The sequence below is a fragment of the Streptomyces sp. JK94 genome (assembly GCF_053613315.1).
Genome location: NZ_JBSICH010000011.1, coordinates 56,543 through 169,265, shown reverse-complemented (window position 1 = coordinate 169,265; position 112,723 = coordinate 56,543). Strand labels below are relative to the sequence as shown.

The following is a 112,723-nucleotide window of genomic DNA, read 5'->3' as shown; positions in this document are numbered from 1 at the left end:
GATCATCCTCAACACCCTCGGCCACGTCGCCGACCACGACCAGGCCCGCGACCTGGTACGCCGCCTGATGGCAGGCCTCCCGTCGGGCAGTTACCTGGTCATCAGCGACAGCACCGCGACGAGCGAGGGCATGATCGCCGCCTCCAACGCCTACAACGCCAGCGGCGCGACGCCGTACCACGTCCGCAGCGTCGAGGAGATCGCCGGCTTCTTCGAGGGCCTGGAGCTGGTCGACCCCGGCGTCACCCAGGTCACGGCGTGGCGCCCGGAGACGCAGGACGCGACCGGCCCGGCCCCCCTGTCCGTCGACGCCTACTGCGGGGTGGGGCGCAAGCCCTGAGCCGGCTCAGCCCCCGGGCGCAGGTGTGCGCCCGGGGGCTGTGAGCGCGGACGCGCCACCGCCCGAGCCGCTCCGGCGGCCGGCGCGGGGGCGCCGGAAATGCGGGTGCGCCCGGTGGGCGCACCCGCCTACCGTGGCGGACATGCACGTCGTCTTCACCAAGGGCCCCGGGACGAGTTACGACATCGCCGTCCACCGCGAGACCGGCGCCGCGCTCGCCCCGCGCAACGGCCCCGGCGGGCACCCGTACCTCCCGCACGACCTGGTGCACCTCCTCGTCGAGGCCGAGGCGGGCATCGGGCTCGGCGTCTACGGGCGGCTGGCCGCCGGCGACAACGGCCTGTTCTGGCCCGCCGACCCCGCGGAGCGCGCCAAGGCCAACCGGCGCCGCAGGACGAAGCGCCCGCAGCCGGCCCCCGGGGCGAAGGCCGACATGGCCCGCTCGGAGGAACTGGCGGGCATCGCCGTACCCGTCTGGGAGGTACGGAACGGCCACACACGGGAACTGCCGGCGTACGTGACGGCGGGCGAGATCCCGCCGGTGATCGACCGCATCGTGGCCCGGCTGGAGGAGTACGCGCACCGCTGGCACGCGCTGCCGGTGGGAGGGTCGCTGACCGTGACGTGGTGACGCCCGAGGGTGCGAGTCCGTGCCCCTCGAAGGCCACCGCCCCTCACATCAGCCGCCGATCAGGCGCGCATCGCCCTCACGAAGGCACGCCTCGAGGCGCTCACCGAGTCCTCGACCGTCCGTCGAGGACTCGGTGAGCAGGTGCTCCCGCGGGTCAGCTTGCCTTGGCCGAGTACGTCCACACATCGGCCGGGAGCTCGTGCTTCAAGCGCCAGGTGATCCCCATCGGCTTACTGCCGGTGTGGCTTTCGTAGGTCGCCGGGCCGAGCAGCATCCAGGGCTCGGACTTTCCCGTGTCGGTGTTCTTGTAGCGCCGCAGGAACAGCAGGACGTGACTTCCGCGCGACGCGTGGTTCCGGTAGCGCAAACCGGTGCGGGAGTCGGCCGCCGTCGAGTTCTGGGACTCCCAGTGGTAGAGGGACGGGCTCAGCGCGTAGTCCTTGTACCGGACCGTGGGGGAGAAGTCCCTCTCGTTCTTCTCCTGCGTGATGAGGAGGACGTCCGTCTGGAGGGCGTCGACCCACTGCACGCCTTGCGCGAAGGACCGGGGCATCTGGCCACCGAAGCGAGCGACGCCGAGGGCGGCGAGTATCTCCGACCTGTTGTAGGCGCTGTGGACCTTGAGCGGTGTCCGGCCCAGAGATCCGGTGAGCGGGATGGGGTAGTGATCGGCCTGCTCGATGACGTACGACAACACCTGCCGCAGTTCGTCGCGGACTACCCGCTGGCTGCGCAGGAACTCCAACCCTGCCCGGTAGCCGGTGAACCCGCCGGCGTCGTCCCAGAGGTTGAAGAACAGCATGCGGGCGTACGCCTGGTCGCCGGCCCCCAACTCGTCGTAAGGCGGCGCGTCGTCCGCGAGTAGCCGGAGATACGCCTGCGCGCGTTCCGGATCATCCACGTGAAGGAATGCGTGGGCACGCTTCAGGAGTGCCGCTTCGCCGTGAGGCGCTGGCTCCCGGATCAGATCGGCCCGGCGGAGGACGGCCGTCCAGGAGTTGTCGCCCTTGTACAACTCCTTGGCTTCTCGGCGGCTCTCCCGCAGGTAGTCGGCGAGACGGGGCGTGCCGTACTCCTTGACCTCCTTCACCAGCGTCGTCACGGTGGCGCCCAGTCGGGTCCGGATGTTGTCCAGGACGAGGTCCTTCGACTTGCCCTCCAGGATGATCTGGCAGCCGGACGGCAGCTGGGGGAAGTCCCGCTCGATGTGCTCGACGAGTCGGTTCCGGGAGAGGTTGGTGAGGGCGCGGAACTGCTCCTCGAAACGGAATTCGGCCCGATGCTGACCGATGAAGTCGAGGACGGTGAGCACCGGTTTCGTCTCGGTGCGCCGCAATCCGCGTCCGAGCTGCTGGAGGAAGACGGTGGCGCTGTTGGTGGGGCGCAGGAGGAGGAGGGTGTCGACGTCCGGGATGTCGAGACCTTCGTTGAACAGGTCCACCGAGAAGAGCACCTGGAGCTTGCCGTCCCGCAGGTCGGACAGCGCTTGGGTGCGCACGTCGACAGGCGAGTCGCTGTCGAGTGCCATGGCCCGGATATTGGCCTTGCGGAAGAAGTCCGCCATGTAGTGGGCGTGCGCCTTGGTGACACAGAAGCCGAGCGCGCGCATGGTGCCGGGGTCGGAGACCTTGTCCCGAATCTGCTTGACGACGATCCGGGCCCGTGCGTCGTCGCCCGTGAAGAGGTTTCCCAGCTCCCCGTCCGCGTACGAGCCCCTTTGCCAGCCGAGGTGGGTGAGATCGGTGCCGTCCGGGACGCCGAAATAGTGGAAGGGGCACAGGAGGTCGTTCTCCAGGGCTTCCCAGAGCCTCATCTCGGCGGCGATGCGGCCCTCGAAGAAGGCGTCCTGCACATTGAGCCCGTCCATCCGCTCCGGGGTGGCGGTCAGGCCCAGGAGCTCCGTCGGAGCGAAGTGGTCGATCACCCTCCGGTACGTGGACGCCGTGGCGTGGTGGAACTCGTCGATGACGATGACGTCGAAATGGTCCGGAGCCAATCGCTCCAGCCGCTGGACGTTGAGTGACTGGACGCTGGCGAAGACGTGGTTCCACTCGCGCGGGTCAGCGCCGCCATGCAGCAACTCACCGAACGAGGCATCGTCGAGGACCTCCCTGTAAGTGCGCAGGGATTGCTTGAGGATCTCCTTCCGGTGGGCCACGAACAGCAGCTTCGGTCGACTCCCGGTCGTCTTCCCGCACATGCCGCGGTAGTCGAGGGCGGCCATCACGGTCTTCCCGGTACCCGTGGCCGCGACCAGCAGGTTGCGGTGCCGTCCGCGGAGGTCGCGCTCGACGCTCAGCCGCTCCAGCATGTCCCGCTGGTGCGGGAAGGGACGTACCTGAAGGCCGGAGAGATTGATCCTCAGATCGGTGGTCGCCGTGGTGCCACCCGCCTGGGCCAGCGCACCGTCGAGGCGCTCACGGTGGAGATCGGGGTCGTACGTCTCGAAGGCCGTGTCGTTCCAGTACGAGTCGAAGGTCGCCTCGAACTTGTCCAGCACCGCGGGTGTGGCGACCGACGACAGGCGTACGTTCCACTCCAGTCCGTCGAGCAGTGCCGCACGGGACAGGTTCGAGCTCCCGACGTAGGCCGTGTCGAAGCCTGTCCTGCGACGGAAGAGCCAGGCCTTGGCGTGCAGTCTCGTCGAGCGGATCTCGTAGTTGACCTTGACGGTTGCGCCGAAGTCCCGCACGAGCCGGTCGAGCGCGTGGCGGTCGGTAGCGCCCATGTAGGTCGTGGTGATGACCCGGATCGGCACACCACGTTCCTTCGCGGCCCGCAGGGAGTCCTCCAGTACGCGGATGCCGTACCACTTCACGAACGCGCAGAGCAGGTCGATGCGGTCCGCGGTGGCCAACTCGGCTCTCAGCTCCGAGCCCAGACTGAGGTCCTCCGCCGAGTTGGTCAGCAGGGACGTCTCGGACAGCGGGGTCAGCGGACGGATCGCGTAGGCCCCCGGCGCCTCCTGCTCCGCGAGGGCCAGCAACTGACGGGGCCCCGCGACGATGGTGCTGACCGGCTCGGGGTCGTTCTGCTCGCCGGCCTCGGCGGTCAGGGTCTCGAGGATGCGGTTCGCGAAGGGGACCCGTTGGTCGGCCGGTAGGCGGTTGAGGCGACGGGCCACGAGGTCGCCGATGTGCCGGGCAAGCACGTGAGGTGAGGATTCCGCACTGACCTCCGCGTCGACCGCCTTCCACCCGGCGGCCTCGAGCTGCTTCAGCTCACCGTGCACCCGGTCCGTGACCAACTGCTCGTAGACCCCCGCGACCGGCTGCGCCGATCCCCTCGCGTCTTCCACCGTGCCCCCTCCATCACCCTGTAGACGTGGCTCAGTTCTAACAGGAACCGCTGACAACCGAGACGACCCCGGTGCGGTCGGCTTCGGGAACGGTTACGTGTGGTGCCGCGTGCGTGAGATGGCCGTACCCGTCTCAAACGAGCGGAGCGTGAACACTCACGCGGAAAGTGTTCACGCTCTGGGGTGGCGGTGTCCCGGTGGGGCCGGGCGGTCGGCGTGCTCCGGCAGGGTCAGGCCTTCGATTCGTTCGCCAGGAACGCCGTCAGGCCGTCCAGCAGCATCCCGCTGCCCTGCTCCGCCATGTCCCGCTCCTCCGCCGTGGCGCAGCTCTGGCTGAGGGTGATGACGGTGTTGCGGGGGCCCTCCTCGGCGAGGTGCAGGGTCATCAGGGTCGGGTCGGGGCGGCCGGGGGCGTCCATGCCGATCACCAGGTGGCTGGGCTCGTCCACCTCGACATAGGTGCCGGTCAGGGGGAACTCGGCGCCGTCCGGGGTGCGCATCGTGGCCTTCCAGGCGCCGCCCGGGCGTACGTCCAGGGCGACGGAGCCGGGGGCGGCGTGGGCCCACTGGGCGTACTGGCCGGGGGTGGTCCAGGCCTGCCAGACGCGTGCCGCGGGGGCGTCCAGGGTGCGGGTGAGGGTGTAGGAGTGGCCGGTGGCGGGGGCGGAGGTCTGCTCGGTGCTCATGGCGGTCGGTCTCCTCGGGGCGATGCGCTCGGCGCTTCGGGTTCTGCGCCTCGCTGTCGCACCTGTAGACGTCCGCCCGCGCCGGAACTCATCGGTCGGCCGCGGTGGCCCCTCCGAGGCCGTGGCACTCCCCGTACGCCCGCTCCGAACCGCACCAGCACGCCGCCCCCGGCTGCGGCGGCCACGCCACCGCCCGGCCCCGGGCCGCCAGGGTCGTCGCGTACTGGGGGAGGAGGGTCGCGTCGGTCGGGGAGGCGCCCTCCGACGCCGCGAAGGCCTCGTACGACGGGACGGTGCCCCGCACCACGCCCAGGTTGGGGGTGCCGGACGACGCCAGTTCGCGCAGTGCGGACTCTATGGTCGCCAGGTGGTCGCCGTAGGACGGGTACTCGGTGGACAGGGACGGGTAGGCCTCCAGCAGTTCCGTCAGCTCGTCCGCCGGCCAGTGGAGCATCGCCACCGGGAAGGGGCGGGACAGGGCCTCGCGGTAGGCGCCCAGTTCGGCGCGCAGGCGGGAGATCTCCGCCTCCAGGTCCGCGGGGTCGTCCGAGCCCAGCGACCACACGCGCTTCGGGTCGTGCAGCTCGTCCAGGGAGACCGGCATGGAGTGCAGGGTGTCGGCGAGGGCGTCCCACTCGTCGTGGGACAGGCCCAGCATGCGGCGGACACGGTGGCGGCCGTAGAGGAGGGGGTGCGTCGGGTACGGGGGCTGCGCGACGTCCGCCAGGAGCAGGCGGGCGCCTTCCGTGAACGTCTCGTGCGCCGCCTCCAGCTCGTCGTGGGCCTCCAGGGCCTCGGCCACGATCACCCAGGGGGCGGGGTCGCGCGGCGCCGCCGTGCGGACGCCGTCGATGATCGCCCTGGCCTCCGCCTCGTGGCCGTACTCCCACAGGTTCGACGCCTTGAGGGCGCGGACGAGGGACGGGTTCTCCAGACCGGACGAGCCCGAGGACCCGGCCGCGGAGGCCAGCAGGCGGTCGTAGAGCTTGGTGGCGGCGGGGCGGTCGCCGGACAGTTCCAGGTGGGCCGCGGCGCGCAGGAGCAGGGCCTCGGTGTCCTCGGGGTAGAGGCCGGCGGTCCGCTCCAGGCGTGCCGCCTCGGCGGCGTGGTCGACGTTCTCGGCAGACGTGTCGGGGCGCATGGGTGACACCGTACTGCCGGGAGGTGACGAAGTGCTGGGGTGTCCGCAGGCCAGGGCCCCGGGCCGGGCGGGCCGCCGCCAGGCCTCGTACCCCGCCCCGGGGCGCTGCTGTATAACTGGGGCGAACGCGCGTACGGGAGAGGACGGGAGAGGGGGAGCGGCCGATGATCCGAGGACGGGCCGTTCTGCGCCCCCTGCTCGTGCTGCTGCTCGTGCTCCTCCCCGTCGCCCTCGTCGACGTCGGCAGCCTCTCCGCCACCGTCGCGCTCGCCGCGACCGCCGCGGTGAGCTCCGCGCTCGCCGTCTGCGCCGTCATCGCCGCCCGCTGCGCGCCCCCGGTGCCCCGCACCCGGGTCCGTACGGCCATCAGGGACCGGGACCTGCGTACGGCCTTCCTGCCCCAACGCGACCCCGACGCCCGGGGCCGCCGCCGGCCCCGAGCACCCGGACACGCCCTCCCGGCGACCACCGCGTAGGGCACCCCCTCCCCCGAGGCACCCCCACGCGGGTCGTGTCGTCATGCCGCCTTCCCCACCCGGCACGACGAGACCCCCGGAGGGCTCACCCACCCATGTCCGTTTTCGCCAGTCTGGTCGACCACCTCGCCGACCTGCTCCAGCCGCTGTTCGGCGCCTCCGCCGCAGCCGCCGCCATCGTCCTGTTCACCGCGCTCGTACGGCTCCTCGTCCATCCCCTGTCCCGGGCCGCCGCGCGCGGCCAGAAGGCCCGCACCGAGCTGCAGCCGCGGATCGCCGAACTGCGCCGCCGGCACGCCGGGAACCCCGAGAAACTGCAACGGGCCGTCCTCGCGCTGCACGAGGAGGAGAAGGTGTCCCCGCTGTCCGGCTGCCTGCCGAGCCTGTGCCAGGTGCCCGCCTTCTTCCTCCTCTACCACCTGTTCTCCAGCCCCTCGATCGGCGGAGAGGCCAACGCGCTGCTCTCGCACCGGCTCCTCGCCGCCCCGCTGGGCGGACGGTGGGCCGACGCGCTCGGCGCCGGCGGACCGTTCGGCGGGGCCGGACTCGTGTACGCCGTGCTGTTCGCGGTCGTCACCGCGGTCGCCGCCTTCGGCTACCGGCTGACCCGGCGGACCATGGCCGACCGCCCGATGCCGACCGTCGGCGACGGGGAACCGGTGCCGGGGCTCGGCGCGGTCACCAAGGTCATGCCGTTCATGTCCTTCTTCACGCTCGTCACCGTCGCCGTGGTGCCGCTGGCCGCCGCGCTGTACGTCGTCACCAGTGCGGCGTGGAGCGCCGTCGAGCGGGCCGTCCTGTACCGGTGAGGGCACGGCCGTACGGCGCGGCTACGGTCCAGTACGTGAACGGGGTATTGCGGAGTGGATCCCGACCTTGGACGATCGACCAGTCCTCCGATGGTTGTCGCGTCACTGCCGCATCCAGGTCGCACCTCATCGGGCGGGCTGCCCGAGACCGAGGAGTTGGGGATCATGAAGCTGTTGCGAGTCGGTACGGCGGGGTCGGAGCGACCCGCGCTGCTCGACGCCGACGGGACCCTGCGAGACCTGTCGGGCGTGGTGACGGACATCGACGGAGCCCTGCTCGGTGACGACACCGCGCTCGGCCGGGTACGGGCCGCCGCCGAAGCCGGTGGACTGCCCGTCCTGGACGGCACCGGGCTGCGCGTCGGACCGCCCGTGGGGCACATCGGCAAGATCGTGTGCATCGGGCTCAACTACCACGACCACGCCCGGGAGACCGGGGCCGAACCGCCCGCCGAACCCGTCGTCTTCCTCAAGGCGCCGGACACCGTGGTCGGCCCGGACGACACCGTGCTCGTACCGCGCGGCTCCGCCAAGACCGACTGGGAGGTGGAGCTGGCGGTCGTGATCGGGCGTACGGCCCGCTACCTGGAGTCGGCGGAGGCGGGCCTCGCGTGCGTCGCCGGGTACGCGGTGGCGCACGACGTGTCCGAGCGGGAGTTCCAGATCGAGCGCGGCGGGACCTGGGACAAGGGCAAGAACTGCGAGACGTTCAACCCGCTGGGGCCGTGGCTGGTGACCGCCGACGAGGTGCTCGACCCGCAGCGGCTGTCGCTGCGGCTGTGGGTGAACGGGGAACTGAAGCAGGACGGGACCACCGCGCAGCAGATCTTCCCGGTGGGGGAGGTCGTGCGGTACGTCAGCCGGTTCATGGTGCTCCGGCCCGGTGACGTCATCAACACGGGCACCCCGGCGGGGGTGGCGATGGGACGGCCCGAGCCGAAGCCCTACCTGCGGGCGGGGGACGTCGTCGAGCTGGAGATCGAGGGCCTCGGCCGGCAGCGGCAGGAACTGAAGGACGCGTAGGCGCTCCGCCGGGGCGCGGGGACTGCGGTGTGCCGGTGGGCCGCGGGCGGGCCGTGGCCGGTCGCGCAGTTCCCCGCGCCCCTTCAAGGGCGCGTGCCCCTCACGTCAGCAGTGAGGCGAGGCGGCGCCAGCCGTCGCGGGGCAGTGGCGTCATGTCGTCCTCCACCACCTGGAGGGCCACGTGGTCGGCGCCCGCGTCGAGGAAGGCGTCGATGCGGGCGCGGACCGTGCCCTCCTCGCCCCAGGCGAAGACGGCGTCGATCAGCCGGTCGCTGCCGCCGTCGGCGACGTCGGCCTCGGTGAAGCCGAGGCCGAGGAGGTTCCTCGTGTAGTTCGGGAGTTCCAGGTACCGGGCGAGGTAGGCGCGGGCCGTCGCGCGGGCGGCGGCCGGATCGGAGGCGAGCACCACCTTGAACTCCGGGGCCAGCAGCGGTTCCGCACCGAGCCGTTCCCGGGCCCGCGCGGTGTGCTCGGGGGTGACCAGGTACGGGATCGCGCCCGCCGCCCGGTCCCGGGACAGCTCCAGCATCTTCGGGCCGAGCGCCGCCAGCACCCGGTGACCCGACCGCATGCCCGCCCGGTCCAGGTCGTCGAGGTAGCCGACCATCGTCGAGTACGGGCGGTTGTAGCCCTCCACCCGGGGCCCGTGGCCGACACCGAGGCCGAGCACGAAACGGCCGGGGTGGGAGACCTCCAGCTCCGCGAAGCCCGCCGCAGCCGCCGGAGCCCCGTGCTCCCAGATGTTCTGGATGCTGGTGCCGACGACGATCCGCGAGGTCGCCTCGACCAGCGGGACGGCGTGCCGGGCGGCGCTGTTGCCGCCGAGCCACAGGGCGCCGAACCCGAGCTGCTCCAACTCGGCGGCGGCCTCGGCGCGTTCGCCGCCGCCCGCCGGATCCTCGGAGCGCAGCTGCGTGCTCCAGACGCCGTACCGTCCGACCGATTCCTTCAGGGAAGCCGTAGCGTCGTTCATCGGTTGCGAACCCTCCGGTGGGTGCCGTGATCGTCGTGCGTACCCGTGCGCCAACCACGGGCACCCGCCGGTGATTCCGCGCGTAGGCCGTCCGGAGGGCCTGGGGCTTGCCGGGGCCTGCCGGGGCCTGCCGGTCCCGGCCGACGGGCCGGGCTACTCGCCCAGGAACCGTTCCAGCGCCTCCACCACGAGGCGGTGGTCCTCGACCTGCGGCAGCCCGGAGACCGTCACCGCGCCGACCACACCGACGCCGGCCACGGTGATCGGGAAGGAGCCGCCGTGCGCCGCGTACGTGTCCGGGTCGAGCCGCGAGGACGCCTCGAACGTCGTGCCCTTGGCCCGGAAACGGGAGCCGACCAGGTACGACGCGGAGCCGTACCGCTCCACCACCCGGCGTTTGCGGGCGATCCAGGCGTCGTGGTCGGGGGCCGAGCCGGGCAGGGCCGCGTGGAAGAGCTGCTGGCCGGCGCGGTGGATGTCGATGGCGACCGGCGCCTCGCGCTCCCGGGCCAGCCCGACCAGGAGGGAGCCGAGCGCCCACGCGTCGTCGTTCGTGAACCGGCGGAAGACCAGGCGGCGTTCCTGCTCCTGAAGCTCCTCGACGGTCGGGACGGATGCCTCGGGGGTCACAGGGTCACCACCGCGGCGTCGCGGGCGGAGCGGCGGGCCGCCTCCAGCACGTCCAGGGCGGCAGCCGCCTCCCGGGCTCCGACCGGGTTCGGGCCGCCCTCCAGCAGGGCCTTCGCCACCGCCGCGTAGTAGGCGGGGTAGTCGCCCGGAACGGTCTTCGCCACGCTTCCGCCGCCGGTCACCGGGGACTCCCCGGCGCCCACGCGACCCCACAGCGACTCGTCCTCCTCGCCCCAGCCGGGGCCGGGACGCTTGCCCTCGCGCAGCGCCGCCTCCTGCGGATCCAGGCCGTGCTTCACGTAACCGGCCTTCGAGCCCAGGACGCGGAAGCGGGGGCCGAGCTGGGCGGCGGTGGAGGAGACGTGGAGGTGGGAGCGGACGCCGTTCGCGTGCGTGAGGGCGATGAACGTGTCGTCGTCCGCCTCCGCGCCCGCGCGCCGGACGACCGACTCCGCGTACACCTGTGCGACCGGGCCGAAGAGGACGAGAGCCTGGTCGACGACGTGGCTGCCGAGGTCGTACAGGAGACCTCCGATCTCTGCCGGGTCGCCGGACTCGCGCCAGCCGCCCTTCGGCTTCGGCCGCCACCGCTCGAAGCGGGACTCGAAGCGCCATACGTCGCCCAGCGCGTCCTCGGCCAGGAGCTGCCGCAGGGTGAGGAAGTCATTGTCCCAGCGGCGGTTCTGGAAGACGGAGAGCAGCAGGCCGCGCTCCTCGGCCAGCGCCGCCAGCTCCCGCGCCTCGGCCGCCGTGCCCGCGACCGGCTTGTCCACCACGACCGGCAGACCGGCCCGGAGGGCCGTCCTCGCGAGCGGTACGTGCGTCTTGTTCGGGGACGCGACGACGATCAGATCCAGCTCGCCCGCCCGGCCGAACAGCTCGTCGGGCGTGGCGACGGTCCGCACGTCCGGGAACTCGGCGCGGGCCTGCTCCTGCCGGTCGGGCCGGGAGGTGACCACCGTGTCCAGGGCCAGGCCCTCGGTGGCGGCGATCAGGGGGGCGTGGAAGACGGAGCCCGCGAGCCCGTAGCCGACGAGGCCGACGCGCAGCGGGGGAGTGCCGGGAGGGGTACCAGTCATACTCCTACTTTCGCAACGGTGTTGCCAAAGTGCAAGCGGCGGAGACAATGGGCAGGTGAACAGGACGAACGGCGGAGGTGCGAGGCCGGGCGCGGGTGTCGCCGGTGGCGCCGGTGGCGCCGGCGGGGGTATGCGGGGGGCGGTGGGCGGCGCCAATCTGCTCGCCCTGCGCAGCCACAACGCGGCCCTGGTGCTCGACCTGCTGCGCACCGCCGGCACCGAGGGCATCAGCCGGCTCGAACTGGCCGAGCGGACCGGGCTCACCCCGCAGGCGGTCAGCAAGATCACCGGGCGGCTCCGGGAGGACGGTCTGGCCGCCGAGGCCGGGCGCCGCGCGTCCACGGGCGGCAAACCGCGGACGGTACTGCGCCTGGTGCCGGAGGCGGGCCACGCGCTCGGCGTCCACCTCGACCGGGACGAGCTGCGGGCGGTGCTGGTCGATCTCGACGGCACCGTGATGGGGGAGCGGCGCACTCCGCTGGACCTGGGCGCGGGGGCGGAGGCCGTGCTGGAGGGCGTGGCGGGGGCGGCCCGCGAGCTGGCCGCGGACACCCTGCGGCCGCCCGCGGGGACCCTCGCCGGCGCCCCCACCCTCCTCGGTCTCGGCGTCGCCCTCCCGGGGCCGCTCGACCACGTCCGGGGCGTGCTGCACCGGGTCACCGGCTTCCCGGAGTGGGACGGCTTCCCGCTGCGGGACGCGCTGGCGCGGCGGCTCGGCGTGCCGGTCGTCGTCGACAAGGACACCAACGCGGCGGCCCTCGGCCTCGCGGTCGGCGCGGAGGGAACCGGTGCGGGGGCCGGGGAAGGCGGCTCCTTCGCCTATCTGCACCTCGGTACGGGGCTCGGCGCCGGGCTCGTGCTCGGCGGCGGGGTGCACCGGGGCGCCCGGACCGGGGCCGGGGAGTTCGGCCACCAGGTCGTCCAGCTGGACGGGCCGCCCTGCACCTGCGGCGGGCGCGGCTGCGTGGAGGCACTGTGCCTCGCCGCCGTCGCGCGCGGCGACCTCCCGGAGGCGGCGAGGGTGCTGGGCGCGGGCGCCGCGAACCTCGCCGGGCTGCTGGACATCGACCTGGTCCTGCTCGGCGGCCGTACCGTCGCCGCCGCGCCGGAGGCGTTCGTCCACGGGGTCGGCGCCGTGCTGGACGCCCGTGCCCGACGGGAGGGCGGACACGGGGGCGCCGTACCGGTGCGGCTGGCACCCGGGGGGACACGCGGGGTCGCGGAGGGGGCGGCGCAGCTCCTGCTCGCGCCGCTGTTCGGGCGGGGGGATGCGTGAGGGGGCGAGGGGGCCGGGTCCGGGGATGTGTGAGGAGGTGAGGGGGCCGGGTCCGGGGGATGTGTGAGGGGGCCGGGTCCGGGTCATGGCCCCGGGCGTGGTCCGAGGGCGGGGCCAGCCCCTCGGACCACTGCTCACGGCGTACCGGCGGCGGCGCTCACGAACCGACGGCGCACGCGTCCCCGTTCAGGGTGAACCGGGGCGGCGGTGAGGCGTCGCCGGTGTGCTCGGCGAGATAGCCGAGGGTGATGCTCGCGCCCGGCGCGATCGTGGCGTTGTACGGGGCGTTGGCCGCCGCGATCGTGTTGCTCCCCTGGGTCAGCTCCGTGTTCCAGTCGGACACGACGGTCTGTCCGAGGGCCAGCGGGAACGCGAGCGTCCAGCCGTTCACCGGGACGTCGCCGGTGTTGGTGACGGTGAGGTCGACCGTGGTGCCGGTGCCCCAGCGCGTCACCGTGCGGTCCACCCGGCACGTGGGCTCCTCGCGCGTGAACGACACCCGGTGCAGGCCGCCGGGCAGGTCGTTGACCACGTAGAACTCCCCGTCGACGGTCGTGCCGATCGACGTCACCTGGGTGGGCATCTCCCCGATCTCGGCCTGCTCGTAGCCGCCCCGGCCGTCGGGGCGCAGTGCCCAGACGGTGGACGAGCAGTAGTCGGTGGCGATGTACGTGCCGCCGACCAGGCCGTCGTACTCCCGGCCCCGGTAGACGTGGCCGCCGATGACCGAGCAGCCGCCGGTGTAGGGGGAGTAGGTGAAGACCGGCTCGGTGTACTCCTCGCCGGGCGCGCAGTCGCCGCCCTGGAACTTCTCCAGGCCCTCGAAGCAGGACCAGCCGAGGTTCAGCCCGCCCCGTCCGGCGGGGATGTGGTCGACCTCCTCCCAGCGGCCCTGGCCGACATCGCCGATCCACAGCGAGCCGTCCTCGCCGTCGAAGGAGAACCGCCAGGGGTTGCGCAGCCCGTACAGCCAGATCTCCTCCCGGGCGCCGGGGGTGCCGGTGAAGGGGTTGTCGTCGGGGACGCAGTAGGCGAGCGGCGCGCAGGCACGGCTGACGTCGATGCGCATGATCTTGCCCAGCAGGGTGTCCAGCCGCTGTCCGGACCGGAACGGGTCCCCGGAGCCGCCGCCGTCGCCGATGCTCCAGTACAGGTTGCCGTCGGGGCCGAAGGCGAGCTGGCCGCCGTTGTGGTTGCTGTACTTGGCGTGCTCCTGGGACAGCAGGACCTCCAGGCGGGACTCGTCGAGCCGGTAGCGGGCGAGCGTGACCGCGCCGTCGGGCAGCGCCGTGTACGCCAGGTACAGGTCCCGGCTCTCGGCGAAGTCGGGCGGGAGGGCGAGGCCGAGCAGGCCGCGCTCGTTGCCCGACTCGTCCACGGCCGAGGTGATGTCGATCAGCGGGGCCGGGGCCAGGCCGGTGTCCGGGTGGTAGACGCGGACCCTGCCGGACTTCTCGGTGATGAACAGCCGCTCCGTGCCGTCGTCGGGGGCGGCGAGGGCGGTGGGCCGTCTCAGTCCGGAGGCGACCTGGGTGGTGGTCGCGCTGAGCGACGGCAGCGGGACGGGCGCCGCGTTCCGCGCCGCCGCGGCGGGCGAGGGGGTGAGGGTGGTCAGCAGGAGGGCTGATACGAGCAGGGCGAGGGTGCTCAGGAGGAGGGTCGGGCGGTGCCTCATGCGGCGGGCATGTATATGACAATCCATGGGCTCTAGTCCTTCTCTCCCCGCCGTACGGGGAGGGGTGGGGCGGGGTGGGGTGGGTGGGGTGGGGGAGGGCCGGAGGACGTCGGTGGGGTGGGAGCGCTCCCGCCCCTCAGGCTGCGGCCCACGAGGCGGAGCGGCAACGCGTGATTGCGCCACTTTCGGGCCGCTCGGCGTCCTCGGTGCGAGGAGGGCCGTGGGCCGCGGGTGATGCCGGGCCGGGGGGCGTGGGGAGTGCCGACCCGTGGGCGTGGGGCGTGGGGCGATGCCGGGCCGAGGGGCGTGGTGACGCCAGTCCGAGGGGCGTGGGGAGGTGCCGGGCCGGGCGCCGTGGGGTGATGCCGACCCGGGGGCGTGGGGTGATGGCGGCCCCGGGGGCGTGGGGCCATACCAGCCCTCGGGCCGCCGTCCGCCGGCACCGAGGGGGTGTCCGTCCGCCGGCCGAGGGGTGTCCGTCCGCCGTCCGGGCGTCATGGCCCGAATGGCGGTGCCCGAAACCGCGGTCCACCGGCACGCTCATGTGTTCATGCGACTGTTCACGCCCTCGTCCCCCTGCCTGGTGGCGGCAGCCGCCCTCTTCGCCGCCTCCGCGTCGGCCGTCCCGGCGTACGCGGACCCCCGGGCGCCGTTGCCCGCCTGTACGGCCCCGGACGACCACACCTTCCCCCTCACCACCCGCATCCACGGCGGCCCCACCGGCTTCGAGGCCGGCGGCGGCTTCGGCACCTGGTACCTGGACCTCACCAACACCACCTCCCGGACCTGCGAGGGCATCCACCCGGTCGTCGTCCTCGTCGACGAGGAGCGGTCCCTGAAGCCGGCGCAGCCCCGCATGGAGTTCTACGACGGCACCCGGCCGCGTCCCGTCGTGTTCGAGTCGACCGACCGGGACGAACTGATCGGCGTGTTCGGTGAAGGCGGGGCCGAGGGGGAGGGCACGGACGGGGACGGGGGCGGAGGGGCAGGCGCGGGTGAGGACGACGCCGGCTTCCCCGGCTTCACCGTCGGTCCCGGCAGGACCGTGACCGTCAAGGTGCGGCTCGCCCTCACCTCGGACGCCGTGTCCAACGACGTGACCGCCAACGCCGCCGTGGTCCAGCGCAGGGGCGGCGACGGGGAGTGGATCGGCCAGTCGAACGACTACCGCTTCCGCATCCGGTCGGACGAACCCGCCGACGGGCCGGCCACCGGGCGGAGCGCCGACCCCGCCGCCCCCTCCGGTGCCGCCACCCCGGACGACCGGGACACCGGCGCCCCGGACGACACGAGTACAGACGCCCCGGACGATACGACAACCGGCGCCCACCCGGACCGGGACTCCGGCACTGGCACTGGCACCGGCACCCCGGACGACCAGGGCACCGGCACCCCGGACGGAGCGAGCACCGGCACCCCGTTCCCGGACGAGCTGGCCGGCACCGGGCCGGGCCGGACGGGCGCCGCCCTGGCGGCCGCCACCCTGCTCGTCGTCGCCGGCGGCGCGGCCGTACTGCTCACCCGCGGGCGCCGCTGAACCGAAGCACCACGCCGCGTTGACGCCCGTCGGCCACTCATCGTGGCGGTCGTGGCGGTCGAGCTGCCGTGCTGCTGGAGGGAAAGCCGTGCCGGGAGGGGCGCGGCACCGTGGTGGCGGACCCGGCACCGGAGGAGCCGCTGTCCGCCGGTCCACCGGCGGGATCCGTCCGCCGGTCCACCGACGGGATCCGTCCGCCGGTCCACCGGCGGGATCCGTCCGGCGTGTCCTGGCTAGGCTGTGGGGCGTCGGTACGCCGCGGTTCCGGCGCCCCCGCCCTTGCCCCACCGCACGCCAGGGAGTTCGTTGCACATGGCAGACCGCAAGCCCATCGAGTCGTGGCTCACCGACATGGACGGCGTCCTCATCCACGAGGGCGTGCCGATCCCCGGCGCCGACGCCTTCATCAAGAGGCTCCGCGAGTCCGGCAGGCCCTTCCTGGTGCTCACCAACAACTCGATCTACACCCCGCGCGACCTGCACGCCCGGCTGCGCCGCATGGGCCTGGAGGTGCCGGTCGAGGCCATCTGGACCTCGGCGCTGGCCACCGCCAAGTTCCTGGACGACCAGCGGCCCGGCGGCTCGGCCTACGTCATCGGCGAGGCCGGCCTGACCACCGCCCTGCACGACATCGGCTACATCCTCACCGACCACGACCCCGACTACGTGGTCCTCGGGGAGACCCGTACCTACTCCTTCGAGGCCATGACGAAGGCGGTACGGCTGATCAACGCGGGCGCCCGCTTCATCTGCACCAACCCCGACGAGACCGGCCCCTCCACCGAGGGCCCGCTCCCGGCGACCGGCGCGGTGGCCGCCCTCATCACCAAGGCGACCGGCAGGCAGCCGTACTTCGCCGGCAAGCCCAACCCGCTGATGATGCGCACCGGGCTGAACGCGATCGGCGCCCACTCCGAGACCAGTGCCATGATCGGCGACCGCATGGACACCGACGTGCTGGCCGGCATAGAGGCCGGGATGCAGACCTTCCTCGTCCTCACCGGCCTGACCCGGCCCGAGCAGGTCGACGGCTTCCCGTACCGCCCGTCCCAGGTGGTCGACTCGATCGCCGACCTCGTGGAACGGGTCTGAACCCCGGTAAACCCGCGCCTTCCCGGCGTAGCCCGTTCGGAGCAGCCGGCCCCCGCGCAGGATGCGGGGGCCGGTCCCGCGGGGGAGCCTCCAGACAACTGGAGGTACACGATGGGCTCACTGAAAGTCACTCTCTGTGCGGGTGCCGCGTTGACCGCGGCGCTCGCACCGATCGCGCCGGCCGCCCACGCGGCGGACGGGGGAGGCGTCTCGGTGTCACCGTCCGCCCCCGCGCCGGGCAGCGACGTACGGCTGCGCGTGTCCGACTGCACCGAGAAGACGGCCGTCGCCGTCTCGGCGGCGTTCGTCTCGGACGTGAAGCTCTCCCTGTCCGGCTCGGAGGGCGTCCTCGTCGGGTCCAGCACGGTCCGCTCCACCATGGAGGCCGGCGCGTACGCCGTGCGCGTCACGTGCGGTGGCACCGCACGCGAGGGCACCGTCACCATCGGTGGGAAGCGGCGCCCGGCCGCCCCCGCCTCCCCCGTCGCCCCCGTCGACGCGGGCGGCGGCGGCACCGCGCGGCTGGCCGCGGACGCCCGCGACGAGGCCCGGCCCGAGCCCCCCGGCACGGCGCACACCGTGACCGGCCTGGTCCTCGCCGGCATCGCCGCCGTCGCCGTAGCGCTGCGCAGTGTCCGCAGCCGGAGCCGCGGGGCGGACTGACCATGGCCGAACAGGACCGGCACACCACCGGCTCGGGCCGCCTGGTGACCGGCACCGCCTGGGTGGTGCTGCTCCTCGGCCTGTGGCTGTGGGGCCGCGAGGCCACCGACGTGCGCGAGGTCGTGTCCCGGCCGGCCACCGGCGACATGGCGGCGGCCGGCCGGCCGCCCGACATACCGCTGCCGCCCGCCCACGCCCCCCTCGGCGACGCCCTGCCGCAGCGCCTCGACATCCCCGGACTCGGTGTCGAGGCCCCGGTCGTCGCCCGCGGCCTCGACGCCGAGGGAGCCATCGAGCCACCGCCCTTCGACCAGCCCGGCTCCGTCGGCTGGTACGCGGACGGCGCGACGCCGGGCGCGGCCGGGACCGCGCTGCTGGTCGGCCACGTCGACACCGAGACCCGTCCCGCCGTCTTCTACGAGATCAGCACGCTGGAGCCCGGCGAGACGCTCCGGGTGGTCCGCGACGACGGCGAGGCCGCCGAGTTCACCGTCGACGACGTCCAGGTCCTCGCCCGCGACGGCTTCGACGCCCAGCAGGCCTACGGACCGCGCGCCACCGGCCGCGCCGAACTCCGCCTGATCACCTGCGGCGGCACCTTCGACCGCGCCACCAACGGCTACACGGCCAACGTGGTCGTCTCGGCCTACCTCACGGGCACCGGCCCCTAGACCACCGGCCCCCTCGGGACCACCGCCTCCTCAGGGTCACCGGCCGGACCGCCGACCCCTCAGGATCACCGACCCCTCAGGATCACCGACCCCTCAGGCCCGCCAACCCCTCAGGACCACCGGCCCGGAGGGCCTCCGGGCCGGTACCCGGGAACCGCGTGGGTGCCGGAGGCGTATGTCAGGATTGGGCCTTGGAACATGCACCCAGGGGGGGCGGATGCACGGCAGCAGGGGGGCCACGACGTGGTCCACGAGGCGAACGTCCGCGGCGGTGCTGGGGGCGGCGCTGCTGCTCGCGGGCTGCTCCTCGTCCGGGGACGGCGAGAACGAGGACGGGAAGGCGGGCGCGGGCATCACGCAGCGGCCCGAGGAGGCCGGCCCGTTCTGGGTCAACCCGGACGGCAACGCCGCCCGGCAGCTGGTGGCCCTGGAGAAGTCCGGCAAGGAGGACCAGGCCGAGCAGATCCGCAAGATCGCCCAGCAGCCGACCGGCGAGTGGATCAGCCCGGAGAACCCGCAGGAGCAGGCCCGCGGCTTCACCGAGGCCGCCGACGAGGCCGGCCGCACCGCGCTGCTCGTCCTCTACAACATCCCGCACCGCGACTGCGGCCAGTACTCCGGCGGCGGCGCCGCCGACGGCGACGCCTACCGCGCCTTCATCGACGGCGTGGCCGAGGGCATCGGCGACCGCTCCGCGACCGTCGTCCTGGAACCGGACGCCGTGCTCCACCTGGTCGACGGCTGCACCCCGGAGGAGTTCCACGAGGAGCGCTACGACCTCCTCAAGGGCGCCGTCGCCAAGCTCGGCGCGCTGAAGAACACCAAGGTCTACCTCGACGCGGGCAACGCCGGCTGGGGCCACCCCGACCAGATCTTCGAGCCGCTGAAGTGGGCGGGCATCGACGGCGCCGACGGCTTCTCGGTCAACGTGTCGAACTTCTACACCACCGAGGACTCCATCGCCTACGGCAAGCAGCTCGCCGCCAAGGTGGGCGGCAAGCACTTCGTCATCGACACCAGCCGCAACGGCAACGGCCCCTCCACCGAGGGCGCCCCGGACACACGCTGGTGCAACCCGCCGGGCCGCGCCCTCGGCGAGACCCCGACGACGAAGACGGCCGACCCCCTCGTCGACGCCTACCTGTGGGTCAAGCGCCCCGGCGAGTCGGACGGCGAGTGCAAGGGCGGACCCAAGGCCGGCGAGTGGTGGCCGGAGTACGCCCTGGAACTGGCCCGGGGATAGGAGAGCCGGGGGTGCGGGAGCGCTACGGCACCCGCACCCACTGGGCCTTGGAGGGCGTCCCCTCCCCGTCCGTCACGAACATCATGTACCACCCGGACTGGACGAGGTTCTTGTTCTCCGGCACGGTCACCGTGAGCTTCTCCCCCTCCGCCGTGAAGTCCAGCGCGATCGACCGCTGATCCACGTCGGTGACGTGCGTCGAGGCGCTCGGCCGGATCAGCCGTACCTTCTCGACCGTCGAGGCGTCCCGTGAGGTGAACGTGCCCGACTCACCGCGCTCGATGGTCTGCGGGCCGCCCGCCAGGTCCGGCCGCGAGTCCCGGTACAGATACGGCGGCGTGTAGATCTCGATGCGCTGCTCGAACGTGCCCGGCTTGGTGTTCGCCTTGTCGGCGTAGAGCGAGTCCGACCCGAAGAACATCAGGCGTCCGTCGGGCAGCAGGATCGAGCCCGAGTGGTAGTTGCGGCCCACCAGCGGGTCGGCGACCTGCTCGAACTCGTTGGTCTCCGGGCGGTAGAGGCGGGCCTGGAGGATGTTGGAGTCGCCGCGCCCCCGGTAGTCCTGCGAGCCTCCCGAGACCAGCACGCTGTCGTCGGGCAGGATCGAGGCCTGCGGGTAGCGCGTGCCCTTCTCCATCGACGGCCCGTCCACGAACTTCGGGTCGTCCGCCTTCAGGTCGACGATCCGGGTCTTCTCGCTGGACAGCCTGGACTCGCCGACGCCGCCGCCGCCGATCACCATGTACTTCTCGTCCTGCGCCGGCGGCAGCAGCACCGAGTTGGCGGTCTCCAGCATGTCGGCGTCGCTCAGTCCGGGGACCTTGGTGAACTGGTTGGTCTCCACGTCCCAGACTCCCGGGTCGCGGCCCACGTCGTCCGGGCCGTACCCGGCGTTCGCACCCGAGTAGAAGACCTTGCCGTTCTGCATCAGGAACAGCGCCGGGTACGTCGGGAACTGGCGGACCTTGTCGGTGTAGGTCCACTTCCTGGTCTCGGGGTCGTAGATCTCGTTCTTGCCCGGGACCAGCTGGCCGATGTCGTCGAGGCCGGAGACGCTGAGGATCCTGCCGTCGCTCAGGGTGGTGAGCGTCGGGTACCAGCGCGCCTCGTGCATCGGGTCGACCTTGATGTACTTCTCGGCGACCGGGTCGAACTCGAAGGCGTCCCGGATGCCCTGGAAGTCCTTCTTGTCCAGGGCGAGCTTCTGCGCGATGCCGTAGGTGTTGCGGGCGTCCGTGCCCGACAGGCCGTGGACGCGGTAGTTGTCCTCCGTGCCCGTCTCGTACTTCGCGCCGCTCTTCTGCGCCTCGACGTAGATGCGGCCGAGCCCCGGGTCGTTGCGCACGAACGCGCCGGTCTCCTCGTCGAAGACCTTCTCGGCGCGGGGCACCAGCACCGGGTCCTTGGAGACGAACGTCCTGCCGTTCTCCTTGCCGGTGAACCGGGTGCCCGCCGGCAGCGTGATCGGCTTGTCCGGGTTCTCGTTGTGGACGATCATCAGGCCGCCGGCCTTGGTGACGTCGCCCTTGAGCTTCTCGTACCGCTTGGTGCCGCCCGCGATCAGCAGGTTGCCGTTGGCGAGCTGGGTGTGGCCGGTGCAGAACAGGTCGGTCGGCGTCGGCACCTTCTTGACGGTCCCCTTGACCGGGTCCCAGATCCGGGTGTCGAACCGCTTCGCGTCGAAGTTGTCCTGGTCGTTGCCCGACCCCGCGACGAGCAGCACCTTGCCGGTGCGCAGCAGCGCCGCGTGGATGGTGTTCTGCCGGTACTCCTCGGGGAACTCGACGATCTCCCACTTGCCGTTGGCGGCCTTGTACTCCGGCTGATCGATCTTGTACTGGTGGTATTTCTCGGTCCCGAAGCGGTAGAGCCACGGCCCGTTCATCCCGGCCAGCGCGACTACCACCACCGTACCTATCGCGAAGCGACGGGCACGGCGGCGGCCGGCACGGTCTTTCATTCCTTACGTCCCCCAAGTCCACCAAGGGCGATCTGCATGGTCTGGTCATTGCCCCCGTCGGCGGGGGCGGCCCAGCTGGGCTGCTGCGCGTGCTGCGCGTGCGGGGTGTGCTGCGCGTGCGGGGTGTGCGGCGCGTACGCCTGCGCGGGCGCCGGGTCGGTGGGGGCCGCCTGCTGCGGGGGGACCGGTGCGGGCTCCGCCGCCACGGCCGGCGGCCGCTTCTTCGCCTTCCGCAGCTCGTGGCGCCAGGCGAACATCGGCGAGGCGGTGATGAGCAGGGCGAACGTCGCCCAGACGACCATCGCGGGGTGCGAGTTGCCGAGGACGAAGCCGGCGGTGATCGAGGCGCCGAAGACGACGATGAAGTACCAGTGGTACCGGAAGGTCCCGAACAGCGTGTCCGGGCTGGCCGAGTCGCCCTTCGGCGTCACCACGAACTTGCTCTTGCGACGCAGCATCGAGTCGATGAGCGCCTTCGCGTACAGCGGCGCCGACAGCGCGGACATCACCATGCCGGCCACACCGCCGGAGCCCTCGGGCTCGTGCGGGGAGACGTTGTGGCGCCGGTTCCAGACGTAGAGACCGATCTGCAGGGCCGAGGCGTTGCCGTACAGCATCAGCCAGACCGTCGGGTCGATGTTGACGCCCGAGGCGCCGGCGCCCAGGAACAGGGCGCAGCTCAGCGCGGCCAGAATCCAGTTCAGGGCCGACATCGGATAGAAGATGATCATCATCGTGTAGTTGAAGAGCTTGCTCGGCGGCAGCGAGTACCAGCCCTTCCAGTACTGCTTGAGGATCGTCTCGTACGTTCCTCGGGACCAGCGCATCTGCTGGGTGAAGAAGTCCGTCCAGGCGTTCGGGCCCTCGCCGACCGCGAGTACGTCCGGGGTGTAGACCGAGCGCCACTTGCGGCCGGTGGCCGGGTTCCGGTGGCGGTGGATCTCGAAGCCGGTCGCCATGTCCTCGGTGATCGAGTCGTACAGGCCGCCGATCTGCTGGAGCGCCCTGATGCGCACCGCGTTCGAGGTGCCCACGAACATGGGGGAGCCGTACCGGTTGCCCGCGCGCTGGATCAGCGCGTGGAAGAGGAACTGCTGCGACTCGGCGGCCTTGGTGATCGGGTTGTCGTAGTTGCCGTAGACCTGCGGGCCGATGACGAAGCCGACGTCCGGGTCGCGGAAGAAGCCGAGCATCCGCTCCAGGTAGTTGGGCAGCGGCACGTGGTCGGTGTCGACCGAGGCGAAGAAGTCGTAGGCGTCGCCGTGCGCCTCGAGCCAGGCGTTGTAGTTGCCGTGCTTGGTCTTGGCGCGGTGCGGGCCCTTGGGCATGTTCCACTTCGCGACGCCCTTGCGGGAGAAGTGGTGCACGCCGAGGCGCTCGCAGACCGCCTTGACCGCGGGGTCGTCGCCCTCGTCGAGGAGCCAGACGTGCATCAGACCGCGGTGGCGGATCCGCACGGCCGCCTCCAGGGTCTTCGTCACCATCTCCAGCGGCTCCTTGCCGGGCACGAAGGAGGTGAGGAAGGCGACCCGGGTGCCGGTCTCGGGCACCACCGGGACCGGGTCGCGGGCGACCAGGGTGGCGTGCGCGTTCGACAGCACGTTCAGGCAGCGGAACAGCTCGATCAGGCCGATCGACACCAGCATCACGAGGTCGAGCGCGGGCAGCCAGTCGAAGGCCGGGTGGTCGCGGTCGGTCCAGTGCGTGGGCTGCAGCAGCCACACCAGCAGCACCACCGACAGCAGCGGGGCCGCGGCCAGCATCAGCGCGACCCGGATGCGGTGCGGCTCCTGCGAGATCAGCGAGCGGTACTGGACCGTGTACGGCTTGTGCGGGTCGGGCTGGGTGAGGGGGCCCGCGAGCCGGCTGTAGTGCTCGTAGTCGTACTTCGGCAGGGCCTTCTTGATCCGGCGGAACGAGCCGGTGTTCCAGGTCCGGTGCGAGGCCACCCTGAGCTGGGTGGTCCGGGACGGGTCGTGGTCCTGCCCGGCGCCCGTCGGCGTCGACGTCATGAGTCATCCCCCCACACGCGGGTCACGCGTGTTCCGTCGCTTCCTTCGTCCGGTCGGGTCCCCCTCGACCGTCCCGGACGTATCAGTGGTGGGTCGCTGTCACCACGGCATCCACACCCTATAGAGACATGGGATGGCGACCACCGGTTGCATGATGCCCCCCTCGGCATCCGGCCCCCCGGCCGGACCAGGGTTCTACGGCGTTCGTCATGATCGCAAGGCGACCGGAAACCGGGTACGCGGAAGGCCCCTCGTGTGCTACGAGGGGCCTTCCACCGTTGGTGCGCCGCCAGGGACTCGAACCCCGGACCCGCTGATTAAGAGTCAGCTGCTCTAACCAACTGAGCTAGCGGCGCCTGCTGACCTGCACAACTCTACCCGATGCCGGCCGGTGCTCCGGACCGCCGGAAAGCCGCCCCCCGCGCAGCCGCCCGCGGCCGGGTACATCATTCGGACCGTCAACATGCGCGCGAAGACGACAGTTGAGAAACTGACCGACATGTACCGAAGTGCACCGTCGCGGACATCGTCACCGGGAGTGTGAGAGGAATCGCATGGGAGCTCCCGCCTTCGAGGAAGTCGATCCCGCGAGCGACTGCGACTGCCCCGGCTGCCGTCACTGGCGCCGGGTCCTGCCGCATTCCCCCGCCGGCCGCGCCCCGGCCCACCCGGCCGCCCACCGCGCGCTGATCGTGGCCACCGCCACTGCCACCGCCGCCGCCACCGGTGCCCTGGGCGCGAGCCAGGCGGCAGCGGCCCCGACCACCGTCCACGCCTCCCACCTGCCGGACGTCTCCGCAGGTGAGGAGCCCGACACCCCGCAGGGCCCCCGGGCCCCGCTGCACGGCCCGGCCGGCCGGCCGGCGGCACCCCCGGTCGCGGCGGAACCGGCCCCGATCACCCGTACGGAGATCATCGACCGGGCCAGGGCCTGGGTCACCGCGAAGGTGCCCTACAGCATGACCGCCTACTGGTCCGACGGTTACCGGCAGGACTGCTCGGGTTATGTGTCGATGGCCTGGAAACTGCCCACGAACGAATGGACCGGGAGCCTCGGCGCGTTGGCCGACCGCATCACCAAGGAAGAACTCCAGCCCGGCGACATCCTGCTCTTCCACAACGCGGCCGACCCGTACAACGGCTCCCACGTGGTGATCTTCGGCGGCTGGACGGACGCCACGCGCACCGCCTACACGGCGTACGAGCAGACCCCGCCGCACACCCGCACGCTCGCCACGCCCTACGCCTACTGGAGCGACTCCGCCCAGTACCTGCCCTACCGCTACAAGGGGGTCACCACGAGCACCACGAGCGGGTCGCCGGCCGCCACGGCCTACCCGGGCCCGGCCTCCTTCGGCCCCGGGGCGGACAACGCGTACGTCACCGAGCTGGGCCGGATGCTCGTCGCCCGCGGTGCCGCCCGCTTCTACGCCTCCGGACCCGGCCCGCGCTGGACGGAGGCGGACCGCAGGGCGACCGAGGCGTTCCAGCTGGCCCAGGGCTGGCGCGGCGCGGACGCCGACGGGCTGCCCGGACCGGCCACCTGGCGGCTGCTGGTGACCGGCGGGGGGAAGGACGTCGCGGCCGGTGCCTCCGGCCCCGCCCCGGTCCCGGCCTCGCACGGGGTGGCGGGGTACCCGGGCCGGGCGATGTTCCGGCCGGGCGCGGACAACGCGTACGTCACGCGGCTCGGCCGGCAGCTCGTACGCAAGGGATTCGGCACGCACTACACGACCGGACCGGGACCGCGCTGGGGCGAGGCGGACCGGCGGGGAGTCGAGGCCTTCCAGCGCGCCCAGGGGTGGCGCGGTGGCGCGGCGGACGGCTACCCGGGCCCGGAGACCTGGCGGCGGCTCTTCTCCTGACCGTCCGCCCCGCGGTGATCACCCGTTCATGACGCATCTGGCGCGGAGGCTGGAGCACGCATGAGTACGACCTCTTCCACGAACCCGGACATCAGGCCGCCGGCCCCTGTGGGGCCCACGACACCCGAAGGGACACCGGGGGACGCCGGTCGCCGGCCCGCCCGCGTCATCCACAACGAGGCCACCACCGAGATCCCCGTCCACCTGCTCTTCCGGGACGATGCCGATCCGGCGCCGGTGCCGCTGCGGCCCGCGGTCGTCGCCCGCCGGCAGGGCACGGGGGAGCAGCCGAGGGCGCGGCGCCCCGTCGCCGCGCGCCCGCGTCCGGTGCCGAGCGTCGACCCGGAGCTGACGGAGCGTCCGGCCCGGGTGCTGCCCGGTGCCGCGGGCGCGGCGGCCGGGGCCTGCGGGGCGGCGGGCTGCGCGGTCACCACCTGGTGGGCGGGGATCGTGCCGCCGCTCGCGGCCGAGGCGCTGGGGCTGCCGGCGTACGCGGGGGCCGGACTGGGGCCCGCGCAGTGGGCGGCGTACGCGGCCGCCGGGGCGCTGGGGCTGTTCGGGTTCGGCGGGCTGGCCCGGGGCCGGACCGGACGGGCCTGGGTGCTGGGCCTGTTCGGCCGCTACCGGGGGACCGTGCGGCGCACCGGCCTGATGTGGGTCAACCCGCTGCTGCTGCGCCGCCGGGTCGACGTCCGGCTGCGGCACTGGCGCAGCGAGCCGACGCCCGCGGCCGACGGCAACGGGGTCGCGCTCCGGGTGGTGACGCTGGTGGTGTGGCGGGTGCGGGACACCGCGCGGGCCACGCTGGGCGTCGAGGACCACGAGACGTATCTGCGCGAGTGCGTCGAGGCGGCGCTGGCCCGGGTCCCGGTGGAGCCGCTCGGCACGGTCCGCGGCTCGGCCGACGTGGCGGGCGAGACGCTGACCCGGCTGGTGGCGGCGGACGCGGCGCCGGTCGGCCTGGAGGTGTTCTCGGTCCGGCCGGTCCGGGTGGAGTACGCCCCGGAGGTCGCCGCCGCGATGCACCGGCGGCGGCTCGCCGCCCTGGACGCGGCGCAGCGGGCGAGTGTGCTCACCTCGGTGGTGGACTCGGTGGAGGACACGGTGACCCGGCTGACCATGCGCGGGCTCGTCGAACTCGACGACTACGAGCGCAAGGTGCTGGTGAAGGACCTGACGGTGGCGTTCTGCGCGGGGCGGGGGGACACGGCGCCCTGACGGGGCCCGGGCCGGCCGTCGCGCCGGCGCCGCACCGGCTCGGCGACGTCCGTGAGTGCCTCGCGGGCGCGAAGCCGCCGAGCGGGTTCCGCTATTGGTATGGACATGTTCAACTACCGGCCATAATCTGAGACTTGGTCTAGACCTGCACGGCTCACTGAACCTCCCCCACGTCACAGGAGCAGCAGTATGCGCACAAGGACCAAGTTGTACGCCGCGGCGGTGGGCATGGCGACCACCGGAGCCCTCGTGCTCTCGTCCGGCGGCGCCAGTGGCCACGGCTACACGGACCTGCCGGTCAGCCGGCAGAAGGTGTGCCAGAACGGCACCGTCAGCGGCTGCGGCTCCATTCAGTGGGAGCCGCAGAGCGTCGAGGGCCCCAAGGGCTTCCCGGCGGGCGGGCCGGCGGACGGGAAGATCTGTTCCGCGGGCAACGGGCCGTTCGCCCCGCTCGACAGTCCCAAGCAGCCCAACGGCCAGGCGTGGCCGGCCACCAAGGTGAACGGCGGGCAGAGCTACAGCTTCCGCTGGCAGTTCACCGCCCGGCACTCCACGACCGACTTCAGGTACTACGTCACCAAGCCGGGCTGGAACCAGAACCACGGCCTGTCCCGGTCCGACCTCAACCTCACGCCGTTCTTCACGGTGCCCTACGGCGGCCAGCAGCCGCCGGCCACGCTCTCCCACACCGGCACGCTGCCGTCCGGGCTGAGCGGGCGCCACGTGATCGTCGCGGTGTGGACGGTCGCCGACACGGCCAACGCGTTCTACGCGTGCTCGGACGTGACCTTCTGACCGGTCCGGTACGGCAACAGCGGAAGGCCCCCTCGCCGGGGCGAGGGGGCCTTCCTTCGGTGCGCCGCCAGGGACTCGAACCCCGGACCCGCTGATTAAGAGTCAGCTGCTCTAACCAACTGAGCTAGCGGCGCATGACTCCCGCCGTCCGCTTCTCGCGGCCGGCGACGACGAAAATACTACCTGGTCCCCAGGGGTGCTCCCGACCAACCCTCCGCCGGCCGTTCATCCGGCGGTCACCGGCCGCCCGCCGCCCGCCGCCCGGCCGCCCGTCCGCGGGTCCGGACCGGGGACCGTCCGCGTGGCCTGATCGTCGCGGGCCGCCCCACCCCCACCCCCACTCCCGCCCCCGCCGTCGGATCGCCGCCCCCGCCGTCGGATCGCCGCCCCCGCCGTCGGATCGCCGGCCGCGCGGGCGGCTAGATCGCCAGCGAGAGCAGGACCTCCGCGGCGTTCCGGTTCAGCTCGTCGGCGGCCCGGCGCAGCCGGTGCGCGTGTTCGACCGGGAGGGACAGGGCGAGACAGCCCACGGCGGCACCGGCCGTGATCGGGACGGCCGCGCAGACCGTGCCCACCGCGTACTCCTGGAGGTCGAGGACCGGGACGGTGGGCGGCTGGGACTCCAGCCGGGACAGCAGCAGCTTGTCGCTGGTGATGGTGCGCGAGGTCAGGCGGGCCATCCTGTGCCGGGCGAGGTGGTCGCGGCGGCCCGCGTGGTCCAGCTGGGTGAGCAGGCTCTTGCCGACGGCGGTGGCGTGCGCCGAGACGCGGAAGTCCACCCACTCGTTGACCTTGGGCGCGGCCGGGCTGTCGGCGTACTGGGTGACGCTGACCTCGCCGTCGACGTACCGGCTGATGCAGACGGCGGCGCCCGTCGAGTCGCGCAGCCGTTCCAGGGTGCGCTGGAGCCGGTCGCGCGCGGCCTCCTCGCGGCCGTGGGCCGAGCCCAGGCGCTCCAGGGCCTCTCCGGTGGCGTACGAGCCGTCGGCGGTCTGCTCGACGTAGCTCTCGCGGCGCAGCATGCGCAGGAGGACGGTCAGCCGCTCCCGGTCCAGGCCGGTGTGGCGGGCGAGCCGGGTCTCGGTGACTCCGGAGGTGTGCCGCGCCACCGTCTCCAGGACGCGCAGGGCATCCTGGGCCGAGTGGTGCGGCGTGGTCGGCCGGTGCCGCAGCGCCACGGTGGTCTCCCCCTGCGCTGGCTCGTCGGCCCCTGCCCCCTCGATCCGGACAGCGGACCCCCTTCACGATAGCCGTCAGGAGGCGCGAAGCGAGGGGGTGTCGGCCGGATTCCGGCGCCGTCGGCCGCGGCGCCGGCCCGCCGGCGTGGGCCGGGGGCCGCCCCGACGCCCGGGTCTCGGGCGTCGGGGCGCTCACGCCCGGTCCGTCACAGCACCGCGCTGAGGAACTCCCGGGTCCGGTCCTGCTCCGGCTCGCTGAAGATCTTCTCCGGCGGACCGGCCTCGATGACCCGCCCGGAGTCGAACATCAGCACCTGGTCCGAGATGTCCCGGGCGAAGTTCATCTCGTGGGTCACGCACAGCATGGTGATGTCCGTGGTGCGTGCGATGTCCCGCAGCAGGTCGAGGACGCCCGCGACCAGCTCCGGGTCCAGGGCCGAGGTCACCTCGTCGAGGAGGAGCACCTTCGGCCGCATCGCCAGCGCCCGGGCGATCGCCACGCGCTGCTGCTGGCCGCCGGAGAGCTGGGCCGGGCGGGCGTCGCACTTGTCGGCCAGGCCCACCATGTCGAGCAGGCCCTTGGCCCGCTCCGCCGCCTCGTCCTTGGACATGCCGAGGACCGTGACCGGCGCCTCGGTGATGTTGCGCAGGACGCTCATGTTCGGGAACAGGTTGAACTGCTGGAACACCATTCCGATCTGCTTGCGGACCTCCCGCCGCTCCTTCTCGCTCGCCGGGAAGAGCTTCTGCCCGTCCACGGTGATCGTGCCCTCGTCGGGCTTGAGCAGCGTCATCAGCAGCCGCAGGATCGTCGTCTTGCCCGACCCGGAGGGGCCGATCAGGGTGACGTGCTTGCCGGCGTCGACGGAGAAGTCCAGGTGGTCGAGGACGGTGTTGTCCCCGAACCGCTTGGTGACCTGCTCCAGGCGGATCAGTTCGCCGGAGCCGCGCTCGGGGTTCTTCTCGGGATGGGGGAGAGTGTCAGTGGGCAAGGCGTCGCTCCAGGGCTCGCAGGGCAAGGGAGGCCAGGTAGGAGATGACGATGAAGGCCACGCCGATCACCGTCAGGGGCTCGGTGAACTGGAAGTTCTGCTGCGAGAACAGCCGTGCCTCGCCGAGCATCTCCAGCACCGTGATCGCCATCAGCAGCGGCGTGTCCTTCAGCATGGAGATCACGTAGTTGCCGAGGGCGGGGACCACCCGGCGGATCGCCTGCGGCAGGATCACGGCCGTCCAGGTCCGTTTCAGCGGCAGGTTCAGCGCCGTCGCGGCCTCCCACTGGCCGACCGGCACCGCCTCGATGCCGGCCCGGTAGACCTGCATCGTGTACGTCGAGTAGTGCAGGCCGATGGCGATCACGCCGGTGGTGAGCGCCGAGGCGGTCACCCCCCACTCGGGCAGCACGTAGAAGAGGAAGAACAGCTGCACCAGCAGCGGGGTGTTCCGGACGAACTCGGTGACCACCCCGACGGGCCAGGTCACGAAGCGGCTCGGCAACCGCATCAGCAGCGCCCACACCAGACCGAGAACGAACGAGACCAGCGACCCGAGGACCAGGATCTGCAGGGTGACCAGCAGACCGTCCCAGAAGTGCGGCATGAAGTCGGAGACCGCGCTCCAGTCCCAGTTCATCAGGCGGCACCCCCCACGTTGGTCGTCTCAGGACGCTTCAGCTCCGTGTCGGGCTTGCGCGCGGGCGCCTTCCCGACGCCCGCCTTGAGCTTCTTCTCCAGGCCGCGCATCACCCGCGTGAGCAGGAACGCGATCACGAAGTAGATCAGCAGGATGTACGTGTAGATCTCCGCGCTCTCCTGCAGCGCCAGGCGCACCAGGTTGCCGCTGAACGCCAGATCGCCCATGCCCATGATCGACACCAGTGCGGTGCCCTTGAGCAGTTCGATCAGCAGGTTGGAGAAGGGCGGGATCATCTCCGGCACCGCCTGCGGCAGCGTGATCAGCCTCAGCCGCTGCCAGGGCGTGAAGCTGAGGGCGATGCCGCCCTCCTTCTGCGCCGGGTCGACGGCGGCGAGCGCACCGCGCACGATCTCGGAGCCGTACGCCCCGTACGTCAGGCCCAGCGCCAGCGTGCCCGCCCACATCGGCACCAGCTGCCAGCCGAAGGCCGGGGGCAGCACGAAGAAGACCCAGAAGATCATCACCAGCGCCGAGGTGCCGCGGAACACCTCGGTGTAGAAGCCGGCGAGGAAGCGGACGACCCACAGCCGGTGGGTGCGCCCGACGCCGACCACGAAGGAGACGGCCGTCGCCAGCAGCGAGCTGAAGAAGAGCAGCTGGACCGTGACCCAGACACCCTGGAGGACCAGTTCCCACAGTCCGGAGGTCATCCGCCGCACAACTCCTTCGCGGTCAGATCCGTCATCTCGTCCTCGGAGAACCCGAAGGGCTTGAGGATGCGGAGCAGTTCGCCGCTCTCCTTGAGCTTGTGCAGCTCGACGTTGAAGGCGTCCCGCAGGTTGGTCTCGGTCGGCCGGAAGGCGAAACCGCCGCCGTCGACGTGCGGTTCACCTTCGACGATCGGTCGGAAGGCCTCCGTCACCTCGGCCTTGCTGGACTTCTTCACCACCTCGCGGGTGGTCAGCGCCGTACCCGCGAAGACGTCCACCCGCCCGGCCTCGACGGCGTTGAGGCCGGCCACCTGGTCGGGCACGATGAGGATGTCGCTCTCCTTGTACCCGGCCTCCACCGCGTAGGCGATCTCGGCGTAGCCGGTACCGGTCGCGAACCTGGCCTTCTTCTCCACGACGTCCTGGTAGTCGTGCAGGCCGAGGGGGTTCCCCTTGCGCACGATGAAGGAGTCGAGCATCTGGTAGTCCGGGTCGGAGAAGATGACCTGCTGGCAGCGGTCGGGGTTGATGTACATCCCGGCCGCCACGACGTCGAACTGCTGCGACGCCAGCCCCGGGATGAGGGAGCCGAACTCCGTCGGCACCGGCTGCACCCGGTCCACTCCGAGCCGCTTGAAGATGACCTTCGCCAGCTCCGGGGCCTCGCCGGTCAGCTCACCGTTCTTGTCGATGTACCCGAAGGGGATCTCCCCCGCGATGCCGAGCCGGGCGACGCCCTGTGCCTTGAGCCGGTCGAGGAGATCGCCGCCCTCCACGTCGGAGGCGGTGGCCACCCGCGAGCAGCCGGCGGCCCCCAGTGCGCCGAGCGCCGCGACCCCCGCGAGCAGCGACCGGCGAGTGGGCCCGGCTGTCCTGGACCTTTGGTCGGATATACCCCATGAAGGGGTTCTGTGTGGTGGAGCCATGGGCGCGCAGCTACCCGAAGCCGGACAGGTTATGCCGATCGTTTTCAGTCCGATACGACGGCACGGCACCCTTGACCGGGGCCGCGCCGGGCACTGCCATGGAGGGCATGGCCGATCGCTACATCGAAGTCTCGCTGGTCACACGCGGAATCACGTGCACGGCCCGACTGCTGGAGGACCGGGCCCCGATCACCTGCGCGGCCGTCTGGGACGCGCTTCCCCTCGCCGGCGACGTGTACCACGCCAAATACGCGCGCAACGAGATCTATGCCCTCTTCCCGCCCTTCGCGGCATCCGAACCACCGCTGGAGAATCCCACCGTGACGCCCATTCCGGGCGATCTCTGCTATTTCGCCTTCGCGGGTGCCGAACTGGGCACCAAGGCCTACGGCTACGACCGGGAGGTCCGCGCGGGCACCACCCTCGTCGACCTGGCCCTGTTCTACGAGCGCAACAACCTGCTGCTCAACGGGGACGTCGGCTGGGTGCCCGGCACCGTCTGGGGCCAGGTCGTCGAGGGCCTGGACACGATGGCCGAGGCCTGCAACGACCTCTGGCGGTCGGGTGCGGCGGGGGAGACGCTCGGCTTCCGGCGGGTCTAGGCCCACCGGGGCCTACGCCCCCGAGGCGGTCGCGGGGTCCGTCCCGTCCAGTGCGTGCGCGGCCCGCAGGACCAGGTCGTCCCGGTGGCGGGCCGCCACGAGCTGCAGGCCGACCGGCAGTCCGTCCCCGTCGGTGCCGACCGGCACGGTCGCCGCCGGCTGCTGGGTGAGGTTGAACGGGTAGGTGAAGGGCGTCCAGCCGGTCCACCGCCTCAGCCCCGAGCCCCGCGGCACCTCGACGCCCGCCTCGAACGCCGTGATCGGCAGCGTCGGCGTGACGAGCAGGTCGTACAGGTCGTGGAAGCGGCCCATCCGGCGGCCCAGCTCCATCCGGACGTCCACCGCGGCCAGGTACTCCAGCGCCGAGTACCGCGCTCCGGCCCCGACGATCTCCCGCAGCCCCGGGTCGAGCACCTCCCGCTGCCCCGCCCGCAGGTGCTGCACCACGCGCGCCGCCCCGCTGAACCACAGCGTGTGGAAGGCCTCCACCGGGTCCGCGAAGTCCGGGTCGGCCTCCGTCACGTACGCGCCCAGCTCCGCCAGCCGCTGCACCGCCCGCCGTACCGTCGCCGACACCGCCGGGCGCACCGCCACCTGCCCGCCCAGCGTGGGCGAGTACGCCACCCGCAGTCCCCGCACCCCGCCCGCGAGGGCCTCGGTGTACGACCCGGGCGCGGGGCCCAGCGCCGACCAGTCCCGGGCGTCCGGGGCGGCGATGACGTCCAGCATCAGCGCCGCGTCCGCCGCGTCCCGGGTCATCGGGCCGACGTGCGCGAGGGTGCCGAAGGCGCTCGCCGGGTAGAGCGGGACCCGGCCGTACGTCGGTTTCAGGCCGAAGATCCCGCAGAAGGACGCCGGGATGCGCACGCTGCCGCCGCCGTCCGTACCGAGCGCCAGTGGTCCCGCCCCGAGCGCCACGGCCGCCGCCGCGCCCCCGCTGGAGCCGCCCGCGGTACGGGCGGGGTCGTGCGGGTTGCGGGTGACGCCGGACAGGGGCGAGTCGGTGACGCCCTTCCAGCCGTACTCGGGCGTCGTCGTCTTGCCGACGAACACGGCACCGTGCTCGCGCAGCCGCGCCACGGAGGGCGCGTCCTCGTCCCAGGGCCCGTCCGGGCGGACGGCGCGCGAGCCGCGCAGGGTGGGGTGGCCGCGCATCAGCAGGATGTCCTTCACCGTGACCGGCACCCCGTCCAGCCGCCCGCGGGGCTCCCCGCGCCGCCACCGCTCCTCGGCCCGCCGCGCCCCGGCGAGCGCCTCCTCGCCGGTCAGCCGGACGAAGGCGTTCACGGCCGGCTGGATCCGCTCGGCGCGCTCCACGGTCGCCCGGGTCACCTCCACGGGGCTGAACTCACCCCTGCGGTATCCGTCGACGAGCTGGAGTGCGGTCAGCTCGGTGAGGTCGGTCATGCACCCTCCCGCTTCCTGGAACGTCAGTGCCCGGGCACGTATCCACGCTTCTTGTCGACCACGTTCGCCAGCGGACCGCCCGCCGCCCAGCTCTCGAACAGCTCCACGAACTGCGCCCCCAGCTCGTCCCGCCAGCCGACCGTGTCCCCGCTCATGTGCGGCGAGACGATCAGCTCCGGGACCCGCCACAGCGGACTGCCGGGCGCGAGCGGCTCGTGGCTCAGGACGTCCAGGGCGGCGCCCGCGATCCAGCGCCCGGTCAGCGCCTCGGCGAGATCGTCCTCCACGACCAGCTGGCCGCGCCCCACGTTCACGAACCGCGCGGACGGCTGCATCACCCCGAACCGCCGGGCGTCGAACATGCCGCGCGTGTCGTCGGTGAGCGGCGCCGCCGCCACCACCCAGTCGGCGCGGGCCAGCAACCGGTCCAGATCACCGGGTCCGTGGACGCCGGTGCGGGCGGTACGGCCGACCAGCGCGGTCGTGACGCCGAGTGCCGTGAGCGTCCGCGCGATCGCCCGCCCGATCGGCCCGGAGCCGACCACGCAGGCGCGCGTTCCGGCCACCCGCAGCGACTCGCGGTGCCGCCAGGTCCGCTCCCCCTGCAACCGCAGGGTCGTGGGCAGATCCTTGGCCATCGCCAGGACGAGCGCGGCGACGTACTCGGCGATCGGCTGGTCGAAAACGCCGCGCGCGTTCGTCACCACCGTGTCCGACCCGGCCAGTTCCGGGCACATCAGGTGGTCCACCCCGGCGCTCGCCGTGTGCACCCAGCGCGGCCGGGGGCCGTCGCCGGGCCACGCCTCGCGCACCGCGTGCGACGTGAAGTCCCACACGAGCAGCACGTCGGCGTGCGGCAGCCGCTCGGCGAGGGTCGTCCCGTCGGCGTGCACGATCCGGGCCCGGCCGGTCAGCCGGCCGAGACGGGGAAGGGGCTCGGCGTCCAGGACGAGGAGGGTGGGCGTGCTCATCGGCAGGCGTGTCTCCGGGGCTCGCGCGCGGGGCGCTTCGGCGGGTGCTTCGGGTGGCGGGTGGCGGGCGTTTCGGGTGGCGGGCGTTTCGGACGGTGGGCGGAGGGCGCTCCGGGCGGTGCGCGACGAGTGCTTCGAGCGGCGGTGAGCGGACGCCTCGGTGGGTGGTGGGTGGCGAACGCTTCGGGTGGGGACGGGGGGTGCTTCGGGTGGCGGGCGACAGAGTTGACCGGCTGTTGACCCGGAGGTGACACGGGCGGATTGACCACGCTCGCACCGGAACCTACCTTCGTCAACACGGCCGTGCGTACGGTGCGTTGTCCTCCCCTCTCCCAGCGTGAGGTCGGTGCGTGCCATGGACATCTCCTTTCTCGGCGGACCAGCTCCGCAACGCGGGGTCGGCGTGGTCGCCCCGTTCGACTTCGCGCTCGACCGCGAGCTGTGGCGGTGGGTGCCCGACGAGATATCGCTGCACATGACGCGGACCCCCTTCGTGCCCGTCGAGGTCAGTCTGGACCTCGCCCGGCTGGTCAGCGAGCACGAGACGCTGGGCGAGGCGGTGCGCACCCTCAACGTCATCGCGCCCGAGGTCGTCGCCTACGCCTGCACCTCGGGCAGTTTCGTCGGCGGCGTCGCCGGCGAACGCGCGATGTGCGAGGCGATGACCTGGGCGGGCGCGGTCCCGTCCGTGACCACCTCCGGCGCACTGCTGGACGCGCTGGCCGAGCTGGGCGTACGCCGGGTCGCGCTGGTGACGCCGTACACCGTGTCCGTGACCCGGGCGCTGGAGGAGTACGTCGCCGAGGCCGGCGTCACCGTCACCGGCTGCGCCTTCATGGGGCTGACCCGGCACATCTGGAAGGTCCCGTACCGCGACGTGGCCGCCATGGCGCGCCAGGCCGTTCCGCGCCAGGGGGCGGCGGACGCCCTGTTCATCTCCTGCACCAACCTCCCGACCTACGACGTCATCCCGCAGCTGGAGGCCGAGCTGCGCATCCCGGTGATCTCGGCCAACCAAGTGACGATGTGGGCGGCGCTGCGCCGACTGGGTACCCGTGCGGTGGGGCCGTACCAGGCGCTGACCGACCTGTCCGCGCGCACCGGCCCCGTGGTCCCGGGGCCGGCCGGTCCCGCGGTGGCGGACTTACCGGGCGTCGGCGACGGCCCGGACACGGAACAGCAGCAGGAAGGGTGGACATGACAGCACTGGGATTCCTGTACCCGGGCCACTCCGGCGAGGACGACTACCCACGCATCGAGCAGCTCCTGGGCAGCGACATCCGGGTGGACCTGGTGCACACGGACATCGGTGAGGACGCGCACCGGGTGGACGCGCTGCGCGAGATGGGCTCGGCGCAGCGGCTCGCGGCGGGGGTGGCGGAACTGCGGCTGGCCGGCGCCGACGCCGTGGTGTGGGCCTGCACCAGCGGGAGCTTCGTGCACGGCTGGGAGGGCGCCCACGACCAGGTGCGCGCCCTGGCCCGGGCGGCGGGCCTGCCGGCCTCCTCCACCTCCTTCGCCTTCGTGCACGCGGCGCAGGAGATCGGGGTGCGGAGGGTCGCGATCGGGGCGACCTACCCGCAGGACGTGGCGGGCCTCTTCGCGGACTTCCTCCGCGCCGCCGGCGTCGAGCCGGTCGACGTCGTCGGCTCCGGCGTCATCACGGCGGCGGAGGTCGGCACCTGGACCGAGTCGCAGGTGCTGGCCCTGGCCCGGGCCGCCGACCGCCCGGACGCGCAGGCGGTCCTGCTGCCGGACACCGCCCTGCACACGGCGGCCCACATCCCGGCCCTGGAGAGGGAGCTGGGCAAGCCGGTCCTCACGGCCAACCAGGTCACCGTCTGGGAAGGCCTGCGCCTGGCCGACCGCCGGGCCAACGCGCCCGAACTGGGGGCGCTGTTCACACGGGAGCCGGTGGTACAGGCCTGACCCGGCCCCGTACTGCCCGGCCGCGCCTGGCCCCGTACTGCCCGGCCCGGGCGCGCGGCCTCACGGTGGCCGGGCCGTCGAGGGCCCGGCCACACGGAAGAACCCCGGTCCCGCTGGAGCGGGGCCGGGGTTCTCGTCGAGCGCTGGGCAGGCCTTGCACCTGCATTTCCCCACGGGAAGTGGGGCGTCTTTCCTTGGACCACCAACGCACTGCCGTTTCCCGGGGGTTGCCCCCGTGAGCTGGCAGGATGATCGTACCGCAGTCCCGCCCCAGGTGCACATCGGCGCCGCGTCCGAGGGGGCGACGGTTCTCCCGGTGTTCATGAATATGCACTCCGTTCGCCACAATGAACTTGTGACGACTCTTGTCAGCCCCTGAGGGGGCCCCTATTCTCACGCCGAGAAAGCGCTTTCCCGCCTGGTCGTGTTGACATGATCAGGACAAGGTGTTCGTTCCGGCATGTGAAGGCGAATGGGGAGACTGAGGATGAGACGACCAGTCGCGCTGCGACTCAACGCGGCGCTGGCCACGCTGGCCATCGCGGCCGCGACCGGCGTGGTGCTGTCGATGCCCGAGGCCGCGGCGGCGGCCGGGGGTGCCACCGGCTACGCGACCCAGAACGGCGGTACGACCGGAGGGGCGGGCGGGCGGACCGTCCGGGCCACCACCGGCACCGCGATCCACCAGGCCCTGTGCGGCCGGGCCGACAGCAGCACGCCGATCACCATCGAGGTCGAGGGGACCATCAACCACGGCAACACCACCAAGGTGTCGGGCGGCAGCTGCAACACCGCCGCCGACAAGATCGAGCTCAAGCAGATCAGCAACGTCACGATCGTCGGGGTCGGCGGCGGAGCGGTCTTCGACCAACTGGGCATCCACATCCGCGAGGCCAGCAACATCATCATCCAGAACGTGACGGTCCGGAACGTCAAGAAGTCGGGCTCGCCCCTCTCCAACGGCGGTGACGCCATCGGCATGGAGAGCGGCGTCCGCAACGTCTGGGTCGACCACACCACCCTCGAGGCGTCCGGCGGTGAGTCGGAGGGCTACGACGGCCTCTTCGACATGAAGAACGACACCAAGTACGTGACCCTGTCGTACAGCGTCCTGCGCAACTCCGGCCGCGGCGGCCTGATCGGCTCCAGCGAGAGCGACGTGTCGAACGGCTACGTCACGTTCCACCACAACAAGTACGAGAACATCGACTCCCGCGCGCCCCTGCTGCGCGGCGGCATCGCCCACATCTACAACAACCACTACGTGCGCCTCAACGAGTCGGGCATCAACTCCCGGGCGGGCGCCAAGGCGAAGGTCGACAACAACTACTTCGAGGACTCCAAGAACGTCCTCGGCACCTTCTACACCGACCAGGCCGGCTACTGGCAGGTCGGCGGCAACATCTTCGACAACGTGACCTGGTCCCCGCGCGAGGGCGACACCAACCCCGCCGGGCCCGACCCGCGGTCCAACACCAGCGTGAGCATCCCGTACTCCTACGCCCTCGACGCGGCCGACTGCGTGCCGGACGTCGTGAGCCGGACGGCGGGCGCCAACAAGGGCCTGAAGGTCTCGGACGGCTCCTGCACACCGCAGAACCCGGACCCGACCGACCCGGGCCCGACCGACCCGGGCCCGACCGACCCGGGCCCGACCGACCCCGGCCCCACCGACCCGCCCACCGGCACCAACCTCAGCCTCGGGGCAGGCGCCGACGGTTCCTCCAAGGCTGCCGGAACGAGCTACGGCAACGTCCGCGACGGTGACCCGGGCACCTATTGGTCCCCGGCCGGACCGACCGGTTCCGTCTCCGTGAAGTGGGGCACCGCCACCACGGTCTCCAAGGCCGGCATCCGCGAGGCGGCGGGCTCCGCGGGCACCATCACCTCCTGGCGGCTCGTCAACCACGACACGGGCTCCGTGCTGGCCTCCGGCAGCGGAGCGGGCGTCAGCAGCTTCGCCCCGACCTCGCTGAAGAAGATCACCTTCGAGATCACCGGCTCCAGCGGTACGCCGAAGGTCGCCGAGTTCGAGACCTACGCCGGCTAGCGAGCGGCGCCGTCCTTCCCCGCGTCCGGCCCGGCACCCGCCGGGCCGGACGCCCACTTGCGCGGGCGCGGGACAATGGACGGTGGCCCACCCCGCCGGGGACGCCCCTGCCCGTGCGGGGAGGGCCGTCGCGCACGTACGAGGAGGAGAAGACATGGCGGAGCCCACGCCGCGTCGGAACGAACCGCGGCTACGCCCCGCGCCCCTGCTCTTCGAGCCGGCGGAGGCGTCCGCCGATCCGGAGCACTTCTTCGACCTCGAATCGATCGACGATCCCCGGAACCTGCTGGACCGGGCGACCGAACTGACCCAGGCCTTCCGCGCGGCGGCCGACCGGGCGATGGAGTACCAGGCGATGGCCGCCGCCCAGCTCGCCGATCCGCGCCGCTTCGACCGGCTGACGGCCGCGGACATCGCCGAGCGGGCGCAGTGGACCGAGGACTATGCCAAGAAGATGGTCGAGTTCGGGCGGGACCTGATGCACGGCGGCGAGGGCCGCGGACCCGCCGACTAGCCCCCTCGCATATGCCACACGGGTGGGCAAGATACTCCCTGCCCCTGCACCCTGTCCCGGTTTCCGGCAACCCAGCGGAGTGGAACCCTCACACCCGGTAGATGTGGGCGGCATGAGCAGCACACGCCACGACACCCGCAACGCCCCCTTCCACGCCTGGGACGTCACCTCCGGGGGCGCCGCCTGGCTGGCCTCGGCCGGCGCGTACCCGCGCAGCACGCTCGCGTTCTGGGAGGAGCGGCCCGAGGCGCCGGTCGTCCTGCCCTGTGGTTCCGCCTTCGACGTGGTGAGCGCCCCGACGGTCTTCGGGCGCCGGATGCTGGACCGGATGTGGGACGAAGGTTCGGGGTCGGGTCCGGTGGCGGAGGCCCGGGGCCGGATGCTGCTGTTCGCCGCGCCGGGCACGGCCCAGCGGCTGCCGTCGCTGCTGGAGTGGGAGGAGTGGGGCACGCGCGGCCGGCCGGGCGGACGTACCGGCGCGGTGCCGCCGCTGCTGTGCCACGGCGCCGGGGACGCGGTGACCGTGCCGCCCCCGGCCGGGACGCCCGCCCGCTCCGGTTCCCGCTGGCTGGTGGCTCCGGACACCCGGCAGCCGTGGCTGCCGGGTCCCGAAACCCTGCTCTGGGCGGTGGTGCGGGCGGCCCGCACCACCGCCCGTATTTCGATTTTTCCCTCCGCCGACCAGGGTGCTAAGGTCTACGACGTCAGCAGGCGCCGCTAGCTCAGTTGGTTAGAGCAGCTGACTCTTAATCAGCGGGTCCGGGGTTCGAGTCCCTGGCGGCGCACGTTGTCGATGGCGAGGCGGGTTCGCGCACAGCGCGAACGGGCCTCGCCATCGTTGTTTCCGCGGCCCCGCCTCGCCGCCCCCGCCCCCGCCCCGCCGGGCGCGCGCTTCACCCCGGCGTGATCTGTACCGTCCACGCCCCCGACACCGTCCGTCCCTCCACCTCCACCCGCACGCCCTCGCCCGGCACCGTGAAGCTCTCGCCGAGGCCCACCGGGGCGTCGGCCAGCGGCGGGTAGACCGAGTCCTCCCAGCAGGCCTCGGTGTCCGGGTGGGCGTCGACCACCTCGATCGGCCCGCTCCCGGACTCCGTCCCGCTGCGCACCCGGTACACCAGCACCCCCGCCCGGCAGGCGGCGGCGTCGTTGCCGACCGGTCCCCGCGCCTCGAAGGCGAGCGCGCTGTCGGCACCCGTGCGGACCACCGCCAGCTTGGTGCCCCGGCCGAGCCCGAAGGCCGGCGCCCCGGCGGCACCCGCCACCGCCACGCCCGGCCCCGCGCCCAGCGGCTCCAGCGTCAGCCGGGTCGGCCCGTCGCCCCGCACGCAGGCCACCTGCCGGGGTTCCAGCCAGCCCAGCTTCCACTTGTGCCAGCCGAAGAGATCGGGGGCCAGTCCGAACTGGCTGCCCATGAGATCCCAGTCGCCGACGTGCGTGTCCCAGTCGCCCTGCCCGCCGACCGGCCGGTGGTACAGGTCGGGCAGGTCGAAGACGTGCCCCGTCTCGTGGGCCAGGACCAGCCGGTCCGGCGGATGGTTCTCGAAGACCGTGACCACCCGCCTGATGTCGGTGCCGTCGGCCCGCATCGGGGTGTTCAGGTTGACGACCTTCGTGGCGTCGGAGTCCACGCCGGGCGCGTCCGGATCGGCGACGAAGTAGACGATGTCGTAGCGGGAGAAGTCGACGTGCCGGTCGGCGGCCGCCAGCGCGTCGCGCAGGTACGCGGCCCGGTGCCCGGGGTTCCAGTCGCGCCGTATGGCGTACGCCGTCGAGGGACGCGGCATCGGAATCCAGCCGCCCAGCAGGTGCGGTCGCAGCGTGAACGTGCCGTAGGAGGCGCGCTGGAAGAAGCGGGTGGTGGCCGGGAAGTGGTCGGCGGCGAGTTCGGCCGGCGCGGTCAGCGGCTGGGAGTCGGGAAAGGACAGGAACACCATCACCGCGTCCAGCGCGCGGGCCGGCCTCGGATAGGCGGCGTTCCAGGTGTCCAGGCCCTCGGAGTGGTGCACCTCGGTGCGCTGCAGGGCGCAGGGCCGCGGCGAGAAGGGATCGGCGACCGAGGGGGCCGTGACCAGGGACGTCGCGGCGAGCGCCGACATGGTGGTGCACACCGCCGCCGTGCTGCGCAGAAGGGGCCGGGCCCCCGCCGCCCGGCGGGCCGCACCGAGCCCCTTGAGGGCCTCCCGGGGAAGTCTCCTCAGGGGGAGCTGGCGCGGCACATGGACCTCCGGACGCGGTTGACGGGACACCGCACCCAGCTTGTGTGTGATCGTCGTACTACGCCCTGTTTGCCTGCACCGGACGGGTGAGCCGTGCGGGAAATCGGCGGAAGCCGCCGGATCGACACCCCGAGTCACTTACAGAACGTCACAACTGGTCGGGGGCGTGAAGAACCCGTCCAGGGGTGAGCAGAAACGATCTGTCGGTGGGGGCGGACGGCCGGGAAGATGGGGCGGCGGCTGGTGGGGGTTCGTGGCAGCCTCTATGATCGGCACACTTTCCTGCACGAACAGAGCACGAACAGAGATCGAGGCACTGCGGGAGCGAGCGGTGAACGGAACCTCCGAAGGGCCGGCGCCCGTGGCAGACCTCGACCGGTCGCCCGTCACGGACAGTGATGACGAACTGGCTCCTCGTGCGCCGTGTACGGGACCCCCGGCCTACCGCTCGGCGTTCACGGCGGCTCCGCTCGCCATGGCCGTCGTCGACCCCGAGGGCCTGGTCGTCAGCGCCAACGACACGCTGGGCAGCCTGCTCGGCACCGATCCGGCCGCCCTGGCCGGCCGTGCGGCGGCCGACCTCGTCGACCTCGCCTCCGACGCCGGCACCTGGCACGCGTACCGGGAGGTGCTGCGGGGGGACCGGCCCCGGCTGCGCTGCACCCGGCGGCTGAAGGGCCCCGACGGGCGCTCCCTGTGGGCCCAGGTGACGGTCGAGCCCCTGGCCGGGCCCGGGGACCCGCCGGGGCTGCTCCTGTCGGTCACCGACATCAGCGCCCGCCGCGAACTCCAGGCCCGGCTGCGCCACCTCCAGATGCACGACCCGGTGACCAGGCTGCCCAACCGCGCCCTGTTCTTCGAACGTCTGACGACCGCGCTGGAGGCGGAGTCGTACGAGCACGGCGGCACCGGCCGGATCGGCGTGTGCTACCTGGACCTGGACGGCTTCAAGGCCGTCAACGACACCCTCGGCCACCGCGTCGGCGACCGGCTGCTGGCCGCCGTGGCCGAACGCCTCACGCGCTGCGCCGAGGAGGCCGCTCACGCCCGGTCCGGCGCCCCGCTGGTCGCCCGGCTCGGCGGCGACGAGTTCGCGCTCCTCGTGGAGGACTCCACGGGCACCGATCAGCTCGCCGACCTGGCCGAGTCGGTCCTGGCGGCCCTCCAGGCGCCCTTCGAGGTGTCCGACCGCCGCCTCTCGGTCACCGCGTCCGTCGGCGTCGTCGAACGCCACACGGCCGGCACCACCCCCACCGCCCTGATGCAGGCCGCCGACACGACCCTGTACTGGGCCAAGGCCGACGGCAGGGCCCGCTGGACGCTCTTCGACCCCGAGCGCAACGCCAGCCGCATGACCCGCCAGGCCCTCGCCGCCACCCTCCGCCCCGCCATCGAACGCGGTGAGTTCGCCCTCGAGTACCAGCCGCTGGTCGGCATGGAGGACGGCCGGGTGCGGGGCGTCGAGGCGCTCATCCGGTGGAACCATCCCCAGTTCGGCGTACTGGCGCCGAATCGGTTCATCGCACTGGCGGAGGAGGACGGTTCGATCGTTCCCCTCGGCCGCTGGATCCTGCGCACGGCCTGCCACCAGGCCCGTCGCTGGCAGCTGGCCCACCCGGACGACCCGCCGATCTTCGTCAGCGTCAACGTGGCGGTCCGTCAGGTCTGGGACTCCGACCTGGTGGCGGACGTGGCGGCGACCCTGGAGGAGACCGGCCTGGCCCCCCACCTGCTCCAGCTGGAGCTGACGGAGTCCGCGGTGATGGGCTCGGCGGGCCGCCCCCTCCAGGCGCTCAAGGCACTCAGCGACATGGGCGTCCGCATCGCCATCGACGACTTCGGCACGGGCTACTCCAACCTCGCCTACCTCAGCCGGCTGCCGGTGTCGGTCCTGAAGCTGGACGGCGCCTTCGTACGGGGATTCCAGTACGAAGGCGCCGAGGGCACCGCGGTCCAGGACACCGGCGTGGCCGCGACGGCGGCCAGCCCGGCCGACGAGGTGATCGTCGAGGCGATGGTCCAGCTCGCCCACCGGCTCGGCCTCACCGTCACCGCCGAGTGCGTGGAGACCTCCGACCAGGCGACCCGCCTGCGCCGCATCGGCTGCGACACCGGTCAGGGGTGGCTGTACTCCCGGCCGGTGGCGCCGGACCGCATCTCCGCGCTGCTGGGCTCCGCCGGGCCCGGGGCGGCCGGGGCTCAGGCCGGCGCCGGCAGACCGTAGGCGTCGGCGATCAGCTCGTAGGAGCGCAGGCGTACGTCACCGCCGTGGGCGTTGGCGGTCAGCATCAGCTCGTCGGCGCCGGTGCGCTTGTGGAGGTCGTCGAGCCCGGACCGGACCTCGTCGGCGGTCCCGTGGATGACGTTGGCGTTCCAGGACTGCACGAACTCCCGCTCCATCGGGCTGAAGTCGTACGCCTCCGCCTCCTCGGGCGTCGGCACGAGCCCGGGGCGCCCGGTGCGCAGCCGGACCATGTTCAGCGCGGCGGCCAGCACCTGCCGGCGGGCCTCCTTCTCGTCGTCGGTCGCGAGCGCGGAGACGCCGATGAGGGCGTAGGGCGCGTCGAGGACGGCGGACGGCCGGAAGGACTCCCGGTACAGGTCCAGCGCCGGGACGGTGTTCTGGGCCGAGAAGTGGTGCGCGAAGGCGAACGGCAGGCCGAGGGTGCCGGCCAGCCGGGCACTGAAGCCGGAGGAGCCGAGCAGCCAGACCGGCGGCCGGTGGACCGACTGGACGCCCCCGGGGGACGTGGCCTGCACGGGGCCCGGCACGGCGTGGATGCGGCGGTAGGGGTGCCCGTCCGGGAAGTCGTCGTCCAGGAAGCGGACCAGCTCCGCGAGCTGCTGCGGGAAGTCGTCGGCGCCCTCGTTCAGCCGGTCGGTGCGGCGCAGGGCGGCGGCGGTGGCACCGTCGGTGCCGGGGGCGCGGCCGAGCCCGAGGTCGACCCGGCCGGGGGCCATCGCCTCCAGCGTGCCGAACTGCTCCGCGATGACCAGGGGTGCGTGGTTGGGCAGCATGACGCCGCCCGAGCCCAGGCGGATGCGGTCGGTGTGGGCCGCCAGGTGGGCGAGGATCACCGCGGGCGAGGACGAGGCGACACCGGGCATGGAGTGGTGTTCGGCGACCCAGTACCGGTGGAAGCCACGGCTCTCCGCCAGGCGGGCGATGTCCACGCTGGTGCGCAGGGCGTCGGTGGCGGTGCGGCCGGCGCCGACGGTCACCAGGTCCAGCACGGAGAGGGGTACGGGCGCGGTGCCGTGGGCCGTGCCCCGGATCTCCTCTGCGGCGTCTGCGGCCATGGTGGGGTGCCTCCTGTGTCGTGACAATCGCGCGGTTCGCTGCGCTGCGTAACAGGAGGGGGTCTCCGGTTATTCCCCGGTGGTGGTCCTGAGGGTGCGGAGGAAGGCGGTGAAGGCGGGGGCGGCGAAGGTGAGCGTGGCCCGGTCCGGGGTCTTGGAGTCGCGGACGGCTATGTGGGGGTGGCGGTGGGCGACCTCTACGCAGTCGTTGCCCTCACCGCCGCCGGAGTAGGACGACTTCTGCCACTGGGTGGGGGTGGTCATGGGATTTCCTCACAGCTCCTTGGCCAGGTCGTGGATGAGGTCGCGTGACCGCTCCGGGGAGAGTGACTCGTCCCTCACCCTACGAAAGAGCTTCCGGAAGTGACCCAGTTGGGCTTCGGAATCGAGAAAGGCCGTGCCGTGCGGTGCGTCGCGCACCACGGTGTCCAGGCGAGGCACAGCTGCGCCCACGTGCACCATGGCGCTGCCGGCTCCCGCGAAGTCGTCCAGTGCGAACGGAATGACGCGAACAGTGACGTGCTCGGCCTCGGACATCTCCGCGATGCGTGCGAGCTGCATCCGGGTCGCGGCCCGCCCGGCCACCTTGATCCGGAGCGCTGCTTCGTGGATCAACGTCTCGTAGGGAATCGGATCAGGCCCCTCGACGATGACCTTCCGCTTCATCCTGTGGTGCACCCGGTGCTCCACCTCGCGGTCGGGGAACTCCGGGTTCATGTAGGTGAAGAGAGAGCGCGCGTAGTCCTCCGTCTGGAACAGACCTGGCACGTGGATGACCGCCACATCGCGCCGGAACGTCGCGTGATGGTCCAACTCGGCGAGATCCTGATAGGCGGCGGGAAGCACGCCGCGATAATCGTCCCACCAGCCCCGGACCCGGACCGTCGCCATGGCTACCAGAGCATCGATCAACTCGCCGTCGGGACAGGCGTAGTTGGCTGCGAGACGGCGTAGCCGCTCCTCGCTCACTCCGGCGATTCCGGACTCGATCTGACTGATCTGGACGGAGTTCACGCCGAGAAGGGCTGCCGCCTCGGTTGCCTTGAGTCCTGCTGCTTCCCGCATCCTTCTCAGTTCAGCCCCCAGGCGCTCCTGACGTGCTGTGGGCGTGCGTCTCGGCGGCACAACTTCCTCCTCGCTCAACGGGCGCCCTCGGGCGGCTCGTTCGGGGCAAGAATACGCGACAGGCTTGCCGAGTAATAAATCTATGACCTACCTTCGGTGATGCGACGAACACTCTTTGCGATCGCGGGATGTTGGAAGCGCACCGCTCCGTCCTGCCACGACGGCTGCGGCAATGCCACCGCACCCCACTCCTCTCCACGTCTCCGAAGGAGTCCGCGTGCCCGAAAACGATCCGTGGGAGTACTCCCTCTACATTCCGAACGACCTCCGCGCCGTCACCGTCTGCCGACGCACCCTCCGGCTGATCCTGACGATGCACGGGCTGATCCGGCTGGTCGACGTCGCGGAGCTGCTGGCGGCGGAGCTGGTCGGCAACGCCGTGCGGCACACCAAGGGGCCCGCCGCCCTGCGGTTGCGCTGGGCGGCGGGCGTGCTGCGGATCGGGGCGTGGGACGCGGACCCGTCCCCGCCGGAGCCACCGCTCCCCTTCGACCGGGGCCCGGACGCCGAGGCGGGGCGGGGTCTGGCCCTGGTGCGGGCCTGCGCAGACGTGTGGGGATGGCAGCCGCTGGCCCGTGAGGGCAACCGGGGCAAGTACGTGTGGTGCGAGCTGGGGCCGGAGCCCGCGGCCGCGAGACGGCCGGCGTGAGCCCCGGCCGGTCGTACCGACCCGTGAGGTCGGGTGCGGACAGGGAGGTCGGAGTCGGTCGCGGCAGCCCTCCGCCACCACGCCCTCCGCCAACCGTGAGCACTTCCCACCGAACCGCTCACCCCCCTCTCATCCGAGCGCCCCAAGGACAGACCCACCCCGACTGCCCTCGCCGTGGCGGGCACCCATGGTGCTGCGGCATCCGACCACGCCGCCTCTCGACGCCCACGCCGCGCACCACGCCCGGTCCGCGACCGGCCGAGGACCGCGTCACTCACGTAATGCACCCCCGTGCGCGGAGCCCCGGGACGGGTCCGCCGCCGGAGCAACCGGTGCCGCCGCGTCCGGGCCCGGCGGCGGCCAGGACAGCACCGCCGCCCTCCCGTGCCCCGGAAGAAATGCGCGTCCGGCGCGCACCGGACGCCGGCAGCACGCCCCGGACGGGCCGGGGGCGCCGGTGGCCCGTCCGGGGGTGCCGGCGGAGGTGGTCAGGCGGTCAGTGGTGGTCAGGCGGCCACGGGCGGTCAGGGACGCCAGGCCACCCGGTGCTCCGCGAGGTGCGCGAGGACGGAATGGTTCGCCTCCCAGCCGTCCGGGAACTTCACCGGCGTGCCCAGCTGGACCGGCTCCGTGGACGGATAGTCGTCCAGCAGGTCGCCCACCCCCTCCCGGCAGACCACGATGCACGCGTGCCGGTGCCGGGAGGCCAGGACGCACAGGCGGCCCGTCTCCAGGTGGAAGGCGGTGGCGTCGGGGCGGCCGGAGAGCGGGTGCAGGACGACCGTGACGTCGTACTCGCGGCCCTGGAGGCGGTTGGCCGTGTCGACGGTCACCTCGGTCACCCCGAGGTCGGCCAGCGCGGCCCGGACCGCCGCCGCCTGGTCGCGGTGCGCCGTGCCGACGGCGATGCGGCCGGCGGTCAGCGGGACCGGGTCGGGCGAGCGTTCGGACGTCGCCGCGCCCTCCCGGTCGAGGAGCCGCCGGACCACCGCCGCCACCGCCCGCACCGCCTCCGGATCGGTGCGCGGGGTGTGCCGTGCGGGCAGCTCCAGCAGCCCCCAGCCCGAGCGGGCGGCCTCGTCGATCACCTCGTCGGGGCCCGACCCGTCCGACGCCGCCGCGAAGGCCAGGCTCCGGTCGCCGTGGGCCGTGCCGCTGCGGAACGGCGTGTACGGGTAGAACGCGTCCGAGACCAGCGGCGCCGCCGACGCGGGGAGCCGCCACGACACCGGCAGCCGGTGCTGCGGCAGGGACGGGTTGTGGGCCAGCAGCGTCGTCACGGCGGAGGCGGACGGGTCGTACGACAGGCCCGCCCACTGCTCGCTGCCCACCGTCGCGAACGGGTCCAGCTGGCCCGGGTCGCCCACGAACAGGGCCCGCTCGAAGAGCCCGGCGACCGCCAGCAGGGAGTCCGAGCGCATCTGGTACGCCTCGTCGACGATCGCGTGCCGCCACGGCTCCTCCACCGTGACGTGCGCCCACTTCGCGGCGGTCGACAGGACGACGGCCTGCCCGGCCAGGTCGGCGGCCTTCGCCGACTTGCGAACGTTCGCCAGGTCGTCGAGCGCCTTGTCGTACGGGTCGGCGTCACTGCTGTGCAGGCGTCCCACCGGCAGCTCGGGGTTCTTCTCGGCGAGGCGCAGGACCAGGTCGTCGACCTGGGCGTTGGTCTGCGCCACGACCATCAGCGGGCGGCCGGCCTCGGCCAGTTCCAGCGCCGCCCGCACGACGAGCGTGGACTTGCCGGCGCCGGGCGGAGAATCGACGACGACACCGCGCTCGGTGCCGTGCAGCGTGTCGTGGAGGATCGCGGCGGTGGCGCGGGCGGCCTCGGCACCGGGATCGAAGGCCCGGCCGACGGAGTGGCCGACAGCCCGGCCGGCGGCCGGAGCGGTGGCCGGAGCGGTGGCCGGGCCGGTGGCCGGGCCGATGGCTGGAGCGGCGGCCCGGTCGACGGGGGCCGTGGGGGACTCGGCGGTCACAGGACGTCCTCCTCCGTCTGCGCGTCGGCCGCCTCCGGTACGGCGGCCGTCTCCCCGGGCGGCCCACCGTGCGTCCACGGGGTCTGCTCCGGATCGGGCAGCTTCGCCCCGCCCCGCTGTTCGTGCTCGAAAAGGGTGAAGCAGACCCGGTCGCCCTTCTCGGGAACCGACCCGGCCTCGGGCTCCTTGCCGCGGCCCATTTTGTCCACGATCCGCAGGACGAACACCCCCTCGTCCTCCTGCCCGACGAACTCGGCCGCCTGCGGCTTGCCGCCCAGCGACCGGTACACCTTCACGCGCGCGTCCAGCTGCGGCCGGTCGTCCGTGCACACCGTGACCAGCGGGCGCGGACTGGGCCGCTTGCTCTCGCTGTACGCCATCACGACATCGGTGACCTCGCCCGCGAACGCCTCCCCGGCCAGCCGCCGCCCGGCCATCACCAGCGGATCGTCCAAGGCCTCCTGCGCCTCCAGCCGGGCCTGCTCGCGCTCGCGCGTGGCGAGCTTGTTCGCCGCGGTCACCGCGTCGTCGCGGCGCGGCTGCGGGGGCTCGCCGGCCAGGACGCGGTCGCGGTGGGACGTGAACGACCAGCGGTCCCGGGTCCAGCGCTCCTCCACGTGCGCGCCGGCCGGCAGCTGCCGCAGCAGGTCCAGGCCCCGCCACACCGTGTCCCAGGTGGGGCGCGTACGGCTCTCGACCAGGACGCGGATCTCCCGCTCGGCGGCGGTGAGCGCGCCGAGCCGTTCGTCGGCCTCCACCCCGTCCTCGGCGGCGGCGAGCGCGGTGCGGGCACGGTCGTAGCGGTCGATGGCGGGGGCGAGCAGCTTGTTGTCGAACGCCGGGTCGGTCGCCGGGCCCGCGGGCGGGCACAGCAACTGGCCGTCGGCGTCACGGGCCAGCTCGGCCCGCCGCGCGGCCTCCGCGCCGGTCGGCCCCTCGTCGCCCGGGTCGATCCACGCGAGCAGCGCGCCCAGGTGCTGGTCCTCCAGCGTGGACTGGCCGGTCGCCCAGTGCCGGCCCAGCAGGTCGGTCATGGCGAGGAGGAGGGAGGAGCCCGGGACCCGGGCCCGCTCGCCGTAGTGGGTCAGCCACCGGCCGAGCAGCGGCACCCTCGGCGGTGCGGGGTGCGGCGTCTCCGGGTCCTGCTCCGCGGTCCGCCTGAACCGCATCGACCGGCCCAGCAGCCGTACGAAGTCGACACCCGCCCGGCTCGGCACGATCAGCTGCGCGGCGTCCGCGCACAGGTCGACCTCGACCTTGACCCGCTTGCCCGTCTCCGGATCGGTCTCGGCGCGCTCGGCCGCCTCGACATCGTCGGCGTACGCCTCGACGTGCGGCAGCACGATGCCGGCCAGTTCGGCCAGGAACGCGAAGCGCAGGTCCCGGTCGCGGGGCTGCGGGACCACCAGCAGCCGGGGAGCGTCCCGGTCGGTGCCGACCAGGGCACCGAGCGGGGCACCGGCCTCACCGGCGGTGATCAGCGGGACGAAGACCAGCGGACGGTCGGACAGGTGCCGGTGCCGGACGGTGGCGGCGGGCTCGGCGCGGCCCGTGCGCACGGCCTCCAGCCGGGCGAGCGTGGTGATCAGCGACACCCGGCCACCCCGCCCGTCCCCGCACCGGCCGCCGCGAGGGCCTCCGCCCGCAGCAGTGCCGCCCTGCGCAGGGCCGCCACCGCCGGGTCGTCCGGATCGCCGGCCTCCCCGCGGGCCGCCGCCAGCACGTCCTCGACCGTCGACAGACCGCCCAGCTCGGCCCGCACCGGGCGGCCCAGCGACGTCACCGCACCGGCCTCGCGGGACCGGGCACGGCAGTGGAAGGCCAGCTCGCAGGCGGACAGGCACTCCGGCGCGTACGTCGCCGGGACCGCCTCGACGGAGGCCGTCAGCTCCTCGGCCGGCAGCTCGGGGGAGAAGCCGACGCCCTCGGGGAGCGCGTCGGCGATGTCCTCGATCCGGGTCAGCCGGGCCAGCTGGCGGTCGGTCACCGCGCGCTGCTTGCGCACGTCGACGGCGGAGGCGGCGGGCAGGTTGGAGAAGTCCTCGGGACAGACCAGGAGAATGCGGTGACGCACCCGCGGGACGGGGACCAGCCGGGCGGCGACCCGCTCCAGGGCCAGCACGTACACCGCGGCCTGCCGGGCGGCGGCACCGACCTTCGCCGGATCGGCGGAGCCGTCCAGCAGGGGGAAGGACTTGATCTCGACGACCGTCCAGCTCCCGTCCGGGTGCACCACCACCGCGTCCGGCTCCAGGAACGCGGGGGAACCGGCGACGTCGAGGGCGAGCATCGGGTGGTCGAGCAGTGTCCACGCGCCGGGTGCGCCGGTGGCCTCCCGCAGCGCCAGCGACGTCCGCGCCGCGCGGCCCTCGGGACCGGACGCCGACAGGTCGGGCACCCGCGCGCCGGCGGGCGGCTCGGCGCCCCGGTCGAGCTTCTCGTGCACGAGCCGCAGCAGTTCGGCGCCGCCGTCGGCCTTGACCCGCGCCTCGAAGGCGTTGCCCCGCATGAACGCGAACTGCGACTGTCCGAAGACCGCCGGCGAGCCCAGCGCGTCGGCGAGCGACGCCTTGTCCACCCCGGCCCCGTCGAGGAGCGCGCGCCGCCGACAGCCCGGGTTGGCGGCGAGGGCGGCCAGGGCCCGCGCGTCCAGCGCCTTGGCCGGTACGTCGGGACCGCGCAGCTCAGCGAGCCGGTGCCGGAGTCTCGTCCCCCGCGTCCGAGGGGGAGGGGTCCGGCTCGGCTCCTGCTCCGAACCGCTGCTCGCGCTGACGTGGAAATCGGTCACCCGCGGAAGTCTGGCATCCACCACTGACAATCGGGGAACCAGCGCCGTCCGGGACCGGTGCGGCCGGTGCGGAACGCGGGGTGAAACAGGCCGCGATCCAGGCCTGCGCCCGGTCCGCCGTCCGCAGCACGAACGGCGTCAGCAGCAGCCCCGCGCCCATCACGGCCGCGCCCGCGACCGCGTCGAGGAAGTAGTGGTTCGCCGTGCCCATCACCACGATCACGGTCACCAGCGGATAGACGACGCCGGCCGCCTTCGCCGTGCGCGTGCCGCCGTGGCGCCACAGCATCACCCCGCACCACAGCGCCCAGCCCACGTGCAGGCTCGGCATGGCCGCGTACTGGTTGGTCATCCCGCCCAGTCCGCGCGGCGCGCTCGCCTCGCCGCCCCACCAGCCGTACGAGCTGTACTGGGCCATCGTGTCGACGAAGCCGTGGCTCGCGTCCAGCAGCCGGGGCGGGCAGGTGGGCAGCAGGGTGAAGCCGACGAGGCCGATGAACGTGGACGTCATCAGCCAGGTGCGGGCGGCCCGGTAACGGGCGCTGCGGCAGCGGAAGACCCAGATCAGGATCGCGGGGGTGACCAGGTAGTGCAGCGACGCGTACCAGAAGTCGGCCGGTACGCCGAGCCAGGGCTCACGGGTGAAGAGGCGGTTGAGCGGGTGCTCGGCGTTGAGGAAGAGCGCCTTCTCGATCCGCAGGATCGCCAGGCCGTGGCCGACCGCGTCCGAGACGTCGCCCCGGACCAGCAGACGGCCCGCGGAGTAGCACGCGTACACGAGGACGATGATCGGCAGCTCGGTCCACCAGCGCGGTCGGGATCGCGGGATCGCCCCGGTGCCCGGTGTCTTGGTGTGCGGCAATCCGATCGCCCTCCCCCTTCGTCCTCGCGCGCGCCTGGACCGACACGGACGTGCCACTCTACGGCCTTGACGGGGCCGCTTCACGGAGCGTCCTCGGCCCGGATAGACGCCGGGATCGCCCCCGGGGTTGCCCGCCCGGGGCGTGCGCGATGATGGAGGTGCCCCATGACATTCCTCCCGGAAAGGCCCCTTCATGGCACCGCGCATCCTGCTGGCCCGGCACGGACAGACCGAGTGGTCGCTGTCCGGCAAGCACACCGGCAGGACCGATGTGCCGCTCCTGGAGGAGGGCCGGCGCGGCGCCAAGCTGCTCGGCGAGCGGCTGCACCGGGCGCCGCTCGACGGGCTGCCCGGCGTCGAGGTGCGCACCAGCCCGCTCTCCCGCGCGCGCGAGACCTGTGAACTCGCCGGCTTCGGCGAGCGCGCCCGGACCTGGGACACGCTGATGGAGTGGGACTACGGCGCGTACGAGGGCATGACGCCGGACGAGATCCGGGCCGCCCGGCCCGGCTGGCTGATCTGGCGGGACGGGGTCCCCGAGGGGGAGAGCCTGGCGGACGTCACCGCGCGCGCGGACGAGGTCGTCGCCTGGGCGCGCGAGCGGGACCGCGACGTCCTGGTCTTCGCCCACGGGCACATCCTGCGGTCGATCGGCGCCCGGTGGCTGGGCCTGCCGATCGACTTCGCGGCCCGCATACGCCTGAACCCGACGTCGCTCTCGGTGCTGGGGTGGGCCTACGGGGAGCCGGCGGTGGAAAGCTGGAACGACCAGGGCCACCTGGCGAGCTGACCACCCCGCCCCCGCCCCCGCGCGCGCCCGCCTCGGTGACCGAGGCGCCTGCCTCCGGGCCGCGCCCGCCTGCGGGTCCGGGCCAGCTTCGATGACCGCCTGCGGGTCCGCCCCCGCGCCCGCCTCGATCACCGAGGCGGGCGCCCGCCTGCGGGGCCGCCTCCGGGGCCGCGCCCGCGTCGCAGGCGTCGGGGCGGGCGCGGCGCCGGTGCCGAGCGAGCGCTTCCGCTCCCAGGCACCGCCCGCGAGCGCCGGACCCCGTCACCCCGCGCCCGCCGCTCCCGCGGGCCCGTCTCAAGCCCCTCCGGTACGGGGCTCAAGCCCTCGCGGTACGGAGGCTCAAGCCCTTCTCGTACGGGTCTCGGGTCCGGCGGGTACGAGGGCTCAGGCCTCACCCGGCACCGGGTGGGGTGAGGAGCGTCTCCCGGTGACTGCCCGCTGCGGGCACCCCTCCGCCTCCGCAGCGCCCCCCGGCGGCAGCCGCCGAAGGGACGGCCCGACCTCCGTCGGCGCACAGCGGTGACGGAAGGTCAGGCCGTCCGCGGCAGGGACGCGTGGCGTTCCAGGAAGGCCGACACCCCCGACGCCCGCCGGTGCGGCAGCAGGACCCGGGCCGTGCCCGCCAGCATCGTGTGGATGCGCGAGGACTGGACCTCGCCCAGCAGGTCCAGCACCCGCAGGCCCGCCCCGGCCGCCGCGTCGGGGCGACCGCCGCGGGCCAGGTCGTCCGCCAGTTCCGCCGAGTACAGCGCGAGGTTGCGGGTGAAGTGCGGGTCCTGCGACTCGGCCGCCCGGCGCGCGTGCCGGGCCGCGCGGGGCCAGTCGCCGAGGGTGGACCAGCACTGGGCCTCCAGCCCCTGCAGTTCGGCCTCGCCGTAGAAGCTCATCCACTCGGGGTCGGCGTCCGAGGTGCCCCGCCCGAAGAAGGCCTGGGCGCGGGCCAGCGCCTGCTCGCAGCCGACACGGTCGGCGAGCCCCGCCCAGCCGCCCGCCTCACGCAGCGCGAGCAGGGACATCAGCCGCGCCGAGCCCAGCGGGCGGGCGATGCGCTGCGCGGCCTGGGCGGCCCGTACCGCCTCGCGCGGACGCCCGGCGTCGCGGGCGAGGAACGCCATGTTGCAGAAGGCGTGCGCCTCCAGCCCCGGGTCGCCGGTCATACGGGCGATGGCGAGGGCCTCGGCGTAGTGGGAGCGCGCATCGTCGAAGCGTCCGGAGTCGTGCGCCAGCCAGCCGACGGAGATCGCCAGTTCACCGGCGCCCGCGTAGAGCCGGTCGGCCGTCGCCTGCCGGGTGGCGCCGGCGTCCAGCAGCGCGTAGGCCGTGCGCAGCGGGGCCGCCGCCCGCCGGTAGAGGCCGTCCGCGCCGTGCCGGTCGTCGAGCAGCCGGATCCGGCGGACGGCTTCCTCCAGCGCGCCCGCGTCGCCCGCCCCCGCCCGGCGCACGGGCCGCCCCGCCGCCGCGGCGTCCAGGGCGAGCCCCACGGGGCCCAGCGAGGCGGCGGCCACCGTGGCACCGCTCGTCATGAATGCGCGACGCAGCACGTCGCTCTCCTCAGTCTCGTCGTCCAAGCCGTACGGGTGGTGCCGGTGGTACGCGTGGTGCCGGTGGTGCGGCCCCCGCACGTCGTACGGAGTGCCGTACGACGTGTCGTGCGGGGCTGCGTACGGCGCGTCGTGCGGAGTGCCGTACGGCTCGTCCGTCCCTCGTGTCTCACTCGTGGCGCGCGGCGCCCGCCCGGCGCGCGCCGGAGGCGTGTCCTCGGCGGTGCGCGTCCGCCGCCCGCGCACCGACGAGCGGGGCGCGAACCCCAGGTCGGTGAGCGTGCGGCCGGGGAACATGTGGAGGAACACCCGCTCGTACGCGTAGTTGGGGCAACGGATCTCACCCGCCTCGACCCGGCCGACGTAGCGCGCGTCGCAGCTGACCCGCTCGCCGATCTCGCGCGCGGCCCGGCGCACCGCCGCCGCGAACTCGGCCGGCGAACGCTTCCCGCGCAACCGCCGGAAGGCGAGGTTGGGCCGCGGGGGCCGGTCGGGCTGGGCGGAGGTCACCGTCGACGACGCCATGGCCGGGTCCTCTCGTGCGAACCGTCGAACCATGCCGGAGACGGGACGAGTTGTCCGGACACCTCCGTCCGCCGCCCTGCTTCCGGCGAGCAAGAACGTACCTGTTGTGACGGAGTCGCTACGCAGTGTTTGACTACAAATCGGATATTCCCTCCACGATCTGCCATGAAGTGCCATCCTTTGCGGCTGATTTCCGCCGTAGCCGTTGACCGTCCGGCGCGTTGAACCCCGTGGACCGGGAGGCCCCCGACTCCCGATCCGCTCGCTCGAGGAGGAGTTCCGTGGTGGAGGCCGGGATGGATACCAGACCAGTCAGCGATCCCCCCTGTGACGGCTGCGACGTCGTGACCGTGCCCACCCGGCAGGGTCTGGAGGCGGTCGACATCCTCAGGCGGGCCACCGGTGAGGGAGTGGGACCGGTGATCCACGACGACGGCTGCGACACCCTGGGGTTCCTGGTGCCCTCCGGCACGGCCGCCGCCTGGGACGTGCCGGGAAGCACCTGCACGGAGACGGACGGCCGCGGCCTGAGCCTGGACCCGGGCCCCGAGCCCCCCGTCGAGGGGTCGGACTGGCTGCTGCCGCCCGGCGGGGCGGACCTCGCGACCGATCCGGCCGTCCTGCGGGCAGCGCTGGGCGAGGCGGCCCGGCTGATCGAGGCCGCGGACAGCTGCCGCTGAGCCGCCCCGCCGTCCGGTGAGCGAACTGGTCCGATAATGGCCCGATGGGAAAGTCCAGGAACGCCCGCCGCGGGCGCGCAGCCGCCGAGGCCGTCACCGAGAACGTCGACGGCGGGCTCGCCGAGCTGGTCCCCGACCGGGAGCGGACCCGGGCCTGGACGCTGCTGATCGACGGCGCCCCGCAGTCCCACGTCGACCTCGACGACCCCGCGTTCCTGTCCTTCGAGTACCAGCGCCGCCTCGGTCACGTCATCGACCTGGCCGCGCCCCCCGGCAAGCCGGTCCAGGCCGTCCACCTCGGCGGAGGCGCCTTCACCCTCGCCCGCTACACCGCCGCCACCCGGCCCCGCTCCACGCAGCAGGTCGTCGAACGCGACGCGGGCCTGGTGCGGCTGGTGCGCCGGGAGCTTCCCCCGGACCCCGGCGCGCGTATCAGGGTGCGTTCCACCGACGCCCGCGCCGGGCTGGCCAAGGTGCCCGACGGCTGGGCGCACCTGGTCGTCGCGGACGTGTTCAGCGGAGCCCGGACACCCGCCCACCTGACGTCCACCGAGTTCCTCGACGAGGTCCGGCGCGCCCTCGCGCCCGGCGGGGTCTACGCCGCCAACATCGCCGACGGCCCGCCCCTCGCCCACCTGCGCGGCCAGATCGCCACCGCCGCCGACCGCTTCCCGGAAGTCGCCCTCGTCGCCGACCCGGCTGTGCTGCGCGGCAAGCGCTTCGGCAACGCGGTCCTCGTCGCCTCGGACCACCCGCTGCCGGTCGCCGAACTCACCCGCCGCGCCGCCTGCGACCCGCACCCGGCGCGCGTGGAGCACGGCCGCGCGCTGACCGACTTCACCGGTGGCGCCGCACCCGTGACGGACGCGGCGGCGGTGGCCTCGCCCGCCCCGCCGGCCTCCGTCTTCCAGTGACTCAGTAGCTCCCGATCTCCACCCGCGGCGGGCCGTCGTGCCAGGTGCAGAACACCGACACCCGGTCCGTGCCCGAGGTGAACTCCACCCGGATCCACGACTCCGTCTTCCACACCTGCATCGACCAGCCCGCGCCCGGCGTCGCCGACACCAGGGACGCGGAGGACGTACCGAGGTCGAAGACCGCGCGACCGCCGTCGGTGTCGTAACTCCTGACACGGCCGGAGGCGGCGGGGGAGCGGTCGGGAGCGGCGGGAGCGCCGGCCGTCGCGGTCCGCGACGGCGTGGGACCCGGCTGCCGGGGCGTCCCGCTCGGGGACGGCGACGGACTGCCCGACGGCGTCGGCGACGGTGACGCCGACGCCGACGCCGACGACGGCGACGGCGACGGCCGTCGGGTGGAGGAGACCGACGGCTCCGAGTCCCCGGCGCCGTCCGCCTCGTGGGAGTCCCGCCCGGACGCGTCGGCCGCCGTGATGGGCAGCGCGCGGGGCGCGTCGTAGGCCGTGCCCGCCATCACCGTGTGCACGCCCCACCACGACAGCGTGACCGCCGCGCCGGTGGCGAGCAGCCAGGCCAGTACGTGTACGAGTCCTCTGCGCATCGCGGCCATACTGCCCCACGCGTCCCACGCGTGTCGCCCCCACGGGGGCGGGCCGCGGTCGTCCACAGGCCCGCACCGGGTTCGCCCGCATGGCGTACGGTGCCGCCCATGGCAAGTGTGCTCGTGGTCGAGGACGACCAGTTCGTACGCTCGGCGCTCATCCGGCACCTGACCGACGCCTCACACACCGTGCGCAGCGTCGGTACGGCACTGGAGGCGCTGCGCGAGGTCGCCCACTTCCGCTTCGACGTGGTGGTCCTGGACCTCGGACTGCCCGACCTGGACGGCTCCGAGGCGCTGAAGATGCTGCGCGGCATCACCGACGTGCCCGTGATCGTCGCCACCGCCCGGGACGACGAGACGGAGGTCGTACGGCTGTTGAACGCGGGCGCGGACGACTACCTCACCAAGCCGTTCTCCGTCGAGCACCTGTCGGCCCGGATGGCGGCCGTCCTGCGCCGCGCCCGGTCCGGCCCCGCGGAGGCGGCGCCGTCGACCGTCCTGCGGGTCGGCGGCCTCACCGTGGACCCGCTGCGTCGCCAGGTCGAACTGGACGGTGCCCGGCTCGACCTGACCCGCCGTGAGTTCGACCTGCTCGCCTTCCTGGCCGGACGGCCGGGAGTCGTCGTCCCCCGCAAGGAGCTGCTCGCCGAGGTCTGGCAGCAGTCCTACGGCGACGACCAGACCATCGACGTCCATCTGTCCTGGCTGCGGCGCAAACTGGGCGAGACCGCGGCCCGGCCCCGCTACCTGCACACCCTGCGCGGTGTCGGCGTGAAGCTGGAGCCGCCCACGGGGCCGGCCGCCGGGCCGCTCGCGGGGCCCGGCGGGGCGGTGCCGCCGCGATGAGATGGGCGCTGGTCAAGGTGTCCCTGGCGGTCACCGCGATGGTCGTGGTCGCCTTCGCGGTCCCGCTCGGCCTCGTCATCCGCGAGATGGCCCGGGACCGCGCCTTCGCGGGCGCCGAGCGGGAGGCCGCCGCCGTCGCGCCGGCGCTGTCCATCACCACCGACCGGGACGAGTTGGAACGCGTCGTCGCCTCCGCCGGCTCCGACGCCGGGATGGCCGTGCACCTGCCGGCCTCCGGCGCGCGGGCCGACGGCACGGACGCCACGGACGCCACGGACGGCGGCGCGAACGGCGCCACGGGTGGCGGCACGGATGACGCGGCCGACGGTACGGACGGCGCGAACGGTGGCGCGAACGGTGGCAAGGACGACGCCACAGGCGGCGGCACGGACGACGCGGCCGACGGTACGGGCGGCGGCACGGGTGGCGCGGACGACGGCGCGGCCCCCGGCGCCGGGATCGGACGGCAGCGCGCCGAGGACGAGGACATCGCCGCCGTCCGCGAGATGGGCCGGGCCTCCACCGCCGAGGTCCCCGGCGGGTTCACGCTGCTCCAGCCGGTCGCGCTCAGCTCCGGCGAGATCGCCGTCGTCGAGGTGTACGTCCCCGAGTCCGCGGTCACCAACGGCGTCGGCACGGCCTGGGCGGTGCTCGCCGGGGTCGGCGCCGCCCTGATCGTCGGCTCGGTCGCGGTCGCCGACCGGCTCGGTGTACGGATGGTGCGGCCCGCGCAGCGCCTGGTGGAGGGCGCGCACGAACTGGGGGAGGGGAAGCTGGGGGCACGGGTGCCGGAGGAGGGGCCGAACGAACTGCGGCTCGCGGCGGTCGCGTTCAACTCCATGGCCGACCAGGTGGTCCAGCTCCTGGCCAACGAACGGGAACTGGCCGCCGACCTGTCCCACCGCCTCCGTACCCCGCTGACCGTACTGCGGCTCAACGCGGCCTCGCTGGGCGACGGGCCGGCCGCCGACCAGACCCGGGCCGCCGTCGAACAACTGGAGCGCGAGGTCGACACGATCATCCGCACCGCCCGGGACGCCAAGCCGCAGACGGCCGCGGCCGGTCCCGGCGCCGGGTGCGACGCGGCCGAGGTCGTCCGGGAGCGGATGGGGTTCTGGTCGGCGCTCGCCGAGGACGAGGGCCGCAAGTGGCGAGTGGCCGGCGCCGACCGGCCGGTGCGCATACCCGTGGCCCGCACCGACCTGGCCGCCTCCCTCGACGCTCTGCTCGGCAACGTCTTCCGGCACACCGCCGAGGGCACGGCCTTCGCGGTCGACCTGCACAACGGCGAGGACGCGGTGATCGTGCTGGTCTCGGACGCGGGCCCCGGCATACCCGACCCCGAGGCCGCGATGGCCCGCGGCCGGGGTTCGGGCACCGACGGGTCGACCGGGCTCGGCCTGGACATCGTGCGCCGGCTGGCGGAGTCGACGGGCGGCGACGTCCGGATCGGCTCCTCCGTGCTCGGCGGCACCGAGGTGCGCATCTGGATACAGCTCGACGGCCGGGCGGCGCCGGCCCGGCGCGGGCACCGGGGGACCGTGCGGCGCCGCCGCGGCCCCCGGGCCGGCCCCACCTTTAATCGGTCCCGATCCCTCCCTTAAGCGCACCCTAAGACCGCCAAGCTCCGTCCGGATCAAGCCCTTTGCCCGATTCCGGCTCGCTAGCGTGCTGCCGCACCCCATCCCGCGTGGCCCTCCCCCCCCGGCGGGACCCGTGAACAGCGAAGGCAGGCACGTGATGAGCACCCACCGGCGCAGGATCAGTGGCAGGAACAAGGCGATCGGCGCTCTCGTCGCGGCGGCCGTCGCCGGCGGTGGCGCGCTGATGTTCACCAGCACCGCGCAAGCCGCCGGAGCGGGGGCGGCGTACACGAGGACCAGCGAGTGGCCGACCGGCTACACCGCCCAGTACGTCGTCACCAACAACAGCGGGCAGCCGAAGACGGACTGGACGCTGGAGTTCGACCTGCCGTCCGGGTCGAAGCTCGGGTCGCTGTGGAACGCCGGCTCGACCGTCAGCGGCCGGCACGTCACCGTGACCCCGCCCGTGTGGGACACGGACGGCCTGAGGGCCGGCGAGTCCGTCACGGTCGGCTTCGTCGTCAACGGCACGGGCGATCCCACCGCCTGCCGGATCGACGGCGCCACCTGCTCCACGGACGAGGACGCCACCCCGGAGCCCAGCGGCCGCCCGACCGAACCCCCGGCGTCCTCGGCACCCACCCCGGCCCCCACGGCCACCGCCACCGCGCAGCCGACACCGACCGAAGCACCCACCACCCCGGCCCCCACCGAGGCCCCCGGCACCGGCACCGGCGGCGACGCCGGCTTCGCGCCCTACGTCGACACCTCCCTCTACCCGGCCTTCGACCTGATCGCGCACGCCGAGGCGACCGGCGTGACGGACTACCACCTCGCCTTCGTCACGGACGGCGGCGGCTGCACCCCCAAGTGGGGCGGCGTCACCGACCTGGCGAGCGACGCGGTGGCCGGCCAGATAGGCGCGCTGCGCGCCGAGGGCGGTGACGTCCGCGTCTCCTTCGGCGGAGCGACCGGCTCCGAACTCGCCACCACGTGCACGTCGGCGAACGCGCTGGCGGCGGCGTACGGCAAGGTCGTGGACACCTACGGCCTCACGAAGGTCGACTTCGACGTCGAGGGCGGCGCACTGCCCGACCGGGCCGCCAACACCCGCCGCGCGCAGGCCGTCGCGGCCCTGCAGGAGCAGCACCCGGACCTGGACGTCTCCTTCACCCTCCCCGTCATGCCCGAAGGCCTGACCCAGGCGGGCGTCGACCTCCTCGCCGACGCGAAGGCGAACGGCGTGCGGATCGGCCACGTCAACATCATGGCGATGGACTACGGCCCCGCCTACAGCGGCGACATGGGCACCTACGCCGAGCAGGCCGCCACCGCCACCCAGGCCCAGATCAAGGGAGTGCTCGGCCTGTCCGACAGCGCGGCCTGGAAGACGGTCGCCGTCACCCCGATGATCGGCGTCAACGACGTCGTGTCCGAGGTCTTCCGGGTCGACGACGCCACCCAGTTGGTGCGGTTCGCCCAGTCCAAGGGCCTCGGCCCGCTGTCGATGTGGTCCGCGACCCGCGACAAGGCCTGCCCGGGCGGCCCCAAGCCCGCGGCCGACGCGACGTGCAGCTCGATCGCCCAGGAGGAGGGCGCCTTCACGAAGGCCTTCGCCGCCTACCGGTGACCGTCCCGCCCACCCGTGACCGCCCCACCGGCGACCGGTGACCGCTCCACCGGCGACCGGTGACCGCTCCACCGGTGACCGGTGACCGCCCCACCGGTCACCGGGGAACCGGGACGGCGGGGCGCGGCACCCCCCGTAGGCTGCCGCGCCCCGCCCCCGCCCCCCCTCGGACCGGGGTCTACCGGACCGAATCCACCGGCGGCAGCGTCCCCGTGCGGGCGGCCTGCCCGTACCACAGGGCGCTCGACTTCGGCGTGCGCTGCTGGGAGACGTAGTCGACGTACACCGCGCCGAACCGCTTCTCGTAGCCGTACGCCCACTCGAAGTTGTCCAGCAGGGACCACAGGTAGTAACCGCGCACGTCGGCGCCGTCGGCGATGGCCCGGCGGACCGCCTTCAGGTGGCCGTCCAGGTAGGCGACCCGCTCGGGGTCGTGCACCGTGCCGTCCGCGCCGGGCTTGTCGTCGTAGGCGGCACCGTTCTCGCTGATGTACAGCGGCAGGCCCGGGGCCTCGCGGTTGTACCGCATGATCAGCTCGTGCAGGCCGGTCGGGTCGACGCTCCAGCCCATCTCCGTGCGCTCGCCCGGCGGCTGGTGGAAGGCCACGTCGTCCGCGGCGGGCCACGGCGAGTGGTCGCTCGAACCGTGGCCGTCGGCGCGCGGGGCGCGCGAGTCGGCGTCGGCCGCCGACACCACGGTGGGCGTGTAGTAGTTGAGGCAGATCGCGTCCAGCGGCTGGCGGATCAGACCCAGGTCGCCGTCCTCCACGAACGACCAGTCGGTGACCGGCGCCGTCGCCTCCAGCAGCGTCTGCGGATAGGCGCCGTGCAGGATCGGGCCGTGGAAGATGCCGCCGGACAGGTCGTCGATCTTCCGGGCCGCCGCCAGGTCCGCCGGCTGCTGCGACAGCGGCCGCACGACGGAGGTGTTGAGGCTGATCGCCACCGAGTTGCGCGCCGGCATCACCGAACGCAGGGCCACCGTGCCCAGGCCGTGCGCCAGGTTCAGGTGGTGCGCGGCGCGCAGCGAGGCGGCCGGGTCGGTACGGCCGGGGGCGTGCACCCCGGAGGCGTAGCCCAGGAACGCCGCGCACCACGGCTCGTTGAGCGTGATCCACTGCTCCACCCGGTCGCCGAGCGCCTCGCCGACGATCTGCGCGTACTCGGCGAACCGGTACGCCGTGTCCCGCGCGGGCCAGCCGCCCGCGTCCTCCAGTTCCTGCGGCAGGTCCCAGTGGTAGAGGGTGACGGCCGGCCTGATCCCCGCGGCCAGCAGCTCGTCGACCAGGCGGCGGTAGAAGTCCAGGCCGCGCTGGACGGCGGGACCGCGGCCGGTCGGCTGCACCCGGGACCAGGAGACGGAGAAGCGGTACGCGCCCAGGCCCAGCTCCGACATCAGCGCCACGTCGTCGCGGTAGCGGTGGTAGTGGTCGACAGCGATGTCACCGGTGTCCCCGCCGGCCGTCTTGCCGGGCGTATGGCTGAAGGTGTCCCAGATCGAGGGGGTACGGCCGTCCTCCCGCACCGCGCCCTCGATCTGGTACGCCGAGGTGGCGGCGCCCCAGAGGAAGGCAGGGGGGAAGGTCACCGGGGTCACCGGCGTTGCGGACTCAAGCATGGAAGCGCTCCCATAGCAGCTCGGGGCGGGTCGTGGAAGACCGTCGGGTGGGAAGGACGAGGGGGGAGGACGGGGCCGGGGCGGCGGTGACCCGGCCCCCGTGGTGGGGTGTCAGCCCTTGACGGCGCCCTGCATGATGCCGCCCACGATCTGCTTGCCGAAGATCGCGAAGACCAGCAGCAGGGGCAGCGTGCCGAGCAGCGCGCCGCCCATGATCAGGGCCTGGTCCGGGGTGAAGCCCCGGCCGAGGCCCGCCACCGCGACCTGCACGGTCGGGTTGCCGTTCTGCGTCAGCACCAGGAAGGGCCACAGGAAGTCGTTCCAGACCTGTACGAAGATCAGCATGCCCAGCACCGCCATCGCGGGCCGCGCCGCCGGGAACACCACGTGCCAGACCACGCGCCAGCTGCTCGCGCCGTCCACCCGGGCGGCCTCGATGATCTCGTCCGGCAGCGCCTGGAGCAGGTACTGCCGCATGAAGAACACGCCGAACGCGCTGACCAGGGAAGGGAAGATCACCGCCTGGAGCTGGTCGGTCCAGTCCAGCTTGGCCACCATCATGTACAGCGGGATGATGCTGAGCTGCGGCGGCACCATCATCGTGCCGACCACGATCAGCATCAGCGCGTTGCGGCCCCGGAACCTCAGCTTGGCGAAGGCGAAACCGGCGATCGTCGACAGGAAGACGACGGTGACCGCCGAAATCCCCGCCACGATCGTGGTGTTGAGGATGGCCTCGCCCATGTTGGCGTCGGTCCAGGCGATCTCGATCTTGTCGAAGAGGTTGCCGCCGAACCAGAACGGCGGCGGCGTCTGGGCCAGGCGCTGGTTGTCCCGCGACGCGGCGATCGCCGTCCACACCAGTGGGAACAGCGAACCGACGGTGAACAGGACGAGGATGACGTACGCGATCGGGCCGGCGTGCATCTGCCCGCCGGCGCGGGCCGACTTGGACCGGAGCCGCTGACGCCGGGGCGGGTCGGGCACCGGGTCGGCCGGGGGTTTGGTCAGGGTCGTCGTCACGGCCGGTTCTCCTTAACTACTGGCGCGCAGCCGGCGCGAGATGACGTAGTTGACGATCCCGATCACGATGAGGATCAGGAACATCGTCCAGGCGATCGCGGAGGCGCGGCCCAGGTGCTGGTTGATCCAGCCCTGCTCGTACAGGTACAGGCCGAGCGTCTGGAACTGGTGCTGGGAGCCGCCGGAGGCACCCTTGTTGGCGTCGAACAGCAGCGGCTCGCCGAACAGCTGGGAGGCGCCGATGGTCGACACGACGACCGTGAACAGGATCGTCGGACGCAGCTGGGGCAGCGTGACGTGGAGGAACTGCCGCCACCGGCTGGCGCCGTCCAGCGCCGCCGACTCGTACAGCTCCTGCGGAATCGCCTGCATCGCCGCCAGGTAGATCAGCGCGTTGTAGCCGGTCCAGCGCCAGATGACGATCGACGAGACGGCGAACTGGGACGGCCACGTGTCGTTCTGCCAGTCGACCTTGTCGAGGCCGATCACGTCCAGGGTCCAGTTGATCATGCCGTAGTCGCGGCCGAAGAGCAGCACGAAGACCAGCGAGGCGGCGGCGATCGACGTCGCGTACGGGGCGAGCATCACGACGCGGTAGAAGGTGGAGCCGCGCAGCTTGTAGTTGAGGATGTGCGCGATGCCCATCGCCATCAGCAGCTGGGGCACCGTGGAGATGATGCCGATGGTCAGCGTGTTCTGCGCCGCGTTCCAGAAGAACTCGTCGTCGAAGATCCTGGTGAAGTTGTCCAGGCCCGCCCACTCCATGTCGGTGGGCGCGGTCAGCTCCACCGTGTGCAGCGAGGCCCAGCCGGTGTAGATCAGCGGGAACAGGCCGAACGCGGCGAAGAGCAGGAAGAACGGCGAGACGAACGCGTACGGGCTCCAGCGCAGGTCCCGCTGCCAGCGGCGGGAGAGCCGGGCCCGCTTCTTCGACGCCTCGGGAGAGACCGCGTCACCGGGCGGTCGGCCCGGGGCCGCGCCCCCCTCGGAGGGGGGCGCGGCGGTGTCGTGCCGGGTGGTCATTCCGGTCACTTCTCCAGGTTGTTGTCGATGGTCTTGGTGGCGTTCTCCCAGGCCTCCTCGGGCGACTTGCCCTGGGTGACGAGGATGACGCCGTTGTCGGTCAGACCCTGCTGGATGATCTGGTCCTTCGGGCCGATCACCTGGGCCGGGATCGACTCGGCGGCCTTGGCGAACAGCTCACCGATCGGCGCGTCACCGGTCATGTCGTTCTTGGCGCCGGTCACCTCGGCCGACTCGTAGGCCCCCGGGGCGCTCGGGAAGCTGCCCTGCACGGCGAAGAGCTTGGCCTGCTGCTCCGGCGCGGTCAGCCACGCGACCAGCTTCTGCGCGGCCTCCACGTTCTTGCCGCTCTTGGGCACGCCCAGGAAGGTGCCGCCCCAGTTGCCGGACTTCGGCGCCGCGGCCACATCCCACTTGCCGGCCGCCTCGGGCTGGGACTTGCCCTTGATGTAACCGAGCATCCACGGCGGGCAGGCGACGGTGGCGAACTTGTTGTTGGCGATGGTCTGGTCCCAGGACGGCTGGAACTGGGTCTGCGACTGGACCAGGCCCGCCTCGGCGGCCTTCGCGGTCAGGTCGAAGGCGTCCTTGACGGCCGGGTTGGTCTTGTAGACGACCTCGCCGGAGGCGTCGTAGAACTTCTCCTCCTCACCGCTGAGGACGGCGTTGATCAGTCCGCCGGGGGAGTCCATGAAGTAGGTGTCCTTGCCGGCACCCTTCTTGTACTTCTCGCCGGCCGCGACGAACTTCTGCCAGTCGCCGGCCCACAGCGCGCTGACCTCGTCGCGGTCGGTCGGCAGGCCCGCCTTCTCGAAGAGGTCCTTGCGGTAGCAGATCGCCATCGGGCCGATGTCGGTGCCGAGGCCGACCGCCTGGCCGTCCTTGGTGACGCCCTGCTTCCACTTCCAGTCCAGCCAGCTGCTCGCCTGCACGCCCTCGGCCTTGGACATGTCCACGAACTTGTCCGCCTGGGTCTCGACGACCTCGGCGATGTTGCCCACCTCGATGGCCTGGACGTCCTGGAGGCCGCTTTCGGTGGTGAGGTGGTTGACCAGAGCGGGGTAGTAGTTCTCGTTCCGCTCGGTGACGTTCTCCTCGATGTTGACGTCCGGGTTGAGCTTCTCGTACTCCTCGTAGAGCCCGGCCTCCTTGAAGCCCATGGTGCCGAACAGGCCGAGGGTGATGGTGGTCTTGCCGCTGCTGTCGCCCGACGACGAGTTGTCCTCGTCCTTGCCGTCGTCGGCACAGCCGGCCAGCAGCCCGGCGCCCAGCGACGCGACGGCCGCGATGACCATCGCCTTGCGGGCGGATCGATTACGTGCTGCTCGCATGGGGTCCTCCTGTTGCCCTGACGTGCCGACCCCCCGGCCAACTACTCGGTTGGACCCGCTGCTTCATGTGGTTCGTTCGTCGCTGCGGCTCGGGCGGGGAACGTGCGGGATGTGTAAGTGCCAGGTAGTGTGGGAGCGCTCCCACAGGTGATGTGTTGAAGAGTCGTCGGTCCGGGCGGGGGTGTCAAGGGAGCGGACGCGACGAAGTGCGTTCAGTTATCGGCCTGTTAACTGGACGTCGCGAGCGGCGCTGCGACACCTCCCCGTAACGGGTGGCGGGCCCGGAGCCGGTCATTACACCCGACCGGCCTGTTAAATTCCAGGCCAGCCGCAGAGTGCGGGGTCACGACAGGAGGCGGAGCCGATGGCAGGCCACGGAGCGCGTGGGCGGAGCGGTGGCCGGCCCACCCTCGAAGAGGTGGCCGCACGGGCGGGCGTCGGCCGCGGCACGGTCTCCCGGGTGATCAACGGCTCGCCCCGCGTCAGCGACGCCACCCGGGCGGCCGTCGAGGCGGCGGTCGCGGAACTCGGCTACGTCCCGAACACGGCGGCCCGTGCCCTGGCCGCCAACCGCACGGACGCGATCGCGCTGGTCGTCCCCGAGCCGGAGACCCGCTTCTTCGCCGAGCCGTACTTCTCGGACATGCTGAAGGGCGTCGGTTCCGAGCTGTCCGACACCGAGATGCAGCTGCTGCTGATCTTCGCGGGCAGCGACCGGGAGCGGCAGCGGCTCGCCCAGTACCTGGCCGCGCACCGGGTGGACGGCGTGCTGCTGGTCTCGGTGCACGCCGACGACCCGCTGCCCGACCTGCTGGCCCAGCTGGAGATCCCCGCGGTGATCAGCGGCCCGCGCTCGGCCGCGGAGTCGCTGGCGTCGGTGGACTCGGACAACTACGGCGGCGCCCGTTCGGCCGTCGAGCACCTGCTGTCCCGAGGGCGGCGCCGCATAGCGCACATCACCGGCCGCCTGGACGTCTACGGCGCCCAGCGACGCGTCGACGGCTATCGCGCGGCCCTGCGCGACGCGGGCCACGAGCCGGACGAGCGGCTGATCGAGGCGGGGGACTTCACCGAGGAGGGCGGGCGCCGCGCCATGGCGGAGCTGCTGCGCCGCCGCCCCGACGTGGACGCGGTCTTCGCCGCCTCGGACGTCACGGCGGCCGGCGCCGGCCAGGTCCTGCGCGAGGCGGGCCGGCGCATCCCGGACGACGTGGCGCTGGTCGGCTACGACGACTCGGCCATCGCCCGCCACATGGAGCCGCCGCTGACCAGCGTGCGCCAGCCCATCGAGGAGATGGGCCGCGCGATGATCGACCTGCTGCTGACCGAGATCGCGGACCGCCGGCCGGCGGTCTCGCGGGGGCTGGAGCGGCATCAGGTGGTGCTGGCGACGGAACTGGTGGAGCGCAGGTCGTCGTGAGGGACGGCCGGACGGGGCCGCGCGGTCCCGCCCGGCCGGGCCGGAGGCAGCCGCTGCGCCGGGGTCTGTCGTTCCCGCAGACGCTGGGAGTGAGGTGCGGCACTGCCAAGGGCTCGTAACGAGATCAAGGGCTGACCCGTTTTACCAGGTCAGCCCTTGATCATTCAGGGTGAGTGACGGGACTTGAACCCGCGGCATCCTGGACCACAACCAGGTGCTCTACCAGCTGAGCTACACCCACCAAGGCCGGCTGTCGAACTCCCGCGTGGCGGGGTTCCCCGACCGGCTGAGAAAAAGTGTACAGGGTCCGAAGGGGTGCTCGCGCCGGCCTTTCGCGACGCCGCCGCCCGCCGGACCGGCGCCCCTACGAGGCGGGCAGGACGTGCTTGGCGGCGATCGCCTTCGCGGTGTCGGAGTCCGGGCCCGGCTGCGGCACGAAGACGGCCTCCCGGTAGTAGCGCAGTTCGGCGATGGACTCGCGGATGTCGGCGAGCGCGCGGTGGTTGCCGTTCTTCTCGGGGCTGTTGAAGTACGCCCGCGGGTACCAGCGGCGGGCCAGCTCCTTGACCGAGGAGACGTCGACGATCCGGTAGTGGAGGTAGCCCTCCAGCGCGGGCATGTCCCTCAGCAGGAAGCCGCGGTCGGTACCGACGGAGTTCCCGCACAGGGGGGCCTTGCCCGGCTCCTTCACGTGTTCCCGCACGTAGGCGAGGACCTGCGCCTCGGCGTCCGCGAGGGTCGTGCCGCCGTCGAGCTCGGCGAGCAGGCCGGACGCGGTGTGCATCTGGCGCACCACCTCCGGCATCGTCTCCAGCGCCCGCTCCGGCGGACGGACGACGATGTCGACGCCCTCGCCGAGGACGTTCAGCTCCGAGTCGGTGACGAGGGCGGCAACCTCGATGAGCGCGTCGTCGGACAGCGAGAGGCCGGTCATCTCGCAGTCGATCCACACCATGCGATCGTTCATGCGGACACCCTACGGCCGACGTCGGTTCTCCGGTCCCCCGGTGTCGCCGTCGGTCCCGCCGCCCCCGGGCCCCGCCCGGCCCGGACGGCCTCGCCCCCGCACGCCGGACGGGGCGGGTGCGCCCGTCCGGCGTGCGGGGCGCCGGCTCACGGCGCGCTGCGTTGCCCCGGCAGGCTCGCCGCCGGTATCGGGGCCGGCGTGCGGCGGGTCTGGTACGGGACCGCGTTCTCCGGCGGCAGGGCGGCGGTCTCGGGCAGAACGGGTGCCCGGGAGACCGACTCGACGCCGGACTCCGTGTCCACCGGACGCTCCCCCTGGGGGCGGCGTGCCCGGTAGGCGGCCCGGTAGGCGGCCGGGGAGGAGCCGAGCTGGCGCCGGAAGTGGCCGCGCAGGGCGACCGGCGAGCGGAAGCCGCAGCGGCCCGCGACCTCGTCCACCGAGTAGTCCGACGTCTCCAGCAGCCGCTGCGCCTGCAGCACCCGCTGGGTGATCAGCCACTGCAGCGGCGCACTCCCGGTCAGTGAGCGGAAGCGGCGGTCGAAGGTGCGGCGGCTCATGTACGCGCGGGCCGCCAGGGTCTCCACGTCGAACTGCTCGTGGAGGTGCTCCAGCGCCCAGGCGACGACCTCGGCGAGCGGGTCGGCGCCGATCTCCTCCGGTAAAGACCTGTCGAGGTAGCGCTCCTGACCGCCCGCGCGGCGCGGCGGAACCACCAGGCGGCGGGCCAGCGCGCCGGCCGCTTCGTTGCCGTGGTCCGTGCGCACGATGTGCAGGCAGAGGTCGATGCCCGCGGCCGTGCCCGCCGACGTCAGCACGTCACCGTCGTCCACGAACAGCTCGCGCGGATCGACGTGCACCGACGGATAGCGCTTGGCCAGCGTCGGCGCGTACATCCAGTGCGTGGTGGCGGGGCGGCCGTCGAGCAGGCCCGCCGCCGCCAGTACGAACGCGCCGGTGCACAGCCCGACGATGCGGGCGCCCTCCTCGTGCGCGCGGCGCAGGGCGTCGAGCGCTTCGTCCGGTGGTGGCGAGGTGATCGACCGCCAGGCGGGCACCACGACGGTGCCGGCCCGGGCGATCGCCTCCAAGCCCTGCGGCGCGGTGAGTTCCAGGCCCCCCGTGGTCCGCAGCGGGCCCTCCTCGCCGGCGCACACCAGGAGGCGGTAGCGCGGCACGCCGGCGTCCTGGCGGTCGATCCCGAACACCGACAGCGGTATGGAACTCTCGAAGATGGGGCCGCCGCTGAACAGCAGCACCGCGACGATCTCCTTGCGGCGTCGCCCGGAGAGCTTCCGGACCGCGACTTCCGGCGCGGCAGTGGAGTCGTGGCTCATACTGCTAAGCCCCCCTCGGTGGTCGCGGCGCCCTCAACCTTTCGGGTCTGTCGCTCCAACACGTTTCCCCTCGGTCCTGCACGAGTCCCCCGCCGTAGACAGTCAAGATCGAATCTACTGCGTCCCATCGCGCCGAAGTGGCCGGTTCGGCACTTGGGACATTGTCGACATGGCAACTTGGCGTGAAGCAGTCGATCACGAAGCGTTGCACTCCGGGGCGCCACAGGGAAGTGCGCCTTGTGGCGGTGGCCAATCCCCGTGGGGTGCGCGGGGTCCCCGAGACCCTGTCCGTGCAGGTGGAACGGGGGTTGGGGGGTGGTGGGGGGCAGGGATGAGCCACCTTCGGAAGTTGGCTGAAAAGGAGCGGACGAGTGCGCGGAAACCGGTCAGCCGACCGGTGTGTTTTGCCTTGTGTGCCGTCCGCCCCCGCGTGCCCGGCGCCCCGCCCGGTGCCGGCGTCCGGCCCGCACCCCGCGCCCCCTGCCCGGCGGCCGGGCCGCGACGCGCTCGGAGCGGCGCAGCAGGAGGCGGCAGGTGCCGGTGACGGCGGCCAGGCCGAGGGCCGTGCCGGCGGTGCCGGCGAAGGAGGTGCCGCACCACAGGAGTACGACCGGGACGAGGAGGCAGCTGAAGGCCGCCCAGCGGACGAGACCGGTGACCGGGTCCCGGGAAGGTGCCGCCGGGCCGGGAACGGGGGCGCCGGACGGCGGCTCGGCGGGCTGGCGCGGTCCGGACACGAGTGCTCCCTCGGGGTGGCGGCACGGAGATCAACGCTCGGGCGGCGCGCCGGTCACGGCGGGGCACGGACAGTTGAATCCTGTGCAAACCGCCTGTACAGCGCAGCAACCATTGCGTTACGGGCGCCCTCTCGTGCATGCTCCGGTGAACCCGCGGCGGACCACACGCGGGATCCGGGCGAAGGAGGCGTGCCGCCGTACCCTTGCGGGTATGGGGTTGAGAAGACCGTTCCCGGACACAGCTCCGTCGCTCACAGTTGTCCCCCATAGAGGATAAAAACGCCGAGACAGCCATGGCCGGTCACTCTTTCTTCGAACCCGCGGACCGCAAACGGCCCGTCGCCGAGCCGACGGCGGCCGAGCCCCTGGCGGCCGAAGAGCCACGCCAGACCTGCGACCCCGCCTTCAAGCACGGTGTCGTCGTCGGCTTCGACGGCTCCACGTCCAGTGAGCGCGCCCTCGCCTACGCCATCGGCATGGCCTGCCGGCTCGGCTCGGGCCTGGTCATCGTGCACGTCGCCAACCGGCTGCCCACCACGGTGTGGGCGGGCTGCGAGCCACCCGTCTTCGTCGACGTGCCGGACCACCGCACCGAGGTACTGGGACTGGAGCTGGCCTGCGCGGACTACCTCGCCGAGGTCCCCTGGATCCTGGTCGAGCGCGGCGGCGACATCTGCCACGAACTCGAAGAGGTGGGCCGCGAGTACGAGGCGGACGCCATCGTCGTCGGCTCCAGCCACGGCCTGTTGGGCCGGCTCTTCGGCTCCGTGGCCGGGCGGCTCGCCAAGCGGGCGCAGCGGCCCGTGGTGGTCATCCCCTGAACGCCTCGGGGGCGGGGCGATCCCTCCCGCCCCGCCCCCGACGAACCGCCGGCGGGGTGCTACTCCACCGTCACCGACTTGGCCAGGTTCCGCGGCTTGTCGATGTCCCGGCCCAGGGCCAGGGCCGTGTGGTAGGCGAGGAGCTGCAGGGGGATGCCCATGAGGATGGGGTCGAGTTCGTCCTCGTTCTTCGGGACGACGATGGTGTGGTCGGCCTTCTCCTGCTCCTGGTGGGCGACGGCGAGAATCTGACCGCTGCGGGCCTTGATCTCCTCCATGGCCGCACGGTTCTTCTCCAGCAGGTCGTCGTCCGGCACGATCGCGACCGTCGGCAGGGCGGGCTCGATCAGGGCGAGCGGACCGTGCTTCAGCTCGGAGGCCGGGTAGGCCTCGGCGTGGATGTAGGAGACCTCCTTGAGCTTCAGGGAGGCCTCGCGCGCGACCGGGTAGCCGCGGACACGGCCGATGAAGAGCATCGAGCGGGCGTCGGCGTACTGCGCGGCGAGCTTCTTGACGTCCTCCTCCCGCTCCAGCATCTCGGCGATCTGCCGCGGCAGTTTGCGCAGGCCCTCGATGATCCGCTTGCCGTCGCGGACCGAGAGGTCGCGGGTGCGGCCCAGGTGCAGGGCGAGCAGCGCGAAGGCGACGCAGGTGTTGGTGAAGCACTTGGTGGAGACGACGCAGACCTCGGGGCCGGCGTGCACGTACATGCCGCCGTCGGCCTCGCGGGCGATCGCCGAGCCGACGACGTTGACGATGCCGAGGACGCGGGCGCCCTTGCGCTTCAGTTCCTGCACGGCGGCCAGCACGTCGTACGTCTCACCGGACTGGGAGACGGCGATGTACAGGGTGTCGGGGTCGACGACCGCGTTGCGGTAGCGGAACTCGGAGGCGGGCTCGGCGTCCGCGGGGATGCGGGCCAGCTCCTCGATCATCTGGGCGCCGATCTGGCCCGCGTGGTACGAGGTGCCGCAGCCCAGGATCTTCACGCGGCGCACGGCGCGCGCGTCGCGGGCGTCCAGGTTGAGGCCGCCGAGGTGCACGGTGGAGAAGCGGTCGTCGATCCGGCCGCGCAGCACGCGGTCCACGGCCTCGGCCTGCTCGTGGATCTCCTTGTGCATGTACGTGTCGTGGCCGCCCATGTCGTAGGAGGCCGCCTCCCACTCCACGGTGGTCGGCTCGGCGGTGGTGCGGGTGCCCTCGGTGGTGTAGGTGCGGAAGTCGTCGGCCTTGAGGGTGGCCATCTCGCCGTCGTCGAGGGTGACTATCTGCCGGGTGTGGGCGACCAGCGCGGCGATGTCCGAGGCGACGAACATCTCCTTCTCGCCGATGCCGAGGACGACCGGCGAGCCGTTGCGGGCGACCACGATGCGCTCGGGGAAGTCGGCGTGCATCACGGCGATGCCGTAGGTGCCCTCGATGACCCGGAGGGTCTCGCGGACCTTGTCCTCCAGCTTCTCGGCCTCGGAGCGGGCGATGAGGTGGACGAGGACCTCGGTGTCGGTCTCGGAGAGGAACGCGACGCCGTCCGCCTCCAGCTTGCGGCGCAGGTCACCGGCGTTGTCGATGATGCCGTTGTGCACGACGGCGACCTTCTGGTCGGCCGACATGTGCGGGTGGGCGTTCACGTCGGACGGGGCGCCGTGGGTGGCCCAGCGGGTGTGGGCGATGCCGGTGGTGCCCTTGAAGCGCGCCGGGACCTTGGCCTCCAGGTCGCGGACCCGGCCCTTGGCCTTGACCATCTTCAGGCCGGCCGCCTTCGGGGAGGTGACGACGATGCCCGCCGAGTCGTAGCCGCGGTACTCCAGGCGCTGGAGGCCCTCGAGGAGCAGGGGCGCGACGTCACGCTTGCCGATGTATCCGACGATTCCGCACATGTATCCGTAAACCTCGTGTCCCTCTTCGGCTTCTCAGCCGTAGACGATGCGGCGCAGCTGGCGGAGCGACAGCTCCGGCGGTGCGACCGCCCGGTATTTCAGGTCCGCCTCGATCCGTTCGAAGATCGTCGCGTTCACCAGGCCCTGGGCCTGGAGCTCGCGGTGGCGGCGACGGACGTACTCCTCGGTCGTCTCGTCGAAGTAGGCGAGCACGTCCTGGATCACGCGCAGCGCCTCGCCCCGGTTGAGGGGCGTGGACCGCGTCAGGTGATCAACGAGTTCGTCGTGCACCCGGTAGATCCTGGGGTACCGGTGGAGGTTTCGCAAGAATCCTGCCCGGTTTCGGGCACGCGAAGCCAGTGGGCGGGTGCTGCGCACCCCTACATGCGCTTCAGCACCGCCTGCTTGGCGACGGCGAACTCCTCGTCCGTCAGCACCCCGGAGCGGTGCAGTTCGCCCAGCTCCCGCAACCGTCGCAGCAGCGCGTCGTGGTCGTCCCCGGCGGCGCCGGCCGGGACAGGCGCCTCCCCGGCCGGCCGGGCGTCCTCCGGAACGGCGGGGGCGGCCGGGTGCGGGAGGCGGGCCTGCACGGCGGCGGCCACCAGGGCCATCAGGGGGTCCTTCCGGAAACCCCACAGCTCCACGGCGTTGGGGTCGTACTTGGGCGGCACCTTGCTCGGCGCGGCGCGCACGGTGAAGCGCAGATGGCCGTTCTCCAGGCCGACCGACGGCCGCCACTCCACCGCGACGATGTCGTCGAGGGGCAGGACGCGCGGCCCGGCGGCCGACTTGGCCTCCTCCGCCTGCCACTTCCACTCCAGGCGCACGCACTCGCCGTCGAAGCTCGCGACGCCGTCCCCGGCGGACACCGACAGCGGGACGGCGGGCCCGGGCAGCAGGTAGGCGTCCACCGGCCCGGACGGAACCCGGTCGAGGAGCAGGGCGTTGCGCACCTCGTCCGCGACGTACTCGGCGACGCCGTACCGGTCGGCTTCCACGGCCAGTTGATACGGGTCGTGCGGCTCGGTCAGCCGGCCGCCCGTGGCGTGCAGCAGCGGGTCGGCCCCGTCGCGCAGGCGCAGCCGCAGCCGCCCGGACTTCTTGCCCTGCTCGAACGATATGCCCGCCAACGCCGTGAGCGGGACGGCCAGTTCACCCAGCTCCCGGCGGAGCAGCCCGACGTTCCTGTCCCGTCCGGGAGTCAGGCGCAGTGTGTCGCCGTCGAAGACCCACGTGCCGTCCTTCTGGATGATTTCCGCCATGCGGGGATTGTCCCATCGCCCCTGCGCGGGGTGGTGGTGCGGGAGTGTGGTCCCTACCCTCTGGCTCACATCTCTGTACGCCTCACAAGGGAGCGCATGTGAGACCCCGTCGACGGCACCACCGGACGACTCCCCGCCTGGCCCGTCTCCTCAGCTCGCTGCTGCTGGTCGCGGTGGCCTGCGCCGTCACCACCGGCGCGGCACCGACGACCGGAGCGGCGGCGACCCCGCTGGACCGGGTGGTCCCCGCCCCCGCCTCCGTCGACCCGGGCGGTGCCCCGTACCGCGTCACCGGCGGCACCCGCATCCGCGTCGACGACGCGCGCGGGGCGCGGCAGGTCGGCGACTACCTCGCGGACCTCCTGCGGCCCGCCACCGGCTACCGGCTGCCCGTCACCACCCACGGGCACGGCGGCATCCGGCTCCGCCTGGCGAACGGCCCGTACGGCGACGAGGGATACCGCCTCGACAGCGGCCGCGACGGCGTCACCATCACCGCCCGCGGGACGGCGGGCCTCTTCCACGGCGTCCAGACCCTCCGTCAGCTCCTGCCCGCCGCCGTGGAGAAGGACTCCGCGCAGCCCGGCCCCTGGCTGGTCGCGGGCGGCACCATCGAGGACACCCCGCGCTACGCCTGGCGCGGTGCCATGCTGGACGTCTCCCGGCACTTCTTCACCGTCGACGAGGTCAAGCGCTACATCGACCGGATCGCGCTCTACAAGTACAACAAGCTCCACCTGCACCTCAGCGACGACCAGGGCTGGCGCATCGCCGTCGACTCCTGGCCGCGCCTGGCGACGTACGGCGGCTCCACCGAGGTGGGCGGCGGCCCCGGCGGCCACTACACCAAGGCCGACTACCGGGAGATCGTCCGCTACGCCGCCTCCCGCCACCTGGAGGTCGTCCCCGAGATCGACATGCCGGGCCACACCAACGCGGCCCTCGCCTCCTACGCAGAGCTGAACTGCGACGGCGTGGCACCCCCGCCGTACACCGGCACCGAGGTCGGCTTCAGCTCGCTGTGCGTGGACAAGGAGGTCACGTACGACTTCGTGGAGGACGTGGTGCGGGAACTGGCCGCGCTCACCCCGGGCCGCCACCTCCACATCGGCGGCGACGAGGCGCACTCCACCCCGCACGAGGACTTCGTGGCCTTCATGGACCGGGTGCAGCCGATCGTCGCCGAGTACGGCAAGACGGTCGTCGGCTGGCACCAGCTGGCCTCCGCCCGTCCGGCCGAGGGCGCGCTGGTGCAGTACTGGGGTCTGGACCGGACGAGCGACGCGGAGAAGGCACGGGTCGCCGAGGCCGCGCGCAACGGCACCGGCCTGATCCTGTCCCCGGCCGACCGGGCCTACCTGGACATGAAGTACACCGAGGACACCCCGCTGGGCCTGTCCTGGGCGGGCTACGTGGAGGTGCGGCGGTCCTACGACTGGGACCCGGCCGCCTATCTGCCGGGAGTCCCGGCCTCCGCGGTCCGCGGCGTCGAGGCGCCGATGTGGACGGAGACCCTGGAGGACCCGGACCAGCTCGACTTCATGGCCTTCCCGAGGCTGCCGGGCGTCGCCGAGCTGGGCTGGTCCCCGGCCTCGACCCACGACTGGGACACCTACAAGGTGCGCCTCGCCGCGCAGGCCCCGCGCTGGGAGGCGCTGGGGATCGGCTACTACCGGTCGCCGCAGGTGCCCTGGCCCGCCCGGGGGTGAGAGGCCGGGCACCCCGCAGGACCGTCTCCGGGGTGCCCGCCCGTCCGTGCGGGGGTCTGCGCTAGCGGCCCGCGATCGGGTTCTTCAGGGTGCCGACGAGCTGGAGCGCGCCGGACGGGTCCGCGAGGTCCACCATCTGCCGGTTGTTCCGCAGCTGGAGCCGGTTGAGGCAGGACAGCGCGAACTCGGGCGCGAACAGGTCGTACCGGGCGAACTTGTCGGCCAGCTCCGGCACCGACTCCTGGTACGCGCGGGTGACCTCGGCGACCGTCCGCCAGAAGGCGTCCTCCTCCACGATCCCCTCGCCGGCCAGGTTCGCGGCGAGGAAGCGGAAGAAGCAGTCGAAGACGTCGGTGAAGACCGACAGGAGCTTCTGGTCGTCCGGGACCTCCACGGCGATGCGGGACACCTCCGGCGGCAGCACCGCGTCGGGGTCCAGCACCGCGATCTCCTCGGCGATGTCCTTGTAGACGGCCCGCTGCACGATCCCGTCCTTCAGGACCAGGATCACGTTCTCGCCGTGCGGCATGTAGACCAGGTCGTAGGCGTAGAAGCTGTGCAGCAGCGGCACGAAGTAGGCCCGCAGGTAGTGCCGCAGCCACTCGGTGGGGGCGAGCCCCGACCGCTCGATCAGCGCGCCCGCGAAGGACGCGCCCTCGTGGTCGACGTGGACGAGGGAGGCCATGGTGGCCAGGGACTCGCCCTCCCGCAGGGACGGCACCGGGCTCTCCCGCCACAGCGCCGCCAGCATCTTGCGGTACGGCGAGTGGCGGTCGGTGGCCCGCTCGTACTCCAGGTGCCGGTAGCCGACGGCCGCCCGCTCCCGGATGATGCTCAGCCCCGTCGACCTCAGCACCGGATCGCCCTCGATCAGCTGCGCCAGCCAGTCGTTGATGGCCGGCGTCGCCTCCATGTACGCCGCCGACAGGCCGCGCATGAAGCCCATGTTGAGGACGGACAGCGCCGTCTTCACGTAGTGCTTCCCGGGGTGCGAGGTGTTGAAGAAGGTCCGGATGGACTGCTGGGCCAGGTACTCGTCGTCGCCCTCGCCGAGGCAGACCAGGTGCCCGCGGGCGATCTCGGCGGCGAAGGTGACGGCGAGCTTGTTCCACCACTGCCAGGGGTGGACCGGGATGAAGAGGTAGTCGGCCGGGTCCAGGCCCCGCTCGCGCAGCACCTCGTGGAAGCGGTCGACGGCCGCCCCGCCCAGCTCGTCGCGGACGAAGGACTCGTACGCGATGCCCACGCCCGCCGTGAACGCCGCCCGTGAGCGGTGCGCGGCCAGCCACACCAGCCGCACCGGGCTCGCGGTCTCCGGGGCGTACGACAGGTACTCGTGGACGCCGAAGCCGAGCCGTCCGTTGTTGGCGACGAAGCAGGGGTGGCCCTCGGTCATGCCGGTCTCGATCGCCTGGAAGCCGCTGCGCACCAGCTCGGCGGAGGTGAGCCTCGGCTTGGTGAGCTTGTAGCAGGTGCCGGAGAGGGTGGAGGAGACCTCCTCCAGGTAGACGGGCAGGATCTCGTCGCTCAGCCCCAGGGACTCCTTCAGCTCGATGAAGAAGTCCAGTGCGGCGAGGGGCGGTTCGGTGCCGTCGCGGTGGCGGGTGATCGAGTCGGCGTCCACCTGCCAGTGGTCCAGGGCGCGGACCGTGGCGGTGAAGCGGTACTCGGTCCTCCCGTCGTCGCTGCGCACCACGTACGCGTCGGCCGCGGAGCGCTCCGGCGTGAGCAGCCGCTCGTGGGCGAACTCGGCCAGCGCCTTGCGGATCAGGAGGCGGTTGGCCTGCTCCCAGCGCTCGGGCGAGAGGTGGGCCACGGCGTCGGCGAGGCTCATGCGGACACCGCCCTCTCGAACTGCTCGCGGGTGCAGAAGCTCAGCAGGGCCTTCTTCTCCGGCTTCTGGATCTCGCGCTCGGGCACGAACCCGACGGCCGCGTTCAGGGCGTGGACGGCCGTGTTGCCGACGTCCGGCTCGACGACGACCCGGGCGGTCGCGGGGTCGGCGAACAGCTCGGCCATGACGGCGGTGATGACGGCGCGGGTGAAGCCGTGCACGGGCCGGTCGGTGGGGGCGACCAGGAAGTGCATGCCGACGTCGCCCGGCTCGGGCTCGTACAGACCGGTCAGCTCGCGGTGGGCCGGGTCGTACCTCTCCATCAGGAAGGCGGGGACGCCGTCGTGCAGGCCGAGGTGGGCGTGGTGGTGCTCGTCGGCGGCTATCTCCATGTACGCGCGCTCGACGTCCACCAGTTTCGCGTCCTGCATCATCCAGTACGCGGACTTCGGGTGCGTGACCCAGCTGTGCAGGAGGCCCGCGTCCCGCATCGGGTCGAGGGGGCGGATGGTCAGGGCGCCGATGCCGGCGGCCGTGGTGGGGGTGGTCATGCGCTGAACTCCTGGAACGCGATCGACTTCTCGACCGGGTAGTACTCGGTGCCGAGCAGCTCTCGGATGATGTAGCTGTTGCGATACGCACCCATGCCCAGATCGGGGCTGGTGATGCTGTGCGTGTGGACCCCCGCGTTCTGCAGGAACACGCCCTGGCCGGTGACGTCGACGGAGTAGTTGCGGGCGACGTCGAGGTTGCCCCGGGAGTCGTGGCGCAGCCGGTCCCGGACGGGCTTGAGGAACTCCGGCTCGGCGTACCGGTAGCCGGTGGCCAGGATCAGGCCCTGGGTGTCGATCTCGAAGTCCCGGCCCTGTTCCTCCTGGCGGAAGCCCAGGGTGTACGTGCCGTCCGCGTACCGGGCCTCGGTCAGCGCCGAGTTGGTGAGCAGGCGGGTGGGGACGTGGCCGCCGAGCCGCTTCTGGTAGAGCAGGTCGAAGATCTCGTTGATCAGGTCGCCGTCGATGCCCTTGAACAGGCCCTTCTGCTCGGCCGTGAGGCGGTAGCGGGTGTCCTCGGGCAGCCCGTGGTAGTAGTCCACGTACTCCGGGGAGGTCATCTCCAGGGTGAGCTTGGTGTACTCCAGCGGGAAGAAGCGCGGGGAGCGGGTGACCCAGTTCAGCTGGTAGCCGTGGACGTCGATCTCGCCCAGCAGGTCGTGGTAGATCTCGGCGGCGGACTGGCCGCTGCCCACCAGCGTGATCGAGTCCTTCTTCACCAGCTCCGCCCGGTGCCGCACGTAGCGGGAGTTGTGGATGAAGTCCCCGGCCAGGCCCCGGCAGGCGTCGGGGACGTGCGGCGGGGTGCCGGTGCCGAGGACGAGGCGGCGGGCGCGGTAGGTGTCGCCTCCCGTGGTCGCCACGGCGTACAGCTCCTCCCGCTCGTCGTACGTCACCTCGGTGACCGTCGTGGAGAAGCGGACGCTGCTCAGTCTGTTCGCGGCCCAGCGGCAGTAGTCGTCGTACTCGACGCGCAGCGGGTAGAAGTTCTCCCGGATGTAGAAGGAGTAGAGCCGGCCCTTCTCCTTCAGGTAGTTGAGGAAGGAGTACGGGGACGTCGGGTCGGCGAGCGTGACCAGGTCCGACATGAACGGGGTCTGGAGATGGGCGCCGTCCAGGAACATGCCGGCGTGCCACTCGAAGTCCGGCTTGGACTCCAGGAAGACGCCGTTCAGTCCGGCGATGGGCTCGGTGAGGCAGGCCAGGCCGAGGTTGAAGGGGCCGAGGCCGATCCCCACGAAGTCGTACGTCGTGGCGGACTCAGGAAGCGCGGTCAAGGGACTCTCCCAGGTACTGCTCGGCGTGGCCGGCGATCAGGTCGAGGACGGCGGCGATGTCGGCCGTGGTCGTCTCGGGATTGAGCAGGGTGAACTTCAGGTAGTGGCGTCCGGCCACCTTGGTGCCCGCGACCACCGCGTCGCCGGAGGCGAACAGGGCCTTGCGGGCGTAGAGGTTGGCGCGGTCGATCTCGGCGGGGTCGGTGACGGACGCCGGTATGCAGCGGAAGACCAGGGTGGACAGGCTCGGCTCGACGACGACGTCGAAGCGGGGGTCGGCGGCGAGCAGTTTCCAGCCCTCGGCGGCCAGGTCGCACACCTCGTCGAAGAGCTGTCCGACGCCGTCGGCGCCCATCACGCGCAGCGTCATCCACAGCTTGAGCGCGTCGAAGCGGCGGGTGGTCTGCAGGGACTTGTCCACCTGGTTGGGGATACGTTCCTGCACCGTGCGGCGCGGGTTCAGGTACTCCGCGTGGTAGGTGACGTGGCGCAGGGTGGCCGTGTCCCGGACCAGCACGGCCGAGGAACTCACCGGCTGGAAGAAGGACTTGTGGTAGTCCACGGTGACCGAGTCGGCCCGCTCGATGCCGTTGATGCGGTCCCGGTACTTCAGCGAGGCGAGCAGTCCGCAACCGTAGGCCGCGTCCACGTGCATCCACACGCCGTACTGCTCGCACAGGGCGGCGATCTCCGGCAGCGGGTCGATGGAGCCGAAGTCGGTGGTGCCGCCGGTGGCGACGACGGCCATGGGGACGAGGCCGTCCCGCGCGCACCGCTCCAGCTCCCGCGCGAGGGCGACGGTCTGCATGCGCTTGTCGTGGTCGACGGGGATCGACACGACGGCGTCGGGACCGAGGCCGAGCAGCTTCGCGGACTTCGTCACGCTGAAGTGGCCGGCCTCGGAGACGAAGACGCGCAGGTCGGCGAGGTTCTCGGTCTTCGCCTCCTCACGGGCCAGCAGCAGCGCCTGGAGGTTCGACTGGGTGCCGCCGGAGGTGAACACGCCGTCGGCCGCCGGGCCGAGGCCGATGCGGGCGGTCGTCCAGTCGATGAGTTTGCGCTCGATGAGCGTGCCCCCGGCCGACTGGTCCCAGGTGTCCAGCGAGGAGTTGACGGCGGACATCACGGCCTCGCCGAGCACGGCCGGGATGACGACCGGGCAGTTGAGGTGGGCGAGGTAGCGGGGGTGGTGGAAGTAGACGGCGTCGCGGAGGTAGACGTCCTCCAGCTCGTCGAGGACCGCGGCCGTGTCGTGCAGCGGCTTGTCGAGGTCGATCCCGTCGACGCGGGGGGAGAGGGCGTCGGCCGTGACGCCGGTGAACGGGCGTTCGGTGGTGGCGAGTTTGGCGGCCACCCGCTCGACTCCCTCGGTCACGGAGCGGCGGTACTGCTCCGCGGTGGCGTCGTTGAGCAGGTGCGAGCGCATGGGGGGTCCTCCGGTGGGGACGGTCCGAGAGGGGCGGGAGAGGGCGGAACCCTCGCTTCAACTTAGGTTAGCCTAACCTAAACTTTGCCGGTCCCGTGCATGCCTGTACGTGACTGGCGTCACTCACGACTCAACCGTGCGACACGGGCGGTGAGCTGAGACGGTGAGTGAGGGCGTCCGGCGGTGCCGGCGGGGCTTCGGGGAGGTGCCGAACGGGCTCCGGGTCGGCACCGGTCGGCGGTCCGGCCACGACTTCGGGTCGGTGCCCGTCGGCGGTCCGGCCGGGGCTCCCGGCGGTGCCGGTCGTCAGCCCTGTTCGCGCAGTTGTTCCTCCGTCAGGCCCTGGCGCCAGTAGCCGACGAAGGTGACGCGGCGGCGGTCGACGCCGCGTTCGTCCACGAAGTGCCGGCGCAGCCGCTTGACGCGACCGGACTCGCCGGCGATCCAGACGTAGGGGCGGGCGGCGGCCGGCAGCCGGGCGTCGCGGACGGTGGTGAGGGCCGGGTCCGCGGGCCGGCCGGTGCCGTCCCGGACCAGCCAGGTGACCTCGGCGTCCGCCGCCGTCGCCAGGTCCTGGACGTCCTCGGCGTGCGGGACCTCCAGCCAGACCCGGGCGCGGGTGCCGGCCGGCAGCGACTCGACGATGGCGCAGGCGGCCGGTACGGCGGTCTCGTCGCCCCAGATCACCACCAGGTCGGTGTCCTCCGGCGGGCGGAAGCGGATCGCCCGGTTGTCGGCGACCGCCGGGCCGAGCAGCAGGACCCGGTCGCCGGCCGAGGCGCCGACGGCCCAGCGGGAGGCGGGGCCCGCCCGCAGGGCCGTTTCGGGGCCGACGCCGTGCAGCACGAAGTCGACGTCGATCTCGGCGGTGTCCCCGTGGGCGTCCCGGCGCAGGCCGCGCAGCGTGTACGAGCGCATCACCGCCCGCACGTCGTCGGGCAGTTCGCGCCACCCCTGCCACCAGCCGTCGCCCAGTTCCACGGGGACCGCCGGTTCCGTCTGGCCCGGGTGCGGCAGGAACAGCGACAGGGACTGGTCCTGTCCGTCGGACCGGAAGGCGCGCAGGTCGGGCCCCGCGAAGGTGACCCGGGCCAGGGACGGACCGAGCCGCCTCGTCCGTACGACCCGGAGGGAGAAGAAACGGAACGGGGCGGCCACGGCCGTCGTCATGGAGGGCTCCGGGGGGAGGGGGAGGGTCAGCCGACCTTCTTGGCGTTCTCGATCGCCTCGGCCAGGTTGTCGAGGAGCGGGGTGCACTTGTCGTAGGACAGGATCGGCTCGGGGGAGCGGGCGATGACCTGGCCGGCCTTGACCGCGGGGAGCTGCTTCCAGGTGCCCTCGGTGATGTCCGCGGGCTGGATGGTGGAGGCGCGGTCGTCCATGATGATGACGTCGGCCGGGTACTTGTCGACGTTCTCCCAGCTCAGGCTCTCGAACCAGCCGCCGGTCGCCTTCTTGTCCTCCTCCGAGGGCTCGACGAAGTTCACGCCGAGGGCCTTGAAGTACTCCAGGTCTACGGAGAGGTTGGTGCCGGAGACGTAGAAGAGCTGGTCGCTCGCGGAGCCGGCCAGCACCCTGATCTCGGGCTTGGCCTTGGCGGCGGCGCGCAGCCGGGCCGCGGCCTTCTCGAAGGCGGCCTTGGCCTCGGTGGCCTGCTCGGCCTTCATGTCGGCGCCGAGCGACTCGGCCAGCTCCCACATGCGCTGCAGCGGCTGGGTGAGCTGGCGGTCGAAGACGGAGATCGCGACGCTCGGGGCGAGCTGGGCGATCTTGTCCTTGGACTCCTCCGGGACGGACCACAGGGTGCCGGCGGTGTCGAAGGTCGTGGTGATGAGCACCTCGGGGGCGAGGGCGGCGTACTTCTCGACGTTGAGCTTGCCCCACGCGTTGCCGAGCACGGTGACCTGGTCGACGTCGAGGTCGCCGGCCTGGACGTCGGGCTTGCCGTCCTTGGTCGTGGTGGGGCCGAACACGCCCTTGACCTGGATGCCGTAGTCGTGGAGGGCGGCGGCGACGCCGGTGAACGCGACGATGTTCGTGGGGACCTGATCCAGCTTCACGGTCGTGCCGCGGTCGTCCTCGAAGGTCCAGGGACCGGACGTGGCGGCGGCCGTCCCGTCGTCCGAGCCACCGCTTTTCGCGTCGTCGTCACCGCAGGCCGTGAGCACGGCGCCGAGGCCGAGGGCGCCGCCCGCGGCCAGGATTCCGCGGCGGGTCGGGTGGGTGGCTCTGGCGTTGGGCATGGTGTGGCTGCTTTCGAACGGTGCGGAGCATCCGCGGGACAAGTCGAAGGTAGGTTAGCCTAACCTCAGATCTTGTCCAGGGGTGGGGCCGCGGGCGGGGCCGCGCCGACCCCGCCCGGATGCCCGTACCTCAGCCCACCAGGCCCAACTCCCGGGCGATGAGCATCCGCTGGACCTCACTGGTGCCCTCGCCGATCTCCAGGATCTTGGAGTCGCGCCACATGCGGGCCACCGGGTACTCGTTCATGAAGCCGTAGCCGCCGTGGATCTGGGTGGCCTCCCGGGCGTTGTCCACCGCCACCGTCGACGAGTACAGCTTCGCGATGGCCGCCTCCTTCTTGAAGGGCTCGCCCGCCACCAGGCGGGACGCCGCGTCGCGCCAGGCGAGGCGGGCCGTGTGGGCCTTCATCTCCATGTCGGCGATCTTGAACTGGATGGCCTGGTGGGCGCCGATCGGCTTGCCGAAGGCGTGACGTTCCTTCGCGTACGCCACGGACTCGTCCACGCAGCCCTGGGCGAGACCCGTGCCCAGCGCGGCGATGGCGATCCGGCCCTCGTCCAGGATGCGCAGGAACTGGGCGTAACCGCGCCCCTGGTCGCCCAGCAGGTTCTCCGCCGGCACCCGGACGTCCGAGAAGGACAGCTCACGGGTGTCCGACGCGTTCCAGCCGACCTTCGAGTACGGGGCGGCCACCGTGAAGCCCGGGGTGCCGGACGGGACGATGATCGCCGAGATGAGCGGGCGGCCGTCGGGCTTGCGGCCCGTGACCGCCGTGACGGTCACCAGTCCCGTGATGTCCGTGCCCGAGTTGGTGATGAAGCACTTGGTGCCGTTGATCACCCACTCGTTCGTCGCCTCGTCCAGACGGGCCGTCGTCCGCGTCGCGCCCGCGTCCGAGCCGCCGTCCGGCTCGGTCAGGCCGAAGGCGCCGAGGATCTCGCCCGCGCACAGCCGGGGCAGCCAGGTCCGCTTCTGCTCCTCGGTGCCGAACAGGTGGACCGGCATCGCGCCGAGCGAGACGCCCGCCTCCAGCGTGATGGCCACCGACGAGTCGACGCGGGCCAGTTCCTCCAGGGCGATGCCGAGCGCCAGGTAGTCGCCGCCCATGCCGCCGTACTCCTCCGGGAACGGCAGGCCGAACAGGCCCATCCGGCCCATCTCCCGGACGATCTCGTACGGGAACTCGTGCCGCTCGTAGAAGTCGCCGATCTTCGGCGCCACGACCTCGTGGGCGAACTCCTCGACCGTACGGCGGAGTTCCTCCAGTTCGGGGGAGAGCTTGTGGTCCATGGCTGTCACTGCTCCTGGTGGGAGTCGTCGCCCGGGCCCGCGAGGGCCCGAACGGTGCGGGACGGGCTGGGTCGGCCCAGACGGGCGGCCATCCAGACGCTGGTGGCGACGAGAGAGCCGAGGTCGACCCCGGTGTCGATGCCGAGGCCGCGCAGCATCCACACGAGGTCTTCGGTGGCGAGGTTGCCGGTGGCGGACTTGGCGTAGGGGCAGCCGCCCAGCCCGCCGGCGGAGGCGTCGACGGTCGTCACGCCGTGCCGCAGGGCCGTGTACGTGTTGGACAGGGCCTGGCCGTAGGTGTCGTGGAAGTGCACGCCGAGCACGTCCACCGGGACACCGGTCCCGGTCAGCGCGGTGAGCAGGGCGCTCACGTGGCCCGGGGTCGCCACCCCGATCGTGTCGCCGAGGCTCAGCTCGTCGCAGCCCATCTCCCGAAGGGCCCGGCAGACCCGCACCACCTGCTCGACGGGGACCGCGCCCTCCCACGGGTCGCCGAAGCACATCGAGAGGTAACCCCTCACGTGGACGTCCGCCGCCTTCGCCCGCGCCACCACCGGCGCGAACATGGCCAGCGCCTCGTCCACCGTGCGGTTGAGGTTGGCCCTGGCGAAGGATTCCGTGGCGCTGGCGAAGACCGCCACGCGGCGCGCGCCGAGCGCCAGGGCCCGGTCCAGGCCGCGTTCGTTCGGCACCAGGACGGGCAGCTCGACCGGCAGGTCCGCGACCGCCGGGAACAGCTCCTCCGCGTCCGCCAGTTGCGGCACCCACCTGGGGTGCACGAAGCTCGTCGCCTCGATCGTGGTCAGGCCCGCGCCGGCCAGGCGGCGGACGAACTCCGCCTTCACCTCCACCGGCACCGTGGCCTTCTCGTTCTGCAGGCCGTCGCGCGCGCCCACCTCGTGGATGCGGACGCGGGCGGGCAGGCCCTGCTCCGGTACGGCCATGGGCAGGCCCGGTACGGGGGTGTTCACACCGTCTCCTGTTCGCCGTCGCCGGTGAGCTTGGGAATGTTCACGCGGTCTCCCGTTCGCCGTCGCCGGTGGGGCTGATGACCGCGAGCACCTGGTCCATCGCGACCGTCGTGCCCGGCGCCACGTCCAGTTCGGCGACGGTGCCCGCGTGCGGGGCGGAGATGACGTGCTCCATCTTCATCGCCTCCACCACCAGCAGGCTCTGCCCGGCGTTCACCTCGTCGCCGACGGCCACCTTCACCACCGTCACCGTGCCCGGCATGGGCGCGGTCAGCGAGTCGGCGCCCGCGTGGGCGGCACCCGTGAGGGAGGCGGCGACCGGATCGTGGTCGCGCACGTGCCAGGCGTCGCCGTCGCGGCCGAGCCAGTCGGCGGCGCGGTCGAAGGTGTGCCGGACGCCGTCCAGCGTCACCGACACGCGGTCCTCGGTGACGGTGTGGGTGCCGCGCGGCGTGTACTCCACCGGGTCGGTGACCCGCAGGTGGAAGCCGGCCGGTTTCGGTACGCCGCCCATGCGCCAGCCGTTCGGCACCGAGAACGGGTCCGTCCAGCCGTCCCCGCGCGGACGCAGCGCGTCCAGCCGTACGGCCGCCGCCGCCTCGTACACCTCCTCCGGTACGTCGGTGGCGACCAGGGCGTCGACCTCCCGCTCCACCAGCCCGGTGTCCAGCTCGCCCGCCACCACCGCCGGGTGCGCGAGCAGCCGCCGCAGGAACCCGGCGTTGGTCTGCACGCCCAGCGTCACCGTCCGGGCCAGGGCCGCGCGCAGCCTGCGCAGGGCGGTGGCGCGGTCGGGGCCGTACGCGATCACCTTGGACAGCATCGGGTCGTAGAGGCTGCCGACCTCGGTGCCCTCGCTGAGCCCGGAGTCGGTGCGCACGCCGTCGCCCTCGGGCTCGTGCAGCCGCAGCACCGTGCCGCCGGAGGGGAGGAAGCCGCGGGCGGGGTCCTCGGCGCACAGGCGGGCCTCGACGGCGTGCCCGGTCAGCCGGACGTCCTCCTGCGCGAGGCCGAGCGGCTCGCCCGCCGCCACCCGCAGCTGCCACTCCACCAGGTCCAGGCCCGTGACCAGCTCGGTCACCGGGTGCTCGACCTGGAGGCGGGTGTTCATCTCCATGAAGTAGTACTGCGCGGGGTCCTCGCCCGGCACGATGAACTCCACCGTGCCCGCGCCCCGGTAGCCGCAGGAGCGGGCCGCCTGCACGGCCGCCTCGCCCATCGCGGCGCGGGTCGCCTCGTCGAGGAGCACGCTGGGCGCCTCCTCGACGACCTTCTGGTGCCGGCGCTGCAGCGAGCACTCGCGCTCGCCGAGGTGCACGACGTTCCCGTGGCCGTCGGCCAGGACCTGGATCTCGATGTGCCGGGGCCGGTCGATCCACCGCTCCACCAGCAGCGTGTCGTCGCCGAAGGAGGCGCGGGCCTCGCGGCGGGCGGCGGCGATCTCGTCGGCGAGCACGGCCGCGTCCCGCACCAGCCGCATGCCCTTGCCGCCCCCGCCGGCCGACGGCTTGAGCAGCACCGGCGTCCCGACCTCCCGGGCGGCCTGCGCGAGCTGCGCGTCCGTCAGCCCGCTGCCGCTGGAGCCGGGCACCACCGGCACCCCGGCCGCCCGTACCGTCTCCTTGGCGCGGATCTTGTCGCCCATCAGGGCGATGGCGTCGGCGGGCGGCCCGATGAAGACCAGCCCGGCCTCCTCGCAGGCCCGCGCGAAGCCGGCGTTCTCCGCGAGGAAGCCGTACCCCGGGTGGACGGCCTGCGCCCCCGTCCGGGCCGCCGCCCGGAGCAGCCGGTCGACGGACAGATAGCTCTCCGCCGCCGGCGCCGGGCCGATCCGCACCGCCTCGTCGGCCTCCCGCACGTGCCGCGCGTCCGCGTCGGCGTCGGAGAAGACCGCCACCGAGCGCACACCCAGCGAGCGCAGGGTCCGTACGACCCGCACCGCGATCTCACCGCGGTTGGCCACCAGTACCGTGTCGAACATGGAGTCCCCTCCTCACATCCGGAAGACGCCGAACCGGGGCTCGCCCAGCGGCGCGTTGGCACACGCGGTCAGGGCCAGACCCAGCACCTGCCGGGTGTCGGCGGGCTCGATCACCCCGTCGTCCCACAGCCGGGCGGTCGCGTAGTAGGCGTTTCCCTGGTGCTCGTACTGGGCGCGGATCGGGGCCTTGAAGGACTCCTCCTCCTCGGCCGGCCAGTCCTCCCCGCGGGCCTCCAGCTGGTCCCGCTTGACCGTGGCCAGCACGGACGCCGCCTGCTCGCCGCCCATCACCGAGATCTTGGCGTTGGGCCACATCCACAGAAAGCGCGGTGAGTACGCCCGCCCGCACATCGAGTAGTTCCCCGCGCCGTACGACCCGCCGACCACGACCGTCAGCTTCGGCACGCGCGTGCACGCCACCGCCGTCACCATCTTGGCGCCGTGCTTGGCGATGCCCCCGGCCTCGTAGTCCCTGCCGACCATGAAGCCGGAGATGTTCTGCAGGAAGACCAGCGGGATGCCGCGCTGGTCGCACAGCTCGATGAAGTGGGCGCCCTTCTGGGCCGACTCGGCGAACAGGATGCCGTTGTTGGCGACGATCCCGACCGGGTGGCCGTGGACGCGGGCGAAGCCGGTGACCAGGGTCTGCCCGTACTCGGACTTGAACTCGGCGAACCGGGAGCCGTCCACCACCCGCGCGATGATCTCGCGCACGTCGTAGGGGGTGCGGGAGTCGACCGGTACCGCACCGGACATCTGCTCCGGGTCGGCCTTCGGCTCCACGGCGGGCTCCACGTCCCAGGGGAGCGGGCCGCGCCGGGGCAGCGTGGAGACGATCTGCCGCACGATCCGCAGCGCGTGCGCGTCGTCCTCGGCCAGGTGGTCGGTCACGCCGGACACCCGCGCGTGCACCTCGCCGCCGCCCAGCTCCTCCGCCGTGACCACCTCGCCGGTGGCCGCCTTCACCAGCGGCGGGCCGCCCAGGAAGATCGTGCCCTGACCGCGGACGATCACCGCCTCGTCGCTCATCGCCGGGACGTACGCGCCGCCCGCCGTGCAGGAGCCGAGGACGGCGGCGATCTGCGGGATGCCGGCGCCGGACATCCGCGCCTGGTTGTAGAAGATCCGCCCGAAGTGCTCGCGGTCCGGGAAGACCTCGTCCTGCATCGGCAGGAAGGCGCCCCCCGAGTCCACCAGGTACAGGCACGGCAGCCGGTTCTCCAGCGCCACCTCCTGCGCCCGCAGGTGCTTCTTCACCGTCATCGGGTAGTACGTGCCGCCCTTGACGGTGGCGTCGTTGGCGACGACCACGCACTCCCGGCCGCCGACCCGGCCGATCCCGGCGATCACGCCGGCGGCCGGCGCCTGTCCGTCGTAGAGCCCGTCGGCCGCCAGCGGCGCCAGCTCCAGGAACGGCGAGCCCGGATCGAGCAGCGTGTCCACGCGGTCGCGCGGCAGCAGCTTGCCGCGCGCGGTGTGCCGGGCCCGGGCCCGCTCCCCGCCGCCGAGCCGGGCCGCCGCGAGCTTGGCCCGCAGCTCCTCCACGAGGACGCGGTGCGCCTCCTCGTTGGCCCGAAAGGCCTCGGAGGCGGGATCCACCGCCGTCGTCAGCTCCGGTGCCTCGTGCATCCCGCGGTCCCCTCACCCGATGGTCGATCGGTCGATCGGTTAATGAGCGTTAACGCATTTCCCTTAGGTTAACGACCGCTAACCGCCCTGTCTAGAATTGATCCCATGGCCACCAGAACCGACGCCCCCACCCGCCGCGAGCAGATCCTCAAGGAGGCCGCCCGGCTCTTCGCCGAGCGCGGTTTCCACGGCGTCGGCGTCGACGAGATAGGTGCCGCGGTCGGCATCAGCGGCCCCGGCCTCTACCGGCACTTCGCCGGCAAGGACGCGATGCTCGCCGAGCTGCTGGTCGGGATCAGCGACTCGCTGCTGACCGGGGCGAAGCGGCGGCTGGCGGAGGCCGAGGGGGTGGCCGGCTCCGGAGCGGGTCCCGGCGCCGGGTCCGGCGCGGAGGCGGTCCTCGACTCGCTCATCGAGGGTCACATCGACTTCGCGCTCGACGACCGCCCGCTCATCACCCTGCACGACCGCGAGCTGGACCGCCTCCGGGACGCCGACCGCAAGATGGTGCGGCAGTTGCAGCGGCAGTACGTCGAGCTGTGGGTCGGGGTGCTGCGCGAGGTCTACCCGGCGGTCGCCGAGCCCGCCGCCCGCTCCGCCGTCCACTCGGTCTTCGGCCTCCTGAACTCCACCCCGCACCTCGGCCGCCCCGGCGCACTGCCCGGCCGTACGACGACCGCCTCGCTGCTGCACCGGATGGCGCGGGGGGCGTTCGCGGCGGTGGCCGCGCGGTGAGGAGCCGGGGAGGGGTGCGGTGAGGGGTGCGGTGAGGGGTGCGGTGAGGGGGTGCGCGGGAGAGGGGGAGTGACGAGGGTTACCCGCGTCCCGCTCTGGACGCCCCTCCCTACCCGCCGGTACCGTGAAGTCTGAGCAAGCGCTTAGATACGGATCCTGGAGGTGGCGCTGTGCGCCGTACGGTGTTCAACGAGGACCACGAGGCGTTCCGGGAGACCCTGCGCGCCTTCATCGAGGCCGAGGTCGTCCCCGTCTACGACGAGTGGTTCGCCGCCGGTCAGGCGCCGCGCGACTTCTACTACAAGCTCGGTGAGCTGGGCATCTTCGGCATCAACGTGCCCGAGGAGTACGGCGGCGCGGGCATGGACAGCCACAAGTTCGAGGCCGTCCACTACGAGGAGACCGCCCGCGCGGGCGTCACCTTCGGCGGCTCCGGCGTGCACGTGCTGCTCGCCCTGCCCTACATCAAGATGCTGGCCACCGACGAGCAGAAGAAGCGCTACCTGCCGAAGTTCGTCACCGGCGAGGAGATGTGGGCCATCGCGATGACCGAGCCGGGCACCGGCTCCGACCTCGCGGGCATGAAGACCACCGCCAAACTGAGCGAGGACGGCACCCACTACGTCCTCAACGGCTCCAAGACCTTCATCACCGGCGGCGTCCACGCCGACAAGGTGATCGTCTGCGCCCGCACCTCCGCGCCGACCGCCGAGGACCGCCGCTTCGGCATCTCCCTGTTCGCCGTGGACACCAAGTCCGAGGGCTACTCGGTGGGCCGCAAGCTGGACAAGCTGGGCCTGCGCACCTCCGACACCGCCGAGCTGGCCTTCGTCGACGTCAAGGTGCCCGTCGAGGACCTCCTCGGCGAGGAGAACAAGGGCTTCGCCTACCTCGGCCAGAACCTGGCCTCCGAGCGCTGGGGCATCGCCTTCGGCGCCTACGCCCAGGCCAAGGCCGCGGTCCGGTTCGCCAAGCAGTACGTGCAGGACCGCACGGTCTTCGGCAAGCCGGTCGCCCACTTCCAGAACACCAAGTTCGAGCTGGCCGCCTGCCAGGCCGAGGTGGACGCGGCGGAGGCCGTCGCCGACCGCGCCACCGAAGCCCTGGACGCCGGCGAGCTGACCCCCGCCGAGGCGGCCAGTGCCAAGCTGTTCTGCACCGAGGTCGCCCACCGCGTCATCGACCGCTGCCTCCAGCTGCACGGCGGCTACGGCTACATGAACGAGTACCCGATCGCCCGCCTGTACGCGGACAACCGCGTCAACCGCATCTACGGCGGCACCAGCGAGGTCATGAAGCTGATCATCGCTAAGGACATGGGTCTGTAGACCGGTCGGCGGACCGCGAAGCCACCGGACATGAGCGAAGCACTCCAGTCCCTCCTCGACCTGCTCGACCTGGAGCGGATCGAGGAGGACATCTACCGCGGCCACTCCCGCTCCGCCGTCGTCCCCCGGGTCTTCGGCGGGCAGGTGGCCGCGCAGGCACTGGTCGCCGCCGGGCGCACGGTCCCCGGGGACCGGCTCGCGCACTCCCTGCACGCCTACTTCCTGCGCCCCGGCGACCCGGACGCCCCGATCGTCTACAACGTCGACCGCCTGCGCGACGGCCGCTCCTTCACCACCCGCCGCGTGGTCGCCGTCCAGCACGGCAAGCCGATCTTCGGCCTGTCGGCGTCCTTCCAGACGTACGAGGAGGGCCTCGACCACCAGGCCCCGATGCCGGCCGCGCCCGACCCGGCGGCCCTGCCCACCGGCGAGGAGCGGCTGCGCGGCTACCCGCACCTGCCCGCCGACACCGTGGAGCGCTTCCTGGAGGCCCGGGCCGCGGTCGACCTGCGCTACGCCGACGACCCGCCCTTCGGTGACTTCGGCACCCCGCGCGAGGCGCACTCCCAGGTGTGGTTCCGCACCAACGGCAAGCTCGCCGACGACCCCCTCCTGCACGTCGTCCTCGCCACCTACGTCTCCGACATGACCCTCCTCGACTCGGTCCTGCTCGCGCACGGCCGGGGCGGCTGGGCCGTCGGCGACGTCGTCGGGGCCTCGCTGGACCACGCGATGTGGTTCCACCGGCCGTTCCGCGCCGACGAGTGGCTCCTGTACGACCAGCAGTCGCCGTCCGCGTCCGGCGGACGGGGGCTCGGCCAGGCGCGCATCTACACGCAGGACGGGCGGCTCGCCGTCTCGGTCGTCCAGGAAGGTGTGGTGCGCGTCCCCCGGTAACCCTGAGGGCATGGCGTAACCCGCGCGCGACGCACGGAGGACGGACGGCGGCGGGAGGAGCCCCCCGTGGTGCGCCGGGTCCACCTGGTCCCGGCGCCCGGGTTCGCGCAGCGCCGCTCGGAGGGCCTGGGCCTCCGGCCGTGACGGCGGCCGTACGGGCTACCGGCCCAGTCCCGCCTCCGTCAGCAGGTAGGCCGTCATCGGGTCGTAGTGGCGCGGGCTGACCACGTGGTCGTCCAGCGGCACCGCGACCTGGAGGGTGCCCTCGGACTCGGCCAGGAAGAGCGCCGGGTCGTTGCAGTCGGCGTAGCCCACGGAGTCGACGCCGTGCTGGGCGGCGCAGCCGGCCCAGCCGTGGTCGGCGACCACCAGGTCGGGCAGCGGGCGGCCCGCCCGCTCCAGGCCGGTCAGGATCGCCTTCATCGGCTCGCCGGAGTGGGTGTGCCACAACGAGGCGCCGTGCTCCAGCACCGCCACGTCCGCGAACTGCTGGACGTACCCCTCCTCCGTCGTCAGCCCCTCCGGGATCACGACGATCTCGCAGCCGGCGGTGCGCAGCGCGTCGGCCGTGGCGCGGTGCACGTCGAGCAGGCCGCCCGGGTGGCCGGTCGCGAACAGCACGCGCTGCCCGCCGTCCGCCGCCTTGCGCAGCCGGCCGGCCATGCGCTCCAGCGCGGCCACCGTCAGCTCGGGGTCGATGGTGTCCTGGCCGTACCGGTACTCCGGATCGTCGTTGACACCGACCCGCTCCGCCATCACCGCGAGCACGTCCTGCTCGTCGGTCCAGCGGTCGCCCAGCTCCAGACCGAGCCAGAAGCCCCGGTCGCCGTTGGCCAGCTTGCGGTAGTGGGAGAGGTTGTTCTCGCGGGGCGTGGCGACGTCGCCCGCGATACGCGTCCTGACGAGATGCTCGGCGAGTTCGGCGCGGCTGGGTGTCCCGGGTATCGGCATGGCTCCATTGTGGGGCAGCCGCCGCCGCGAGTCCCCGGCGTACCGCCCGCTGGGACGCGCGTCACCTCCCCGGTTCCGGTCCCGTCCGCCGCAGCGCGAACCACAGCTCCATGCGGACGTCCGGGTCGTCGAGGTCGGCGCCCAGCAGCGCCGCACAGCGCGCGACGCGCTGCCGGACGGTGTTGCGGTGCACGGACAGGGCGACGGCGGTGCGGTCCCAGCTGCCGTGCAGGGAGAGCCACGCCCGCAGGGTCTCGGTGAGCGCCGGGACGGCCGCGACCGGTCCGAGCAGTGCACGGGCGTGCGCCTCGGCCTCGTCGTCCGGCACGAGGTCGGCGAGCGCGGGCCGGCCGGCGTGCCGGACCAGTGGCACCCGGGTGGCCCGGGCACGGGCCAGCGCGCGCGCCGCCTGGACGTCCGCGGCCGGCCACTCGTCCGGGGCCACGGCGGCGCTGACGCCGAGTGTCCAGCCGGTCTGGGGGAGGGGGCCGGTATCCGGCGGGGTGGCCCGGCCACCGGTATCCGGACGGGAGGCGCCGCCGGTATCCCGCCGGGTGGCGCCGCCGGCATCCGTCCGGGTGTCGCCGCCGGTATCCGGCCGGGTGGCGTCGCCGGTATCCGGCCGGGTGGCGTCGCCGGGCCCGGGCCGGGTGGTGCCGCCGGGCCCTGGTCGGGCGGCGGGGCCGGGCCCCGGTCCCGGGCCTGCCGGGGCTTCCCGGTCGGCGGCGACCGCGTGCCCGGCCGGGACGAGGACCCGTACGACGTCTCCCGCCGGGTCGACCAGGGGGGAGCCGAGGGCCGCGCCCAGGGCGGAAGCGGAGATCGGGTCGGGGGCGCCGGTGTTCGGACGCGCGTGCACGACGTGCCAGCGGGTGACGCCCTCACCGTCCCCTGCGCCGAGCAGGGGCGCGATCTCCTCGGGGCGGGCGCCCAGCAGCAGCCGTACCAGCGCCGAGGAGCGGGCCGCGCCCGTCCCGCTGCGGTGCTCGCCGGTGAGGAGGGAGAGCAGCACGGCGGCGACCGAGGCGATGGTGTGGTCCCCGGCCTCCCGCTGCGGGGCCGCCACCCCGAGCACGAAACCCTGCCCGGTGCCGAGGGCGTACGCGGCCAGACGGGTGCCCGCGACCGTGTCCGTGGCGGTGCTGGAGGCGTGGCCGGTGACGTACCGGGCCAGCTCCGCCAGCGCCCGCCCCGCCTCACCCCCGGGCTCCCGCCCCGCCGCCGCGATCTCCGCGCCCTCCGGCCCGTACAGCACCGCCCGCCCGTCGAGCCGGGTCGCCAGCCGGCGCAGCACCGACGGCACCGGGTCCGGACGGGAGGCCGCGGCGGCCAGAGCCCGCTGGGCCTCGGAGACCCGGCGCAGCTCGGCCAGCCGGGCCTGCGCCATCAGCTGCCACACCGCGCGCGCCACACCCGAGAACGTCGTCCGCGGCGGTACCTCCACCAGCGGCAGCCCGTACGCCTCGCAGGCCGCGACCAGCGCCCCGGGCACGGTGTCGTGCACCGGCGCCACCCCGAAACCGAGCGCCGCGCCGCCGGCCGCCACGATCCGCGAGACGTAGTCGTCGAAGTACGTCCCCGAGTCCGCCCCCACCGGGATGTGCACGCCCGCCGTCAGCAGCAGCTCACCGCCCAGCAGGTACGGGAAGGGGTCGGACATCTCCGAGGTGTGCGCCCAGTGGACCGTCACGTCCGCCGCCGAGGGTCCGGCCAGCAGGCGCAGGCCCAGGTCGGCACGGGCCAGCAGGGCCGCGAGCGACACCGGGGGAGTGGGAGGCGTGGGCGGCACGGCCGATTCCTGCATGATGGACGTTCCCTCCATCCGAGTGCTGCCGACTGGATGAAACGTACACTTCGCAGTCGCTCTTCAGCCGCCTAGTGTCAACCTCGGAGAGTCGGACAGCAGTAGTACATACGCGACGAAGCGTAAGAAGGAAGGCAGTACATGAGCAGCAACGAGACGCCCCGCGGCCCCGTCGACTCCTCCCGCGTCCCGCGGTACGCCGGACCCGCGACCTTCGCCCGGCTGCCCCGCCTCGACGAGGTCGCCGCCGCCGACGTCGCCGTGGTGGGCGTGCCGTTCGACTCGGGCGTCTCCTACCGGCCGGGAGCCCGCTTCGGCGGCAACGCCATCCGCGAGGCCTCCCGCCTGCTGCGCCCGTACAACCCGGCCCAGGACGCCGCCCCCTTCGCCCTCGCCCAGGTCGCGGACGGCGGCGACATCGCCGTCAACCCCTTCAACATCAACGAGGCCGTGGAGACCGTCGAGGCCGCCGCCGACGACCTCCTCGGCACCGGCGCCCGTCTGATGACCCTGGGCGGCGACCACACCATCGCCCTCCCGTTGCTCCGCTCGGTCGCCAAGAAGCACGGCCCGGTCGCCCTGCTCCACTTCGACGCCCACCTGGACACCTGGGACACGTACTTCGGCGCCGAGTACACCCACGGCACCCCGTTCCGCCGCGCCGTCGAGGAGGGCGTCCTCGACACCTCCGCGCTCTCCCACGTCGGCACCCGTGGCCCCCTGTACGGCAAGCAGGACCTCACCGACGACGAGAAGATGGGCTTCGGCATCGTCACCTCCGCCGACGTCTACCGCCGCGGCGCCGACGAGGTCGCCGACCAGCTCCGCCAGCGCATCGGCGACCGGCCCCTGTACATCTCCATCGACATCGACTGCCTGGACCCCGCCCACGCCCCGGGCACCGGCACCCCCGAGGCCGGCGGCATGACCTCCCGCGAACTGCTGGAGATCCTGCGCGGCCTGGCATCCTGCAACCTGGTGTCCGCCGACGTCGTCGAGGTGGCCCCCGCGTACGACCACGCGGAGATCACGTCCGTGGCGGCCTCCCACACCGCGTACGAACTGACCACGATCATGTCCCGCCAGATCGCCCGGGAGAAGGCCGCGAAGTGACCCACGACCACGACCTGGTGCTCCGTCCGACCGCCGCCCAGACGGAGGCCGCGCTCAACCCTCCCCCCGGCCGCAACGGCGGAGACCTGGTCGTGGAGACCCTGGCCGGGCTCGGCGCGACCACCGTCTTCGGCCTGCCCGGCCAGCACGCCCTCGGCATGTTCGACGCGTTGCGCCGCTCGGACCTGCGCTACATCGGCCTGCGGGTGGAGAACAACGCCGGTTTCGCGGCGGACGCGTACGGCCGGATCACCGGGGAGGCGGCCCCGCTGCTGCTGTCCACCGGCCCGGGGGCCCTCACCTCCCTCGCCGCGCTCCAGGAGGCACGCGCGGCCTCCGCCCCCGTGCTGGCGATCGGCAGCCAGGTCCCGGCGGCCGGCCTGGGCGGCGGACGCCACGGCTACCTGCACGAACTCCCCGACCAGGCGGCCTCCTTCCGGGGCGTGGTGAAGTCCGTCCACACCGTCCGCACCCAGTCCCAGATCCCGTCCGCGATCGCGGAGGCGTGGACGTCCGCGCTGACCGTCCCGCACGGACCGGTGTGGGTGGAGATCCCGCAGGACGTCCTCCTGGCCGAGACGCCGATCCCGGTGGTGACGGGCGGCGACACCTTCCCCGAGGAGCTGCCCCCGCGCCCAGAACTGACGGCGCTCGCGGCCGAGCTGCTCTCGCGCGCGCAGCGCCCCGCGATCATCGCGGGCGGCGGAGTCGTACGGGCCGATGCCGCGAAGAAGCTCCGGCAACTCGCGGAACGCCTCCAGGCCCCCGTCGTCACGACCTTCGGCGGCAAGGGCGCCTTCCCGTGGACGCACCCGCTCTCCCTCCAGTCCTGGCTGGAGGACCGCCACACCACGGACTTCCTGGAGGATGCCGACGTGCTCCTGGTCGTCGGCTCGGGCCTCGGCGAACTCTCCTCGAACCACCACACGTTCACGCCGCGCGGCCGGGTCGTCCAGATCGAGGCCGACCTCGGCAAACTGGAGTCCAACCACCCGGCCCTCGGCATCCACGCCGACGCCCGCCTCGCCCTCCAGGCGCTGCTGGAGACGGTGGAGGAGCGCACCGACCCCGCCGCCCCGGAGCGGGTACGGGCCGTGCTGGACCAGGTCCGCGAGCGCATCGCGTCCCAGGAACTCACCCTGGAGCAGGACGTACTGGCGGCCGTCCGCAGGGCCCTGCCGGCCGGCGCGCCGTCCTTCTGGGACATGACCATCCTCGCCTACTGGGCCTGGTCGGCCTTCGACGCCAAGGCCCCCAACACCATGCACTCGGCCCAGGGCGCGGGTGGCCTCGGCTACGGTTTCCCGGCGGCGCTGGGCGCCGCGGCCGCCGACCCCACCCACCCCGTGCTGGCGGTGTCCGGCGACGGCGGCGCCCTGTACTCCATCGCCGAACTGGCCACCGCCCGCCAGTACGACCTGAACGTCACCTGGCTGATCGTCGACGACGGCGGCTACGGCATCCTGCGCGAGTACATGACGGACGCCTTCGGGGAACCGACGGTGACGGAACTGACCCGCCCCGACTACGTGGCGCTGGCCGCGTCCTTCGGTGTGCCGGGCGTGCGCACGTCCCCGCAGACCCTGGAGACGGACCTGGCGAAGGCGCTCGCGTCACCGGGTCCGTCCGTGGTCGTGCTGCCGGCCGTCCTGCGGATGTTCGCGCCGACGCACCTGGGCTGAGCGGCCGGGGGCGCTACCAGATCGCCTCGACCCACTCCGGGTGGTCGACGAACGGGTTGCGGTTGTGCTGGTAGGAGTCGTGGATGACCTGGTTGCGGCGTTCCTCGAAGGCGTCCGGCGGGTCCTCGTCGTTCCACTCCTTCAGGACGGCGAGCCTGCCGATGTACGGGTTGCTGCCGTTGCCGACGCTGCTGTTGACCTCCAGGTCGGCCCAGCCGTCGCCGCCCTCGTAGCGGACCGCCATGTAGAAGATCATGCGGGCCACGTCACCCTTGACGGCGTCCCGGGGCTCGAACGAGTCGGAGTCGGTGAGGCTGCCGCCGCTGTCGGTGAAGCCGCTGCCGCCGTTGTCGAAGTCCTTGTTGCCCCGGACGCCGTTGACCCGGACGTCCTCGGGACGCAGGTGGTGCAGGTCGGTGCCGGGGCCGGTCGAGGTGCCGAAGTCGCCGTGGGACTTGGCCCACACGTGCTCGCGGTTCCAGTCGCCGGTGTTGCCGCCGTTGAGCGACTTGCTGCGGGAGGCACCCGAGTAGAGCAGGATCACCTTTCCGCTGTCCGCGGGGTCCTGGTCGGTGTTCTTCAGGGCGTCCCAGACCGCCGAGTACGAGAGCTTGGTCTGGTTGCTGATGATCGTGTGCAGTGAGGACTTGAGCGCGGTCCCCGTCTTGCCGACCGCGTTCTTGTAGTACGTCGAGTCGTAGTCGGCGCTCGTGGCCGTGGCCGCGGTCGTGGCGGTCGCCGTGGCCGGGGAGGCGGTCAGGGAGGGGGTGACGAGGCCGGCGAGGACGGCGGCCGTGGCCAGGGCCACCGCTTTCCGGCGCCGCGTGCGTATCGCGATCATGTGGGGTGTCCGATCTACGCGGGTGGAGTGGAATGGTGGTTCGAGCTTGGCATGGACATGTTGGAGGCGGGGTGTACGGAGCGTGGCGATTGCGTGACGAGGGCCCCGACCGTGGTGGTCGGGGCCCTCGTACGGGGGCGGGGACGGGTCAGTCCAGGTCCGCGGGATCCAGTCGGTAGACGCTCGACGTGCTGTCGTCCACGGACGCGGCGCCGTACGCGCTCGCCTCGACGGCCGTGCCGTGCTCCTGCACCCACTGGGTCACCTCGGAGCTGACCCCGGAGCCGCCGTCCATACCGCCGCCCATGCCTTGGCCGCCGACCTGGACGTAGTGCACCTCGCCCTTCCCCACCAGCTCCTTGAGCCGGGCGAGGGTCATGGCGTTGTCGCTGCCGGACCAGCCCCACATGGAGATGACCGGTTCGCCGCTGGCGAGGATGAGCTGTGCGGCGCTCTGCGAGCTGGAGACCGCCAGCAGCCACTTGGCGCCGTCCTGGTGCTCCTTCAGGTAGGCGATCAGCTCGGTGCTCGCGCCACCGCCCATGCCGCCACCGCCGAGGCCGCCGGCGCCGCCCGGCCGTTCAGCCGTGCCGCCGTCCGTGCTCGTGCCGCCGTCCGTGGCCGTGCCGCCGTCCGTGGCCGTGCCGCCGTCCGTGGCCGTGCCGCCGTCCGTGGCCGTGCCGCCGTCCGTGGCCGTGCCGCCGTCCGTGGCCGTGCCGCCGTCCGCGTTCGTGTCGGTGTCGGCGTCCGTGCCGCCCTCGGGAGGTGTGCCGTTCGGGGGCGTCCCGCCCGGCCCTCCGGCGCCCTCGGGCGCCTGGCCGTTCCCGGCGCCGTCCGGGAGAGTGCCGCCGGCCGAGCCGTTCGGGCCGTCCTGCGGCTGCCCGCCGGGGCCCTCGCCGCTTCCGCCGCCCGGGAACCCGCCCCCGAGGCCGCCGCCCGGGCCGCCCGTCCCGTTGCCCGTCGACGGGCCGGCGGTCGGATTGGTCCCGCCCATGCCGCCGCCCGAACCGGACGGCACCGACCAGGCGTACGCCGCCGGCCCCGCGACCCCGGCGACGAGGGCCGCCGCCACGGACACCGCCAGCAGCCGCACCCGGCGCCCCGAACGGAAGACGAGCAGTCCCGCGACCGCCAGCGCCATCACCACCGCGATCGACGGCCACAGCCAGGTGTTCCAGCCGGTGGCACGACGCAGCAGCACGATCGCCCAGACACCGGTGACACCGAGGGCGAGCGGCAGCACCCACACCCACCGCCGGTCGGTGCGGAAGGCGCGCAGCAGCATGGCGCCGCCGCCCCCGCACAGCGCCGCGATGCCCGGTGCCAGCGCCGTCGTGTAGTACGGGTGCATGGTGCCCTCGGCCATGGCGAAGGTCAGGTAGTGCAGGACCGTCCAGCCGCCCCACAGGACCAGCGCGGCGCGCGTGAGGTCGGTGCGGGGTGCCCGGCCGCACCGCACCAGACCGCCCACGAGCGCGATGCCCGCGAAGGGGAGCAGCCAGGAGATCTGGCCGCCGAGGACGTCGTTGAACATCCTGCCGATGCCCGCGGCGCCCGCGAAGCCGCCCCCGCCGCCGCCCCCGCCCATATTGCCGTCACCGCCGAGGATCCGGCCGAATCCGTTGTAGCCCAGGATGAGGTCCCAGGCCGTGCCGTCCGTCGAACCGCCGATGTACGGCCGCTCGGAGGCGGGCACCAGGGACACCGCCGCGGCCCACCAGAAGCTGGCGACGGCCAGTGCGACGGCGGCGAGCACCAGGTTCCGGACGCGCTTCGCCCAGCCGAGGTCCGTCGCGTACAGGTAGGCGGCGAAGACCGCCGGCAGTGCGATGTAGCCCTGGAGCATCTTCGTGTTGAACGCGAGCCCGAAGCAGACCGCCGCACCCAGCAGGGGCAGCAGCCGCCCGTCGCGGACCGCGCGCAGACCGAGGGCCGCCCCGCCCACCATCAGGAACACCAGCAGCGTGTCGGGGTTGTTGTCCCGGTTGATGGCGACCGTGATCGGGGTCAGCGCCAGCACGAGGGCGGCGACGGCCGCCGCGCCGTGGCCCCAGACCTGCTTCACGGAGCTGTGCAGGATCCAGATCGTCGCCAGCGCGGCCACGATCAGCGGCAGCATCATCTGCCAGGTCCCGTAGCCGAAGAGGCGGCACGACAGGCCCATGACCATCAGGGCGAAGGGCGGCTTGTCGACGGTCAGGAAGTTCCCCGCGTCCAGCGAACCGAAGAACCACGCCTTCCAGCTCTCGGTGCCGCTGAGCACGGCGGCGCTGTAGAAGCTGTTCAGGCCGGCCCCGGACAGGTTCCAGGAGTACAGCCCCGCCGCGAGGGCGAGGATCGCCAGCAGGACCGGCAGCGACCAGCGTGGCGCACCGGGCGCGGGGGACGACGGTGAGGGCGGCTCGGCGGCCGCCTGCAGTGGAGCGGTGGCAGATGTCACCACGCCACCGTGGCCACGGCCGATGGGCAGGGGCTGTGCTCGGCCTGGGGGCGGGCTGTGAATCAATCCCGGCGGCCCGGGTTCACCCGGGCGGGGCCCACGGGGCGAGCAGGTCGCGCAGCAGCTCGGCGAAGGCCCCGTCCAGGGTGTCCTCCCACTCCTGGTCGCCGACGGCCTCGGGACAGAGGGCGGCGGGGCGGGCGATCCACAGGATCTTCCAGGGTCTGGAGTGCAACGCGGCGTCGCTCCACACCCCGCCGTGCGGGGCGAGGGGGTGCAGCAGATCGCTGACGCGTTCCGTCACCACCCGTACCAGGGGGCCGTCCGTCGCCGTGTGCGCCCGGACCAACGCCGTGGGGGAGGTCCGGGCGACCGCCGCCGTCACCGGGTGGCGCCGTACGACGCGTACGACCTGCGTCAGGTGCTCGACGATGCCGCGGACGGTGCCGTCGACGGGGTGCGTGCGGTGCGCGACGTCGAAGGCCTGCGCGAGTTCGATCGTCAGCGCGCGCAGGTGCAGCGCGGAGGCGGTCTTCCAGTTGGCGTAGAGGAAGTTGCGCGAGGTCCCGCAGGCGCGGGCGATCGCGGTCATCGACACGTCGAGGCCGTCGGTGCGCAGGAGTGTGCACACCGTGCTGAGCACGTTTCCGGTGCTCAGAGGGTCGCGGTCGTGCCAGGGGGCCGGGCTCATGGGGACCATGGTGGGGAAAAGCGTGAGCAGTCGGAAGGTTTTCGTCCTCTGGGCACTCGGATGAGCGAACGGAGGACGGATCGGGCCGAATCGTTCACGCGTGGAGGAGAGGGGCCCCGCTCGACGGCGACGGACCGCCGCTCCGGCACGCGCAGGGCCGGGGCACGCGGCTGCGCCCGACGCGGGCGTCACGTGAGCAGCTTGGGCAGAGCCTCCTTGAGCGTCGTGAGCTGGGCCCGGTATCCCGCGTTGAACTCGGCCAGTTCGGGCCGGCCGAGGTTGTCCTTGAGGGCACCCTGCTTCAGCGGCACCACGGCGGGCATCGCGGCGAACACCTCGGCCATCGCCTGCGCGTGCCGGCCCTTCTGGACAGCGGTCACCAGATCCTCGAAGAGGTCGAGTTTCAGGGCCTGGATCCGTTGCCGCGGACTGTCCTTGTCCTTGAACTCGTCTTGGACGCTCGGCTGGGGACTGCCGGGGTCCGCGATGAACTTGAGCACCCGCAGCGTCGCGTACAGCCGCCCGGCCAGCTTCTGGCCGCTTTCCTTCTGCTCTGGCATGGCTCATTACTTGCCACCGGAAGGCCTTTGCATCCCACCCTTCGAGAAGCGGCCAACTTCCGTCCACCCCTGCGCCCTAGGGTGACGGCCATGCGCTCGAGAACCCTCCGTACCGCCCTGGCCCTCCTCACCGCGGGTCTCGCGGCGGCCGGCACGCTGACCGCCGCCGGACCGGCCACCGCACAGGTGAAGCCGCCGGGGAACGACTGCTCGCCCGCCGTCTCCCTCACCGGCTTCTGGGACGGCCTGGACGAGACGACGTACGAGGACACCTACGTCGGCAACCTCTCCGCCCTCGCCCCCGACCGCCGCGGCGGCCTCGCCGCGCTCTCCGACCGGTCCTCCCTGTTCCGGCTGGACGCGCGCAGCCTGAAGCCGCGGGACGTCGTCCCCCTCGCCGACGAGAACGGCGCCGCCCTCGACGCCGAGGGGCTGGTCGTCGCCCACGACGGCACATACCTCGTCTCCTCCGAGACCGAGCCGTCCATCCGCCGCTACACGCGCGACGGCGAGATCCTCGACCGTCTCCCCGTACCGGACGACCTCCGGACCGCCCCGGAGGGCCGCGCCCGGGTCAACGGCAGCTTCGAAGGGCTCACGCTCCTCCCCGGCGGCCGGACCCTGCTCGCCGCCATGGAGTACCCGCTCGCCGGCGACCCGGACGACCTGGTCCGCGTCCAGACCTGGCAGCGGACGCCGCGCGGGGACTTCCGGCTCGGCACCCGGTACGCCTACCGGACCGACACCGGTCTCGGCGTCTCCGAGATCACCGCGACCCCCGACGGGCGCCTCCTCGTCCTGGAACGCGGCTTCACCTCCGGCGTCGGCAACACCGTCCGCCTGTACCTGGCCGACCGGCGCGGCACCACGTTCGACAAGACCCTCCTCGCCGACCTCGCCGACTGCCCCTCGCTCGGCGCCACCGCCAAGCAGCCCCAGCCCAACCCGCTGCTCGACAACTTCGAGGGCATGACCGTCACCGGCCGGAGCAAGGGCCGCCTGGAACTCCTGATCGTCAGCGACGACAACCAGAACACCGCACAGACGACCCGCTTCCTCCGGCTCCGGGTCCACACCTGATCCGTCGCGGCGAAACGGCACCGGCCCTCCGGTGGATCAGGTGAGCGACCCGCAGGGACGGACACCGCCCCCCGGGGGCGCTCCCCGGTGGCGAGCCGCGAGCGGTGAGCGATGAGCGGCGCCGGATCGTTGCTCGCCGGGGCGGCACGGGGCGGCACGGGGCGGCACGGGGCGGCACGGGGCGGCACGGGGGCGGCGGACCCGCTGCTCCCGTGCCCCGGTAGCCGCGGCGGGATGAAATCCCCGCTCGCCCGTGTTGGTGCCTTCCGGTAGATCAGGTGAGCAGGACGACCGACCGGAGGGCACGGCGTGGACGCGCAACGGGGATGGGCACGACGACTGGCGGAGTACGCCTGGCGCTATCCCAAGGACGTCGTCCTCGCCCTCGGCGCCTCCCTGGGCGGCATGGCCGTCATGGCCCTGGTCCCGCTGATCACCAAGGTGATCATCGACGACGTGATCGGCGACAAGACCAGGGACATGGCCGTCTGGGCCGGTCTCCTGATCGGCGCCGCCGTGATCGTCTACGTCCTCACCTACATCCGCCGCTACTACGGTGGCCGGCTCGCCCTCGACGTCCAGCACGACCTGCGCACCGACATGTACGGGACGATCACCCGGCTCGACGGACGGCGGCAGGACGAGCTGTCCACGGGGCAGGTCGTCGGGCGTGCGACCAGCGACCTCCAGCTGATCCAGAGCCTGCTGTTCATGCTTCCGATGACCATCGGGAACATCCTGCTCTTCCTGATCTCCCTGGGGATCATGGCGTGGCTGTCCCCGCCGCTCACGCTGGTCGCGCTCGCCGTCGCTCCGGCGCTGTGGTTCATCGCCCGGCGCAGCCGCACCCGCCTGCACCCCGCCACCTGGTACGCCCAGGCCCAGGCCGCCGCCGTCGCGGGCGTGGTCGACGGCTCGGTGAGCGGCGTACGCGTGGTGAAGGGCTTCGGGCAGGAGGAGCAGGAGACCGGCAAGCTCAGGGACGTCGGACGCAGGCTCTTCGCCGGGCGGCTGCGGACGATCAGGCTGAACGCCACCTACACCCCCGCCCTGCAGGCCGTCCCCGCCCTCGGCCAGGTCGCCATGCTCGCCCTCGGCGGCTGGCTGGCCGTACGCGGGAACATCACGCTCGGTACCTTCGTCGCCTTCTCCACCTACCTCGCCCAGCTCGTCGGCCCGGTCCGCATGCTCGCCATGGTCCTCACCGTCGGCCAGCAGGCCCGCGCCGGCACCGAACGCGTCCTGGAGCTGATCGACACCGAGCCCGCGATCGAGGACGGCGCCAGGGAACTGCCCGCCGACGCGCCGGCGACCGTCGAGTTCGACGGGGTGTCCTTCGGCTACGCGTCGGCCGACGGGGAGGGCACCCCCGTCCTCGACGGTCTCTCCTTCGAGATCCGGGCCGGTGAGACCCTCGCCGTCGTCGGCTCCTCGGGATCCGGCAAGTCCACCGTCTCCCTGCTCCTGCCGCGCTTCTACGACGTGACCCGCGGAGCCGTCCTCGTCGGCGGCCACGACGTGCGCGAGCTGACCCTCGACTCGCTGCGGGCCGCCATCGGGCTCGTGCCCGAGGACTCCTTCCTCTTCTCGGACACCGTGCGCGCCAACATCGCCTACGGACGTCCGGACGCCACCGACGAGGAGATCGAGGCCGCGGCCCGGGCCGCGCAGGCGCACGGGTTCATCACCGAGCTGCCCGACGGCTACGGCACCACCGTCGGCGAGCACGGCCTGACCCTCTCCGGCGGCCAGCGCCAGCGCGTCGCCCTCGCCCGCGCGATCCTCACCGACCCCCGGCTGCTGGTCCTCGACGACGCCACCTCCGCCGTGGACGCCCGCGTCGAGCACGAGATCCACGAGGCGCTGAAGGAGGTCATGCGGGGCCGCACCACGCTCCTCATCGCCCACCGCCGCTCCACCCTGGGCCTCGCCGACCGCATCGCCGTCCTCGACCGGGGCCGCCTCGCCGACCTCGGCACCCACGAGGAGCTCCAGGAGCGGTCGGTCCTCTACCGGCGCCTGCTGACCGACCCCGACGAGCTGGGCGGAGTGTCGCCGGGGCACGCCCGGCCCGCGGCACCCGCCGAGGACACGTCGGTACGGGACGAGCTGGACGCCGAGTTCGACGCCGAGCGCGGGGTCACCCCACGGCTGTGGACCGGCGACCGCACGCCGAAGGACGCCGCCCTCGCCGGAACCCCGGCCACCCCGGAGCTGCTCGCCCAGGTCGACGCGCTGCCCCCGGCCGACGGCACCCCGGACGTCGACGAGACGCGGGCCGTGCGGCCCGAGGAGTCGTACGGCCTGCGCCGCCTGCTGCGCGGCTTCCGCGCACCGCTGCTGATCAGCCTCGCCCTCGTCGCCGTGGACGCCGGCATGGGACTGCTGCTGCCGGTGCTGATCCGGCACGGCATCGACGAGGGCGTCACGCAGGCCGCCCTCGGCGCGGTCTGGGCGGCGGCGCTGCTGGGGCTGCTCACCGTGTTCGCCCAGTGGACGGCGCAGACCGGCGAGATCCGGATGACCGGCCGGACGGGGGAGCGGATCCTGTACGCGCTCCGCCTGAAGATCTTCGCCCAGCTCCAGCGGCTCGGCCTCGATTACTACGAGCGCGAGCTGACCGGGCGGATCATGACCCGGATGACGACGGACGTCGACGCGCTGTCGACGTTCCTGCAGACGGGGCTCGTCACCGCCTTCGTCTCGATCGTCACCTTCTTCGGCATCATGGGCGCCCTGCTGGTGATCGACGTGCAGCTCGCGCTCGTCGTGTTCGCGACGCTGCCGCCGCTGGTCATCGCCACCTACTTCTTCCGCAGGGCCAGCGTGAAGGCGTACGAGCTGGCCCGCGAGCGGGTGTCCTCGGTCAACGCCGACCTGCAGGAGTCGGTGGCGGGACTGCGGATCGTGCAGGCCTTCCGGCGCGAGCACGACGGCGGGCGGCGGTTCGCCGAGCGCAGTGACGGCTACCGGCAGGCCCGCATCAGGGGGCAGTGGCTGATCTCGGTCTACTTCCCGTTCGTGCAGCTGCTGTCCTCCGCCGCCGCGGTCGCCGTGCTGGTCATCGGCGGCAGGCGGATCGACGAGGCGACGCTGACGACCGGCGCGCTGGTGGCGTACCTGCTCTACATCGACCTGTTCTTCGCACCCGTCCAGCAGCTCTCCCAGGTCTTCGACGGCTACCAGCAGGCGTCCGTCTCGCTCGGCCGCATCCAGGAACTGCTGCGGGAACCGGCCTCCACCCGGCCGCCGCGGAAGCCGGTCGACGTCACGTCGCTGCGCGGCGAGATCGCCTTCGAGGACGTGCACTTCCGGTACGGCGGCGGCGACGGGGCGGAGGCGGCGCTCACCGGCGTCGACCTGCGCATCCCGGCCGGGCAGACCGTCGCCTTCGTCGGTGAGACCGGCGCGGGCAAGTCGACGCTGGTCAAGCTGGTCGCCCGGTTCTACGACCCGACCGGCGGCCGGGTCACCGCCGACGGGCGGGACCTGCGCGACCTGGACCTCACCTCCTACCGGCACCGGCTCGGCGTCGTCCCGCAGGAGGCGTACCTCTTCCCCGGCACCGTCCGGGACGCCATCGCCTACGGCCGTCCGGACGCCACCGACGCCGAGGTGGAGGCCGCGGCGCGGGCGGTGGGCGCGCACGAGATGATCGCCGGGCTCACGGGCGGGTACCTCCACGAGGTCGCCGAGCGGGGCCGCAACCTCTCCGCCGGACAGCGGCAGCTGATCGCGCTGGCCCGCGCCGAACTCGTCGACCCCGACGTCCTGCTCCTCGACGAGGCGACCGCGGCCCTGGACCTCGCCACGGAGGCGCAGGTCAACCAGGCCACCGACCGCCTCGCGGGCCGCCGTACGACGCTCGTCGTCGCCCACCGGCTGACCACGGCCGCCCGCGCGGACCGCGTCGTCGTCATGGACGCCGGACGGGTCGCCGAGGACGGCACGCACGACGAACTGCTGGCGCTCGGCGGACGGTACGCGCGACTGTGGCGGACCTTCGTCGGGGCGGCCGAACCCGAGGAGCCGGTCAGCGCGCTGCACTGACGCCCGCGCAACCGTGCGACACACGCCGCGCGTCCGTACATCCGTACGTCGGCGAACGCCGTGAGGCGGGGACGGAGGGAAGCGCAGTGGGTCAGGGGGGTGCCGCGACACGCCGGCGGCTGGCGCTGGGCACGGCCGTGCTGACCGCGGCCGGGCTGCTCACCGTCGCGGTGCCGCAGGAGGCGCGGGCCGCCGTGGCGTGCCCGGGCCGCAAGGTGCGCACGCTGCCGTTCTCCACCGGGACGGTCCTCGTCCACAGGCGCGGCGGCTACGTCTGCGCCGTCACCGTCCCCAGGACGCCCGGCACCAAGCGGCAGATGTCCGTCGGCGTGCAGGCGCGCGGCGGCCGGCCGGTGGTCGACTCGGGGCGCTACGCCTACCGGGCCGGACCGGTGACCGTGCACGCCGGGAAGCGCTGCGTATGGGTGCGGGGCACGGTGTCCCGGGGGTCGGGCAGCTCCGGCTGGATCCTGTGCTGAACCGCCTCGTGGCGGCCATTTCCCGGTCTCCCCTGGTGCGCGGGTGACTTGCTCCGATAGCTTCCGGCGCACATCTGTTTCACAGGGAGGGTGCATGCGCAAGGCGCTCAGATGGCTGCTGGCGCTCGTGGTGCTCATAGGCACCGTCAGCACGGCGGGCGCGGCCACCGCCGCCGAGCCGAAGGCCGTCGACATCAAGGACCGGCTGCTGTCCGTACCGGGCATGAGCCTGATCGAGGAGAAGCCGTACACCGGTTACCGCTTCTTCGTCCTCAACTACACCCAGCCGGTCGACCACCGGCGCCCGTCCAAGGGCACGTTCCAGCAGCGGATCACCGTGCTGCACAAGGACGTGAACCGCCCGACGGTCTTCTACACCGGCGGATACAGCGTCTCCACCAACCCCAGCCGCCGCGAACCGACCCAGATCGTGGACGGCAACCAGGTCTCCATGGAGTACCGCTACTTCACGCCGTCCCGGCCCGAGCCGGCCGACTGGTCGAAGCTGGACATCTGGCAGGCGGCCAGTGACCAGCACCGCATCTTCGAGGCCCTCAAGCCGCTCTACTCCGAGAACTGGATCTCCACCGGCGGCTCCAAGGGCGGCATGACCGCCACCTATTACGAGCGCTTCTACCCGCGCGACATGGACGGCGTCGTCGCCTACGTCGCCCCCAACGACGTGGTGAACCACGAGGACCGGGCCTACGACCGCTTCTTCGCCCGGGTCGGCACCGAGGAGTGCCGCGACCGGCTGAACGGCGTGCAGCGCGAGGCGCTGGTGCGCCGGGCGCCGCTCAAGGAGAAGTACGAGGCGTACGCGGCCGAGAACGGCTACACCTTCGACACCATCGGCAGCCTGGACCGCGCCTACGAGGCCGTCGTCCTCGACTACGTCTGGGGCTTCTGGCAGTACAGCACCGTGAAGGACTGCGCCGGCATCCCGGCCGACGCGCGGAACGCCACGGACGAGGCGATCTGGGACTCGGTCGACACGATCTCCGGCTTCTCCTTCTACACGGACCAGGGCCTCGCCCCGTACACGCCGTACTACTACCAGGCCGGTACGCAGCTGGGCGCGCCGACGATCCACTTCCCGCACATCGAGAAGAAGTACATCCGCTACGGCTACCAGCCGCCGCGGAACTTCGTGCCCCGGTCGATCCCGATGAGGTTCGAGCCGTGGGCGATGCGGGACGTCGACCGCTGGGTGCGGCACAACGCCGACCAGATGCTGTTCGTGTACGGCGAGAACGACCCGTGGGGCGCCGAGCCCTTCCGCCTCGGCCACGGCGCGCGCGACTCCTACGTCCTCACCGCGCCCGGCATGAACCACGGTGCCAACGTCGCCGGTCTGGTGCCCGAGGAGAAGGCCCTCGCCACGGCCCGCATCCTGGACTGGGCCGGGGTCGCCTCCGCCGAGGTGCGGGACGACCCGACGGCGGCCGAGCCGCTGGCCGCGTTCGACGCCAGGCTGGACAAGCGGGACGTGCAGCGCGAGCCCGCGCTGCGCCCGTAGCAGGGAAGCACGGAAGGCTGCGCCCCGGCCGCCGCTGACAGGTTCCAGCGGTTCACAGCGGCCGGGCGCAGCCCACCGGGTGCGCCCCGCCGAGACGGACGTACAGGCCCGTCGAGGCGGGGCAGTCCGCCCGGTCGGCGACCGCGTCGACCACCTTGAACCGAGGTGTCCGCCCGTCCCCGCCGGCGCACGCGGTCTCGCGGACCGTGCCGCTCCCGGCGTCGCGGACGCAGTCACCGACGATGGTGTGCGGGCCGCCCCCGCCGCCGGGGTCACCGGGGTGCGGCGGCGACAGCTTGCGCATACAGGCGTAGCCCCGCGGCACGGCCCCGTCACCGTCCTCGTCGGCAGAGGGGCGCCGCTCGCTGATGTGCAGGACGAAGTCGGTGGTGGCGGGGCACGGCGGCCCGTCCTCCGCGCGGCCGTCCTCCCGGGCCACCACCCGCGCCGCGGCCCGCTCGCTGCCGCACGGGACCTCGGTGGAGCCGGCCGTTCCGAACGAGCCGCACTCGTCGACCGCGAGGAACACCGCCCCGTACCCGGACGGCCGGACGGCCGCCGGGGCCGACCCCGGCACCGTCCCCCCGCCGGGCGGCCCGCCCCCTCCCGCCGCTCCGGCGCCGTCGCCCGTGACGCTCCCGGCGGAGCCCGCCGGGCCCGACGGGCTCTGGCACCCCGTCAGCAGTACGGCACACAGCACCGACAGGGCGCAGAGCACCCTCGCGGCCCCTCTCCCTCGCATCGCCATCCCCCCGGGGTCCCGGTCCAGTGCGGCCCGCCGGTCCCCCGGTCCAGCGCGGCCCGCCGGGTCCCCGGACCAGCGTGGCCCGGGGCGGCGGGCGCACGCCAGCCGCGCGGGGGGCTTCGCGTCCGGGCACCGGGAGCGCCCCCGGCGCGTGGCGCAGGCCGCGCTGCGCCCCTAGGACCGGTTCGACCGGTTCGACCGGTACGACAAGCCGTGCCCGAGGGGGTACAGGACCGTCGCCGGATCGTCCGCCCGGACCACCGGCACCGGCAGCCTGCCGCGCGGCCGTACCCGGCCCGCGATCACCCGGGCCGCCGCCCGCACCTCGACGTCGGTCCACGAGTAGGCGGCGAGGCAGGCGGGGACGCCCGGCAGGTGGGCCACGTCGTACGGGTTGCGGACCGCGACCGCGACGACCGGCCTCCCGGTCTCCAGGAGCCGGGCGACCAGCGTGCGCTGGCCGCTGCCCGCCGTGACGTTGTACGTGGCGACCACCACCGCGTCGGCGTCCCCGGCCGCCGCGAGAGCGCGGTCGATGACGGCGGCGGAGGGAGCGGTGCCCGTGGACAGGGCGGTGGCCGTGAAGCCCAGCTCCGTGAGCGCGTCCGCGAGGACGCCGGTGGGCGGCCCGGTGGTGCCCGAGGGGGAGGCGGGGTCGGCGCCCACGACGAGCAGCCTGCGGTGCTCCCGGCGCGACAGCGGCAGCAGGCGCCCCTCGTTGACCAGCACCGTGGTGGTCCGCTCGGCGATCCGGTCGGCGGCGGCCCGGTGCGCCCGGGTGCCGACGGTGCGGTCGACGTCCCGCCGGCTGGTGGAGGCGTCCTGGAACAGCCCCAGCTTCGCCTTCAGCCGCAGCACGCGCAGGATCGATTCGTCGAGCCGTGCCTCGGTGAGTTCGCCGCCGCGTACGGCCGTCAGGACCGCGTTCCAGGCGAGGTCCAGGTCCGGCGGGTTGAGGAGCTGGTCGACGCCCGCCTTCAGCGCCAGCACCGGCACCCGTGCGTCGCCGTACTTGGTCCGTACGCCCTCCATGCCGAGGGAGTCGGTGACCACCACCCCGTCGTAGCCGAGTTCCCCGCGCAGGATGCCGGTGAGGATGGGGCGGGAGAGGGTGGCCGGGTCGCCGGAGTCGTCGAGCGCCGGGACCACGAGGTGGGCGGTCATGATCGAGTCGATGCCGGCGTCGATGGCCGCGCGGAAGGGCGGGGCGTCCAGTTCCTCCCACTGCTCGCGGCTGTGGGTGATGACCGGGAGGCCGGTGTGGCTGTCGGTGGCGGTGTCGCCGTGCCCGGGGAAGTGCTTGGCGCACGCCGCGACCCCGGACCGCTGGTACCCCGTCACCTCGGCGGCCACCAGCTCCGCCACCGCCTCCGGATCGGCGCCGAAGGACCGGACGCCGATCACGGGATTGGCCGGGTTGACGTTCACGTCGGCGACGGGGGAGTAGTCCTGACGGATGCCCATCGCGCGCAGCTCGGCGCCCGCGACCCGGCCGAGGGTACGGGCGTCGGAGCGCGACCCGCCCGCGCCGACGGCCATCGCGCCCGGGAAGAGGGCCGCCGGCTCGCCCACGCGGGCCACCGCCCCGTGCTCCTGGTCGGTGGAGATGAGCACCGGGAGGCCGCGCGGCAGCTCCAGGGAGGCCTTCTGGATGCCGTTGGACAGGTCGGCGATCTGGTGCGGGTCGCGGGTGTTGTGCGCCCAGGCGAAGTAGATGACGCCGCCGACCCGGTACCTGGCGACCAGTTCGGCCGCCGTGCGGACGCCGATCTCCTCGAGGTTGGCGTCGACGTCGGCCTGGTCGGGGTCGGTGGCGGAGTGGCCGTATACCCGCATCACGAAGAGCTGGCCGACCTTCTCCTCCAGCGTCATGCGGGAGACGAGGGCGCGGAGCTGGTCGTCGTCGGGCCTGCGGGAGCCGGCGTACGCGGTGCCGCCGCCGGCCGCCAGGGCGGCGGTGACGACCGCGGTGGCGGTGAGGACGGTACGTCTGGAGGGCTGCCCGCTGCTTCCCGTGCCGGCCGTGCTGCTGTGGTGCACGTGCGCTCCTTCCGGAGTGATCCGCTGGGGGATCGCTGGAGAGCTGCTGAAGGAAACTTCCAAGGAGTCACCAATATCCGGGAAGTTTCTGCCGGTCAAGGGAGCGCACAGGAGTCACTCCAAGCCACCGGGCATCGGCCGGCGGGGCCGGCGGGGGCCGCCGCCGGAGCCGGGGAGGAGGGCGCACCGGCGGCGGGCCGCCGGCCGCGGTGCGGCGGAGAGGACGGCGCCACCCGCAGCCGGCGACCGGGACCGCCGTTCCTCGGGACCCTCGGACCTGCCTCGGGCGCCTCGGGTCTGCCGCCCGCGGCCGGGGTCAGCCGGTCGGGCGGGGGGTGGGGTCAGCCGGTCGGGCGGGAGTGGGGTGCGGCCGTGCGGGCCGAGGCG

At 72.9% G+C, this 112,723-nt stretch carries 95 protein-coding genes and 4 tRNA genes (2 of these 99 cut by a window edge); 41 read left to right on the top strand and 58 right to left on the bottom strand.

Annotated features, from left to right (window positions below; translation table 11 throughout):
- A protein-coding gene (locus tag ACVV2G_RS11285) for an SAM-dependent methyltransferase (RefSeq protein ID WP_453842509.1) crosses the window boundary here: on the top strand, positions 1–340 show its end. 488 nt of this gene lie to the left of the window's left edge; only the last 340 of its 828 coding nucleotides appear in the window; the start codon falls outside the window, past its left edge; its stop codon occupies positions 338–340.
- A 142-nt stretch (positions 341–482) separates the two neighbouring features.
- On the top strand, positions 483–971 hold the full coding sequence (locus ACVV2G_RS11280; RefSeq protein ID WP_453842508.1) for a hypothetical protein: 489 nt from the start codon (positions 483–485) through the stop codon (positions 969–971).
- Between the two features lie 154 nt (positions 972–1,125).
- On the opposite strand, the gene ACVV2G_RS11275 is transcribed toward ACVV2G_RS11280, so the two are convergent.
- The 3 genes from ACVV2G_RS11275 to ACVV2G_RS11265 all read right to left on the bottom strand — a co-directional run bounded on the left by ACVV2G_RS11275 (position 1,126) and on the right by ACVV2G_RS11265 (position 6,096).
- Positions 1,126–4,269: a DEAD/DEAH box helicase gene (locus tag ACVV2G_RS11275; RefSeq protein ID WP_453842507.1), complete on the bottom strand. Its 3,144-nt coding sequence runs from the start codon at positions 4,267–4,269 to the stop codon at positions 1,126–1,128.
- 230 nt (positions 4,270–4,499) lie between these two features.
- The gene (locus ACVV2G_RS11270; protein WP_453842506.1) at positions 4,500–4,955 is read right to left on the bottom strand and encodes an SRPBCC family protein; all 456 of its coding nucleotides are present in this window, start codon (positions 4,953–4,955) and stop codon (positions 4,500–4,502) included.
- Between the two features lie 88 nt (positions 4,956–5,043).
- Entirely contained in the window at positions 5,044–6,096 is a 1,053-nt protein-coding gene (locus ACVV2G_RS11265) for an SEC-C domain-containing protein (RefSeq protein ID WP_453842505.1), read from the bottom strand.
- Between the two features lie 164 nt (positions 6,097–6,260).
- Here ACVV2G_RS11265 and ACVV2G_RS11260 point away from each other — a divergent pair, with 164 nt between their 5' ends.
- From ACVV2G_RS11260 to ACVV2G_RS11250, 3 genes are all read left to right on the top strand, one after another.
- On the top strand, positions 6,261–6,572 hold the full coding sequence (locus ACVV2G_RS11260; protein WP_453842504.1) for a DUF6412 domain-containing protein: 312 nt from the start codon (positions 6,261–6,263) through the stop codon (positions 6,570–6,572).
- A 95-nt stretch (positions 6,573–6,667) separates the two neighbouring features.
- Positions 6,668–7,381: a YidC/Oxa1 family membrane protein insertase gene (locus ACVV2G_RS11255; protein WP_453842503.1), complete on the top strand. Its 714-nt coding sequence runs from the start codon at positions 6,668–6,670 to the stop codon at positions 7,379–7,381.
- Positions 7,382–7,546: 165 nt separating this feature from the next.
- A complete protein-coding gene (locus tag ACVV2G_RS11250) occupies positions 7,547–8,404 on the top strand; it encodes a fumarylacetoacetate hydrolase family protein (RefSeq protein WP_453842502.1) in 858 nt (285 codons plus the stop codon).
- Between the two features lie 100 nt (positions 8,405–8,504).
- On the opposite strand, the gene ACVV2G_RS11245 is transcribed toward ACVV2G_RS11250, so the two are convergent.
- The 3 genes from ACVV2G_RS11245 to ACVV2G_RS11235 form a co-directional block, all read right to left on the bottom strand.
- Positions 8,505–9,377, bottom strand: a complete 873-nt coding sequence (locus ACVV2G_RS11245; protein WP_453842501.1) for an LLM class F420-dependent oxidoreductase — start codon at positions 9,375–9,377, stop codon at positions 8,505–8,507.
- A gap of 153 nt (positions 9,378–9,530) precedes the next feature.
- Entirely contained in the window at positions 9,531–10,007 is a 477-nt protein-coding gene (locus tag ACVV2G_RS11240) for a heme-degrading domain-containing protein (RefSeq protein WP_453842500.1), read from the bottom strand.
- Positions 10,004–11,086, bottom strand: a complete 1,083-nt coding sequence (locus ACVV2G_RS11235) for a Gfo/Idh/MocA family oxidoreductase (protein WP_453842499.1) — start codon at positions 11,084–11,086, stop codon at positions 10,004–10,006. The genes ACVV2G_RS11240 and ACVV2G_RS11235 overlap by 4 nt, the downstream gene beginning before the upstream one ends.
- A 130-nt stretch (positions 11,087–11,216) precedes the next feature.
- On the opposite strand from ACVV2G_RS11235, the gene ACVV2G_RS11230 reads away from it, so the two are divergent.
- A complete protein-coding gene (locus tag ACVV2G_RS11230; RefSeq protein WP_453842623.1) occupies positions 11,217–12,362 on the top strand; it encodes an ROK family transcriptional regulator in 1,146 nt (381 codons plus the stop codon).
- A gap of 157 nt (positions 12,363–12,519) precedes the next feature.
- Here the strand turns inward: ACVV2G_RS11230 and ACVV2G_RS11225 are convergent, their stop codons facing one another.
- The gene (locus ACVV2G_RS11225; protein ID WP_453842498.1) at positions 12,520–14,037 is read right to left on the bottom strand and encodes a PQQ-dependent sugar dehydrogenase; all 1,518 of its coding nucleotides are present in this window, start codon (positions 14,035–14,037) and stop codon (positions 12,520–12,522) included.
- 550 nt (positions 14,038–14,587) lie between these two features.
- Here ACVV2G_RS11225 and ACVV2G_RS11220 point away from each other — a divergent pair.
- The 5 genes from ACVV2G_RS11220 to ACVV2G_RS11200 all read left to right on the top strand — a co-directional run bounded on the left by ACVV2G_RS11220 (position 14,588) and on the right by ACVV2G_RS11200 (position 19,243).
- Positions 14,588–15,574 (top strand): hypothetical protein, encoded by a 987-nt coding sequence (locus tag ACVV2G_RS11220; protein ID WP_453842497.1) that lies wholly within the window; start codon positions 14,588–14,590, stop codon positions 15,572–15,574.
- Between the two features lie 312 nt (positions 15,575–15,886).
- Entirely contained in the window at positions 15,887–16,666 is a 780-nt protein-coding gene (locus ACVV2G_RS11215) for an HAD-IIA family hydrolase (RefSeq protein ID WP_453842496.1), read from the top strand.
- Between the two features lie 111 nt (positions 16,667–16,777).
- Positions 16,778–17,329 (top strand): hypothetical protein, encoded by a 552-nt coding sequence (locus ACVV2G_RS11210; protein ID WP_453842495.1) that lies wholly within the window; start codon positions 16,778–16,780, stop codon positions 17,327–17,329.
- Positions 17,330–17,331: 2 nt separating this feature from the next.
- Positions 17,332–18,000: a class F sortase gene (locus tag ACVV2G_RS11205; protein ID WP_453842494.1), complete on the top strand. Its 669-nt coding sequence runs from the start codon at positions 17,332–17,334 to the stop codon at positions 17,998–18,000.
- A 217-nt stretch (positions 18,001–18,217) separates the two neighbouring features.
- On the top strand, positions 18,218–19,243 hold the full coding sequence (locus tag ACVV2G_RS11200; protein ID WP_453842493.1) for a glycoside hydrolase family 6 protein: 1,026 nt from the start codon (positions 18,218–18,220) through the stop codon (positions 19,241–19,243).
- 22 nt (positions 19,244–19,265) lie between these two features.
- Here the strand turns inward: ACVV2G_RS11200 and glxA are convergent, their stop codons facing one another.
- The 3 genes from glxA to ACVV2G_RS11185 all read right to left on the bottom strand — a co-directional run bounded on the left by glxA (position 19,266) and on the right by ACVV2G_RS11185 (position 23,571).
- Positions 19,266–21,203, bottom strand: a complete 1,938-nt coding sequence (gene glxA / locus ACVV2G_RS11195; RefSeq protein ID WP_453842492.1) for a radical copper oxidase GlxA — start codon at positions 21,201–21,203, stop codon at positions 19,266–19,268.
- The gene (locus tag ACVV2G_RS11190; protein WP_453842491.1) at positions 21,200–23,215 is read right to left on the bottom strand and encodes a glycosyltransferase family 2 protein; all 2,016 of its coding nucleotides are present in this window, start codon (positions 23,213–23,215) and stop codon (positions 21,200–21,202) included. The genes glxA and ACVV2G_RS11190 overlap by 4 nt, the downstream gene beginning before the upstream one ends.
- Positions 23,216–23,494: 279 nt before the next feature.
- Positions 23,495–23,571 (bottom strand) — tRNA-Lys (locus ACVV2G_RS11185).
- Positions 23,572–23,769: 198 nt separating this feature from the next.
- On the opposite strand from ACVV2G_RS11185, the gene ACVV2G_RS11180 reads away from it, so the two are divergent.
- The 3 genes from ACVV2G_RS11180 to ACVV2G_RS11170 all read left to right on the top strand — a co-directional run bounded on the left by ACVV2G_RS11180 (position 23,770) and on the right by ACVV2G_RS11170 (position 27,093).
- Entirely contained in the window at positions 23,770–25,080 is a 1,311-nt protein-coding gene (locus tag ACVV2G_RS11180; RefSeq protein ID WP_453842490.1) for a peptidoglycan-binding protein, read from the top strand.
- A gap of 60 nt (positions 25,081–25,140) precedes the next feature.
- On the top strand, positions 25,141–26,298 hold the full coding sequence (locus ACVV2G_RS11175) for an SPFH domain-containing protein (protein WP_453842489.1): 1,158 nt from the start codon (positions 25,141–25,143) through the stop codon (positions 26,296–26,298).
- Positions 26,299–26,487: 189 nt separating this feature from the next.
- Positions 26,488–27,093 (top strand): lytic polysaccharide monooxygenase auxiliary activity family 9 protein, encoded by a 606-nt coding sequence (locus tag ACVV2G_RS11170; RefSeq protein ID WP_453842488.1) that lies wholly within the window; start codon positions 26,488–26,490, stop codon positions 27,091–27,093.
- A gap of 60 nt (positions 27,094–27,153) precedes the next feature.
- On the opposite strand, the gene ACVV2G_RS11165 is transcribed toward ACVV2G_RS11170, so the two are convergent.
- The 6 genes from ACVV2G_RS11165 to ehuB all read right to left on the bottom strand — a co-directional run bounded on the left by ACVV2G_RS11165 (position 27,154) and on the right by ehuB (position 31,542).
- Positions 27,154–27,227, bottom strand: a tRNA-Lys gene (locus ACVV2G_RS11165).
- Positions 27,228–27,512: 285 nt separating this feature from the next.
- Entirely contained in the window at positions 27,513–28,271 is a 759-nt protein-coding gene (locus ACVV2G_RS11160; RefSeq protein WP_453842487.1) for an IclR family transcriptional regulator, read from the bottom strand.
- A gap of 206 nt (positions 28,272–28,477) precedes the next feature.
- Positions 28,478–29,263 (bottom strand): ectoine/hydroxyectoine ABC transporter ATP-binding protein EhuA, encoded by a 786-nt coding sequence (ehuA, locus tag ACVV2G_RS11155; protein ID WP_453842486.1) that lies wholly within the window; start codon positions 29,261–29,263, stop codon positions 28,478–28,480.
- The gene (ehuD, locus tag ACVV2G_RS11150) at positions 29,253–29,903 is read right to left on the bottom strand and encodes an ectoine/hydroxyectoine ABC transporter permease subunit EhuD (protein WP_453842485.1); all 651 of its coding nucleotides are present in this window, start codon (positions 29,901–29,903) and stop codon (positions 29,253–29,255) included. The genes ehuA and ehuD overlap by 11 nt, the downstream gene beginning before the upstream one ends.
- Entirely contained in the window at positions 29,903–30,616 is a 714-nt protein-coding gene (ehuC, locus tag ACVV2G_RS11145) for an ectoine/hydroxyectoine ABC transporter permease subunit EhuC (protein WP_453842484.1), read from the bottom strand. The genes ehuD and ehuC overlap by 1 nt, the downstream gene beginning before the upstream one ends.
- Positions 30,613–31,542: an ectoine/hydroxyectoine ABC transporter substrate-binding protein EhuB gene (gene ehuB / locus ACVV2G_RS11140; protein WP_453842483.1), complete on the bottom strand. Its 930-nt coding sequence runs from the start codon at positions 31,540–31,542 to the stop codon at positions 30,613–30,615. Before ehuB ends, ehuC begins: the two co-directional genes overlap by 4 nt.
- Positions 31,543–31,649: 107 nt before the next feature.
- On the opposite strand from ehuB, the gene ACVV2G_RS11135 reads away from it, so the two are divergent.
- Entirely contained in the window at positions 31,650–32,144 is a 495-nt protein-coding gene (locus tag ACVV2G_RS11135; protein WP_453842482.1) for a DUF3830 family protein, read from the top strand.
- Between the two features lie 12 nt (positions 32,145–32,156).
- Here the strand turns inward: ACVV2G_RS11135 and ACVV2G_RS11130 are convergent, their stop codons facing one another.
- Together ACVV2G_RS11130 and ACVV2G_RS11125 are read right to left on the bottom strand one after the other, a co-directional pair.
- Positions 32,157–33,551, bottom strand: coding sequence for an amidase (locus ACVV2G_RS11130; protein WP_453842481.1), 1,395 nt, complete (start codon positions 33,549–33,551; stop codon positions 32,157–32,159).
- Between the two features lie 23 nt (positions 33,552–33,574).
- Entirely contained in the window at positions 33,575–34,522 is a 948-nt protein-coding gene (locus ACVV2G_RS11125; RefSeq protein ID WP_453842480.1) for a D-2-hydroxyacid dehydrogenase, read from the bottom strand.
- 355 nt (positions 34,523–34,877) lie between these two features.
- Here ACVV2G_RS11125 and ACVV2G_RS11120 point away from each other — a divergent pair, with 355 nt between their 5' ends.
- From ACVV2G_RS11120 to ACVV2G_RS11095, 6 genes are all read left to right on the top strand, one after another.
- Positions 34,878–35,723, top strand: coding sequence for a maleate cis-trans isomerase family protein (locus tag ACVV2G_RS11120; RefSeq protein WP_453842479.1), 846 nt, complete (start codon positions 34,878–34,880; stop codon positions 35,721–35,723).
- Positions 35,720–36,451, top strand: a complete 732-nt coding sequence (locus ACVV2G_RS11115) for a maleate cis-trans isomerase family protein (protein ID WP_453842478.1) — start codon at positions 35,720–35,722, stop codon at positions 36,449–36,451. The genes ACVV2G_RS11120 and ACVV2G_RS11115 overlap by 4 nt, the downstream gene beginning before the upstream one ends.
- A 487-nt stretch (positions 36,452–36,938) precedes the next feature.
- Entirely contained in the window at positions 36,939–38,501 is a 1,563-nt protein-coding gene (locus tag ACVV2G_RS11110; protein ID WP_453842477.1) for a pectate lyase family protein, read from the top strand.
- A 154-nt stretch (positions 38,502–38,655) separates the two neighbouring features.
- On the top strand, positions 38,656–39,015 hold the full coding sequence (locus ACVV2G_RS11105) for a hypothetical protein (RefSeq protein WP_453842476.1): 360 nt from the start codon (positions 38,656–38,658) through the stop codon (positions 39,013–39,015).
- A gap of 112 nt (positions 39,016–39,127) precedes the next feature.
- On the top strand, positions 39,128–39,736 hold the full coding sequence (locus ACVV2G_RS11100; protein WP_453842475.1) for a bifunctional DNA primase/polymerase: 609 nt from the start codon (positions 39,128–39,130) through the stop codon (positions 39,734–39,736).
- Positions 39,727–39,800: transfer RNA gene (locus ACVV2G_RS11095), tRNA-Lys, on the top strand. Before ACVV2G_RS11100 ends, ACVV2G_RS11095 begins: the two co-directional genes overlap by 10 nt.
- Positions 39,801–39,908: 108 nt before the next feature.
- Here the strand turns inward: ACVV2G_RS11095 and ACVV2G_RS11090 are convergent.
- A complete protein-coding gene (locus ACVV2G_RS11090; protein WP_453842474.1) occupies positions 39,909–41,264 on the bottom strand; it encodes a M6 family metalloprotease domain-containing protein in 1,356 nt (451 codons plus the stop codon).
- Positions 41,265–41,565: 301 nt separating this feature from the next.
- Here ACVV2G_RS11090 and ACVV2G_RS11085 point away from each other — a divergent pair, with 301 nt between their 5' ends.
- Positions 41,566–43,458, top strand: a complete 1,893-nt coding sequence (locus ACVV2G_RS11085; protein WP_453842473.1) for a putative bifunctional diguanylate cyclase/phosphodiesterase — start codon at positions 41,566–41,568, stop codon at positions 43,456–43,458.
- On the opposite strand, the gene ACVV2G_RS11080 is transcribed toward ACVV2G_RS11085, so the two are convergent.
- The 3 genes from ACVV2G_RS11080 to ACVV2G_RS11070 all read right to left on the bottom strand — a co-directional run bounded on the left by ACVV2G_RS11080 (position 43,434) and on the right by ACVV2G_RS11070 (position 45,599).
- Positions 43,434–44,534: an LLM class flavin-dependent oxidoreductase gene (locus ACVV2G_RS11080; protein WP_453842472.1), complete on the bottom strand. Its 1,101-nt coding sequence runs from the start codon at positions 44,532–44,534 to the stop codon at positions 43,434–43,436. The two genes, ACVV2G_RS11085 and ACVV2G_RS11080, sit on opposite strands and share 25 nt — an antisense overlap.
- A 69-nt stretch (positions 44,535–44,603) precedes the next feature.
- Positions 44,604–44,798: a DUF397 domain-containing protein gene (locus tag ACVV2G_RS11075; protein ID WP_404219377.1), complete on the bottom strand. Its 195-nt coding sequence runs from the start codon at positions 44,796–44,798 to the stop codon at positions 44,604–44,606.
- A 9-nt stretch (positions 44,799–44,807) separates the two neighbouring features.
- On the bottom strand, positions 44,808–45,599 hold the full coding sequence (locus ACVV2G_RS11070) for a helix-turn-helix domain-containing protein (RefSeq protein ID WP_453842471.1): 792 nt from the start codon (positions 45,597–45,599) through the stop codon (positions 44,808–44,810).
- Positions 45,600–45,876: 277 nt separating this feature from the next.
- On the opposite strand from ACVV2G_RS11070, the gene ACVV2G_RS11065 reads away from it, so the two are divergent.
- Complete coding sequence (locus ACVV2G_RS11065; protein ID WP_453842470.1) at positions 45,877–46,308, top strand: ATP-binding protein; 432 nt, start codon at positions 45,877–45,879, stop codon at positions 46,306–46,308.
- 524 nt (positions 46,309–46,832) lie between these two features.
- Here ACVV2G_RS11065 and ACVV2G_RS11060 read toward each other — a convergent pair.
- The 4 genes from ACVV2G_RS11060 to ACVV2G_RS11045 all read right to left on the bottom strand — a co-directional run bounded on the left by ACVV2G_RS11060 (position 46,833) and on the right by ACVV2G_RS11045 (position 51,940).
- Complete coding sequence (locus tag ACVV2G_RS11060) at positions 46,833–48,116, bottom strand: AAA domain-containing protein (protein ID WP_453842622.1); 1,284 nt, start codon at positions 48,114–48,116, stop codon at positions 46,833–46,835.
- Between the two features lie 170 nt (positions 48,117–48,286).
- The gene (locus ACVV2G_RS11055; protein WP_453842469.1) at positions 48,287–49,885 is read right to left on the bottom strand and encodes a hypothetical protein; all 1,599 of its coding nucleotides are present in this window, start codon (positions 49,883–49,885) and stop codon (positions 48,287–48,289) included.
- On the bottom strand, positions 49,876–51,078 hold the full coding sequence (locus tag ACVV2G_RS11050) for a hypothetical protein (RefSeq protein WP_453842468.1): 1,203 nt from the start codon (positions 51,076–51,078) through the stop codon (positions 49,876–49,878). Before ACVV2G_RS11050 ends, ACVV2G_RS11055 begins: the two co-directional genes overlap by 10 nt.
- Positions 50,975–51,940 (bottom strand): phosphatase PAP2 family protein, encoded by a 966-nt coding sequence (locus tag ACVV2G_RS11045; RefSeq protein WP_453842467.1) that lies wholly within the window; start codon positions 51,938–51,940, stop codon positions 50,975–50,977. Before ACVV2G_RS11045 ends, ACVV2G_RS11050 begins: the two co-directional genes overlap by 104 nt.
- Positions 51,941–52,133: 193 nt before the next feature.
- Between ACVV2G_RS11045 and ACVV2G_RS11040 the strand changes: the two genes are divergently transcribed.
- Positions 52,134–52,730 (top strand): histidine phosphatase family protein, encoded by a 597-nt coding sequence (locus tag ACVV2G_RS11040; protein WP_453842466.1) that lies wholly within the window; start codon positions 52,134–52,136, stop codon positions 52,728–52,730.
- Between the two features lie 530 nt (positions 52,731–53,260).
- Here the strand turns inward: ACVV2G_RS11040 and ACVV2G_RS11035 are convergent.
- A complete protein-coding gene (locus ACVV2G_RS11035; protein WP_453842465.1) occupies positions 53,261–54,796 on the bottom strand; it encodes an NsdA family TPR-like regulatory protein in 1,536 nt (511 codons plus the stop codon).
- Positions 54,797–55,092: 296 nt separating this feature from the next.
- On the opposite strand from ACVV2G_RS11035, the gene ACVV2G_RS11030 reads away from it, so the two are divergent.
- The gene (locus ACVV2G_RS11030; protein WP_453842464.1) at positions 55,093–55,476 is read left to right on the top strand and encodes a hypothetical protein; all 384 of its coding nucleotides are present in this window, start codon (positions 55,093–55,095) and stop codon (positions 55,474–55,476) included.
- Positions 55,477–55,520: 44 nt separating this feature from the next.
- Positions 55,521–56,390, top strand: a complete 870-nt coding sequence (locus ACVV2G_RS11025; RefSeq protein ID WP_453842463.1) for a spermidine synthase — start codon at positions 55,521–55,523, stop codon at positions 56,388–56,390.
- Position 56,391: 1 nt separating this feature from the next.
- Here ACVV2G_RS11025 and ACVV2G_RS11020 read toward each other — a convergent pair whose 3' ends face one another.
- Positions 56,392–56,994, bottom strand: coding sequence for a hypothetical protein (locus ACVV2G_RS11020; protein ID WP_453842462.1), 603 nt, complete (start codon positions 56,992–56,994; stop codon positions 56,392–56,394).
- A gap of 108 nt (positions 56,995–57,102) precedes the next feature.
- Here ACVV2G_RS11020 and ACVV2G_RS11015 point away from each other — a divergent pair, with 108 nt between their 5' ends.
- The 3 genes from ACVV2G_RS11015 (at position 57,103) to ACVV2G_RS11005 (ending at position 61,056) form a co-directional block, all read left to right on the top strand.
- Positions 57,103–57,843 (top strand): response regulator transcription factor, encoded by a 741-nt coding sequence (locus tag ACVV2G_RS11015; protein WP_453842461.1) that lies wholly within the window; start codon positions 57,103–57,105, stop codon positions 57,841–57,843.
- Positions 57,840–59,447, top strand: a complete 1,608-nt coding sequence (locus tag ACVV2G_RS11010) for a sensor histidine kinase (RefSeq protein WP_453842460.1) — start codon at positions 57,840–57,842, stop codon at positions 59,445–59,447. Before ACVV2G_RS11015 ends, ACVV2G_RS11010 begins: the two co-directional genes overlap by 4 nt.
- Positions 59,448–59,583: 136 nt before the next feature.
- Positions 59,584–61,056 (top strand): glycoside hydrolase family 18 protein, encoded by a 1,473-nt coding sequence (locus ACVV2G_RS11005; protein ID WP_453842459.1) that lies wholly within the window; start codon positions 59,584–59,586, stop codon positions 61,054–61,056.
- A 178-nt stretch (positions 61,057–61,234) separates the two neighbouring features.
- On the opposite strand, the gene ACVV2G_RS11000 is transcribed toward ACVV2G_RS11005, so the two are convergent.
- The 4 genes from ACVV2G_RS11000 to ACVV2G_RS10985 form a co-directional block, all read right to left on the bottom strand.
- On the bottom strand, positions 61,235–62,674 hold the full coding sequence (locus ACVV2G_RS11000; RefSeq protein ID WP_453842458.1) for a GH1 family beta-glucosidase: 1,440 nt from the start codon (positions 62,672–62,674) through the stop codon (positions 61,235–61,237).
- Positions 62,675–62,785: 111 nt separating this feature from the next.
- The gene (locus ACVV2G_RS10995) at positions 62,786–63,697 is read right to left on the bottom strand and encodes a carbohydrate ABC transporter permease (protein WP_453842457.1); all 912 of its coding nucleotides are present in this window, start codon (positions 63,695–63,697) and stop codon (positions 62,786–62,788) included.
- 12 nt (positions 63,698–63,709) lie between these two features.
- Entirely contained in the window at positions 63,710–64,720 is a 1,011-nt protein-coding gene (locus tag ACVV2G_RS10990; RefSeq protein ID WP_453842621.1) for a carbohydrate ABC transporter permease, read from the bottom strand.
- Between the two features lie 5 nt (positions 64,721–64,725).
- On the bottom strand, positions 64,726–66,051 hold the full coding sequence (locus tag ACVV2G_RS10985) for an ABC transporter substrate-binding protein (RefSeq protein ID WP_453842455.1): 1,326 nt from the start codon (positions 66,049–66,051) through the stop codon (positions 64,726–64,728).
- Between the two features lie 364 nt (positions 66,052–66,415).
- Between ACVV2G_RS10985 and ACVV2G_RS10980 the strand changes: the two genes are divergently transcribed.
- Positions 66,416–67,471, top strand: coding sequence for a LacI family DNA-binding transcriptional regulator (locus ACVV2G_RS10980; protein ID WP_453842454.1), 1,056 nt, complete (start codon positions 66,416–66,418; stop codon positions 67,469–67,471).
- A gap of 168 nt (positions 67,472–67,639) precedes the next feature.
- Here ACVV2G_RS10980 and ACVV2G_RS10975 read toward each other — a convergent pair.
- The 4 genes from ACVV2G_RS10975 to ACVV2G_RS10960 form a co-directional block, all read right to left on the bottom strand.
- Positions 67,640–67,712, bottom strand: a tRNA-His gene (locus ACVV2G_RS10975).
- A 123-nt stretch (positions 67,713–67,835) separates the two neighbouring features.
- The gene (orn, locus tag ACVV2G_RS10970; RefSeq protein WP_453842453.1) at positions 67,836–68,438 is read right to left on the bottom strand and encodes an oligoribonuclease; all 603 of its coding nucleotides are present in this window, start codon (positions 68,436–68,438) and stop codon (positions 67,836–67,838) included.
- 146 nt (positions 68,439–68,584) lie between these two features.
- A complete protein-coding gene (locus ACVV2G_RS10965) occupies positions 68,585–69,772 on the bottom strand; it encodes a helix-turn-helix domain-containing protein (protein ID WP_453842452.1) in 1,188 nt (395 codons plus the stop codon).
- Between the two features lie 386 nt (positions 69,773–70,158).
- Entirely contained in the window at positions 70,159–70,509 is a 351-nt protein-coding gene (locus ACVV2G_RS10960) for a hypothetical protein (RefSeq protein ID WP_453842451.1), read from the bottom strand.
- 293 nt (positions 70,510–70,802) lie between these two features.
- On the opposite strand from ACVV2G_RS10960, the gene ACVV2G_RS10955 reads away from it, so the two are divergent.
- Positions 70,803–71,330, top strand: a complete 528-nt coding sequence (locus ACVV2G_RS10955) for a universal stress protein (protein WP_453842450.1) — start codon at positions 70,803–70,805, stop codon at positions 71,328–71,330.
- Positions 71,331–71,389: 59 nt separating this feature from the next.
- On the opposite strand, the gene glmS is transcribed toward ACVV2G_RS10955, so the two are convergent.
- The 3 genes from glmS to ACVV2G_RS10940 form a co-directional block, all read right to left on the bottom strand.
- Positions 71,390–73,207, bottom strand: a complete 1,818-nt coding sequence (glmS, locus tag ACVV2G_RS10950; protein ID WP_453842449.1) for a glutamine--fructose-6-phosphate transaminase (isomerizing) — start codon at positions 73,205–73,207, stop codon at positions 71,390–71,392.
- 33 nt (positions 73,208–73,240) lie between these two features.
- Complete coding sequence (locus ACVV2G_RS10945) at positions 73,241–73,498, bottom strand: hypothetical protein (RefSeq protein ID WP_398130730.1); 258 nt, start codon at positions 73,496–73,498, stop codon at positions 73,241–73,243.
- An 89-nt stretch (positions 73,499–73,587) separates the two neighbouring features.
- Positions 73,588–74,469, bottom strand: a complete 882-nt coding sequence (locus ACVV2G_RS10940; protein ID WP_453842448.1) for a DUF4429 domain-containing protein — start codon at positions 74,467–74,469, stop codon at positions 73,588–73,590.
- 98 nt (positions 74,470–74,567) lie between these two features.
- On the opposite strand from ACVV2G_RS10940, the gene ACVV2G_RS10935 reads away from it, so the two are divergent.
- The gene (locus ACVV2G_RS10935; RefSeq protein WP_453842447.1) at positions 74,568–76,178 is read left to right on the top strand and encodes a beta-N-acetylhexosaminidase; all 1,611 of its coding nucleotides are present in this window, start codon (positions 74,568–74,570) and stop codon (positions 76,176–76,178) included.
- 61 nt (positions 76,179–76,239) lie between these two features.
- Here the strand turns inward: ACVV2G_RS10935 and ACVV2G_RS10930 are convergent, their stop codons facing one another.
- The 10 genes from ACVV2G_RS10930 to ACVV2G_RS10885 form a co-directional block, all read right to left on the bottom strand.
- Entirely contained in the window at positions 76,240–78,012 is a 1,773-nt protein-coding gene (locus tag ACVV2G_RS10930; protein ID WP_453842446.1) for an IucA/IucC family protein, read from the bottom strand.
- On the bottom strand, positions 78,009–78,563 hold the full coding sequence (locus ACVV2G_RS10925; RefSeq protein ID WP_453842445.1) for a GNAT family N-acetyltransferase: 555 nt from the start codon (positions 78,561–78,563) through the stop codon (positions 78,009–78,011). Before ACVV2G_RS10925 ends, ACVV2G_RS10930 begins: the two co-directional genes overlap by 4 nt.
- On the bottom strand, positions 78,560–79,840 hold the full coding sequence (locus ACVV2G_RS10920) for a lysine N(6)-hydroxylase/L-ornithine N(5)-oxygenase family protein (protein ID WP_453842444.1): 1,281 nt from the start codon (positions 79,838–79,840) through the stop codon (positions 78,560–78,562). Before ACVV2G_RS10920 ends, ACVV2G_RS10925 begins: the two co-directional genes overlap by 4 nt.
- Positions 79,824–81,266 carry a lysine decarboxylase DesA gene (gene desA / locus ACVV2G_RS10915; protein WP_453842443.1) on the bottom strand — a complete coding sequence of 481 codons (1,443 nt, stop codon included), beginning with the start codon at positions 81,264–81,266 and terminating at the stop codon, positions 79,824–79,826. The genes ACVV2G_RS10920 and desA overlap by 17 nt, the downstream gene beginning before the upstream one ends.
- Positions 81,267–81,572: 306 nt before the next feature.
- Entirely contained in the window at positions 81,573–82,436 is an 864-nt protein-coding gene (locus tag ACVV2G_RS10910; RefSeq protein ID WP_453842442.1) for a siderophore-interacting protein, read from the bottom strand.
- A gap of 26 nt (positions 82,437–82,462) precedes the next feature.
- Positions 82,463–83,509: an ABC transporter substrate-binding protein gene (locus tag ACVV2G_RS10905; protein ID WP_453842441.1), complete on the bottom strand. Its 1,047-nt coding sequence runs from the start codon at positions 83,507–83,509 to the stop codon at positions 82,463–82,465.
- A gap of 130 nt (positions 83,510–83,639) precedes the next feature.
- On the bottom strand, positions 83,640–84,800 hold the full coding sequence (locus ACVV2G_RS10900; protein WP_453842440.1) for an acyl-CoA dehydrogenase family protein: 1,161 nt from the start codon (positions 84,798–84,800) through the stop codon (positions 83,640–83,642).
- Positions 84,801–84,805: 5 nt separating this feature from the next.
- Positions 84,806–85,771, bottom strand: coding sequence for a hydroxymethylglutaryl-CoA lyase (locus ACVV2G_RS10895; protein ID WP_453842439.1), 966 nt, complete (start codon positions 85,769–85,771; stop codon positions 84,806–84,808).
- Positions 85,772–85,811: 40 nt separating this feature from the next.
- Complete coding sequence (locus ACVV2G_RS10890) at positions 85,812–87,752, bottom strand: acetyl/propionyl/methylcrotonyl-CoA carboxylase subunit alpha (protein ID WP_453842438.1); 1,941 nt, start codon at positions 87,750–87,752, stop codon at positions 85,812–85,814.
- 12 nt (positions 87,753–87,764) lie between these two features.
- The gene (locus tag ACVV2G_RS10885; protein ID WP_453842437.1) at positions 87,765–89,381 is read right to left on the bottom strand and encodes a carboxyl transferase domain-containing protein; all 1,617 of its coding nucleotides are present in this window, start codon (positions 89,379–89,381) and stop codon (positions 87,765–87,767) included.
- A gap of 105 nt (positions 89,382–89,486) precedes the next feature.
- Between ACVV2G_RS10885 and ACVV2G_RS10880 the strand changes: the two genes are divergently transcribed.
- The 3 genes from ACVV2G_RS10880 (at position 89,487) to ACVV2G_RS10870 (ending at position 92,341) form a co-directional block, all read left to right on the top strand.
- Complete coding sequence (locus ACVV2G_RS10880; protein WP_453842436.1) at positions 89,487–90,116, top strand: SACE_7040 family transcriptional regulator; 630 nt, start codon at positions 89,487–89,489, stop codon at positions 90,114–90,116.
- A 170-nt stretch (positions 90,117–90,286) separates the two neighbouring features.
- A complete protein-coding gene (locus tag ACVV2G_RS10875) occupies positions 90,287–91,444 on the top strand; it encodes an acyl-CoA dehydrogenase family protein (protein ID WP_453842435.1) in 1,158 nt (385 codons plus the stop codon).
- Between the two features lie 30 nt (positions 91,445–91,474).
- Positions 91,475–92,341 carry an acyl-CoA thioesterase gene (locus tag ACVV2G_RS10870; RefSeq protein ID WP_453842434.1) on the top strand — a complete coding sequence of 289 codons (867 nt, stop codon included), beginning with the start codon at positions 91,475–91,477 and terminating at the stop codon, positions 92,339–92,341.
- 159 nt (positions 92,342–92,500) lie between these two features.
- Here the strand turns inward: ACVV2G_RS10870 and ACVV2G_RS10865 are convergent, their stop codons facing one another.
- Complete coding sequence (locus tag ACVV2G_RS10865; protein WP_453842433.1) at positions 92,501–93,292, bottom strand: phosphatase; 792 nt, start codon at positions 93,290–93,292, stop codon at positions 92,501–92,503.
- 61 nt (positions 93,293–93,353) lie between these two features.
- The gene (locus ACVV2G_RS10860; protein ID WP_453842432.1) at positions 93,354–95,096 is read right to left on the bottom strand and encodes a helix-turn-helix domain-containing protein; all 1,743 of its coding nucleotides are present in this window, start codon (positions 95,094–95,096) and stop codon (positions 93,354–93,356) included.
- A 141-nt stretch (positions 95,097–95,237) separates the two neighbouring features.
- Here ACVV2G_RS10860 and speB point away from each other — a divergent pair, with 141 nt between their 5' ends.
- Complete coding sequence (gene speB / locus ACVV2G_RS10855) at positions 95,238–96,209, top strand: agmatinase (RefSeq protein ID WP_453842431.1); 972 nt, start codon at positions 95,238–95,240, stop codon at positions 96,207–96,209.
- Positions 96,206–97,891 carry a thiamine pyrophosphate-binding protein gene (locus ACVV2G_RS10850; RefSeq protein WP_453842430.1) on the top strand — a complete coding sequence of 562 codons (1,686 nt, stop codon included), beginning with the start codon at positions 96,206–96,208 and terminating at the stop codon, positions 97,889–97,891. The genes speB and ACVV2G_RS10850 overlap by 4 nt, the downstream gene beginning before the upstream one ends.
- Before the next feature lie 13 nt (positions 97,892–97,904).
- On the opposite strand, the gene ACVV2G_RS10845 is transcribed toward ACVV2G_RS10850, so the two are convergent.
- The 4 genes from ACVV2G_RS10845 to ACVV2G_RS10830 all read right to left on the bottom strand — a co-directional run bounded on the left by ACVV2G_RS10845 (position 97,905) and on the right by ACVV2G_RS10830 (position 102,423).
- Positions 97,905–98,732 (bottom strand): endonuclease I family protein, encoded by an 828-nt coding sequence (locus ACVV2G_RS10845; RefSeq protein ID WP_453842429.1) that lies wholly within the window; start codon positions 98,730–98,732, stop codon positions 97,905–97,907.
- A 148-nt stretch (positions 98,733–98,880) separates the two neighbouring features.
- A complete protein-coding gene (locus tag ACVV2G_RS10840; RefSeq protein ID WP_453842428.1) occupies positions 98,881–101,172 on the bottom strand; it encodes an ArnT family glycosyltransferase in 2,292 nt (763 codons plus the stop codon).
- A gap of 82 nt (positions 101,173–101,254) precedes the next feature.
- Entirely contained in the window at positions 101,255–101,863 is a 609-nt protein-coding gene (locus ACVV2G_RS10835) for a hypothetical protein (protein ID WP_453842427.1), read from the bottom strand.
- A 188-nt stretch (positions 101,864–102,051) separates the two neighbouring features.
- Positions 102,052–102,423 (bottom strand): hypothetical protein, encoded by a 372-nt coding sequence (locus ACVV2G_RS10830; RefSeq protein ID WP_453842426.1) that lies wholly within the window; start codon positions 102,421–102,423, stop codon positions 102,052–102,054.
- A gap of 90 nt (positions 102,424–102,513) precedes the next feature.
- On the opposite strand from ACVV2G_RS10830, the gene ACVV2G_RS10825 reads away from it, so the two are divergent.
- From ACVV2G_RS10825 to ACVV2G_RS10810, 4 genes are all read left to right on the top strand, one after another.
- Positions 102,514–103,503, top strand: coding sequence for an esterase-like activity of phytase family protein (locus ACVV2G_RS10825; RefSeq protein WP_453842425.1), 990 nt, complete (start codon positions 102,514–102,516; stop codon positions 103,501–103,503).
- 309 nt (positions 103,504–103,812) lie between these two features.
- A complete protein-coding gene (locus ACVV2G_RS10820) occupies positions 103,813–107,553 on the top strand; it encodes an ABC transporter ATP-binding protein (RefSeq protein WP_453842424.1) in 3,741 nt (1,246 codons plus the stop codon).
- An 86-nt stretch (positions 107,554–107,639) separates the two neighbouring features.
- A complete protein-coding gene (locus ACVV2G_RS10815; protein WP_453842423.1) occupies positions 107,640–108,032 on the top strand; it encodes a hypothetical protein in 393 nt (130 codons plus the stop codon).
- 94 nt (positions 108,033–108,126) lie between these two features.
- Positions 108,127–109,551: a S28 family serine protease gene (locus tag ACVV2G_RS10810; protein WP_453842422.1), complete on the top strand. Its 1,425-nt coding sequence runs from the start codon at positions 108,127–108,129 to the stop codon at positions 109,549–109,551.
- 52 nt (positions 109,552–109,603) lie between these two features.
- On the opposite strand, the gene ACVV2G_RS10805 is transcribed toward ACVV2G_RS10810, so the two are convergent.
- From ACVV2G_RS10805 to ACVV2G_RS10795, 3 genes are all read right to left on the bottom strand, one after another.
- Entirely contained in the window at positions 109,604–110,293 is a 690-nt protein-coding gene (locus ACVV2G_RS10805; RefSeq protein WP_453842421.1) for a hypothetical protein, read from the bottom strand.
- Between the two features lie 177 nt (positions 110,294–110,470).
- The gene (locus ACVV2G_RS10800; protein ID WP_453842420.1) at positions 110,471–112,336 is read right to left on the bottom strand and encodes a glycoside hydrolase family 3 protein; all 1,866 of its coding nucleotides are present in this window, start codon (positions 112,334–112,336) and stop codon (positions 110,471–110,473) included.
- Positions 112,337–112,677: 341 nt separating this feature from the next.
- Positions 112,678–112,723, bottom strand: partial view of a LysR family transcriptional regulator gene (locus tag ACVV2G_RS10795; RefSeq protein WP_453842419.1) — the 3' portion only. Its footprint extends 893 nt past the window's final position; the window shows 46 of its 939 coding nt (coding positions 894–939); its start codon lies off the right edge, out of view — the gene reads right to left on this strand; its stop codon occupies positions 112,678–112,680.

Bases quoted from the DNA above. Each gene is read 5' to 3' on its own strand.
- glmS (WP_453842449.1), bottom strand. From the start codon at position 73,207: ATGTGCGGAATCGTCGGATACATCGGCAAGCGTGACGTCGCGCCCCTG.
- ACVV2G_RS10870 (WP_453842434.1), top strand. From the start codon at position 91,475: ATGAGCGAAGCACTCCAGTCCCTCCTCGACCTGCTCGACCTGGAGCGG.
- ACVV2G_RS10860 (WP_453842432.1), bottom strand. From the start codon at position 95,096: ATGCAGGAATCGGCCGTGCCGCCCACGCCTCCCACTCCCCCGGTGTCG.
- ACVV2G_RS11115 (WP_453842478.1), top strand. From the start codon at position 35,720: ATGACAGCACTGGGATTCCTGTACCCGGGCCACTCCGGCGAGGACGAC.
- desA (WP_453842443.1), bottom strand. From the start codon at position 81,266: ATGCGCTCGCACCTGCTCAACGACGCCACCGCGGAGCAGTACCGCCGC.
- ehuC (WP_453842484.1), bottom strand. From the start codon at position 30,616: ATGACCTCCGGACTGTGGGAACTGGTCCTCCAGGGTGTCTGGGTCACG.
- ACVV2G_RS11255 (WP_453842503.1), top strand. From the start codon at position 6,668: ATGTCCGTTTTCGCCAGTCTGGTCGACCACCTCGCCGACCTGCTCCAG.
- orn (WP_453842453.1), bottom strand. From the start codon at position 68,438: ATGAACGATCGCATGGTGTGGATCGACTGCGAGATGACCGGCCTCTCG.
- ehuB (WP_453842483.1), bottom strand. From the start codon at position 31,542: ATGGCTCCACCACACAGAACCCCTTCATGGGGTATATCCGACCAAAGG.
- ACVV2G_RS10810 (WP_453842422.1), top strand. From the start codon at position 108,127: ATGCGCAAGGCGCTCAGATGGCTGCTGGCGCTCGTGGTGCTCATAGGC.
- ACVV2G_RS11220 (WP_453842497.1), top strand. From the start codon at position 14,588: ATGCGACTGTTCACGCCCTCGTCCCCCTGCCTGGTGGCGGCAGCCGCC.
- ACVV2G_RS10880 (WP_453842436.1), top strand. From the start codon at position 89,487: ATGGCCACCAGAACCGACGCCCCCACCCGCCGCGAGCAGATCCTCAAG.
- ACVV2G_RS10925 (WP_453842445.1), bottom strand. From the start codon at position 78,563: ATGACCACCCCCACCACGGCCGCCGGCATCGGCGCCCTGACCATCCGC.
- ACVV2G_RS10900 (WP_453842440.1), bottom strand. From the start codon at position 84,800: ATGGACCACAAGCTCTCCCCCGAACTGGAGGAACTCCGCCGTACGGTC.
- ACVV2G_RS11020 (WP_453842462.1), bottom strand. From the start codon at position 56,994: ATGCGCAGAGGACTCGTACACGTACTGGCCTGGCTGCTCGCCACCGGC.
- ACVV2G_RS10930 (WP_453842446.1), bottom strand. From the start codon at position 78,012: ATGAGCCTCGCCGACGCCGTGGCCCACCTCTCGCCCGAGCGCTGGGAG.
- ACVV2G_RS11135 (WP_453842482.1), top strand. From the start codon at position 31,650: ATGGCCGATCGCTACATCGAAGTCTCGCTGGTCACACGCGGAATCACG.
- ACVV2G_RS10955 (WP_453842450.1), top strand. From the start codon at position 70,803: ATGGCCGGTCACTCTTTCTTCGAACCCGCGGACCGCAAACGGCCCGTC.
- ACVV2G_RS10980 (WP_453842454.1), top strand. From the start codon at position 66,416: ATGGCAGGCCACGGAGCGCGTGGGCGGAGCGGTGGCCGGCCCACCCTC.
- ACVV2G_RS11080 (WP_453842472.1), bottom strand. From the start codon at position 44,534: ATGGCCGCAGACGCCGCAGAGGAGATCCGGGGCACGGCCCACGGCACC.
- ACVV2G_RS10990 (WP_453842621.1), bottom strand. From the start codon at position 64,720: ATGACCACCCGGCACGACACCGCCGCGCCCCCCTCCGAGGGGGGCGCG.
- ACVV2G_RS10905 (WP_453842441.1), bottom strand. From the start codon at position 83,509: ATGCCCAACGCCAGAGCCACCCACCCGACCCGCCGCGGAATCCTGGCC.
- ACVV2G_RS11015 (WP_453842461.1), top strand. From the start codon at position 57,103: ATGGCAAGTGTGCTCGTGGTCGAGGACGACCAGTTCGTACGCTCGGCG.
- ACVV2G_RS11250 (WP_453842502.1), top strand. From the start codon at position 7,547: ATGAAGCTGTTGCGAGTCGGTACGGCGGGGTCGGAGCGACCCGCGCTG.
- ACVV2G_RS11180 (WP_453842490.1), top strand. From the start codon at position 23,770: ATGGGAGCTCCCGCCTTCGAGGAAGTCGATCCCGCGAGCGACTGCGAC.
- ACVV2G_RS10940 (WP_453842448.1), bottom strand. From the start codon at position 74,469: ATGGCGGAAATCATCCAGAAGGACGGCACGTGGGTCTTCGACGGCGAC.
- ACVV2G_RS11105 (WP_453842476.1), top strand. From the start codon at position 38,656: ATGGCGGAGCCCACGCCGCGTCGGAACGAACCGCGGCTACGCCCCGCG.
- ACVV2G_RS10805 (WP_453842421.1), bottom strand. From the start codon at position 110,293: ATGCGAGGGAGAGGGGCCGCGAGGGTGCTCTGCGCCCTGTCGGTGCTG.
- ACVV2G_RS11270 (WP_453842506.1), bottom strand. From the start codon at position 4,955: ATGAGCACCGAGCAGACCTCCGCCCCCGCCACCGGCCACTCCTACACC.
- ACVV2G_RS11205 (WP_453842494.1), top strand. From the start codon at position 17,332: ATGGCCGAACAGGACCGGCACACCACCGGCTCGGGCCGCCTGGTGACC.
- ACVV2G_RS10830 (WP_453842426.1), bottom strand. From the start codon at position 102,423: ATGCCAGAGCAGAAGGAAAGCGGCCAGAAGCTGGCCGGGCGGCTGTAC.
- ACVV2G_RS10845 (WP_453842429.1), bottom strand. From the start codon at position 98,732: ATGATCGCGATACGCACGCGGCGCCGGAAAGCGGTGGCCCTGGCCACG.
- ACVV2G_RS10910 (WP_453842442.1), bottom strand. From the start codon at position 82,436: ATGACGACGGCCGTGGCCGCCCCGTTCCGTTTCTTCTCCCTCCGGGTC.
- ACVV2G_RS11265 (WP_453842505.1), bottom strand. From the start codon at position 6,096: ATGCGCCCCGACACGTCTGCCGAGAACGTCGACCACGCCGCCGAGGCG.
- ACVV2G_RS11235 (WP_453842499.1), bottom strand. From the start codon at position 11,086: ATGACTGGTACCCCTCCCGGCACTCCCCCGCTGCGCGTCGGCCTCGTC.
- ACVV2G_RS11120 (WP_453842479.1), top strand. From the start codon at position 34,878: ATGGACATCTCCTTTCTCGGCGGACCAGCTCCGCAACGCGGGGTCGGC.
- ACVV2G_RS10825 (WP_453842425.1), top strand. From the start codon at position 102,514: ATGCGCTCGAGAACCCTCCGTACCGCCCTGGCCCTCCTCACCGCGGGT.
- ACVV2G_RS11005 (WP_453842459.1), top strand. From the start codon at position 59,584: ATGAGCACCCACCGGCGCAGGATCAGTGGCAGGAACAAGGCGATCGGC.
- ACVV2G_RS11215 (WP_453842496.1), top strand. From the start codon at position 15,887: ATGGCAGACCGCAAGCCCATCGAGTCGTGGCTCACCGACATGGACGGC.
- ACVV2G_RS11010 (WP_453842460.1), top strand. From the start codon at position 57,840: ATGAGATGGGCGCTGGTCAAGGTGTCCCTGGCGGTCACCGCGATGGTC.
- ACVV2G_RS11260 (WP_453842504.1), top strand. From the start codon at position 6,261: ATGATCCGAGGACGGGCCGTTCTGCGCCCCCTGCTCGTGCTGCTGCTC.
- glxA (WP_453842492.1), bottom strand. From the start codon at position 21,203: ATGAAAGACCGTGCCGGCCGCCGCCGTGCCCGTCGCTTCGCGATAGGT.
- ACVV2G_RS11035 (WP_453842465.1), bottom strand. From the start codon at position 54,796: ATGGCGTCGTCGACGGTGACCTCCGCCCAGCCCGACCGGCCCCCGCGG.
- ACVV2G_RS10835 (WP_453842427.1), bottom strand. From the start codon at position 101,863: ATGAGCCCGGCCCCCTGGCACGACCGCGACCCTCTGAGCACCGGAAAC.
- ACVV2G_RS11075 (WP_404219377.1), bottom strand. From the start codon at position 44,798: ATGACCACCCCCACCCAGTGGCAGAAGTCGTCCTACTCCGGCGGCGGT.
- ACVV2G_RS11000 (WP_453842458.1), bottom strand. From the start codon at position 62,674: ATGCTTGAGTCCGCAACGCCGGTGACCCCGGTGACCTTCCCCCCTGCC.
- ACVV2G_RS11025 (WP_453842463.1), top strand. From the start codon at position 55,521: ATGGGAAAGTCCAGGAACGCCCGCCGCGGGCGCGCAGCCGCCGAGGCC.
- ACVV2G_RS11040 (WP_453842466.1), top strand. From the start codon at position 52,134: ATGGCACCGCGCATCCTGCTGGCCCGGCACGGACAGACCGAGTGGTCG.
- ACVV2G_RS11230 (WP_453842623.1), top strand. From the start codon at position 11,217: ATGCGGGGGGCGGTGGGCGGCGCCAATCTGCTCGCCCTGCGCAGCCAC.
- ACVV2G_RS11170 (WP_453842488.1), top strand. From the start codon at position 26,488: ATGCGCACAAGGACCAAGTTGTACGCCGCGGCGGTGGGCATGGCGACC.
- ACVV2G_RS11100 (WP_453842475.1), top strand. From the start codon at position 39,128: ATGAGCAGCACACGCCACGACACCCGCAACGCCCCCTTCCACGCCTGG.
- ACVV2G_RS10965 (WP_453842452.1), bottom strand. From the start codon at position 69,772: ATGAGCCACGACTCCACTGCCGCGCCGGAAGTCGCGGTCCGGAAGCTC.
- ACVV2G_RS11130 (WP_453842481.1), bottom strand. From the start codon at position 33,551: ATGACCGACCTCACCGAGCTGACCGCACTCCAGCTCGTCGACGGATAC.
- ehuD (WP_453842485.1), bottom strand. From the start codon at position 29,903: ATGAACTGGGACTGGAGCGCGGTCTCCGACTTCATGCCGCACTTCTGG.
- ACVV2G_RS11200 (WP_453842493.1), top strand. From the start codon at position 18,218: ATGCACGGCAGCAGGGGGGCCACGACGTGGTCCACGAGGCGAACGTCC.
- ACVV2G_RS11175 (WP_453842489.1), top strand. From the start codon at position 25,141: ATGAGTACGACCTCTTCCACGAACCCGGACATCAGGCCGCCGGCCCCT.
- ACVV2G_RS11225 (WP_453842498.1), bottom strand. From the start codon at position 14,037: ATGAGGCACCGCCCGACCCTCCTCCTGAGCACCCTCGCCCTGCTCGTA.
- ACVV2G_RS11125 (WP_453842480.1), bottom strand. From the start codon at position 34,522: ATGAGCACGCCCACCCTCCTCGTCCTGGACGCCGAGCCCCTTCCCCGT.
- speB (WP_453842431.1), top strand. From the start codon at position 95,238: ATGAGCAGCAACGAGACGCCCCGCGGCCCCGTCGACTCCTCCCGCGTC.
- ACVV2G_RS10865 (WP_453842433.1), bottom strand. From the start codon at position 93,292: ATGCCGATACCCGGGACACCCAGCCGCGCCGAACTCGCCGAGCATCTC.
- ACVV2G_RS10985 (WP_453842455.1), bottom strand. From the start codon at position 66,051: ATGCGAGCAGCACGTAATCGATCCGCCCGCAAGGCGATGGTCATCGCG.
- ACVV2G_RS11190 (WP_453842491.1), bottom strand. From the start codon at position 23,215: ATGACGTCGACGCCGACGGGCGCCGGGCAGGACCACGACCCGTCCCGG.
- ACVV2G_RS11030 (WP_453842464.1), top strand. From the start codon at position 55,093: ATGGATACCAGACCAGTCAGCGATCCCCCCTGTGACGGCTGCGACGTC.
- ACVV2G_RS11245 (WP_453842501.1), bottom strand. From the start codon at position 9,377: ATGAACGACGCTACGGCTTCCCTGAAGGAATCGGTCGGACGGTACGGC.
- ACVV2G_RS11070 (WP_453842471.1), bottom strand. From the start codon at position 45,599: ATGCGGGAAGCAGCAGGACTCAAGGCAACCGAGGCGGCAGCCCTTCTC.
- ACVV2G_RS11210 (WP_453842495.1), top strand. From the start codon at position 16,778: ATGGGCTCACTGAAAGTCACTCTCTGTGCGGGTGCCGCGTTGACCGCG.
- ACVV2G_RS11110 (WP_453842477.1), top strand. From the start codon at position 36,939: ATGAGACGACCAGTCGCGCTGCGACTCAACGCGGCGCTGGCCACGCTG.
- ACVV2G_RS10885 (WP_453842437.1), bottom strand. From the start codon at position 89,381: ATGCACGAGGCACCGGAGCTGACGACGGCGGTGGATCCCGCCTCCGAG.
- ACVV2G_RS10890 (WP_453842438.1), bottom strand. From the start codon at position 87,752: ATGTTCGACACGGTACTGGTGGCCAACCGCGGTGAGATCGCGGTGCGG.
- ACVV2G_RS11280 (WP_453842508.1), top strand. From the start codon at position 483: ATGCACGTCGTCTTCACCAAGGGCCCCGGGACGAGTTACGACATCGCC.